Origin of the sequence: Streptococcus sp. HMSC36C04, assembly GCF_001839535.1 — a bacterium.
In the GTDB taxonomy this organism is placed as follows: Bacteria; Bacillota; Bacilli; order Lactobacillales; family Streptococcaceae; genus Streptococcus; species Streptococcus hominis.
Genome location: NZ_KV841567.1, coordinates 1 through 115,343, shown reverse-complemented (window position 1 = coordinate 115,343; position 115,343 = coordinate 1). Strand labels below are relative to the sequence as shown.

Below are 115,343 nucleotides of genomic sequence, written 5' to 3'. Positions count from 1 at the left end.
TTTAGAGCGTTTTATTATGGCTTTGTCTCTTATATTTGGGCAGTTTGCTTCCGTTGGCTTAGTCTTTACTGCTAAGTCAATCGCACGATATAATAAGATTTCAGAAAGTCAGTCCTTTGCAGAATACTATCTTATCGGCTCACTTTTTAGCATGATTAGTGTGCTAGTTGTTTTTGGTTTGCTATATTTGTAATATAAAAACTGTAGTTTAGTGATTGACTACAGTTTCGTTATATTATTGAATCTCATAGCCCATGAGGAGACCATTTTCTTCAGCGTAAAAACTGCACAAGCCAGAAGTCGGGATGACTTCAATAACAGCTTGTGGGAATCTTTCACGAACCATTTCGGAAAATTGCTGGCAAAACTTAAGATTATTTCGATGAGCAATAATGATTTGTCCACCGGCATAGCCTGCCTTGATGAGTTCATCAAAAGCTGCGATTAGTGACTTTTTAGCACCACGCGCCTTTTGAAGCAACTCCAACTTGCCGTCTTGACTGGCTTCGCCTACCATACGAATATTCAGTAATCCTACAACGGCTCCAAGCAACTTGCTCAGTCGTCCATTTTTGACTAGATTGTCAACTTTTGCAAGAACGAAAAGTAACTTCGTCTTTGCTTGATAGGCTGTAATTTCTGTTACAACCTCTTCATAACTTAGCCCTTGACCGATGAGAAGATTAAGATTTTTGATAATCAAATCATTTTCACCGCCAGCAGAAAGAGTATCAATAATATGGATATTCACGTTAGGATGTTCTTCAATATAGAGTTTTTTAGCCACTTGTGCGCTATTATGGCTTCCTGATAAGGTTCCTGTAATAGTGACCACAAAAATATTTGAAGCTCCATCAAAAGCTTTCATATAATCATCTGGACTAGGACAGGCAGACTTTGAAGCCGAAGAAGTGGCATACATTTTTTCCATCATATCATCAATATTGAGCTGAGCATTATCTATAAAGATTTCATCACCTACTTGAATGGTCAAAGGAACACTTTCAAACAAGGTGTCAACAGCAAGGTTTTCGATAGTTCTATAATCACAGCCTGAATCAGCTACAATTTTCCAAGTCATTGCATTCTCCTTTAGTTGAGTAGTAAACTAGTTAGACATTGACAAAAGTTTTGTCTTTTTTTACAATTATATCATGAAACTTCTGCTTTAGAAAGCCTTTACAGTCGGTTGTTACACGTAGAAAGAAAATGTTATGTCGGAACGTAAAATATCGAAAAAATCTTTAGAAAATCTAAAAATATCAAATCAGGAATCCAATCGCATTACAAAAGAATCCTTAGAAATTTCGCTATTGCAATTATTGGAAAAGAAAGAGTTGACCAAAATTACTATTTCTGAATTAGTAGAGAGGGCAGGCGTTTCACGTGCAGCTTTTTATCGAAATTATGATTCAAAAGAAGAAATTTTACAAGAGATTTTCCAACGAACAGTACAAAAGATTACCAATAAATTGGAACAATTCAATATGAGAACCGAGCTTTATCAAGTGTGGCTGTTCTTGTTTAAAGAAGTCAAAAAAGAGGCACGAATCCTTAGTTTAGCAGTGGATTACAATTTAGAAAAACTGTTGACAAGTGCTGTGTTTGATTTCTTGGAAAAACAAAATAGCTCTAGAAAAGAGGCTTCGACTTACATGAATTCCTTTTGGAGTTCGGCGGTGGTTTCTGTCTTAATCAAATGGACAAAAGACGGCATGAGGGTTCCGGCAGAAAAGATCGCATCGCTCGGACTTCCGCTTTTTCCACATCGAAAAAATGATAAAATGAGTGATAAATAAAAAAGAAGGTGACAACATGGTTACAAAAAGATTGGCTTGGGACGAATATTTTGCAGCACAAGCGCTCTTGATTGCAAATCGCTCAACCTGCAAACGAGCAAGCGTTGGTGCAGTTATTGTAAAGGATAATAAAGTTATTTCAACAGGATATAATGGATCTGTTTCAGGAACGGAGCACTGCATCGATCATGAATGCCTGATAGTTGACGGGCATTGTGTGAGGACTTTGCATGCAGAAGTAAATGCAATTTTGCAAGGTGCAGAGCGTGGAATCCCAAAAGGATTTACTGTCTATGTCACTCATTTCCCTTGTCTCAATTGTACGAAACAGCTTTTACAAGTTGGTTGCAAGCGAGTGGTTTATATCAATCAATACCGTATGGATGATTATGCGCGATATTTATATAGCGAAAAGAAAGTTGAGCTAGTACATCTGCCAATCGAAAAAGTGAAAGAGGCGATCTCGGAGACTGATTTGATATAACTTTTAGAGTGGGACATTTTGTTTTCTATGAATAAAAGGAAAGAAAATATGACACAAGAACAACTTCAAAAAGCCTGGCAAGCATTGTTTGATGGGCAATATCAGCTTGCCAAGCAATTCGTTTATCAAATAGACCAAGATAGTTATAGTACACTGAATTTAAAAGCTTATATTGCTTTGGAAGAAAAGGATTTTCAGTTGGCTCGTCAGTTTTTAAAAGACTATTATGCTCAAGCTATGTCTGAAAAGAATCTGGAAGAACAGCATATAGGCTTACATCAATTAGCGATGGTCGAACGAGAAGAAGAGCATTTTCAAAAGGCTTATGACTTGATAATGGCAGAAGCTGCAATTATTACAGAGCATTTCCCCGATGATGTCCTAAAGGCATCGGTCAATTTGTACGAACAGGGGTATTTACAATTCAAATTTGGAAATATTCATCTTGCAGAAGAACTTTTACAAGAAACACTAAATTTAGCATTGCAGACAGATGACTTTGTCAATCATGCTTGTGCTTATCGTGGCTTGGCTGAGGTAAGATTAGCTAAGGGAGATATAAAAATGGCTAAATCTGATGCTCAAAAAGCACTGGTGTGTTTTGAAAAAGCGGGTGATACCGTGGGAGTGGCAGGGCTGAAGAACTTAATGGCACAGATAAACTCACAAGGTAGAAGTTTGTAAATAATGTTTGTGAAATAAGATATTCTAATGTAAAAGTTAGAATATTTTTCTTTTTAGAACAATTTTAGCGAACGATAAGATAAAGTTTGCTCAATAAGGTTTTATTTTACCAGACAATCTTGTATAATAGAATCCAAAAAGAATAAAAGAGGATTGATTATGAAGAAGAAAAAATTCATTGTCCCTATTTTGTCGACATTGCTAATTGCTCCAGCAATTTTAGCACATCAGGTTTCTGCTGATGCTGTAGATCTAGCTACTTCAACAGCACCTGTAGAGCAAGTAGAAGCTCCTAAAGAAAATCAGTCGGTTGCACCTACGACCGCTCAAGGAGATTCAGCAGTTTTGCCTGCTACTGAAGTTTCCACAGAGAAAGTAACAGAAAAGAGCGAGAACAAACAAGTTGAAACTTCTGTAACTCCAGCAGATTCTATAACTCCAGCCGCTCAAGCTGTTGTTTCGCCCACAGCTCAATCCGAAAAGGATACAGTTATTCTTCATACAAATGATGTACACGGTCGTATTGTAGAAGAAAAAGGTGTCATTGGCGATGCTAAATTAGCAGCTGTCATTGAGCAAGAACGTGCAAAGACTAATCAAACAACACTCGTTGTGGATGCAGGCGATGCTTTTCAAGGGCTTCCGATTTCCAATAGCTCAAAAGGAGAAGAGCGCGCGAATATTTTAAATAAGATTGGCTATGACGCAACGGCGGTCGGAAATCATGAATTTGACTTTGGTTTGGATGAGGTGAAAAAATACAAAGAAATTTTGAAATTCCCTCTTCTTAGTGCCAATACTTATGTCAATGGAGCACGTCTCTTTGAGGCTTCTACGATTGTTGATAAAGACAAGAATGTTGTGGGAGATGAATTTGTGGTTATTGGGGTGACAACGCCAGAAACTGCAACAAAAACACACCCACGCAATGTTCAGGGGGTTACGTTTACAGATCCAATTTCAGAAGTCAATAAAGTCATTGAAGAAGTGGAATCTCGTGCGAAAGCGGAAGGTAAAACTTACAAACATTATGTCGTTTTGGCGCATTTGGGTGTAGATACGACGACACCAGTTGAATGGCGTGGTTCTACCTTGGCAGAAGCATTATCAAAAAATCCTTTGCTAAAAGGAAAACGTGTGACGGTGATTGACGGGCATTCACATACTGTAGAATCAGTGACCTACGGCGACAATGTTACTTATAATCAAACAGGTAGTTACTTGCATAATATCGGAAAAGTAACATACAAATCTGGTCAACTTCTAGGAAATCCTCAACAAATCTCAGCTGATTCAGTAAAAGGCGTTACTCCAGATCCAGCTATTCAGCAATTAGTAAACAAAATCAAAGAGAAATATGACCAAGAAAACGCAAAAGTGGTCGTTGCTAATAGCCCAGTTGAGTTAAATGGTAATCGAGAAAATGTCCGTGTGCGGGAAACCAATCTTGGAAATGTCGTAGCAGATGCACTCTATGAGTACGGGCAAATAGGATTCAGTCATAAGACAGACCTTGCTGTAACTAACGGCGGCGGACTTCGTGAAACAATTGCGAAAGGGAAACCAATCACCAAAGGAGATATTATTGCTGTTTTACCATTTGGTAATACCATTACTCAAATAAAAGTGACTGGGCAAAACATCGCAGACATGTTTGCTAAGTCTTTAGGTTCTATTTTACAAGAAAAAGACGGCAAACCAGTCCTAGATGAAAATGGTCAACCGTTACTTGAACCAAGCGGTGGTTTCCTGCAAGTTTCTGGAGCAAAAGTTTATTATGACACAACCTTGCCAGCTGATAAGCGTATTCTTGGCATTGAAATCAAAAATCCTGAAACAGGAAAATATGAAAAATTAAACCTTAAGAAAATCTACTATCTGACAACTAATGATTTCTTGGCTGCAGGTGGTGACGGTTATAGTATGTTGGGCGGAGCTCGCGAAGAAGGTCCTTCAATGGACGTTGCTTTTGCAGACTATTTGGCAAAAACAGACTTAACAGCTTATGCGGTTGTCAATCCTAATTCACGGACTATTTCAATCTCGACTGCACAATACAAGAAACTTCAAAATCAAGCTGCTAATCAAGTGAAGCCAAATGAAACTGGACAAAAAGAACTTGTGCCAGCGGTTCAAACAAATACACATCAAAGAACGGCAACGATTCCAGTCAATGTACACAAACAATTTGTGCCTTCAGGCCAAAAGAGCTTGCCAGAAACAGGTACAACAGATACTACCTTTATCAGTTTACTTGGCTTTGTCGTTGGACTTTTAGGATTATCTAGATTTAAAAAAGCTCACAAAGAATAAAATAAAAGGAAGCTAAGATTTTTTATCCTAGCTTCTTTTATTTCTGTTTAGGTTGTTGTTTTGTGATATTCAATCCGAAGGGAATGAGATTTTCTTGCTTCGTCCGAATCCGCTGAATATTATCTTTGTGTCGAACGATAATGATGAGCGCTAATGCCAGCACAATCACGGTAAAAAGCACATCGTAACGTGGCAAAAGAAAACTAAATAACGGGAAAATTAAGACTCCCAGAATAGCAGAGGCAGCAGCTGTCACACTTGAAAAAGAAATCATACTAGTCAAATACAAGCAGCTGAAAAAGATGACAGCTAAATAAGTGAAGAAAGTCGGTGAAAAGCCCAGAATGACACCTGCACTGGTTGCCACGGCTTTACCGCCCTTAAATTCTGCGAAAATGGGGAAGGTATGCCCAAGCACGGCTAAAAGTCCAAAAACAAGAGGAGAAATACCGTTGATATGAAGAAAAAATGGCAATAGTGTCGCAAACGTTCCTTTAAAAAAGTCGAAAATAAAGGTGATGATGCCTGCTTTTTTCCCAAGGACACGAAAGGTATTGGTCGTCCCTGTATTTCCGCTACCGTATTCGCGGAGATTTTTCTTGTAAAATGCTTGTCCAATCCAAAGCCCGGCAGGGATTGAACCAATCAAATAAGCTACTATCAATGTAAAAACTATCTTTATCATGTTTTTATTATACCATGAATTTTGATTTTGATAGTTGAACGACCAGAAATATTTTACAAAATTTGTCTAGGCTGAAAAAATGGTGGTGAGAAGCAGAAAGAATACACTATTTTCTTAAAATCTTTGCAAAATTTACTAAAAACTTGTAAGATAGAAAGGATGAATGATTCAGGAGGCTCCTTGTGGCAAAAAAGGAAATCAATATTAACAATTACAATGATGATGCCATTCAAGTATTAGAAGGGTTGGACGCGGTTCGGAAGCGTCCTGGTATGTATATCGGATCAACAGATGCAACTGGGCTTCACCATTTGGTCTGGGAAATTGTTGACAATGCAGTCGATGAGGCTCTGTCTGGCTTTGGCGACAAGATTGACGTGACCATTCACAAAGACGGGAGTTTGACAGTAGCAGACCACGGTCGGGGAATGCCTGTCGGTATGCACGCTATGGGAATCCCGACAGTGGAAGTCATCTTTACGGTGCTTCACGCTGGAGGTAAGTTCGGTCAGGGCGGTTACAAGACCTCTGGGGGTCTCCACGGTGTTGGTTCTTCTGTGGTCAATGCGCTGTCTAGTTGGCTGGAAGTTGAAATCACACGTGACGGAACGGTTTATCGGCAACGATTTGAGCAAGGTGGGAAACCTGTTACCAGTCTGGAAAAGATTGGCAAAGCTCCCAAATCAAAAACGGGCACAAAAGTGACCTTTATGCCTGACGACACGATTTTCTCAACGACAGATTTCAAATACAATACCATTTCGGAGCGGCTCAATGAATCAGCCTTTCTCTTGAAAAATGTTCACCTTTCTCTGACAGATGAGCGAACGGGCGAGTCTGTTGATTTTCATTATGAAAATGGGGTGCAGGACTTTGTCAGCTACTTGAACGAAGACAAGGAAACCTTGACGCCGGTCCTTTATTTTGAAGGAGAAGAGGGCGGTTTTCAAGTGGAAGTGGCTCTCCAGTACAACGATGGTTATTCAGACAATATCCTTTCTTTTGTCAATAACGTTCGCACCAAGGATGGCGGAACGCACGAGACAGGGCTCAAGTCAGCCATTACCAAGGTCATGAATGACTATGCGAGAAAGACTGGTTTGCTGAAAGAAAAGGATAAAAATCTGGAAGGTTCTGACTACCGCGAGGGCTTAGCGGCTGTTCTTTCTATCTTAGTGCCAGAAGAGCATTTGCAGTTTGAAGGGCAGACCAAGGACAAGCTAGGCAGTCCGCTTGCTCGTCCTGCGGTGGATTCGATTGTGTCAGACAAGTTGACTTTTTTCCTCTTGGAAAATGGGGAATTGGCGTCAAATCTCATCCGCAAGGCGATTAAGGCGAGAGATGCGCGCGAGGCAGCCCGTAAGGCGAGAGATGAAAGCCGAAGTGGAAAGAAGAACAAGAAAGACAAGGGGCTTTTATCTGGAAAACTAACGCCAGCCCAATCCAAAAACCCAGCTAAAAACGAACTCTATCTAGTCGAAGGAGATTCAGCGGGTGGCTCTGCCAAGCAAGGACGCGACCGGAAGTTTCAAGCAATTCTGCCCCTGCGCGGTAAGGTCATCAATACCGCTAAAGCTAAAATGGCAGACATTCTCAAAAATGAAGAAATCAACACCATGATTTACACCATTGGTGCGGGTGTTGGTTCGGACTTCTCCCTCGAAGATGCCAACTATGACAAGATTATCATCATGACCGATGCGGATACGGACGGTGCCCATATCCAGACGCTCTTGCTGACCTTCTTTTACCGCTACATGCGCCCACTCGTAGAAGCGGGGCATGTCTATATCGCCCTGCCTCCTCTTTATAAAATGTCCAAAGGCAAAGGTAAGAACGAGGTTGTCGAGTATGCTTGGACGGACGGTGAGCTAGAAGACCTGCGCAAGAAATTTGGCAAAGGTGCCATGTTGCAGCGCTACAAAGGGCTGGGGGAAATGAACGCCGACCAGCTTTGGGAAACCACTATGAACCCTGAAAACCGAACCCTCATTCGCGTCACCATTGACGACTTGGCTCGTGCCGAACGCCGCGTCAATGTCCTCATGGGCGACAAAGTCCCACCCCGCCGTAAATGGATTGAAGATAACGTCAAGTTTACGCTGGAGGAGCAGACGGTATTTTAAAGAAAGGTTTAGAAAGTAGTTATGAAAGAAAATGAAATTTATACAAGATTGGGACTAGAGAATAAAGAAGAACTAATGGAATTGCTGGATCTTAGTGATAGAATACAAAAAATTAAATATTTTTCTCCTTCCATTGATATTAAAACAGCTCAACCTGTACGCCTCACATTAAGAAATGGAAATTTTTTTGAAATTGCTGGTATAGATAATAATAGAATCCAACGCTTAAAATGTTCCAGAAAAGGGTGGGAAACAGTTTTAAAATCAAATAATATTCCTAATAATTTGTATCCGCTGAGAAATACTCCAAATAAATTCCCAAAAGGGAACATTCCTAAAGGATATGGAAGTGAGTGGTATTTTCATAGAGGCCATGTTTTTGCAAGACAATTTCATAATTCTGTGTCTGGTTACCAAGTTATTCAACATAATGGGAATAATAGTAAGAATTGGGATGACTCTTTCATAGATAATAAAGATGACAATCTTTTTACTCAATTTTCTAGTGCAAACCAAATACAGGCAAAGATTGAAGCAGAAGTATTTGCGCTACTATCAGAGAATCAAAATGTTTATTATGAAGTGAAACTTATTTTCAAGAACATCAATGATACTTATCCTATTGGTACAGAGATATTCTATTTACCTATTTCATCTCCTGAGAAATTTAAACACTATTTTATTCCAAACACTGATTTAGATTTTGATTTATCCATATTACATGAAGAAGACAGTAAATTAAGCTATCCTGACTTTTATAAAAATGGTTATAGAGAAGAATATCGAAAATACTTTAAAAATAGTGATAGAAATGAAATTGAGGTAACTGAAAATATTGGCATTGGTAGTAATGATTTTTATCTTGTTTTAAAACCAAAAGAAGAAGCTATTTATCGTTTTGATACAAAATTATTAAATGATTTAGAAGAGAAAAAAATTAAAATTTTTGATGAGAAGGATATTGATAATATTTTGGAAAATCCTTCTAATATTCTTATTTTTTCCTATAAAGATGCTAAGATAGTTCATGCCAACTTGTTAAAAAAATCTAAAATATCAAAAAGCAATAAAAAAATTATTACTACTTTGTTTTAGAAGATGAGCCAGTAATATATCTTCAATATGGTCATAATGAAGGAAAAAATGTAACACACTATGGAATAGAAAACATAATGGAAGGAATAGAAAAGCTAATGGGGAAAGAAAATTAGTAATATTTCAAATAGATTCATTTAGAGGTAGATATTTCCCTACAAGATGTTCTTCCCCTCTAGCAAGCAATTTTTGTTTTCGGACAAGCTCGCTAGAGCAAAAGTAAAGTCGTTCAACTTTCGGACAAGCGACTTTTCAGTAAATCCCGATTGTTCTGTTTTCGGACAATAGTTCTTGGAGCAAAAGGCGAACATTCTAATTTCGGACGAACGGTTTTTGAGTAAAAAGCCTTTTCCGAAACTGAACAATGTAAAAATGATATGAAATAGATTAGAATTTAAAAGAATTAGGAGAAAATAATGAAATTGACATACGGAATCACTACATTGGACACGAAAACTCTGGATAAAAGTGAATTTTCCCAGCTCATGATCGAGTCGAAAGAGGCAATTGCTGCTTTTAACAAGGCGCATAAGGTTGAAAGTATTTATACGGGTAAGCTGGAAGAGATGAGCCAGCATTTGGCTAAGTTTCAGGAGGGGCTTCATCAGACGAAAGCTAGTCGCTTGGTGACTAGTTTAGACCAAGCTGATCGCGAGCGAGATGATGCCTTGGCTACGCTGACTGCTTTGGTACGGGCATTTTCGAGGGTTAAGGAGACTGCAACGAAAGAAGCCTACGGCACCTTGGCGGGCTTGCTAAAAAATTATGCAGGGATTGCGGCTGCCAACTATGAAAAGGAGACCGAGGGCATCAACCACCTGCTCCAAGAGTTGAAGAAATCAACCTATCAAACGGCGCTGGCAAAACTGCACTTGGAAGCTCATGTGGAAAATTTGATGACTGCGCAAAAGCGGTTTGAAGAAGCCTATAAGGAGCGCTTGACTGAGTTGAAAGGCAAAGTGCCTAGCCAAAGCAAGCAACTCCGCATTCAACTACAAGAAATCTACGATTTCCTGCTGGATTTCACTGCTATTATGACCTATGCCTACCCAGAAAGAAGCCACTATGCAGATCTTCGCGACCACCTCAATACCATTCGCAGCCGCTACAAAAAACGCAAAGCGGTTAAGAAAGTGAAAGAAGAGATCTAGCAAAAAGGTAGGTACTTCCATGAGAACTGAAAGTGAAATGTTGGATTTGATTTTGCAAACCGCAAAAGTGCTAAAAGTCGATGCTGTTGCCATGTCCGGCTCGCGGACAAATCCAGATGCTCCCAAGGACGAGTTTCAAGACTATGATGTGGTCTACATTGTGGATAATTTGGATAGACTGGTAGCTGACCTTGCTTGGTTGGAGCAGTTTGGCGAGCGCATTATTGAGCAGCATAATGTACTTGCGCATCGCCGGCTCTACTTGATGCTCTTTGAAGATGGTAATCGGATAGATTTGACCCTTTGCCCTAAGGAGCATATCAAAGAATGGGTGGATAGCGAAGCAGACTTTATGGTGTTGGACAACCCACAGGGACTTTTTCGACCCTATCCCCCCACTCCCAAACGCTATTGGACAAAACCAGCAAGTGCGGATGATTTTGCAAAATCGTGCAATGAATTCTGGTGGGTTTCAGCCTATGTTGTCAAGGGGATTCAGCGTCAGCAATTTGTGTATGCGGTGGATCATCTCTATGGTATCTGTCAGAAAGAATTGCTCAAGCTTCTAGCTTGGCAAGTGGCAGCGAACAAGGGAGTGATTGATATCGGCAAGAACTATAAGTATCTGTTTCAGTATTTACCCGCGGAGAAGGAAGAAGAATTTGCCACTTTGCTTGATTTTTCCAACAAAAAAAGCCTCATCCACTCTTTACTGTCTACGCAGCAATTTTTTCACAAAGAAGCTCAGGCTTTCTCTCTCAAGACTGGTTTTCCTTATGATAAAGAAACTGCAGAAAAAATGATTCAGTACACTAAAGAAAAACTGAATCTAAGAAAGTGATAATCCACTTTGCTCATTCATAAGAGATGCCTCTTACATCAGGAAGCATTAAAAAAGAAAATTACAGAAAGGATAGTTTGGTTGTATAGCAACTGAACACGGGACTAAGACTTAGGAAAAAAGATAAATCGATTGGAGTTCATCGAACCCTGCATCGATTTCCTATTTTTCTACAGAAATTTTCGGCAAGCCGAAACGTCCCTTTGTATCTTATGAGTAACATTCAAAACATGTCCTTGGAGGACATTATGGGAGAGCGCTTTGGGCGCTACTCCAAATACATTATTCAGGAGCGGGCTTTGCCCGACATTCGTGACGGACTCAAGCCCGTGCAGCGTCGGATTCTTTATTCGATGAACAAAGACGGCAATACCTTTGACAAGGGCTACCGCAAGTCTGCCAAGTCTGTCGGAAATATCATGGGGAATTTCCACCCGCACGGTGATAGTTCTATCTACGACGCTATGGTGCGTATGTCTCAGGATTGGAAGAACCGTGAGATTTTAGTGGAAATGCACGGAAATAACGGTTCTATGGACGGCGATCCGCCAGCCGCTATGCGGTACACCGAAGCTCGTTTGTCTGAGATTGCGGGCTACTTACTACAAGACATCGAAAAAGACACCGTGCCTTTTGCTTGGAACTTTGACGATACGGAGAAAGAACCAACCGTATTGCCTGCTGCCTTTCCAAATCTTTTGGTAAATGGGGCAACGGGGATTTCTGCTGGGTATGCGACGGACATTCCGCCTCACAATCTGGCGGAAGTCATCGATGCGGTGGTCTATATGATTGACCACCCCAAAGCTAAGGTTGACAAACTCATGGAGTTTCTGCCGGGCCCTGACTTTCCAACGGGAGCTATTGTGCAAGGGCGTGATGAGATTAAGAAAGCCTATGAGACTGGAAAGGGGCGCGTTGTCGTGCGTTCTCGGACGGAGATTGAAAAGCTCAAAGGCGGCAAAGAGCAGATTGTTGTCACTGAAATTCCTTATGACATTAACAAAGCTGTTCTGGTCAAGAAGATTGATGACGTTCGGGTCAATAATAAGGTAGCTGGTATTGCAGAAGTACGGGATGAGTCTGACCGTGATGGGCTTCGTATTGCCATTGAGCTGAAAAAGGATGCCAATACCGAGCTGATTCTGAATTATCTCTTTAAATATACGGATTTGCAGGTCAATTACAATTTTAACATGGTGGCGATTGATCATTTTACACCGCGTTTGGTAGGGATCGTGCCGATTCTGACTAGTTATATTGCCCACCGAAAAGAGATTATTCTGGCGCGCAGCCGATTTGACAAGGCCAAAGCAGAGAAGCGCCTGCATATCGTAGAAGGCTTGATTCGAGTGATTTCTATCTTGGATGAAGTGATTGCGCTCATTCGTGCGTCGGAAAATAAAGCTGATGCCAAGGAAAATCTCAAGGTCAGCTATGATTTTACCGAAGAGCAGGCAGAGGCTATTGTCACTCTCCAACTTTATCGCTTGACCAATACAGACGTGGTGATTCTGGAGGAAGAGCAGGCGGAATTACGCGAAAAAATTGCCATGCTTTCAGCCATTATCGGTGATGAGCGGACCATGTACAATCTGATGAAGCGTGAACTGCGTGAGGTCAAAAAGAAATTTGGCAATCCTCGTCTTAGTGAATTGCAAGATAAAGCCAATACCATTGAGATTGATACGGCTAGTCTGATTGTGGAAGAAGAAACCTATGTCAGCGTCACTCGTGGTGGCTATCTTAAACGCACCAGTCCACGTTCTTTCAATTCATCAACGGTTGATGAGGTCGGCAAGCGAGATGATGACCGTCTGATTTTTATTAGCTCGGCGAAAACCACTCAGCACCTTTTGATTTTTACCAATCTTGGCAATGTCATCTATCGACCGGTCCACGAGCTGGCAGACATTCGCTGGAAAGAAATCGGGGAACACCTCAGCCAGACCATTACCAATTTTGAGACGAATGAAGAAGTCATCTACACTGAGTTAGTAGATAATTTTGACGAAGGCACTTATTTTGCGGTAACAAAACTAGGGCAAATCAAGCGCGTAGAGCGAAAAGAATTCAGTCCTTGGCGCACCTATAAGTCCAAGTCTGTTAAATTTGCTAAATTAAAAAATGAAGACGACCAAATTATCACACTTTCTCCAATCAAGCTAGATGATGTTATGCTAGTGACCAAGAACGGTTATGCCTTGCGGTTTAATATTGAAGAAGTGCCAGTTGTGGGTGCTAAAGCAGCAGGTGTCAAAGCTATCAATCTCAAAAAAGATGATGTCTTAGCAGCGGCTTTTATTGCCAATACTGATTCACTTTATATCTTGACCCAGCGCGGAGCGCTCAAGCGAATGGCAGTTGCAGATATTCCTGTGACGAGCCGAGCAAATCGTGGTTTGCAAGTGTTGCGCGAGCTGAAGTCCAAGCCACATCGTATTTTCCAAGCAGGTCCTGTCTTTGGAGAGCAACCTGCAGAACTAGACCTCTTTAGTTCAGATCATCCAACAGCAGAAGAAGAGCAGATTCTTTCTATTGTTTCTAACAAAGGAACGACTTACCAAGTGAATCTTGCTGACCTCGGTTTGTCTGAAAGAACTAGCAACGGTAGCTTTATCTCTGATACTATTTCAGATGAAGAAGTGTTCTCTGCGAATCTTAAATAATTGAAAATCAGTCCAAGCGGCTGATTTTTTGTTCGGTTATAAACTGAAATTAAAAAATTTTCAGAATTTTGCAAAAAACTATTGAAAATATCTAAAAATAGTGTAAAATAAAAATCATAAAATTAAAAAGGAGAATGTTATGTCAGTAAATCTTGATTGGGAAAATCTTGGTTTTTCCTATATGAAATTGCCTTATCGTTATCTTGCTTATTATAAAAATGGTCAGTGGGAAAAAGGAGGATTGACTGAAGATGCAACTCTGCACATGTCTGAATCATCTCCTTGCCTTCATTACGGTCAACAAGCCTTTGAGGGAATGAAAGCTTATCGCACGAAAGACGGCGGCGTACAGCTATTTCGTCCAGATCAAAATGCAAAACGTCTGCAACGCACCTCAGACCGTCTCTTGATGCCACAAGTTCCGACTGATATGTTTGTTGATGCTGTGAAGCAAGTGGTTCGTGCCAATGAAGAATACGTTCCACCGTATGGAACAGGAGGAACCCTTTATATTCGTCCGCTATTGTTAGGTGTTGGTGACATCATCGGTGTTAAACCAGCAGATGAATACATTTTCACCGTGTTTGCTATGCCGGTTGGAAATTACTTTAAAGGGGGCTTGACTCCGACAAACTTTATCGTTTCTGACAAGTATGACCGTGCTGCTCCTTATGGAACAGGTGCTGCTAAAGTCGGCGGTAACTACGCAGCAAGCTTGCTTCCAGGGCAAATGGCTCACGAAAAGAAATTTTCTGATGTCATTTATCTAGACCCTGCCACTCATACGAAGATTGAAGAAGTGGGGTCTGCAAACTTCTTTGGAATTACCAAAGACAACGAATTTGTAACACCATATAGCCCATCTATCCTGCCTTCTATCACAAAATATTCTCTTCTATATTTAGCAGAACATCGTTTGGGCTTGAAAGCTATCGAAGGAGATGTACCAATTGATGATTTGGATCGTTTTGCTGAAGCAGGGGCTTGCGGTACAGCAGCGGTCATCTCTCCAATTGGTGGTATTCAGCACGGTGACGATTTCCATGTCTTTTACAGTGAAACAGAAGTTGGACCTGTCACTCGAAAACTTTATGATGAATTAACCGGTATTCAATTTGGTGATGTTGAAGCACCAGAAGGCTGGATTGTCAAAGTTTAGAAATTTTTGAAGCTATCTCACCGTTGGGGTAGCTTTAGTTTCGCATATTGCTTGCTAGTTTTTCTATTTTTTTGTAAAATAGAGACTTGAAAGAGGTATATGATGAGTAAAAAAGACAAAAAGATTGAAATCCAATTAGCAGATAGCCAAGTAAAAGTAGGGTCTGAACAATACGAAGGTTATGCTTTATCTATTGGTAAAAAAGTCATTGGTCAAATTGCTGAGTTAGACGGGCAATTTGCTATCATAAAAAATGAAAATGTTGATAGTTTTTATAAAAAACTTGAAAATGCCGTGGAAAAATTGATTGAAACCTATAATTTGGGGAAATAAATGCTTGTGTTTTCTTTTCATCAATGGTATAATAAATACTGTTGATTATACAGGAGAGGTAGCGAAGAGGCTAAACGCGGCGGACTGTAAATCCGCTCCTTCGGGTTCGGGGGTTCGAATCCCTCCCTCTCCATGAGCGCACTCAGCGTTTAAAGGATTTTGTCCGCGTTCTTTTTGGGGTATAGCCAAGCGGTAAGGCAAGGGACTTTGACTCCCTCATGCGTTGGTTCGAATCCAGCTACCCCAGTTCTTAGGTAATATATCAGATAAATGGTAAAATATCTTAGGGTATTTTATTTCTTTATAGGGTGGGAAACGTTAAAGATAGTTCATGTCATTGCGGTGCTTAGGAAAAATATTATAAGTATGTCAAGCAAGAAATGCTTGATTGTTGGAGGATTTTTTTAGATGAATGAATTTGAAGATTTGCTAAATAGTGTTAGCCAAGTTGAGCCAGGCGATGTCGTTACTGCTGAAGTATTGACTGTTGATGCGAACCAAGCTAATGTTGCAATCGCTGGAACTGGTGTAGAAGGTGTGTTAACCCTTCGTGAATTGACAAACGATCGTGAAGCTGACATTAACGACCTTGTAAAACCAGGTGAAACACTTGAATTGCTTGTTCTTCGTCAAGTAGTTGGTAAAGATACTGATACAGTTACTTACCTTGTATCTAAAAAACGTTTAGAAGCTCGCAAGGCATGGGACAAGTTGGTTGGACGTGAAGAAGAAGTTGTTACTGTAAAAGGTACTCGTGCAGTTAAAGGTGGTCTTTCAGTAGAATTTGAAGGACTTCGTGGATTTATTCCTGCTTCAATGCTAGATACTCGTTTCGTTCGTAATACTGAACGTTTTGTAGGTCAAGAATTTGAAGCAAAAATTAAAGAAGTGGATTCAAAAGAAAATCGTTTCATTCTTTCACGCCGTGAAGTAGTAGAAGAAAAAGCTGCAGCAGCACGTGCTGAAGTGTTTGGTAAATTGGCTGTTGGTGACATCGTGACTGGTAAAGTTGCACGTATCACAAGCTTTGGTGCCTTTATTGACCTTGGTGGTGTTGACGGACTTGTTCACTTAACTGAATTGTCACACGAACGCAACGTTTCACCAAAATCTGTTGTATCAGTTGGCGATGAAATTGAAGTAAAAGTTCTTGATTTGAACGAAGAAGAAGGACGCGTATCACTTTCTCTTAAAGCTACAACACCTGGACCATGGGACGGTGTTGAACAAAAATTAGCTGCTGGTGATGTGATTGAAGGCACAGTTAAACGTTTGACAGATTTCGGTGCTTTTGTTGAAGTATTGCCAGGTATTGACGGACTTGTCCATATTTCACAAATTTCACATAAACGTGTTGAAAATCCGAAAGATGTGCTTAAAGTTGGTCAAGAAGTAACTGTGAAAGTTCTTGATGTAAATGCTGATGCAGAACGTGTATCACTTTCTATCAAAGCTCTTGAAGAACGTCCAGTACAAGAAGATGATCAAAAAGAAAAACGTCAATCACGTCCTCGTCGTCAAAAACGTCAAGAAAAACGTGACTTTGAGCTTCCAGAAACTCAAACTGGATTTTCAATGGCTGACTTGTTTGGTGATATTGAATTATAATCAAATAAAAGGATTGGAATTTATCATTTCAGTCCTTTTTTACTTGTTATTTTTATAAAATTTTTATATAATAAAATAGTTGCCACCCTTAGTGTAATGGATATCACGTAAGATTCCGGTTCTTGAGATGGGAGTTCGATTCTCTCAGGGTGGATTGTGTTTATTACTTGAAAGTCTTGTTTTATGCAAGATTTTTTATTTTTACAAAGGAGATTGCGAATGCCTATAAAATTGATTGCTCATGTTCTAATTGAAAAAGATGGAAAATATTTGCTTATTAAACGAAGTAAAATAAAACGTGGTTCTCCAAACATGTATCCAGAATATTGGGATATTCCAGGAGGTAGTGTGGAAGAAGACGAATTGCCGCGAGAAGGTGCTGTACGAGAAGCGATGGAAGAAGTCAACCAAAAAGTACAATTAAGTTCGATTCTTCATGAGGATAGCTGTTATGATGATACAAAGGGCATCGTTTTTACGCGTCTAGTGTATAAGGCAAAATTGCTGGAATATAGAGAGATTAAACTTGATTTGGAAGAGCATACAGCATTTCGCTGGATTCGGGTGCTGTCAGATATGAAAGGTGAGAAGACTGTTCCTTATTTAAAAGATATATTGAAATAAATTGATAAGGTGAGATTATATAAAATAATGGATACGATAAAGTCATGATGCCGTGCAAATCAACTTTATCGTATCCATTTTAGATATGAAAAAACTCCTTGATAAAACAAGGAGTAAGAAAGGAAATTCTTTAGTTTTTAGCTGCTGAAGCAAATTCTTCTTTGGAGAAGGCATCATTGATGATGTCTTTTAATTGTTTAGCAGAAGCTTGCATTTTTTGTTTTTCAGCATCATTCAACGGGATATTTACTGGACGTACGATACCATGTGCGCCGACAATAGCTGGTTGTCCAATGTAGCAGTCTGTAACGCCAGGATATTGGCCTTCTTGGAATACTGAAAGTGGAAGAACTGAATTTTCGTCATCAAGGATAGCTTTTGTGATACGAGCTAAGGCAACTGCGATACCATAGAAAGTCGCACCTTTTTTATTGATGATTGAGTATGCAGCATCACGGACACCTTCAAACAGGTCAACTAATTCAGCAGCATTGAAGTTTTCTACGTCTTGAAGATAATTTTCAAGGTTGACACCTGCAACGTTGGCATGTGACCAAACAGCGAATTCTGAATCACCATGTTCTCCCATGATGTAAGCATGGACAGAACGAGCATCTACATCTAATTTTTCAGCAAGTGCTTGACGGAAACGTGCTGAGTCAAGAGAAGTACCTGAACCAATGACACGTTCTTTAGGGAATCCAGAGAATTTCCAAGTTGAGTAAGTCAAAATGTCAACAGGGTTAGCAGCTACGAGGAAGATACCGTTGAATCCTGAAGCAACAATTTTAGTAACAACATCTTTGTTGATACGAAGGTTTTTTTCAACCAATTGAAGACGAGTTTCACCTGGTTTTTGTGGTGCACCAGCAGTCAAAACGACAAGATCTGCATCGTGTGCATCAGCATATTCTGCTGAATAAATTTTCTTAGGTGAAGTGAAAGCCAAGGCATGGCTGAGGTCTTCAGCATCCCCTTCTGTTTTTTCTTTGAAAATATCAACAATACCAAGTTCTTGGGCGATTCCTTGGTTGACAAGAGCAAATGCGTAAGAAGAACCTACAGCACCGTCACCAACAAGGATGACTTTTTTATGTTGTTTAGTAAGAGTCATTTTGCTAAACATCTCCTTTATTTTATTGGGGAACGTTTTCCCTTTACACATCTATTCTATCACTTTTGTAACATTTTGTCACGAATATAATACATATCATCTTATGTAAACGTTTTTACAACAAAGGGTGTTTACTGAAAAAAATCCCAATTTATGTTATAATGATATGGTCATATAAATTGAAGAGAGGCATTTTTTAATGCAGGATAATAATTTAGTAAATGTGAATTTAACGAGCGAAATGAAGACGAGTTTCATCGATTATGCCATGAGTGTCATTGTTGCTCGTGCTCTTCCGGATGTTCGAGACGGTTTAAAGCCTGTTCACCGAAGAATATTGTATGGGATGAATGAGCTGGGGGTGACTCCTGACAAACCACATAAGAAATCTGCTCGTATCACGGGTGATGTTATGGGTAAATATCACCCACATGGAGATTCTTCTATCTATGAAGCAATGGTGCGGATGGCGCAATGGTGGTCTTACCGTCACATGTTAGTAGATGGTCACGGAAACTTTGGTTCTATGGACGGAGACGGTCCTGCGGCACAACGGTATACAGAAGCTCGGATGAGCAAAATATCGCTTGAAATGTTACGTGATATTAACAAAAATACAGTTGATTTTGCAGATAACTATGATAGCAGTGAGCGTGAGCCATTAGTTTTACCGTCACGTTTTCCTAATTTGCTGGTCAATGGGGCGACAGGTATTGCTGTGGGAATGGCAACAAACATTCCTCCTCACAATCTTGGTGAGACCATTGATGCTGTAAAATTAGTCATGGATAATCCAGATGTGACCACACGTGACCTTATGGAAGTGTTGCCTGGTCCAGACTTCCCGACAGGCGCTTTGGTTATGGGGAAATCGGGCATTCATCGCGCTTATGAAACTGGGAAGGGTTCCATTGTTTTACGTGCTCGGACAGAAATCGAAGAAACTAAATCTGGTCGTGAACGAATTGTCGTCACTGAATTTCCGTATATGGTCAATAAAACCAAAATTCATGAGCATATTGTGCGACTGGTTCAAGAAAAACGTATTGACGGAATTACAGCGGTTCGTGACGAATCTAACCGTGAAGGGGTTCGTTTTATCATTGATGTGAAGCGGGATGCAAGTGCGCATGTTATTTTGAACAATTTATTTAAATTAACGCAAATGCAGACGAATTTTAGTTTCAATATGCTGGCGATCCAAAATGGAGTGCCAAAGATTCTGTCTTTACGCGAGATTTTGCTTGCTTATATTGAACACCAAAAAGAAGTGGTGACACGTCGGACGGTTTTTGATAAGGAAAAGGCGGAAGCTCGTGCACATATTTTAGCTGGTTTGCTGATTGCACTTGATCACATTGATGAAGTGATTCGCATCATCCGAAACAGTGAGACAGATGCAGAAGCGCAAGCAGAGTTGATGGCACGCTATGAATTATCCGAACGTCAAAGTCAGGCGATTCTGGATATGCGTCTTCGCCGTTTAACGGGATTGGAACGTGATAAGATTCAATCTGAATATGACGACTTGATGAAATTGATAGCAGATTTAGCAGATATTTTAGCTAAACCAGAACGAGTTGTTGCGATTATCAAGGAAGAATTAGAAGAGATTAAACGTAAGTTTTCTGACGAACGTCGTACAGAACTAATGGTTGGTGAAGTACTGTCTTTGGAAGATGAAGATCTCATCGAAGAAGCAGATGTTTTGATTACACTTTCCAATAAAGGCTATATCAAACGGTTGAACCAAGATGAATTCACTGCGCAAAGACGTGGTGGTCGTGGTATTCAAGGAACAGGTGTAAAGGATGACGATTTTGTCCGTGAATTAGTTTCTACCAGCACACATGATCGCTTACTCTTCTTTACCAATAAAGGTCGCGTTTATCGCTTGAAAGGTTATGAAATTCCTGAATACGGCCGTACAGCGAAAGGTTTGCCAATTGTTAATTTGTTGAAATTAGACGAAGGTGAAACAATTCAGACGATTATCAATGTTCAAGCCGAGCATGATGATCATTCCTACCTTTTCTTCACAACGCGCTATGGTGTTGTGAAGCGGACAAGCGTAACAGAGTTTGCTAATATTCGTCAAAATGGTCTGAAAGCTTTGAATTTAAAAGATGAGGATGAACTCATCAACGTCTTTTTGACAAATGGTCACGCAGATATCATTATCGGAACCAAAATGGGATATGCTGTACGATTTAACGAAAATCAAGTTCGAAATATGGGACGAGCTGCGACTGGTGTGCGTGGAGTGAATTTGCGTGCGGATGACCATGTTGTAGGAGCAAGTGTCATTTCGAATGATCAAGAAGTGTTAGTTATCACTGAAAAAGGATATGGCAAGCGTACTTTAGCTAGTGAATACGCTACGAAAGGTCGTGGCGGAAAAGGAATGAAAACAGCTAATATTACTGAGAAAAATGGTCCATTAGCGGGGCTTATGGCTGTGAATGGTGATGAAGATTTGATGATTATCACAAATACAGGGGTTATTATTCGGACAAATGTTGCTAATATTTCTCAAACAGGACGTGCAACTTTGGGTGTTAAAGTAATGCGACTAGATAAGGGAGCGCAGATTGTTACTTTTACAAGCGTTGCAGCAGAGAATGAAAAAGAAGTGGATGAAGAATAAACTAAATAAAAGGAAATGTTATGTCATCAACAAGAAAAAAACATAATAAAAGAAAAAATATTCTGATTAATATTATTGCGACATTGTTAATCATTGTTGCACTTGCACTTATTTTCAACTCTTCTATTCGGAATATGATCATGGTTTGGCATACCAATCGATATCAAGTGAGCAATGTTTCAAAAGATAAAATCACTCAAAATAAAAAAGCCAAAACTAGCTTTAATTTCGATAAAGTTAAATCGCTGTCTACCGAAGATGTGATTAATGCGCAATGGAAAGCACAGCAATTACCAGTTATTGGTGGAATTGCTATTCCTGAACTTTCGATGAATTTGCCAATTTTTAAAGGCTTGGGCAATGTGGGTCTTTATTATGGCGCAGGTACGATGAAAGAAACACAGCAAATGGGGAAAGGGAATTATGCATTGGCTAGTCACCATGTATTTGGGATTACAGGTGCAAGCAATATGCTCTTTTCTCCTTTAGATCGTGCTAAAGCCGGAATGAAAATTTATCTGACAGATAAGGAAAAAATTTATACTTATTCCATTACTTCAGTTGAGAATGTGGCACCTGATAGAGTAGATGTGATTAATGACCGCGAAGGTGTCAATGAAGTGACTTTGGTGACTTGTGAAGATGCTGCGGCTACGTCACGAACGATTGTTAAAGGAACGCTAGAAGGAGAAACTTCTTATAAAGACGCGCCAAAAGAAATTTTAAATGCATTTAGTAAAACATATAATCAAATGCAACTATAATAAAAACGAGGTTGGGACGATAATATCTCAGCCTCGTTTTTATGATGGAAATAAATAGTCACGCGATACTTGAGCAAGCTTTGCAAGAGTGAGAGAACGGGCTAAAAATTTTTAGTTCTCAGCCCTATCCCACTTTTGCTTTTTTGTCGAATGAAATCAAAGTAGTTTATGACAACATGTTTGTCGAAGTACAGAAGTCGTGACTAAATCGCAAATAAATCATTAAGATTTTCAGCCAAAGTTGGATGAGTAAAGATTTGTTTTGTGAAATAAGTATAAGGAATCTTATTATCCATAGCTACAGTTAGAATGTTAATGATTTCTTGAGCACCTTTCGAGAAGATAGTAGCCCCTAAAATTTCCTTAGTTTCTGTATTAACAACAACTTTAAACGCTCCCCTAAGATCTGCATTAACATGTCCACGTGGCATGGCTTCAACTGGAATTTCTTTGGTAGCATAGGGCAGGCCTTGTTCTTTAGCTTGGGTTTCTGTCAAACCAATTTGTGCAAGTGGGGGAGTGATAAACATGGTAGTCGGTACATATTTGCGATTTTCAAGTGTGTAGGAGCCATCACCGGCTAAGTAATGGAAAACGACACGAAAATCATCTAGCGAAACATAAGTAAATTGTAGTCCACCGTTGACATCACCAACAGCAAAGACACCAGGAACAGTTGTTTGGCAATGCTTATCCACTTGGATAGCACCGCGGTCTGTAACTTGGATGTCTGTATTTTCAAGTTTTAATGGTTCGATATTTGGTTTACGACCGGTAGCATAAAGCAAAGCGTCAAAGCGAAATATTTCGTTTTTAGCAATGACAAGCACCTCTTCACCGTCATTTTTCACTTCTTGAGTGTAAATATTTTGAAGAATTTCAATGCCATCTTCCGTCATATATTGTTTAGCCAAAGTGGCAATTGAAGGCTCTACACGTGGCAAAAAAGTATCAGCAGCATCAAGGACAGTAACCTTGCTTCCTAGCTTATTGAAAAGTCCTGCAAATTCAAGACCGATATTTCCACCACCAAGGATGCCAAGACGTTTAGGTAATGTAGAAAGATTTTGAATGCCTGTTGAATCATAAACATTTTTTGTTGTAGTAAGTCCTGGAATTGGTAAAACATTTGAGATAGCGCCCGTATTGATGACGATATTTTCGGCTGTTAGCTCTTGCTTTTCGTCGCCTGCTACAATTTCAATTATTTTGTTAGACAGAAAATGAGCTTCTGCATCAATAATATCTACTCCAGCACTACTAATGGCTGCGTAATTTTTCCCATTAAGTCTGCTAGTAACCTCATTTTTCTCAGCCATTACTTCTTCAAATGATAGTCCTTTTTCTGCGGCGACTAATAAAGTTTTGGTTGGAATACAAGCGATATTGATACAAGCTCCACCGTACATGGCTTTGCTACGTTCAATTAAGGCAACATTTTTTCCTTGTGTTGCCATTTTTGCTGCCAATGTTTTACCAGCTTTACCAAAACCAATAACAATTAAATCGTATGTTAACATGATTTTTCCTCCGTTTTTATAAGCATTGTAACATATTCATTTTGCAAATGCTCGCATTTTGCTCTGGAGGATTGGTAAAGGATTGGGGAAAAGAATTTCTTTGAAATTAGAGAAATATTTTTAGAAATTCAATTATTTTTACAAATAAATTTTTAACTTTTGGAAAAATTTTATTTGTAAAATCTTGCCTTTATCCTTTGAAAGGTCAGTAAAATCAATATGTATAATAGAAACTTATGGGACGATTAATTTTTCTTAAGTAGACACAAGATCATATCTGATATAAAATGTAAGCGTCAACAAATACTGAGCCTTGAAATGAAAGCGCTCTTATAACATTATTATAAAGGAGTCCATATTATGGCAACCAAAGAAGAAATTTTACGTGAATTATATCCTGAAGATCTCTTTCACTATGCAGACGATTTAACACTGGGAGAAGCAGAAGTTTTGCAAGAAACTCGTCGTTTGATTGAAAAACATCTTCGTCCTGTGATCAATGAACATTGGGAAAAACCTGATTTTCCATTTGAACAATTTTACGCAGTTGCCAAAGGCGCTCAAATTATGAACAATCCTAAATTGTTCGAAGGACGTGAAGGCAGTTATAAACCGTCAGAACTTTATATTGCATTCCTTTATTTGGAATTGGCTCGTTTTGATACATCAATGGCTACATTCTATACTGTGCATGGTGGACTTTGCTATAACACAATTTTACTCGGTGGAGACGAACGCCAACAAAAAGAATTTCTTCCTAAATTAGCAGCGTTTGATTGGCAGGGATGTTTTGCTTTGACAGAACCACTTTCTGGTTCAGACATCGCAGGTGGGCTTGCAACAACTGCTGAACGTGTAGGAGACAAGTGGATTATTAACGGTGAAAAACGTTGGATTGGTGGTTCAGATACAGCTGATGTTATTCCAGTATTTGCTCGTGACGTTGCAGATGGCAAAATTAAATGCTTTATCGTTCGCAAAGGAGCTCCTGGTTACGATGTAGAAGTTATTCAACATAAAATTGCACTTCGTTGTGTTCGAAATGGTCATATCACAATGACAAATGTTGAAGTTCCAGACTCAGACCGTTTGGTAAACATCAATGGTTTTGAAGATGTAGCTCGCATTCTTACATTTACTCGTGCTGATGTGGCTCATATTGCTATGGGAATAACTTGTGGTTCATTTGTTGCAGCATTAAAATATACTACAAACCGTCAACAATTTAAACGTCCAGTTGCTAAATTCCAAATCATTCAAGAAAAATTGGCTAGAATGCAAGCGAATGCTGTGGCAGTTATTGCTTACTCAGTTCGTCTTGCTGAAATGCAAGAAGCTGGCAATGAATTAATGTTAAATTCTGCCCTTGCTAAAATGCATAATTCACTCGTTATGCGAGAAACTGTTGCCCTTGCTCGTGAAGTAGGCGGAGGGGATGGAATCACTCTTGAAACAGATGTTGCCCGTTTCTTTGCAGACGCTGAGGCTGTTTATACTTATGAAGGTTCTCATGAAGTCAACGCTTTGATTGTTGGTCGTGAAATTACTGGCTTAGGTGCATTTGTATAATGACAAAGCAGGAACGGTTGAAGAGTATTCATCATTCAATCGTTCCTATTCTTTCATTTTAAACTTTATAATGTTAATATTAGATAGGAGAGAAAATTGAATATTTCAAAAGTGATGATCATTGGGTCAGGTCAGATGGGAAGTGGTATTGCACAAGTCTTTGCCCAATCAGGCTTTACAGTGTATTTGAATGATATTAAAGACGAATTCGTTGAAAGAGGAATCGGGAATATTACCAAGCAATTGACACGTTCTGTAGAGAAAGGTCGTCTGTCAGAAACTGATAAAAATAGTATTTTGAGTAAGTTGATTCCCTCAACCTCATACGAAGATGCAAAAAATGTTCAGTTAGTTATTGAAGCTGCTACTGAAAACCGAGACATTAAGTTGAGTATTTTTAAACAATTAGATGAATTAACAACACCAGAAACAATTTTAGCGTCCAATACATCATCTTTGTCAATTACTGACATTGCAGCAGCAATAGTGCATCAAGAACGAGTTATTGGTATGCATTTCTTTAATCCTGCTCCTGTTATGAAATTGGTCGAAGTGATCAAAGCACTTCAAACATCAGAAGAAGTAGTCAAAACTGTTCGTGAATTGACTGACAAAATCGGTAAAACAGCAGTTGATGTTAGAGATTCTTATGGTTTTGTTGTAAATCGAGTGTTGATTCCGATGATTAATGAAGCAATTTTCATTCTCGGAGAAGGAGTAGCATCAGCTGAAGAAATTGATGAAGCGATGAAGCTAGGAGCTAATCATCCAATTGGTCCTTTGGCTTTAGCAGATTTAATTGGTTTGGATGTTTGCTTGGCTATTATGGGCGTATTGAATAATGGGTTTGGTGATCCAAAATATCGTCCTGCTCCATTGTTGAAAAAAATGGTTGAAGCTAATAAACTTGGTCGTAAGACCAAGGAAGGTTTCTTTAAATACTAAGGTAAGGAGCAAGAAATGAAAGAAGCAGTTATTGTATCAGCAGTTCGTACACCATTAGGTTCTTTTGGTGGAAGTTTGAAAAATATTTCAGCTGTTGATTTGGGAAGCTTGGTTATCAAAAGCGCGCTGGAACGAGCAAATTTGAAGGCTGAACAAGTTGATGAAGTGATTATGGGAAATGTTTTAGGGGCAGGACTTGGTCAGAATGTGGCACGTCAAATGAGTGTCAATGCAGGTATCCCTATATCTTCTCCAGCATTCACAGTCAATAAAGTATGTGGTTCAGGGCTTAAAACTGTTCAGTTGGCCGCACAAGCTATCCTTTGTGGAGATGCTGATATCATCGTAGCGGGTGGTGCAGAAAATATGAGCCAAGCACCATACGTGCTGCAAAATCAACGTTGGGGCTCTCGTATGGGAGACTCTAAAGTTGTTGATACTATGTTGCGCGACGGTCTGACTGACGCTTTTGGTGATTTCCATATGGGAATTACTGCTGAAAATGTAGCAGAGCAGTATGATATTTCTCGTGAAGTTCAAGATGCTTTTGCTGTGCAATCTCAACAACGTGCTGTGGCAGCTATTGAAGCTGGACGTTTCAAAGAAGAAATTGTTCCAGTGGTTATTCCACAAAGAAAAGGTGAGCCAATTATTTTTGATACGGATGAATTTCCAAGAAAAGATGCCTCATTAGAAGGTTTGGCTAAATTGCGTCCTGTCTTTAAAGAAGGTGGAACTGTCACGGCTGGTAATGCTTCTGGTATCAATGACGGAGCAGCAGCAGTTGTTGTCATGAGTTCAGAAAAAGCAAAAGAATTAGGCATCCCCGTTTTAGCAACTATTAAATCATATGCTAGTGCGGGCTTAGATCCAAAAATCATGGGTTGCGGACCAATTTATGCCTCTCGTAAAGCACTTGAAAAAGGTGGTTTTACAGTTGAAGACCTTGATTTGATTGAATCCAATGAAGCATTTGCATCGCAAGCATGTGCTGTTGGTAAGGAGTTAAATCTTGATCCGGAAAAAGTAAACGTAAATGGTGGTGCCATTGCACTTGGTCATCCAATTGGAGCATCAGGCTGCCGTATTCTGGTTACTTTGTTGCATGAAATGGAAAAACGCGATGCTAAACGTGGTCTTGCAACTCTTTGTATCGGAGGAGGAATGGGCACAGCAGTCATTGTAGAACGTTAAAAATAATTACCTACTAAATTTAATTTACCATTTGATTTTTTTACTCTGTAAAATAAATTCTATCTAAGATGTTTATCTTAAATGATTCTTAGTAGAATTTGTTTTTTTATTTTGAAAATCAAAAAGTCTTAGTATTTTTTATAACTCTATAAGTTAAACTTATAGAGTTATAAATTAAGATTAAGTAGACGAGAATGGAAAAATGGGATATCATAGCATTGTAAGCTCTTACATTTTTGGTTCAAGTATTTGTTGACACTATATACTTTATAACTCAAATTTTATAAGTAGGAGCAGTAAAATGAGTAAAACTGTTTTATTAGAAGTTAAAAACAGAATCGGCTACATCACGATCAACCGTCCTGAAGCTTTAAATGCTTTGAGTTCTCAGGTTTTGGCTGATTTGAATGAAGTTCTTGATCAAGTTGAAAACAGTGAAGACATTCGTGTTGTCATTGTGACAGGATCAGGAGAAAAAGCATTTGTAGCTGGGGCTGATATTAAGGAAATGGACTTAATGTCACCGATTCAAGCTTTTGAATACATGACATTTGCAAACAATACCTTTACTCGCCTTTCAGATTTACGTCAGCCAACGATTGCGGTACTCAATGGCTATGCACTCGGAGGTGGAATGGAACTGGCACTTTCAACGGATATTCGTATTGGATATGAAAAAACAGTTGTAGGCTTTCCAGAAGTCGGCTTGGGCATTATCCCAGGATTCGCTGGTACTCAACGTATGTCTCGTTTAATTGGAACAAGCCGTACGAAAGAATTGATTTTCACTGCTCGTACGGTGAAAGGTCAAGAAGCCTATGAACTAGGCATTCTTAACAAGCTGGTTTCCGTCGAAGAACTATTAAGCTCAGCTGAAGAATTGGCTGCAGCCATGATAAAGAATGCACCGTTAGCTGTGGAAAAAGCTAAGCATGTCATTCAAGTTGGTTCGGAACTCCCACTAAAAAATGCTATCAGACTTGAAACGGAAGCTGAAGCATTGTTGTTCTCTACAGAGGACAAAGTAGAAGGGATGCGTGCTTTTGTAGAAAAACGCAAGGCGGTTTTTAATCGTAAGTAATAAGTGGAGATATTGGCATGCAAATTGTAACATTATCAGAAGCAATTTCTAACATTAAATCTGAAGATATTGTAGGTATCTCAGGTTTTCTTGGAGTGGGTGAGCCATTTGAACTCATTGAAGAATTGGTTCGACAAAATCAACAGAACTTAACAATAGTATCTGTTGTTACCTCACAACCGGGTAAAGAGATTGGCGTTGGTCGCTTGTGTGAAAATCACCAAGTTAAAAAATATATTGCAGCTCACGTGGGTACTTCCGCTGCCGCACAACATGAATATTTTAGCGGTGATATGGAAGTTGAATTCACACCAATGGGAACCGTGGTTGAACGACTTCATGCTGCGGGTGCTGGTTTGGGAGCTGTTTTGACTCCGACTGGCGTTGGGACTATTTTGGAAAAAGATTATGAAAAAGTAGCTCGCAACGGCAGAGAATATCTTGTTTATGACCCTTTGAAAATTGATGTTGCTTTGATTAAGGCTACCAAGTCAGATAAATATGGCAATTTATACATTGATGGGACAACTAAAAATATTTCATTGCAGCTGGCTCTTGCAGCTGATACAGTGATTGTTGAAGCCAATGAAATTGTTGAAGTTGGTGAAATTGATCCTAACGATGTATATATTCCCGGAATTCTTGTAGACTATGTTGTTGAAAGCTTGACTTCTAAAGAACATTATAAAATGATGGGCGACCTCTGGATAGAGACTAAAAAATTGGCAGGGGTAAATTAATATGAAATCAAAAGAAATTATTGCAAGACGTGTGGCCCTTGAATTTAAAGATGGAGATGTCATCAACCTTGGATTTGGTATCCCGAATGCCTCTGCTGACTATATTCCTGAAGGCGTAAATGTGATCCTTCAAGCAGAAAATGGTGCTCTTCGTTTTGGTGAGACACCAACAAAAGAAAATTATGATGCAAATCTGGCAAATTCTGGAGGAGCACCCATTACTCTTTTACCAGGAGCATCGTTGTTTGACCTACAAACTTCGTTTGCCATTATTCGTGGAGGTCACGTTGATGCTACGGTTTTAGGAGCGTTAGAAGTTAGTCAAGATGGCAGTATTGCGAATTGGATTATCCCAGACAAGTTTGCTCCAGGGATGGGAGGAGCTATGGACCTTCTGGTTGGTGCCAAAAGGGTTATCGCTGCTATCCAACATACTACTGTTGATGGAAAATCAAAATTGCTGAAAGAATGCACATTGCCATTGTCAGCTAAAGGAGTTTTGGATTTGGTCATCACAGAGCTAGCGGTATTTGGCTTTCAAGATGGGAAATTCCTTTTGAAAGAATTAGCTCCCGGTGTCTCTTTGGAAGAAGTTCTTGAAAAGACAGAGGGAGAAGTAATCGTGTCAGATGACTTAAAAACAATGTCTATCTAGTTAAATTATCAAGCAAATATAGCTACTGTTTGCCATAAAGTGTGTTACTATATGCTTATAACGAACTTTATCGATGATAAGTTTTTAATCAACCTATTAGCAACTGATCATCTATATTAAAAAGATCAGTTGCTATTTTATTCCTGACAAATTATATTACAAATATTGAAAGATAGGAGACGATGAACATGGATATTATTCAAATGACTTACTTTATCAATATCGTCGAATGCGGATGTAATCTTTCGATTGCTGCTAAAAAAATTCATATTAGTCAATCTGCTTTGAGTCAATTTGTCACAAATTTTGAAGTGACTGAAGGACTGCAGCTTTTTAATCGTAGAAATGGAAGATTAGAAAGTCTGACAGAAGCTGGTGGGAAAATTTATCGTTTTGCTACGGAAATTGTCAATCGCCATGAAGAAATGCAATCCATGATTCATATGGAAGCGCAAAAACAAAAAGGAACCATTAATTTAGGCATTCCTTCTCTGATTTTGCGTGTTTATTTTGCCAGTGCTCTTCCTAAATTTTTAAAGGATAATCCGCACATTAATATTCAAGTTGTGGAGGGAGGAAGCAAGGATTTACGTCAAAAATTTCTTGAAGGTGATTTAAATTTTGTTTTATTGATTGAGCCGACTAATTTAGATGCTAAAAAGTACGAGCAATATATTATACAAGCCGATGAATATGCAGCTTATATGGATAAAAATCATCCTTTAGCAGATAAAGAACTTCTTGAATGGAAAGACATCGCCGCTTATGATTTAGCAACATTTAATAAATCATTTACCACTTATGAATTAGTAGCTGAAAAATTAAAAAATAAGAAGATAGAGACAAATTTTACATATTTATCATCAGCATGGGATTTTTTAACAGAGTCTACGTATAAGAATGATATGATTGCTATTTTACCTCGTCCAGTAGAATATTTTGTGGATAAAAATAAGTTTAAAGCTGTTCGTTTTAAAGATCCGGTTCCATTTAATATCTGGTTCTGCAGACCATATAAAGCAAATTATAATGAAGTTGAAGCATACGTTTATGAAGAACTTTTGAAAGGTTACTATCAGCCTATTTCGAGCCTTGATACCTAATAAAGGAGCAAATTGATGTCAAAAATTAGCACTACAGCAGCTATGATTGATTCATATACGAATACAGCAATCAAAAACTATGTAAAATCACATGATGAATCAACTTATTTTCCAAAGGAAATGTGGGATGAATTGACGAACGAAATGGATATATTTTTGCCCATTTTATCTGAAGAGAATCACACCTTAAGTTCTGATTTCATCACATTTATCCGAAAAATTGCTAATGAATTTGCTGCTCTTTCAGCTATTTTATTAACACAAGGTTGCTATGGAATTTATTCTATTTTGAATTTTGGGACAGCAGAGCAAAAGGAATTATATCTTGAAAAGTTACTAAAAGGTCAGTACATAGGAGGATTAGGATTTTGCGAGTATAAACATCTAAAGGGGCTAGAAGATCTTGAAACGTATGCAACAAAGACTGAGCAGGGATGGTGTCTCTCAGGGAAAAAGGCGATGATTTCCAATAGCAGCGTTGCAGATATACTACTGGTTTTGGCAAAAGTAAAAGAACAAGGTAAGGTGGAGAAGTACGGACTCTTTATTGTTGATCCAAAAGATTCGGATGTGCTAATTGGTGAACAGATTGAAAAACCGGGCTTGATAGGTCTTCCTTTGAGTTCAGTCACGCTAAAAAATGTCTTGCTCCCGGAAAACGCCTTATTGGGAGACGAATTAGCTGGGGATGTCCAATTTGCTAACATCATTAAAAATATGCAACTTGGCTTAAGTGCTATTGCGTTAGGTGTTGCTGAGGGGGCTTTCAATAAAGGTATTGAATTTGCAAAAGTGAGGAGAGGATTTGGAAAGCGTTTGATTGATGTGGAAATTCATCAAAATAAATTTGCTGATTTATATAATAAATTATGCTCTGCAGAAGCTTATTTTGCATCTTATCCTAGTCAAATTGAAGAAGATGCAAAATTTGTTTCTCGAATAAAACTGTACACGACGAAAGTTGCCATTGAGATATCCGATGAAATCCTTCGACTAATTGGTCCTTTACAAAAATTCGACAAGGTTAATATCAAACGTTATTTAAAGGATGCAGAAACTATTGAAAACTATGGAAGATCTGGAAATTCTATCAGAAGAGAAATTGCCGAAAGGTGGCTAAAGGAGTAAGAAATGACAGAACTCACTCTACAAGAGTATCAATTTAGAGACATGAAATTAACTTGGTTACGTGGAGTTGATAAAATGACAGATGCAGGCACTTTATTTGGTCCTGTACCAAAAGTTGTTTGGTCACGCTATTATCCAACAACTGAAGAAAATATGATGGTTGAATTAACCGATCCAATATTGATTCAATACAAAAATAAAAATTATTTAATTGATGCAAGTTTTAATACTGCGAAACTATCTGATAAACAAAGACGAAATTTAGGGATTTTATCTGAAAGCAGAATTGAAGAGAGCTTGGAACTTTTAGGTTTGACTCCTGAAGATATTTCTTATGTGTTGATGACTCACATGCATCACGATCACTCTGGTGGATTGACAAAATTAAATGAAAATCATCAGTTGGTTTCAACTTTTCCCAATGCTAAGATTTTTGTAAATGATATTGAATGGTACGAGATGATGAACCCAAATAATCGGACTAAAGGGACTTATCTCAGAGAAAATTGGGAACCTATTCAACATCAAGTGGAGACATTTACGGAATATTTAAATGTCATACCGGAAATTCAAATGGTTCATACTGGTGGTCATAGCAATGGTCATAGTATCATTTTGTTGAAACAAGGAAATGAAACCATGATTCATATGGCGGACTTGCTTTTAACTCACGCGCATCGCAAGCCTGTATGGGTCGCTGCTGTAGATGATTACCCCATGCGTTCCATTATTGCAAAAGAAAAATGGCTCAAAGAAGCATTTGAAAATCATTATAAATTTTTCTTTTACCACGATCAATTTTTTGCTGTTGTAGAATTTGACCATGAAGGGAAAGAAATTGTTGACTATGTAAAACGGATTCGCGAACCAAGACTTCCATTTACCGATAAGCAAGATAGAAAACCTGTTTTATATCATTAAAATTTGAAAATTGCCTTTTATTTTTGAAAGGCTTTTTTATTGCTCTACTTATCAATGCGGATTAGCTAAAATTCTGGTATAATGAAGATGTTAAACTAGTGTAAGAAAGAGGTTTTCATGGCTACTATTCAATGGTTTCCGGGACACATGTCCAAGGCTCGGAGACAAGTACAAGAAAATATCAAATTTGTGGATTTTGTGACAATTTTAGTAGACGCGCGTTTACCATTGTCCAGTCAAAATCCCATGCTGACTAAAATCGTGGGAGAGAAGCCTAAGCTCCTCATTTTGAATAAAGCAGATTTGGCTGACCCGACTTTGACGAAGGAGTGGAGAAATTATTTTGAAAAGCAAGGCGTCAAGACTTTGCCAATCAATTCTAAGGAGCAATCAACTGTTAAAAAAGTCACGGAAGCAGCTCAGTCTTTGATGAAAGAGAAAATCGCTCGGCAAAAAGAGCGCGGAATCCAAATTGAAACATTGCGAACCATGATTATCGGGATTCCTAATGCGGGAAAATCCACACTGATGAATCGTTTAGCCGGAAAAAAAATTGCTGTGACTGGAAATAAACCAGGTGTTACCAAAGGGCAGCAGTGGCTCAAGTCGAATAAGGACTTGGAAATTTTAGATACTCCAGGGATTCTCTGGCCTAAGTTTGAAGATGAAAAAGTTGCTTTGAAACTCGCTTTAACAGGAGCGATTAAAGACGATTTGCTTCCAATGGATGAGGTTACTATTTTTGGAATCAATTATTTCAAAGAACATTATCCAAAGGAGCTTCAAGAACGGTTCAAGCAAATGAACTTGGAAGAAGAAGCACCTGAAATCATTATGGATATGACACAAAAATTAGGATTTCGAGATGACTATGACCGCTTTTATCGTCTTTTCATAAAAGATATTCGCGATGGCAAGTTAGGACGTTATACTTTGGATACTTTAGGTGAGATACATGGCGACAATTAAAGAGATTCAAGAAATCTTATCTGAAATAACAGACATAAAGAGTCCTGTTTTTGAGCAATTTCGAGATGATAGTCGGGCTGGTGTCCACAAGCTCATTATGAAGCGTAAAAAACAAATCCAAGCTGAATTGGACGAAGACTGTCGTTTGGAGCAAATGCTACGATACGAAAAGGAGCTTTATGCTACTGGTTGCCAATATATCGCTGGGATTGATGAGGTTGGTCGTGGTCCCTTAGCAGGTCCTGTTGTGGCAGCAGCAGTTATTTTACCTAAAAACTGTAAAATCAAAGGTCTCAACGATAGCAAGAAAATTCCCAAGAAAAAGCATGAAGAAATCTATCAAGAAGTGCTAAAACAAGCCGTTGCAGTTGGTATTGGTGTCAAGGATAATCAAGTGATTGATAAGGTGAATATCTATGGAGCGACGAAATTAGCCATGTTAGAAGCTGTGGGAAATCTTGAAATCTCTCCGCAACATCTCTTGATTGATGCCATGCAGTTAGATGTTCAAGTTTCGCAAACGTCTATCATCAAAGGAGATGCTAATTCACTGTCTATTGCGGCCGCTTCGATCGTAGCCAAGGTGACGAGAGATCGCATGATGACTGATTATGAGCTAACTTATCCAGGCTATGACTTTGCACACAATGTTGGTTATGGAACCCAGCATCATTTAGATGGATTGAAACGAAAAGGAATCACTCCTATTCATCGCAAAACTTTTGAACCAATTAAATCCATGCTTGAAGAAGTCGAGGACAAGGGATGATTATTTCTAAAGTTTTAAATAATAATGTGGTCATTTCTGAAGAAAATCACCAAGAAGTAGTGTTGATGGGATGCGGACTGGCTTTTGGATGTAAAGCAGGAGAGGATGTTCGGGATAATCTGATTGAGAAAAAGTATGTCTTGTCAGAAAACAAGCGTGAATTATTATTAGAATTACCTGCTGACATCATAGAAATGGCTGATAAAATTATCACTTACGCACATGCAAAAATAAATAAAAAATTGCAAGATGGTGCCTTTTTAGCGATGGCTGATCACCTGTATGGTGTGGTTTTACGTGTCCAAGATCATTTCTTTATGAAAAATTTCCTCATGTGGGATATTAAGCGATTTTTCCCTGACGAATTTGAAGTTGGCAAGTATGCCAATCAATTGTTGGGTGACTATTTAGGACAAGATTTACCTTTGGATGAAGCAGGCTTTATGGCTTTGACCATTGTCAATGCTGAATTAGATAATGGCAATGTAGCCGCTCAAGATTTGACACAGCTAATGGAAGAAATCATGACAATCGTCAAATACAGCTTAGAGATCTCATTAGATGACGAGGATATTTATGTTCAGCGCTTTATTACGCATCTGAAATTTTTTTGCGAACGTGTTTTAACGGACACCGGACATCAGGAGTTAGACGACAATGACATGTTTGATTTACTGAAAATCAAGTATCCGTCGGCTTATGAAACGACAACAAAGATTACCCAATATCTTAAGCAAACGCGCAATTATCAGACGTCTGATGACGAACAAATGTATCTAACCATTCACTTATCAAGAATGAAAAGGAAAGTCAATGAAAACTGAATATGAAAAAATGATTGCGGGAGAATTATACAATCCGCAAGATTCCGAATTACGAAAATTGGTAACACGTTCTCGTCAATTTCAATACGTATTTAATGCAGAACAGGACGGTAAAAAAAGAAGTAAACTCGTAAAAGAATGGTTCGGTTCAACTGGTGAGAACATTTCGATGAAACCAAACTTTGTCTGCGATTATGGTATCAACATTCACTTAGGAGAAAATTTTTATTCTAATTGGAACATGACCATGCTTGATGTTTGTCCGATTACTATTGGAAAAAATGCATTGTTTGGGCCAAATTGTCAACTTCTGACCCCTCTCCACCCTTTAGATGCACAAGAACGCATATCAGGTATAGAATACGGTGCACCAATTACCATTGGCGATAATTTCTGGGCAGGTGGCGGCGTAACGATTTTGCCTGGAGTAACATTGGGAGACAATGTCGTCGTTGGAGCAGGCTCGGTTGTTACCAAATCTTATGGTGATAATGTTGTTTTAGCAGGAAACCCAGCTCGGATTATTAAAGAATTAGATAAAATGTAAAAAACGAGAATTTCTCGTTTTTTCATTTCTTTTACGAATAGTATCTTTGAAAGATATTAATGAAAGTAAAAGGAATGATAAAATGGATAATTTTGATATTTATAAATTAAAAAAAGCCGGCTTGACCAACCAACAGGTCATCAATGTTCTTTCGTATGCTGAAATACAAGACAAAGAATTATCGGTAAAAGATATGGCAGTTGTTTCGGAATGCCGCAATCCTGCTCTTTTCATTGAAAAATATCTGCAGCTAGATGATGATTTATTATGTCAAGAATTTGAAAAATTTCCGTCTTTTTCTATCTTGGATGATGTGTATCCTTGGGATTTGAGCGAAATTTACAATCCACCCGTTCTACTTTTCTATAAAGGAAACTTGGATTTGTTAAAATTACCGAAAGTAGCTGTTGTGGGAAGCCGCAATAGTAGCCGAACAGGCAGTCAATCTGTTCAAAAAATTGTTAAAGAGCTAAACAATGAGCTAGTTATCGTAAGCGGCTTAGCGCGCGGAATTGATACATCAGCTCACATGGCAGCGTTGCAAAATGGCGGTCGAACGATTGCCGTTATTGGAACCGGTTTAGATGTTTTTTATCCAAGAGCAAATAAAAAACTTCAATCTTATTTGGGAGAACATCACCTTGTGCTTAGTGAATATGGTCCCGAATCAGAGCCATTGAAATTTCATTTTCCAGAGCGGAATCGCATTATTGCAGGTTTGTGTAGAGGCGTTATTGTAGCTGAAGCCAAAATGCGCTCAGGAAGTCTAATTACTTGTGAGCGCGCAATGGAAGAAGGACGAGATGTGTTTGCTATTCCAGGGTCAATTTTAGACGGCAGAAGTGATGGCTGTCATCATTTGATTCAAGAGGGTGCAAAGTGCGTCACAACAGGCGCTGACGTACTTTCTGAATTCCAATTTTAAAACAAGTTCTCCTATAAGAGAATGTTACTAGTTGACATCTTAAAAAAAATAGTTTAAACTCTATGAGGTTTATTACTTTTAGAAGGTGTTTACATTGGTAACAAAAACAAAGAAAAAAACAGCAATGAAAAAAAATCTGGTGATTGTAGAGTCGCCAGCTAAAGCAAAAACAATCGAAAAATATTTAGGGCGGAACTACAAGGTTTTAGCCAGCGTTGGACATATTCGCGATTTGAAAAAGTCTACCATGTCCATCGATTTTGAAAACAACTATGAGCCAGAATATATCAATATTCGCGGAAAAGGGCCTCTTATCAATGATTTGAAAAAAGAAGCTAAAAAAGCGAAACAAGTCTATCTTGCAAGTGACCCGGACCGTGAAGGAGAAGCCATTTCTTGGCATTTGGCACATATTCTAAATTTGGACGAGACAGATAAAAACCGTGTTGTTTTCAACGAAATCACGAAAGATGCAGTTAAAAATGCTTTTAAAGAACCGCGCCAGATTGACATGGATTTGGTAGATGCTCAACAAGCGCGTCGTGTCCTTGACCGTATTGTGGGGTACTCTATCTCTCCAATTCTCTGGAAAAAAGTCAAAAAGGGATTGTCAGCTGGACGTGTGCAATCTGTTGCCTTGAAGCTCATCATTGACCGTGAAAATGAAATCAATGCTTTTAAGCCAGAAGAGTATTGGACGATTGACGGAACTTTCAAAAAAGGACCTCGTCAATTTCAAGCAAGCTTTTACGGCATGAATGGCAAGAAAATGAAGCTTGCTACCAACGATGATGTAAAAAACGTTCTTTCTCATATCGAAGGTGATGAATTTACTGTCGAAAGCGTTGAGAAAAAGGAACGCAAGCGCAATGCTCCGCTACCTTATACCACATCATCTATGCAGCAGGACGCTGCCAATAAAATTAATTTCCGAACTCGTAAGACGATGATGGTTGCTCAGCAGCTCTACGAAGGAATTAATATCGGATCTGGTGTGCAAGGTTTGATTACCTATATGCGTACAGACTCCACTCGTATTAGTCCGGTAGCTCAAAACGAAGCTGCAACCTTCATTACAGATCGTTTTGGTGAGAAATATTCTAAACACGGCAGTAGAGTCCGAAATGCTTCTGGTGCACAAGACGCCCATGAAGCGATTCGTCCGTCAAGTGTGTTTAACACACCTGAAAATATCGCGAAATATCTAGATAAAGATCAATTAAAGCTATACACGCTGATTTGGAATCGTTTTGTAGCTAGTCAAATGACTGCAGCAGTATTTGACACTATGAGTGTGAAATTGGAGCAAAACGGTGTTCAATTTGCTGCAAATGGTAGTCAAGTTAAATTTGACGGTTATCTAGCTATTTACAACGATTCTGATAAGAATAAAATGTTGCCTGATATGGAAAAGGGTGACATAGTGAAACGGGTCAATACCAATCCTGAACAGCATTTCACACAACCACCTGCTCGTTATTCTGAAGCGACCTTGATTAAGACATTGGAAGAAAATGGTGTCGGTCGTCCGTCAACTTATGCACCAACAATTGAAACTATTCAAAAACGCTACTATGTCAAATTAGTTTCTAAGCGCTTTGAGCCAACTGAACTGGGAGAAATCGTGAACTCTCTGATTGTTGAATTTTTCCCAGATATTGTCAATGTGAAATTTACCGCTGATATGGAAGCTAAGCTAGATGATGTCGAAGTAGGAAAAGAGCAATGGCAAAAGGTCATTGATGAATTTTATAAGCCGTTTGAAAAAGAAGTCGCAAAAGCAGAAACTGAAATGGAAAAAATTCAAATCAAAGATGAACCTGCTGGATTTGACTGTGAAGTCTGTGGAAGTCCTATGGTTATCAAATTGGGCCGCTATGGTAAATTCTATGCATGTAGCAATTTTCCTGACTGTCGTCATACTCAAGCGATTGTCAAAGAAATCGGTGTAGAGTGTCCTAAGTGTCACAAAGGGCAAATCATTGAGCGTAAAACCAAACGCAATCGCCTTTTCTATGGCTGCAATCGCTACCCAGATTGTGACTTTACTTCTTGGGATAAACCAGTCGGTCGCTCTTGTCCGAAATGTGGTCAGTATCTTGTAGAAAAGAAGGTTCGCGGTGGTGGCAAACAAGTTGTCTGCAGTAATGGTGACTATGAAGAAGAAAAAGTAAAATGAATTAAAGATGTTTACATAATTTACTTTATGTAAACTTTCTTTACATATAGCAAAGGGAACTGTATGAAAGAGAAATTTGATGAATTTTTAAAAATTACAAGAGAGTTGAACAAAATCGAAATCACTCCTCTTCTTATGGGCTCATTAGGACTTGAACAGGTAACTGGTCGAGATTGGCAAGTGCGAGATATTGATATTCATGTGCCGGGAGACCCAAGAGGTTGGGGGGCTCCTGATGAGGAGCGAATTTATGATTTTGAAAAGATTGAAATGATTATGAACCGATTGGGTTATCACTTAGTAGATCTGCACGAGCATGAATTTCAAAAGGACGATTTATCAGTCGAATTCGGTGGGATGAATACTTTGGAAGACTTTGCTGGGATTCCTTTAGATGAATTAGAGAAACATCAAACGGCAGGAGCAATTTATTTTTTGCCAAATGCGGAGCAGTATCTCAAGATTTATCAGGCTTCTTCGCAAGATTCTTATCGAAATGAACAAAATAATGATAAAGATTTTGCTAAAATTGCCTATTTAGAAAACTTTTTAAATCAATAGATAGAAGAAGTGTTCTTTGATTAAGAACTGTCAGTTGATAAAACTGTTTTTATCTAGTGACTAGCATAATCATTGTAGAAAGTCTCGCTCGTCAGTAGGGGCTTTTTCTGTTATAATGGTAAAGAATAATTAGAAAGATTTGTGGGAGTTTACTCCCGAAGAGGTATTGGTCTATTGTCTCAATCTTATATTAATGTTATTGGAGCTGGTCTTGCAGGTAGCGAGGCAGCTTATCAAATTGCTAAACGCGGTATTCCTGTTAAGCTGTATGAAATGCGAGGAGTGAAATCTACTCCGCAACATAAGACTAGTGATTTTGCAGAGCTAGTCTGCTCGAATTCTCTACGGGGGGATTCGCTAACGAATGCAGTTGGTTTGTTAAAAGAAGAAATGCGCCGTTTGGATTCCATCATTATGCGAGCAGCAGAAGCTACGCGTGTTCCTGCTGGAGGAGCATTAGCAGTTGACCGTGACGGCTTTTCACAAATGGTGACTGATGAGGTGACAAACCACCCTTTAATCGAAGTTATTCGTGAGGAAATCACCAAAATTCCTGATGATACGATTACTGTTATTGCGACGGGACCTTTGACAAGTGATACACTCGCTGAAAAGATTCACGAGCTAAATGGTGGAGCTGGATTTTACTTTTATGATGCAGCAGCACCGATTGTAGATGTCAATACAATTGACATGGAGAAAGTTTACCTCAAATCTCGCTATGACAAGGGAGAGGCTGCTTATCTCAATGCTCCTATGACTAAGAGTGAGTTTATGGCTTTTCATGACGCTTTGGTAAATGCCGAGGAAGCACCGTTAAATAGCTTTGAAAAAGAAAAATACTTTGAAGGCTGTATGCCGATTGAGGTGATGGCAAAAAGAGGAATAAAAACCATGCTCTACGGTCCTATGAAGCCAGTTGGTTTGGAATACCCAGATGACTATAAAGGACCTCGTGACGGTGAATTTAAGACACCCTATGCAGTCGTTCAGCTTCGTCAAGACAATGCAGCTGGAAGCCTTTATAATATTGTTGGTTTCCAAACACACCTAAAATGGGGTGAACAGAAGCGCGTTTTTCGGATGATTCCGGGATTGGAAAATGCAGAATTTGTCCGCTATGGAGTTATGCACCGCAATTCTTACATGGATTCACCAAATCTCCTGACACAGACGTTCCAGTCTAAAAAACAAGAGAATATCTTTTTTGCAGGTCAGATGACCGGTGTAGAAGGGTATGTAGAATCTGCCGCGTCCGGGCTGGTAGCCGGTATCAATGCAGCTAGACTTTTCAATGGAGAAGAAGCCCTGGTCTTTCCAGAAGCAACTGCTATTGGAAGCTTACCTCATTATATCACGCGTGCTGATAGCAAGCATTTCCAGCCAATGAATGTCAATTTTGGAATTATCAAGGAGTTGGACGGTCCACGCATTCGAGACAAAAAAGAACGCTATGAAAAAATAGCAGAACGAGCGCTACAAGCTATCGAAAATTATCAAAATCTCTAGTTTTCTTTTGGAAAGGATAGAAATAATGATAATTTGTTATAAAAGTATTAAAAAAGTTAGGAAATTCCTAACTTTTTTAATACTTTTATGATATAATAGATAAAAATTTTGAAAATAGAAAGTTTTCTGATAATGAATCAATCCTATTTTTACCTTGAAGTAAGAGAACATGCATTAGAAGTGCCTTATAGCAAACAAAAGCGCCGTGTTCGAGTGCTACTCCCTAGAAATTATGAGCAAGATACTCAGAAATACTATCCTGTAGTTTATTTTCATGACGGTCAAAATGTCCTTTATAGCAAAGAGTCTTTTAGTGGTCATTCTTGGAAAATCATTCCAACGATTAAGAGAAATCCCGACATTGAAAAAATGATTGTGGTGGCGATTGACAATGACGGTTTTAATCGAATGAATGAGTATTCTGCATGGAAATATCAAGAATCAACTATTCCAGGTATGCAATTTGGCGGCAAGGGGACAGAGTATGCGGAGTTTGTCATGGAAGTTGTTAAACCCTTTGTTGACGAGCATTATCGTACCAAATCAGACCGAGCGCACACGGCTATGGTTGGTTCTTCTTTAGGCGGAAACATTACGCAGTTTATGGGAATTGAATACCAAGAGCAAATTGGCTGCTTGGGTGTTTTCTCATCTGCAAACTGGCTGCATCAGGAAGCGTTCAATCGTTATATAGAACGCCATAACTTATTAGCAGATCAGCGGATTTATATTTATGTCGGAACGGAAGAAGCCGATGATACGGATAAAACCTTGATGGCTGGTAATATCAAGCAAGCTTATATTGATTCGTCAGTAACCTACTTCCGTCAGTTAATAGCGGGCGGTTTGGATTTGGAAAATCTGTTGTTTCATATCCAAGCTGGGGCAGAACACAATGAAATGGCTTGGGCTGAGCATTTACCTGATTGCCTTCGCTTCTTTAGCGAAAAATGGTAAATAAATTAATTAAGAATATGAGGAGAGAATTTATATGCATGTTGAGTTTTTAAGTCATTGGAGCGGTCATTTAAACCGTGAAATGTATGTGAATCGTTATGGGCACGCTGGAATGCCTGTAGTCGTTTTTGCTTCGTCTGGTGGCAGTCACAATGAATATGCAGATTTTGGTATGATTGAGGCTTGTTCATGGTTTATCGAAACAGGAAAAATTCAATTTTTCACTTTGAGTAGTGTAGATAGTGAAAGCTGGTTGGCTGATTGGAAAGCTCCTCACGACCGCGCAGAAATGCACCGAGCTTATGAGCACTATGTCATTGAGGAAGCTATTCCTTTTATCAAGCATAAAACAGGTTGGTTTGATCCGATGATGACAACAGGTTGCTCTATGGGAGCCTATCATGCTGTTAATTTCTTTCTCCAGCACCCCGATGTCTTCAATAAAGTCATTGCACTGAGCGGGGTTTACGATGCTCGCTTCTTTGTTGGTGATTGTTTGGATGATGAAGCAATTTATCAAAATTCACCAGCAGATTATATTTGGAATCAAAACGATGGCTGGTTTATTGACCACTATCGCAATGCTGATATCATTGTCTGTACAGGACTTGGTGCATGGGAGCAGGATGGACTACCTTCTTTCTACACCTTAAAAGAAGCCTTCGAGCATAAGAACATTCCTGCATGGTTTGCTGAATGGGGATATGATGTTTCGCATGACTGGATTTGGTGGCGCAAGCAAATGCCGTATTTTCTAAGTCAATTAAATCTATGATTAGAAAGGAAACAATATTATGAATTATATCGTTATTTCACCTTATTATCCACAAAATTTTCAACAATTTACCGTTGAACTTGCTAACAAAGGAATTACTGTTTTAGGGATTGGGCAAGAGCCTTATGATCAATTAGATCAACCTTTGAAAAATGCTTTAACAGAATATTTTCGTGTGGAAAATCTAGAAAATCTCGATGAAGTTAAACGTGCTGTAGCTTTCCTTTTTTACAAGCACGGACCAATTGACCGCATTGAGTCACACAATGAATATTGGTTGGATCAAGACGCAAAATTGCGTGAACAATTTAATGTTGTAGGACCAAAACCAAAAGACTTGAAAAAGACAAAATTTAAGTCCGAAATGAAGAAGCTCTTTAAAAAAGCTGGTGTTCCTGTCGTTCCTGGTCAAATTGTAAAAACCTTGCAGGCAGTTGACATGGCTGTCAGTAAAATTGGACTTCCATTGATTGCGAAGCCAGATAATGGAGTTGGCGCAGCCGGAACTTATAAATTGGAAACCACTGAAGATGTTGAACAATTTAAACAAGAGTGGGATAAGCAAACCGTTTATTTCTTTGAAAAATTCGTTGATTCTGGACAAATTTGCACGTTTGACGGATTACTCGATTCAAACGGAAATATTGTGTTTTCAACGACTTTTGACTATGCTTATACCCCTTTAGACTTAGTTTTGAATCATTATGAAAACTCATATTATATTATAAAAGATATGGATCCAAAATTACGTCAATATGGGGAAGCTATTATTAAAGCGTTTGGCATGAAAGAACGTTTCTTCCATATTGAATTATTCCGTGACGGAGATGATTATATTGCCATAGAATACAATAATCGTCCAGCAGGTGCTTTTACGATTGATTTGTATAACTTTGCTCACTCCATTGACCTTTATCGTGGATATGCAGATATTGTGAATGGGGACCCCTTCCCACAACCTCAAGTCGAAGCACAATATGGCTTGGTTACTTCACGCCGTTCAACATCAAATTATGTGTATTCAGAAGAAGAATTGCGTACAAAGTACGGCGATAAATTAAAAGCAGTCAAAATCATGCCAAAGGCATTTGCAGACTTACAAGGAGATGTTCATTATATTTTGACAACATCAAGTCGTTCGGAAATCGATCAAATGATAGAGGATTTTGGGAAAAAGTAGAAATACCCATTTGTGAAATTTTTATTTAGTCAATTCAAATCAGCTTGCCAGCAAGGTTAGCTGATTTTTCTTTGTGAAATTGTTCAAGCATAAATTTTGACAGTATTTTTTAGTTTGTATAGAATGAAATTATAGAATTACACTCATAGAAAGGCTTGACTATGTCAACTTTAGATAAAAATCTTTTACTAGAGATGTTTCGTAAGATGGAAGAGATCCGTCGGATGGACTTAAAAATTGCTCAACTCGTAAAAAAGGGGAAAGTGCCAGGCATGACTCACTTTTCTGTCGGAGAAGAAGCAGCTAGCGTTGGAGCTATGCTGGCCCTCAATCCTGATGATTTGATTACTTCTAACCACCGTGGTCATGGTCAGGCGATTGCCAAAGGAATTGACCTGAACGGCATGATGGCAGAAATCATGGGCAAATACAACGGCACCTGCAAAGGAAAAGGTGGCTCCATGCACATTGCTGATTTGGATGCTGGAAACTTAGGAGCAAATGGTATCGTTGGCGGAGGCATGGGGATTGCGGTAGGTGCCGCCCTTACTCAGCAAATGCATCATACGGGAAAGATTGTTGTCTGTTTCTTTGGTGACGGAGCAACGAACGAAGGTGTTTTTCATGAAGCGGTTAATATGGCTTCTATTTGGAAGTTACCAGTGATTTTTTATTGTATCAATAATGGCTATGGTATTTCTGCGGATATTAAGAAAATGACCAATATAGAGCACATTCACGAGCGGAGTGCCGCTTATGGTATTCCTGGCATGTTTATCCCAGACGGGAACAACGTTATTGAGGTCTATGAGGGCTTTCAAAAAGCTATTAAATATGTTCGCAGTGGTAAAGGACCTGTCTTGATTGAGAGCGTAACCTATCGTTGGTTGGGACATTCATCTTCTGACCCAGGTAAATATCGGACGCGCGAAGAGGTAGAAGAATGGAAGAAAAAAGACCCAATTGAAAATCTTCGTAAATACTTGCTAGCAAATCAGATTGCAAGCGATGAAGAGTTAGAAGCTATCCAAGCAGAGGTTAAAGAAGCAGTGGAAGCATCTGTAAAATTTGCAGAGGAAAGTCCATTTCCACCGCTTGAATCAGCTTTTGAAGATATTTACGCGGACTAAGAGAGGAGATTGAACAATAATGGAAACAAAAACAATGTCCTTCCGTGACACCATTATCCTTGCCATGTCTGAGGAAATGCGTCTTGATGAAAATGTGTTGTTAATGGGAGAAGATGTCGGTATTTTCGGAGGAGATTTCGGAACATCCGTCGGAATGTTAGAAGAATTCGGTCCAGAACGAGTACGTGATTGTCCAATTTCTGAAGCAGCTATTTCAGGAGCCGCAGCAGGAGCGGCCATGACTGGGCTACGCCCAATTGTAGATATGACTTTTATGGATTTTTCTGTCATTGCCATGGATGCAATTGTCAACCAAGCCGCTAAGACTCGTTATATGTTTGGTGGCAAAGGTCAAGTTCCGATGACAATTCGCTGCGCAGCTGGAAATGGTGTCGGATCAGCTGCTCAACACTCACAATCTTTGGAATCTTGGTTCACACACATTCCGGGTTTAAAGGTTGTTGCACCTGGAACTCCTGCAGATATGAAAGGCTTGTTGAAATCCTCAATCCGCGACAACAATCCTGTTATTATTCTTGAGTACAAGTCAGAATTCAACCAAAAAGGCGAAGTTCCGCTTGATCCTGATTATACAATCCCTCTCGGTGTTGGTGACATCAAAAAAGAGGGGACGGATGTGACAGTTGTGACCTATGGAAAAATGCTCCGCAGGGTTATGCAAGCAGCTGAAGAATTGACAGAAGAAGGCATTTCGGTAGAAGTGGTGGATCCACGTACTTTGGTGCCTCTGGACAAGGATATCATTATCAACTCAGTCAAGAAAACAGGAAAAGTCGTTCTGGTTAATGATGCCCACAAAACTAGTGGTTATATCGGTGAAATTTCTGCTATCATTTCCGAATCAGAGGCATTTGACTATTTGGATGCACCAATTCGCCGCTGTGCTGGTGAAGATGTCCCCATGCCTTACGCCCAGAATCTTGAAAACGCCATGATTCCGACAGTTGAAAGTATCAAAGATGCTATTCGTAAGACTTACAATAAAGAATAAAACTGAAATTGATATTGATTACAATATTTCACATAACTAAAATTATGCAAAAACAAAAATAGCTCAAGATTAAAGAACAATCAATAAAAAAAGAAATAGGAGAAGCTATGACTGATGATAAGTTAAGAGCGACCCCTGCTGCTAGAAAATTAGCAGATGACTTGGGTATCAATCTCTATGACGTATCTGGTACTGGCGCAAAGGGACGAGTTCATAAAGAAGATATCGAAAGTTATCGAGAATTCAATATTGTGAAAATTACGCCCCTTGCAAAACGTATTGCAGAAGAAAATAATATCGCTTGGCAGGAAATCCAAGGGACAGGTGTTCGCGGCAAGATTATGAAGAAGGACGTTCTGACTTTGCTTCCTGAAAATGTTGACTCAGACAGCATCAAGTCACCTGCTCAGATTGAGAAAGCGGAAGAAATACCTGACAACATCACTCCTTATGGAGAAATTGAACGCCTTCCAATGACGCCAATGCGGAAGGTCATTGCAAAACGAATGGTGGATTCTTATCTGACAGCGCCAACTTTTACTCTCAACTATGATGTAGATATGACAGAATTGTTGGCACTACGCAAAAAGGTTTTAGAGCCAATCATGGAAGCGACAGGAAAGAAAATCACGGTCACGGATTTACTTTCTATGGCTGTTGTCAAAACTTTGATGAAGCACCCTTATCTCAATTCGTCTCTGACAGAAGATGGGCAAACCATTATCATGCACAATTATGTCAATCTGGCTATGGCTGTTGGTATGGACAACGGGCTTATGACACCGGTGGTTTACAATGCCGAAAAAATGAGTCTGTCTGAGTTAGTCGTTGCCTTCAAGGATGTGATTGGTCGAACTTTAGACGGGAAATTAGCGCCAAGCGAATTGCAAAACTCAACTTTTACGATTAGCAATCTAGGAATGTTTGGTGTTCAATCTTTCGGACCAATTATCAATCAGCCCAATTCTGCGATTTTGGGAGTTAGCTCAACCATTGAAAAACCAGTCGTAGTAAACGGAGAAATTGTGATTCGACCAATCATGAGTCTTGGATTAACCATTGACCACCGAGTCGTGGACGGCATGGCAGGTGCTAAATTCATGAAAGACCTGAAAACACTAATTGAAGACCCGATTTCAATGTTGGTATAAGAGAAAGTTTAAATGAGAGGAAAATAAAAATATGGCCTTAGAAGTAATTATGCCAAAAGCCGGCGTTGATATGACAGAAGGACAGATTGTTCAATGGAATAAAAAAGTTGGCGAATTTGTAAAAGAAGGAGAAATCCTTCTGGAAATCATGACAGATAAAGTCAGTATGGAATTAGAAGCAGAAGAAGACGGCTATCTGATTGCTATCTTAAAAGGGGACGGTGAGACTGTTCCTGTAACGGAAGTTATCGGTTATCTGGGCGAAGAAGGAGAAAATATTCCGACTGCTGTGGCTGCTTCAGATGCTAGTTCAACACCAACTGCAGCCATAACTTCTAACGACGATAATAAGAGTGATGACGCTTATGATATTGTGGTTATTGGTGGCGGACCAGCTGGCTATGTAGCAGCGATTAAAGCAGCTCAATTAGGAGGCAAGATTGCTCTTGTTGAAAAATCTGAACTAGGTGGAACCTGCCTCAACCGTGGCTGTATCCCGACTAAGACCTATCTTCACAATGCAGAAATTATTGAAAGCCTAAGCCATGCGGCAAACCGCGGTATTATCATTGAAAATCCAAACTTTACCGTCAATATGGATAAAGTCCTGGAAACCAAAAACAAGGTTGTCAATACACTTGTCGGAGGCGTTGCAGGTCTGCTTCGCAGCTACGGTGTTGATGTTCACAAAGGAATTGGTACCATTACCAAAGATAAGAATGTCTTGGTGAATGGTGCTGAACTTCTTGAGACCAAGAAGATTATCTTAGCTGGTGGATCAAAAGTCAGCAAGATTAACGTTCCAGGTATGGAATCACCACTTGTTATGACTAGCGATGATATCCTGGATATGAAGGAAGTTCCAGAAAGTTTAGTAATCATTGGTGGTGGCGTTGTTGGTATTGAGCTAGGACAGGCTTTCATGACCTTTGGCTCCAAAGTAACGGTCATTGAGATGATGAATCGGATTGTTCCAGCTATGGATACGGAAGTATCTAAGAACCTTCGCTTGATCTTGGAGCGCAAGGGCATGACCATTTTGACAGAGACCAAGCTGGAAGAAATTGTCGAAGAAAATGGCAAGCTCTGCATCAAAGTTGCAGGAAAGGAAGATATCATAGCTGATAAAGCTTTGCTTTCTATCGGACGCGTGCCTGATTTGGAAGGCATTGGCGAGGTTGACTTTGAACTAGACCGCGGTCGTATCAAGGTCAATGAATATATGGAAACTTCTGTTTCAGGAATTTACGCGCCCGGAGACATTAACGGTACCAAGATGTTGGCGCATGCAGCTTTTCGTATGGGGGAAGTAGCTGCAGAGAATGCTCTCAAAGGCAATCACGTAGTTGCTAAATTAAATCTAACTCCAGCAGCTATTTACACTTTGCCAGAAGTTGCGGCAGTCGGTCTGACTGAAGAACAAGCTCGCGAAAAATACGATATAGCTATCGGCAAATTCAACTTCGCAGCAAACGGACGAGCAATTGCATCTGATGCTGCTCAAGGATTTGTCAAAGTGATTGCTGATAAGAAATACGGAGAAGTTCTCGGTGTTCACATTATCGGCCCTGCAGCAGCTGAGTTAATCAATGAAGCTTCTACTATCATTGAAATGGAAATCACGGTAGAAGAAATGCTCAAAACCATTCACGGTCATCCGACATTTTCAGAAGTTATGTACGAAGCATTTGCAGACGTACTCGGCATGGCAATTCATGCTCCTAAGAAAAGATAAGAGGCACTATGAAATACATTATCAATAATAGTTACGATACAGCTTTCAACATTGCTCTTGAGGAGTATGCCTTCAAGCATCTCCTTGATGAAGATATGATTTTCTTGCTTTGGATTAATAAACCCTCTATCATTGTCGGACGTCATCAGAATACCATTGAAGAAATCAATCGTGACTATGTCCGAGAGCATGGCATTGAGGTTGTTCGTCGTATCAGTGGAGGCGGAGCTGTCTATCATGACTATAACAATCTCAACTACACCATCATTTCCAAAGAAACTGAGAACAAAGCCTTTGATTTTAAGAGCTTCTCTATTCCGGTCATCAAGACTTTGGAAGAATTAGGTGTAAAAGCAGAATTTACAGGGCGCAACGATTTGGAAATTGACGGAAAAAAATTCTGTGGCAATGCTCAGGCTTATATCAATGGTCGAATCATGCATCACGGTTGCTTGCTGTTTGACGTAGAGTTATCTGTCTTGGTGAATGCCTTAAAAGTTTCCAAAGATAAGTTTGAGTCCAAAGGAGTCAAATCTGTTCGCGCTCGTGTAACCAATATCGTTGATGAATTGCCTGAAAAGATTACCGTCGAGCAATTTCGTGATCTCCTGCTAGACTATATGAAGAAAGAATATCCAGAAATGACAGAATATGTCTTCTCCGATGATGAACTAGATGAAATCAACCATATCAAGGAAACTAAATTTGCTACTTGGGATTGGAATTATGGCAAATCGCCAGAGTACAATGTTCATCGTGGTACCAAGTTTACTAGTGGTAAGGTCGAAATCTTTGCCAATGTTGTTGAGTCGAAGATTGAAAATATTAAAATTTACGGCGACTTCTTTGGTATCGAGGACGTAGTAGCAGTAGAAAAAGCTTTGAAAGGCGTCAAGTATGAGCGCGAGGACGTTTTAAAAGCTCTTGAAAACCTGGATATTGCTCGCTATTTCGCTGGAATTAGCCAAGAAGAAATTGCAGAAGCGATTGTGGGATAAAAAAACAACTGACTCTCTTACATTATTAATTAGAGTCAGTTGTTTTTGGTTTATTTTCAAGGAGAATATTTTACATAAGTTTAAATATGTAAAAATCATAAATTATCCAATGCATTTTTTTGTTCGTCATTAACAATATGGGTGTAGAGGTCTGTAACTTGAGTACTGGCATGTCCTAGCTGATGACTGACCAAAACTTGAGATTTAGTAGCATCATAAAGTCGAGTAGCCAGCGTATGGCGGAGTTTGTGAGGTGTCACTCGAACTTTGAAATCTTCAGAATACTTAGCAACCATCTTTTCTACACTAGAAGCATCAATCCGGTTAGGAGCACCTCTATATTCTGTCAAAAATAGGGCAGTGTCTGATTTTTCAGCTTTATAACGTTTAGAGCGAACCTCCAGGTACCTTTCCAAATAAGCTTTGGCAAAAGCTGCAACATTGACAGAATCTCTTTTCCCGCCCTTACGAGTAACTTCAATGACCATCATTTTGAGATTTAGGTCTTTCAAATCAAGATTTACTGCCTCGGATAGACGAACACCAGATGCAAGAAGCAGTGCTATGATTGCCAAATCTCGCTCTTTATTTTTGTCAAAAGAGGAGAGAGCCCGATTTGATAAATTTTTAGGGTATTCATCATCAATATAATTTAAAAATTGTTCAGTTTCTTCGCCCAAAAAGAGTTTTTGTTTGATGTTTTCAGCGCGCGCAGCTAAAGTCTCTCTCTTTTTCTTAGTAGACACTTTTTTCATGACATTACGATAGAAATAAGGTTCCCCATTCTCATTTTCCACCTCTTCAGTTAAATATTTATAAAGGCTAGAGAGAGCAGAAAGAGTGCGATTAATAGTGGTTTGAGATACTCCGTTTTGCGTGGTATTAGCGTTAAGCAATGGACGCTCCCGTAAGTAAAGAATAAACGCTTCCATGTCTTTTTTAGTCATATTTTCCAATACTAACAGAGGAATTTCTGCAATCTGTGACCCATCAGCAATTCCAGAGTCTAAAATCCAATGAAAAAAACGATTATATTCTTTGAGGTATTCATATAAGGTTGTAAAACTGTATGGAACAGTCAATTTAGACTGATAGTATTCCAAAATGTACCAAGGCATGATAGCTTTTAGTTTTTCAATTCTTTCTAACAGTATTTCACGTTTCATTAAGATATTCTCCATCATTTTCTATAATAGAAGTATAGCACACTCCTGTATTTTTTTCAAGAAAATTATAGTTTTTCGGAAAGATGTTAGAGAAAGTTTTATACAATATCTCCTATTCAATGATTGCAATTATACAAAAAAACAAGCCGTTCCTTTAAATTAAGCGACTTGTTTTTTGCGTTTGTTTATTTCCGCTTTTTCTTGGCCTTTTTCATTTTATTTGCCATGCGTTTCATGGCTTGTTTGGTTGCAAATTCACCAATTTTTCCTTTAAGTCCGCCACCAAACATCTGGCTCATGTCAGGATTTCCAGCACCTCCTAGAGCAGACATGTCCATATTTTGAAGGGCTGACATATCCATACCGTTCATATTTGGCATATTTTTTGGTAAATTGTTAGGATTGAGTCCCATTTGCTTCATCATTTTATTCATATCACCAGACATGACACCTTGCATGACTTGTTTCGCTTGGTTAAAGTCTTTGATAAATTTGTTGACTTCGACAAAGCTATTACCAGATCCTGCAGCAATCCGACGGCGACGACTTGGATTAAGGAGGTCGGGATTTTCCCGTTCGGTAGGTGTCATAGATGAAACAATGGCACGTTTGCGGGCGATTTCGTTTTCATCTACCTTAAAATTCTTCATAGCAGGATTGTTAGCCATGCCAGGAATCATCTTTAACAAATCTTCCATTGGTCCCATATTTTGTACTTGATCCAGCTGGTCAATGAAATCGTTGAAATCAAAGGTGTTTTCTCGCATTTTTTCAGCCATCTCAAGCGATTTTTGCTCATCATACTCCTGAGAAGCTTTTTCAATCAAGGTCAACATATCTCCCATGCCCAAAATACGGCTAGACATCCGATCTGGGTGGAAAGTTTCAATATCGGTAATCTTTTCACCAGTACCAGTGAACTTGATTGGTTTACCAGTAATTTGACGGACAGATAAAGCTGCACCGCCACGTGTATCGCCATCAATCTTAGTCAGAATAACCCCAGTCACTTCCAACTGAGCGTTGAATTCGCGAGCTACATTGGCGGCTTCTTGACCAATCATAGCATCTACAACCAAGAGGATTTCATTTGGTTGAGCCAGTGCTTTGACATCGCGCAGCTCATTCATGAGCTTTTCATCGATTTGCAGGCGACCAGCTGTATCAATCAGCACATAGTCATTGTGATTAGCCTTGGCTTGCTCCAGACCTTGACGAACAATCTCTACTGCTGGTACTTCTGTGCCTAGTGAAAAGACTGGTACATCGATTTGCTGACCGAGAGTTGTAAGCTGGTCAATGGCCGCCGGACGATAAATATCAGCAGCTATCATTAAAGGACGAGCGCCTTCTTCCTTCTTGAGTTTATTAGCCAACTTTCCGGCAAACGTAGTCTTACCAGCACCTTGAAGACCGACCATCATGATAATAGTCGGGATTTTTGGAGATTTGATAATTTCTGCCGTATCAGAGCCTAATACAGCGGTCAATTCTTCATCAACAATCTTGATGATTTGTTGAGCAGGATTTAGTGTATCAATGACTTCGTGTCCGACAGCGCGCTCACGAACTTTCTTGATAAAGTCTTTAACAACTGGCAAAGCTACATCGGCTTCCAAGAGTGCCAAACGAATCTCTTTGGTCGCTTCTTGAACATCACTCTCTGAAATTTTGCCCTTGCGACGCAGATTTTTAAAAACGTTCTGTAAACGTTCAGTTAAACTTTCAAATGCCATAAATTTTATTTCTCCTAGTTAATTTCTATGTATTGGTTATTGATTTTTGGTATTTTTGAGTCGACAATTCACTATTCTCGATTGTCAATACTGGATAAAATCGAAATTTGCTCTTGTAAATAGGTGTCATCTGCATACTTTTCCATTATTTGATCAAAAATCTGACTTCTGACGATATAATCTGAATACATGTGCAGTTTCATTTCGTAGTCTTCGAGAATCTTTTCTGTTCGTTTGATATTGTCATAAACAGCCTGACGACTAACTTGAAATTCTTCAGCAATCTCAGCTAGACTATAATCATCTGCATAATAAAGCTCAATATAATTCATTTGCTTATCTGTTAAAAGTGCTGCATAAAACTCAAAAAGAGCATTCATTCGATTGGTTTTTTCAATTTCCATAAAAAATATTATATCAAAAAATACAGATAAACTCTACTAGCGAAGAGTTTTACTCACTAAAAAACACTCTTAAATCAGCAAGGGTATTTACGTATATAAAATTATGTAAAACAAATCAATTGTTTTCCAAATAAAATTCAAACCGTTCTCCCACATATTGACTTTTAACATATTCAAAAGCGGTACCGTTGTCAAAATAAGAAATCTGTGTCAAACCAAGAATGGCATGTCCTCTAGGGATTTCTAGATAATGTGCAATCTTTTCTTTGGCAAGACGAGCATAAATGGTCTGTTGAGATTTTCCGATTTTATAGTCGTGCTCTTGCAAGGTTTGGAAAAAATGCTTCGTAATTTCTTCTTTATTAAAGTTTTTGATGAATTTCTCTGGAATGGAAGCGACTTCATAAACTACGGGAATATTATCTGCATACCGTACCCGCTCCATTCGGACAACATTTTCCGTCTTTTCAATTCCTAATTTTTCGACCTCTTCTTTACTTGGCAGTGTTCGACGGTAAGAAATCAGTTGGCTTGAAGGTGTCTTGCCTTGGGATTTGATGATTTCTGTAAAGCTGGTTGTGCCGCGCATCTTTTCTTGAACTCGCGTACTGGCTACAAATGTACCACTTCCCATACGACGTTCCAGCACTCCTTCTTCTACTAAAAGAGTGATTGCCTGACGAAGTGTCATGCGACTAACTTCAAATTGTTCAGCTAAATCGCGCTCGCTTGGCAGACGTTGCCCGATTTTCCAAATTTCCTCGTCAATTTCTTTTTTTATTTGATCGTGAATTTTAATATAGGCTGGAAGCATAGTAACCCCTTTCAAGAATGGTTTCCTCTCTTCATTGTATTATCAATTGAAATAAAAGTCAATCGCTACTTAATGTTATTGGAAAAAGTCTCTATTTTGTGTTAGAATAAACAAAGAAGTTTCATTTGAGAAAGGAAAGAAATGGCAACTACAACTGAATTGCAAGATATTGAAAGAATCATTGTATTGGATTATGGCAGCCAATATAATCAGCTCATCTCACGCCGTATTCGGGAGATTGGTGTTTTTTCTGAGCTAAAAAGCAATAAAATCACAGCCGCTGAAGTTCGTGAGATAAATCCGGTCGGAATTATCCTGTCTGGTGGACCAAATTCTGTCTATGAAGAAGGCTCATTTGATCTTGACCCTGAAATTTTAGAATTGGGTATTCCAATTCTAGGAATTTGTTATGGAATGCAGCTTTTGACTCACAAATTAGGTGGGAAAGTTGTACCTGCTGGAAATGCCGGAAACCGTGAGTATGGGCAATCAGAGCTTATTCATACTGATTCACAGCTTTTTGCAAGCACTCCTGAAAAACAAATCGTTCTTATGAGTCACGGAGATGCTGTTACCGAAATTCCTCAAGGATTCGTACGAACTGGAACTTCTGCTGATTGTCCATTTGCAGCTATTGAGCAACCTGAAAAGCAGATTTATGGCATTCAATTTCACCCTGAAGTACGTCATTCTGTTTATGGGTATGACATTCTACGCAATTTTGCTTTGAATATTTGTGGCGCCAAAGGCAACTGGTCAATGGATAACTTTATTGAAATGCAAATCAAGCGAATTCGAGAAACAGTTGGCGATAAACGTGTTCTTCTTGGGCTCTCAGGCGGCGTTGATTCATCAGTTGTTGGCGTTCTCCTTCAAAAAGCTATCGGAGACCAGCTTATCTGTATCTTTGTAGATCATGGATTGCTCCGTAAGGGCGAAGCAGATCAAGTCATGGATTCTCTTGGCGGGAAATTCGGTCTTAATATCATCAAAGCAGACGCTGCTAAACGTTTCCTTGATAAATTAGCTGGTGTTTCTGATCCAGAGCAAAAGCGTAAAATCATCGGCAATGAATTTGTCTATGTCTTTGATGATGAAGCCAGCAAACTGAAAGATGTAAAATTCCTCGCACAAGGAACACTTTATACTGATGTGATTGAGTCTGGTACTGATACTGCCCAAACAATCAAATCGCACCATAACGTCGGTGGACTTCCCGAAGACATGCAGTTCAAACTGATTGAACCACTCAATACACTTTATAAAGACGAAGTTCGTGCACTTGGTACAGAACTTGGTATGCCGGATGAAATCGTTTGGCGTCAGCCATTCCCAGGTCCAGGACTTGCTATTCGCATTATGGGTGAAATTACAGAAGAAAAACTCACAACTGTACGTGAATCCGACGCCATTCTCCGTGAAGAAATCGTGAAAGCTGGACTCGATCGTGATATCTGGCAATACTTCACTGTAAATACCGGTGTTCGTTCAGTAGGTGTTATGGGTGATGGTCGAACTTATGATTATACCATTGCTATTCGTGCTATTACTTCTATTGATGGAATGACAGCAGATTTTGCTAAAGTCCCTTGGGAAGTACTACAAAAAATCTCTGTTCGTATCGTCAATGAAGTAGATCACGTCAACCGCATTGTCTACGATATCACCAGCAAACCACCAGCAACGGTTGAGTGGGAATAAAAACAAAAAAGCCAAACCTCAAGAAATAAGAAGTTTGGCTTTTAAATTTATCAGCTTATTTTCCCCACAAAAATTGAATTAGTATTTTATCTACTTCTGGATTTTCATGTAATTGGCTATGTTGTGCTAATTTACCTATGATTTTCTTTTCTTGATAAGATTTTGCATTATCGGCAACCAAGTATTTCAAGCTGCGAGATGAAGCATTTAAAACGGAACCATCTGAGCCATTTTTGTAATCACCGTAGATATTCAAAACGTCAATTTGATTTTGTGGAAAAACTTCACGTAATGGCAATAATCTTTGGAAAGTTTGTGTGACTTGATTTGGTTTCCCTGTCGTTTTATCTACTTTTACATCAGCTGGTAAGCCCATAGCTTCTAAACCGGCAGCAAAATTCGCAATATTCACTTGTTTTTGCAGCTGTGGCAAGTTCTCATCTTGAGCATGTTCTAAAAGATAATACAAAATCGACATATTCCCTAAAGAATGACCTACCATATTCATTTTTGTAAAGCCATACTTTTCCTGTAGCTTGCTGACGACAGCTTTTGCATATCGTCCAACATCAATAGGATTGCGATTGTCTTCGTAATTCACTTCTACGATTGGATTGATAGCGCCTTTGGGAATGTCTCCCCTCAACGTAACTGCACCATTTCTATCAACATTTGCTCGAATAACTGTTTTTGTTACTCCTGCTTTTTTTGCTGCATTCGTCATGTGTCGCTCAGCATTGGCACTACTTCCATAACCATGAAAGAATAGGGTTGGAGTAGTTGATTGCACATACTTCTGTCTGTCTAATTTCCCTTCAGCATTGACACGGTAAAATAAAAAAGTAGAAATAGCAATCAAAATTGTTAAAATTCCTGTAATTAGGGCTATTTTCTTCATCATGTTTAGCTTTTCTTTCTGTGAGATATATTTTTAAGTATAACATGTAACAATATAAATGACAATTGATTTGTTTGAAATGACGTTTTGGATTTAAGGCGATTTGTTGAATAGTAAAAAAGGAAAGTCCCAAAAACTCCCCTTTAGTAAACTATTAAACGTTATCATCAAACAACAAGTGAACTTTTAAAATCAATTCATTGTTTTCGCTTGTTTTGTAGTATCTACACGTTTAGCTACCCAAGCTGTCAAAATTGGTGTTAAAATCGCTGTTACAATAACGGATGCTGTTATTTGGGTGGTAGCTGTAGCTTCAACAGCTTTAAAGGAAGCATCTACAGCCGATAAAGCTGCTGGAGTAGCTATGGCACTAGCTGCTGTACTTGAAATAGCTGCACCAGCAATTCCTGATCCACCTGTAGCTTTATCTGCAAAAATAGCAAAGAAGCCTCCAACTAAGGTTGTAATGATTCCGAGTATAATACCTGGTAAACCACCTTGAATAATTTGCATAAAGCTCATGTTGGCTCCTAAACAGAATCCAACAATGATAATAATTGCTGTCACACCATTTGATAGAACTTTTTTCATATATGGAAAAGCATTTCCTAATGCAATCCCTAAAACAAGTGGTAAAATAGTTCCTACTAAACTCCAAATAGAAATGTTAGCAAGACCAGCACTACTGAGAGCTGCCATTGTCACCATCGGTCCAACACTTAAGGTAGTAATACCAACAGCACCTGCATCAATTTCATTTCCGTAAACTTCTACAATTCCAGCATACATAGCGTTATTAGCGACAGACATAGCTCCAATAATCGCCAAAGCACTTAAACCTAAAAAATTATCATTGAAGACTTTTGCTACCAACAGACCTAAAACAACTGAAACGACAATCTTAGATGTGATAATAGCCGCTCCACGCCCAACAGCTTTTGGAGTGTTCTTTAACGAGATTGTTCCTCCTATAAAGAATAGAAAAGCTCCAACGAGCGGACCAGCTCCCTGAACTATAGCGGTTGTAAAACCTCCAATTTTCAACACTTGAGGGAAAAATGTATTTATCACACAGCCGATAAACATGGGAACAATAATTGTATCACCAGGAATCTTAATTTTCTTATTAAAAATTTTCATAATCATATTTCCTCTATATATTCAAGCCTTGTTTTTATTTAACAAGGCTTGAATGCCATACATCTTTTCGATAAAAAATTAGCCATCCAGCGTGATACCGCCATCACAATCACCGATTTCTCCAGACACGAAGCTGGCTAAGTCACTAGCAAAGAAAAGAATCATTTGAGCAATTTCAACAGGTTCTGCACGACGTCCAAGTGGAATCATGTTGATGACACGCTGACTCTTTTCAGGGTCTTCTGACAATACAGTAGTCATATCCGTTCGTGTAAAAGAAGGACAAACCGCATTACATGCAATACCATATTTGCCTCCTTCTTTTGCTACTGCTTTTGTAAGACCGTTCAAACCAGCTTTAGAAGACGCATAAGCAGCTGTTCCAAGCAAACCACCGCCTAATTTTGCAGCTACTGAGGAAACATTAACAATTCTTCCCCCCTTTTGTTCAATAAAATGTGGGAAAATAGTACTAATAGTTGAAAAACAACCAGATAGGTTAATACGAATGGTGCGTTCCCATTCATCGTAAGTTAATTGTTCAAATGGTTTCGCACTAATAACACCAGCACAATTGACTAAGATATCAATTTTACCAGCTGTTGCGATTATTTTGTTCATTGCTTCTACAATAGATTCATGATTTCCTAAATCCATATAAGTAAAGCTCGTGTGTTCTGCTCCAAATTCGGCAATCACTCGTTCAGCTGCTCCTTGATTGATGTCGGCAATAATGACATTACCACCACCTTCAACAATACCGCGAACTACTTCTTTGCCAATTCCGTTTGCACCACCGGTAACAATTGCTGTTTTACCTGAAAAATTCATATTTTCAAATCCTTCCGTTTTGATTATTATAGAATTCTACGTGATTATTATAGCACTCTCGTTTTAAAAATAAAAGTAGAAATATGAAATATTTTAAATATTTAGAAAAAACAATCTTTTTGCTGTTTTCTATTACTAATCTAAAAAGGTTAGAAAACAAAGCTCTCTAACCTTTTGATTTATTAAAACCAATTCATCACTTTCATGATGTGCATATTCATCTGAACTTGTCGGGAGTAATAATAATTCCCACCATTGATATAGAGCTTAGAGCCATGAAGGAGGGCGATGGGATGGTAATAAGGATAGGTTTTGCCGGTCACATTTCCTAAACTTGGTGCAACAACATTTTTAGAGTATTTTTTTGCCAAACCAAGGGTATTTTCGCCACCGTGTTTTGCAATGTAGTCAATATAGGAGCGACCAAAGTTATAGGCTTGTACAGCGGTCCAAACGTCTACTTTCTTTTCTTGAGCTACATTTAGATTCGTGGATAGGGTCTGAACGCCTTGACGAATGCTTTCTTTATTATCTAAAATAGAGTTTTTCTGACCCGTCGCACTTTCACTAGATTGCATGACATCAGAAACTTTTCCCTTTGTTTCAGTATAAATCATAGCAAGGACTAGTTCCTCATTGGCTGCAGTATCTTGCTCGTCTAGCACTTCTCTCACTAAGCTACGGTAGGTCATCACTTGCTTGACATCATGATGAACTTGAACAAGCTTGTAACCAACAAAGATTAAAAGAATGAGAAGGATCAATTTTCTAAGAATTTTAAACATTATTTACTTTGAATATCTTCTATGTTTTTGATGAGAATGGAATAGGTTCCATTCTCGTTTTGTATGAATTCTACGGATTCCGCATCTTGATAGATGTTATTGGGGACAATAAGCTCAATTCCATTTGAAAGAGAGAGCTTTTGGTTTTCAAATTTTTTCTTCTGACGACTACTATCAATTTCATCAAATTTAACAGTTTCTGGAATTGTTTCCTTAACCTGATCAATAAAAGTCAAACGAGCTGTCAGATTGTTATCAAACAAGTCATCTGCTAATTTTTCCGGTGATAATTCATCATTTTCTTCTAAATTTTTGAAAATAGACGATTTAACCTTGGATTGAAATTGAAAATCATCCTGATTAAAACTTTCTGCAACTTTTTGAGCCGTTTTTTCTAAGGCTTTGATAGATTTTTTAGGAGAAATTTTAGGATTGACTTGTAACAGATTATCAGAAAAATAATTGAGAAAAGCACCATTGTATTTAATCCGTTTTTCAATCAAATGGTATTTACGTGATTGAAGATTGATAACCAAGGCTTCATCGGCACCTGTACCAAATCCCGGCAAATTGTTCTGGGTAATCTTGATAGGATTGTCTACTTCTCCACCCAAGTGAGTGAGTGTTTCTCGCAGAGCAATCCGCAAAAAAGCAAAATGCTCCACGCCTTCCTTATCAAATTGAACAAAAATCAAATCATTGGTTTTCTGATTTTCGCTCACCGAAAACTCCTCTTTCCAGAGATTGGCAATACTGACAGAGGTTTCTAAAAGGTCTTTTGTAATATGTGATAAAAAGACACTATCTTCGGTAAAAATACCTGTTTTGGCCTCATCTGAATAGACACGTTCAATCTTCTTGCGAAGATATTCTTCGATCTTAGGAGTAATATTGAGATATTTATCTGCTAAAAGAAGGTCGGTGTCTGATGGACTAAATTGATGAATAATAGCTTTTTTTACGTAAATGTCCATTTCAGTCCTCATATAGTGGAAAGGCATCGGTCAATTCTTTAACTTCTGCACGGACTTGCTCTAAAACAGCTTCGTTGTTTGCATTCTCTAAAGTCTTGATGATCAATTCTGCTACTTTAGTACTTTCAGCTACCCCAAAGCCACGAGCTGCAATAGCTGCAGTTCCAATACGAATGCCACTTGTTTTAAATGGAGATAAGGTTTCATAAGGGATAGAGTTTTTATTAAGAGTAATATGAACATCATCCAAAAGGTTTTGAGCGACTTTCCCATTTTCAACGACTTTGGTCACATCCACAAGGAAAAGATGATTCTCCGTACCACCTGAAATAACACGGAAATTCCCATATTGTTGGAATACTTGAACCATTGCCTTAGCGTTATCCAAAATCTGCTGAGCATAAACTTTGAAATCTGGATCCAACACTTCTTTAAAAGCAGCTGCTTTAGCCGCCACGACATGCTCTAGCGGTCCTCCTTGAATTCCTGGGAAGATTGCGGAATTGATCTTTTTCGCTAACTCTTCATCATTGGTCAAAATTAAGCCACCACGAGGTCCTCGAAGGGTTTTATGAGTGGTAGTTGTCGTAATATGTGCATACGGTACTGGACTTGGATGCAAACCAGCGGCAACTAAACCGGCAATATGAGCCATGTCTACCATGAGTTTGGCTCCGACAGTATCTGCAATTTCACGGAATTTAGCAAAATCAATAATATGTGAATAGGCAGAAGCACCTGCAACAATCAATTTAGGTTTGACTTCTTTAGCCTGCGCCAAAATAGCATCAAAATCTAAAAGTTCCGTTTCAGGATCGACATTATAAGGCACAAAGTTATAGGTTTTTCCAGAGAAGCTAACAGCTGCGCCATGTGTCAAATGTCCGCCTGCTGCAAGATCCATTCCCATTACTGTGTCGCCTGGCTCAATTAAGGCCATATAAGCCGCACAATTCGCCTGACTGCCTGAGTGGGGTTGAACATTAGCAAATTTTGCTCCAAAGATTTCTTTAGCACGTTCAATCGCTAAAGTTTCAATCACATCCACAACGTCCGTACCACCATAATAGCGACGGCCTGGATAACCTTCGGCATATTTATTGGTTAAAATAGAACCTTGTGCTGCCATAACAGCTTTTGAAACAACATTTTCTGAAGCAATCAATTCAATATTGTTTTGCTGACGTTTTTCTTCTGCAGCAATGGCTTCCCAAAGCTCAGCGTCATATTCTTTATAGTCTTTATGGTCAAAAATCATAAGAGTCTCCCTTCTCTTAAAGCGGGTCTAAAACCTATTTAGTCAAGGTTTAGAAGTGAATTTCTGGAATTTTAGCGAGAATTTCTTCGCAAGTGACAGCACCTTGGCGTAGAATATATGCTGTTTCACCAGATAAATCCAAAATAGTTGAATCCTGTCCTGTTAGAAAAGCATCATCTTCTATACCAAGAACTTCGTGATTGAAATCGGTCATAATTTGCTGGAAGTTTACTCCGCTACTCTTTCCAGATAAATTTGCGGACGGACCAATGAGAGGTCCAAATTTTCTAATCAAGTCCAATGTTTTAGGATGACTAGGGACACGAAAACCAATTGTTTTCATACCTGAATTTACCCAAATGGGAACTTGTTCATTAGCTTGTAAAATAATGGTCAAAGGACCGGGTAGAAAGGCTTGATAGAGCTTTTTTAAATACTGAGGCTGATGTTTGGAAAATTGATAAATTTCTTCTAAGCTTGAAACATTTAAATTCAAAGCCTTTTCGCGAGGTCTGCCTTTTAAGTCATAGACATGACTGACGGCCTGCTCGTCCAGTGCCTTACAAAATAAACCATATACAGTCTCTGTTGGCAGCACGACTGCTCCTCCGCTGCTCAGCATTTCCTCAATTTTATCCATTATCTACCACTACCATTCTATCTTTTCCGAATTGATCTTGCAAGACGCGAATTCTCATTTTTGGAAATGCAGACTGAAATAGTTCTTTTACATGTTCCCCTTGTTTGTAGCCAATTTCGAGATAGATTTTACCTTTTTCTGTCAAATGTTTTTGGGCGTTCTCAGCAATTTTTCGATACACAGCATACCCGTCTTCTTCAGCAAAAAGAGCAAGATGAGGTTCTGAAGCAAGGACATTTAGTCCTACTTCTTCTCTGTCCGTCTCTGAAATATAGGGCGGATTGGATACAATAATATCATACTTTCCTGTAATTGCCTGAAAACAATCAGACTGAACAAAATCAATCGCTACATCAATTGCTTCTGCATTTTCTTGCGCCAAATCCAGAGCATCTTGGGAAATGTCGGAAGCCGTGACCTGCCAATTCGCACGCTCGGCAGCCAAAGAGAGAGCAATTACTCCGCTTCCAGTTCCAATATCTAAAACTTTCAGACTGCTATTTTGATTTTCAGACAAGATAAGGTTGACCAATTCCTCGGTTTCTGGTCGGGGAATTAGCACTCGTTCATCTACTTTGAACGAATGTCCATGAAATTCTGCGTTCCCAATAATGTATTGGGCAGGTCTATGAACTAATAATTGAGATTGAATCTTTTTCAGTAATTCTATATCATCTGCTGTTGCTTCTGCCTGCATTTTCAACACAAATTGGGTAAAAGATAAGTTTTTCGAAATTCGAAAAGTAAAGGAGAGACTTTCAGCTTCTTCGCCAATTGCTTCAAGCTGTTTTTCCATTTCAGCAAGAATTTGAGCTAATTTCATTATTTATTCAATTCTTCTAGTTTTTGTGTTTGGTCATACAATACCAAGGCGTCCACGATTTCATCTAATTTTCCAGCTAAAATCGTATCTAGCTTTTGTAGCGTTAAACCAATACGGTGATCTGTCACACGATTTTGTGGGAAATTATAGGTACGAATTCGCTCTGAGCGATCTCCAGTACCAATAGTTGATTTTCGCTCAGCATCTTGCTCGTCTTGCGCAATTTGCGCAAAATGATCCGCTACACGCGCACGGATGATCTTCATAGCTTTGTCACGATTTTTTTGCTGGGTTCGTTCTTCCTGCATTTCAACCTTGATATTTGTCGGCAAGTGAACAATCCGAACGGCTGTTGCAACTTTGTTGACATTCTGACCGCCAGCACCAGAAGCGTGATAAATGTCAATCCGAAGATCTTTTGGATCAATATCGTATTCCACTTCTTCAACTTCAGGCATGACTAAGACTGTGGCTGTCGAAGTGTGAACTCGTCCTTGACTTTCTGTTACTGGGACACGTTGTACGCGATGAGCACCTGATTCGTATTTTAATTTGGAATACACGGATTGACCAGAAACCATCGCTACTACTTCTTTGAAGCCACCGACTCCATTCATAGAAGCTTCCATAACCTCGAATTTCCAACCTTGCGATTCAGCGTATTTTTGATACATTGTCAGAAGATCACCGGCAAAGAGCGAGGCTTCATCACCTCCTGCTGCACCACGGATTTCTAAGATGATGTTTTTATCATCATTTGGATCTTTTGGTAAAAGAAGGATTTTTAATTTTTCCTCGTATTCTTCTTTTTCAGCTTTTGCATCTTTGAGCTCTTGCTTTGCCATTTCTTCCAAATCAACATCGCCTGAAGCGTCTTTAATCATTTCTTCAGCGTCTGTGATGTTTTGGAGCACCCTTTTATATTCACGATAAGTTGCTACCATATCGCGTGTACTTGCTTCTTCTTTGGACAATTCCATAAAACGCTTGGTGTCACTAACAACATCTGGGTCACTCAGAAGTTCCCCCAGCTCTTCGTAACGATCTTCAACGGCTTGTAGTTGTTCATAAATATTCATCGTTTGCTACACTTCTCCTTAACTCTTCATTTCGTCAATTTCTGGCTTAAAATAATGCTTCCGACAGACAGGAATATAGGTTTCATTCCCACCGATTTGAATCTGCTCCCCTTCATAGACCGGCTTACCATTCGTTGTTCTTAATACCATGGTTGCTTTTTTGGAGCAAAATTGACAAATCGTTTTAATCTCATCAATTTTATCTGCTAGAAGCAGGAGATATTTCGAGCCTTCAAATAACTCATTGCGAAAATCATTTTTCAAACCAAAAGCCATAACTGGTACATTTAATTCATCAACTACTCTTGCCAAATCATAGACATGATGACGAGATAGAAACTGCGCTTCATCAATCAATACACAATAAGGTTTTTCGGGCATTTCTTGAATAAAGCGGAAAATATCAGTATCTTCTGCTATTGCAATTGCTTTTCGCTTCATTCCGATACGACTAGAAACAACGCCGAAACCGTCACGTGTATCAAGGGCGCTCGTCATAATGACAACACCTTTGCCCTGTTCTTCGTAGTTGTGTGCTACTTTTAAAATTTCGATTGTTTTGCCCGAATTCATCGTGCCATATTTATAATACAACTGAGCCATTTTCTTTAATTCGTTCCAAATTCTCCAATTTTTAATACTTCTTATTTTACCATATTCTGACACGCTTTAAAACCTAATTTATGATAAAATAAAAATATCAAAGATAAAAAGGAGAAACACTATGCCATTTGTCAGAATTGATTTATTTGAAGGACGCACGTTAGAACAAAAGAAAGCTCTTGCAAAAGAAGTTACTGCCGCTGTCGTAAAAAATACTGGCGCGCCACAATCTGCTGTTCATGTCATCATCAACGACATGCCAGAAGGGACTTATTTCCCACAAGGTGAAATGCGTACAAAATAACAAAAAAAGAATCTTGGATAAAAATCTGAGATTCTTTTTTAATTCAGAATGATAAATGATGTAGATGCAACATTTAAGCTAATTTCTTTTTTTGAATATGATTAAGACGAAGTTGGTATAAAATGCCACTAACAACCAGACTAGAAATTAAACCAATCCAATAAGCGAAGGGGCCTAAATTTGTCGTGTGATCCAATAGTAATCCAACTGGTAGCGACACCCCCCAATAGCCAATCAAGCCTAAATAAAATGGAACTTTTGTATCCTTGTATCCGCGTAAAATCCCTTGAAGTGGTGCTGCGAAAGTATCTGCTAATTGAAAAAATAAACTGTAAGTTAAGAAAACCGATGTCAGACGAATGAATTCTTTGTTCGTTCCATATAATGAAGCGACTTGATAACGGAAAAGATATAAAAATGTCAGCGTGAAAACAGCGAACCCAAGCGCAGTTAATCTTCCCAAAACACAATATTTTCTGACATAGTCTAGACGCTTTGCGCCAATTTCGTAAGAAACGATAATCGCCATAGCATTAGAAATGCTCATAGGAAAAGCATACATAAGATTGGAAAAGCTGATAGCCGACTGGTGACTGGCAATGATTAACGAAGAAAACTTAGCCATGAGCAAACCTACGACTGAAAATATCACAACTTCTGCAAAGACAGTCCCACCAATAGGAAAACCGAGACGAATCCCTTCCTGCAATCCTTCTTTGTCCAAAGGTCGAATTTTCCATAATTGATATTTTTTAATTCTAGGATGTCTTTTGGCAACTACTACCGAAAGGATTAACAGCACCCAGTAAGCCAACGAAGTCCCCAGCCCCGCTCCTGCTCCGCCCATTTCTGGGAAACTAAATGCCCCATAAATTAAAATGTAATTAAAGCTGGCATTCAACGGTAGTAAGAGCAACATAAGGTACATGGATAATCTTGTCAATCCTAATGCGTCTAATAAAGAGCGTACAACACTAAATAAAAGCAAGGGGATAATTCCAAGTGCCAAATACCAGAGATAATGTATAGAGACTTCTGCTACTAGTGGTTCTAAGCCAATATTGGACAAAACAAGCGGTGCACCTAAAAAAACGAGTCCAAACAAGAGAAGAGACAAAACGAGAGATAAATAAATAAACTGATAAAAATCAGAAGCGATTTTTTCTTCTTGTTTTCGTCCCAGATGGTGTCCAATAATCGGAACCAAGGCTGAGACAATACCAGTCAAAAAAGTAAAAAACGGACTCCATAAGCTAGTCGCCATTGACACTCCCGCTAAATGCAAAGTATGGTATTGCCCTGTCATGGTTGTGTCCACAAAAGAGGCCGAAAAATTAGCCAGTTGATAAATCAAAATTGGCAAAAAAATCGAGATAAATAGGGTCATTCGTTCTTTTAAATTGCGAGCTTGGTACATAAAATCTCCTAAAATTATTCCTTCTCTCTTAACTATACTATAAGCACTCAGAATAGTCAAAAAAGCTAGGAGGAAATCCTCCCAGCCTCTTTTCAAACTCTATTTCTTCTCACGATTTAAAATAAGATTCAATACAATCGCAATGACACTCGCCATAACAATCCCGTTTGAGAAAAACATTTGCAAGCCAGTTGGTAGGCTGTTAAAAAGATTGCTTCCATTTAGGCCGACTCCTGCGGAAATAGATACAGCGGCAATCAAGAAATGGTGCTCATTGTGTTCAAAATCAACTCGTGCTAGCATTTGCATTCCCTGAACAGAAACAAAACCAAACATGACAAGCATGGCACCACCGAGTACAGGACTTGGAATAATTTGTGCCAAAGCTCCGAATTTTGGTAATAATCCTAACAAGACTAAGAATCCTGCTGCATAATAGATTGGTAGACGTGTTTTAATTCCAGAAAGTTTGACTAAACCAACATTTTGTGAAAATCCTGTATAAGGGAAAGTGTTAAAAATACCGCCAAGAAGCACTGCAAGTCCTTCTGCACGATAACCATTTCGCAGACGAATGCTGTCTAACTTTTCGTTTGTAATATCTGAAAGTGCAAAATAAACACCTGTTGATTCTACCAAAGAAACTGTTGCAATAATACACATCATGATGATGGATGAAAGTTCAAACTTAGGTATTCCAAAATAAAACGGTGTTGGAACATGTACAAGAGGGGCTTGAGTTACTGGCGCAAAATCTACTAAGCCCATAAAGCTAGCAATAATCGTTCCAATAATTAAGCCAATCAGAATGGAAATGGATTTAAGAAAGCCTTTCGCAAAGATATTTACTAACAGTATAATCAAAATCGTGACAGTAGCTAACAGCAAACTTTGTGCAGTGGGCTTTTCACTATTATTTCCCATATTGCCAATCGCAACAGGAATAAGTGTCAAACCAATGGTTGTAATGACTGAGCCCGTCACAATCGGTGGGAAGAAATTAGCAATTTTAGAAAAAATTCCTGCAATCAAAAGAACGTAGATACCGGAAATGATGAGCGCTCCAAACATAGCTCCACTTCCATGTTTTTGACCAATCATAATCAGAGGTGCAACCGATTGAAAAGCAACGCCAAGTACGACTGGCAAGCCAATTCCGAAATATTTATTGAGTTGCAATTGCAAAAATGTTGCCACACCACACATAAAAATATCTGTAGAGATGAGATAGGTCAGCTGTTGGCTCGAATAACCTAGCGCACCAGCAATCATAATGGGTACAAGGATTGACCCTGAGTACATTGCTAATAAGTGCTGCAAACCTAAGACAGCCGCCTGTGAATGTTTTTCTTCTTTCAGTTCCATTATGCATCAGCCTCCATAAATACAACTTTTCCATTTTCAAATTTTTGAATACGAGCCAAAGAAACGACTTTTCGCTTATCTTCTTCTAGTAACTTTCTTCCTTCTTGGAATGATTTTTCAATCACAATGCCAATCGCTTCCACATGGGCACCTGATTGTTCAATGATATTAACCAGCCCTTTAGCTGCTTGCCCATTTGCTAGAAAATCATCGACAATAAGTACTTTATCATAATGATTTAAAAATTTCCCTGCAATTGAGACCGTACTTGTCACTTGTTTGGTAAAAGAATAGACCTCGGTCGTTAAAATACCTTCCGTCATAGTGATGTTTTTTGACTTTTTCGCAAAAATCATTGGAACGCCCAATGCTTCTGCTGTATAAATAGCAGGTGCGATGCCAGATGCTTCAATTGTCACAACTTTTGTAATACCAGCCGAGCGAAAATATGTTGCAAACACTTTACCAATTTCTTTCATCAAGTTGAAATCGACTTGGTGAGTCAGAAATGAATCCACTTTTAAAATATTTTCTCCTAAAACATTTCCGTCTTTTAGGATGCATTCTTCTAATAATTTCATAAAATCTCCTTTTAGAAAAAACAAAAGACTTGCCAAAAGCAAGCCTAAAACAATTGGTTAACCAACTGAATACAAAATTCCTTGCTAAAAAACATAGCAGGAAAGTTGAAGACTTACTTATTGTTAGACATTAGGTGCCTTGTAGAAACATTACGCCAAATTCGTAATATAAATAAGTAATTATTTTATTGTTAATGAGCGTCACCATTCCAAATGGAATTTTTCACAATGACGTAATCTACGTGCTTAAGACCAGCTAAATCTCTTCCGCCGGCATAGGAAATAGCACTTTGCAAGTCCTGCTCCATTTCAACTAAAGTGTCAGCTAAATGTCCTTTAACTGGTAAAAGAATTTTCTTTCCTTCCACATTCTTATACGTGCCCTTTTGGTACTCTGAAGCCGAACCATAATACTCTTTGAATTGTTCACCATCTACTTCGACCGTTTGACCTGGACTTTCGATATGACCTGCAAATAGGGAACCAATCATCACCATGGTAGCACCAAAGCGAATGGATTTGGCAATGTCGCCATGCGTACGAATACCACCGTCTGCAATAATCGGTTTGCGAGCAGCTTTTGCACACCAACGAAGAGCCGCTAATTGCCAGCCACCTGTACCAAAGCCAGTTTTTACTTTTGTGATACAAACTTTTCCTGGTCCAATGCCAACTTTGGTTGCATCTGCTCCAGCATTTTCCAGCTCACGAACAGCTTCTGGTGTCCCGACATTTCCTGCAATCACGAAAGTATCAGGGAGTTCTTTTTTGATATACTGAATCATTTTAATCACGCTTTCTGAGTGACCGTGAGCAATATCAATCGTGATATATTCAGGGGCGTCTGCTTTCAGCTGACTAACGAAATCGTATTCATAATCTTTCACACCAACCGAAATGGAAGCAATAAGTCCTTGCTCATGCATGCGCTTGATGAAAGGAATGCGGCCAGCTTCGTCAAAACGGTGCATGATGTAGAAATAACCACTTTTCGCCAATTTTTCTGCTACATCTTCATCCAGAATTGTTTGCATATTAGCTGGAACAACAGGAAGTTTGAAGGTGTGATTCCCAAAAGTAACTGTCGTATCTGCTTCTGAGCGGCTTTTGATGATACATTTATTCGGAATCAATTGGATATCTTCGTAGTCAAAAATAGGAAATTCGTTCAGCATATCATTCTCCTTTAATTTTATGCTAAAAATGACCTACCTATGCTTTCGCATCGCTACGCCTTTCCTGACGTTTCCTTTAGTATTATAACACAAGGTACAGAAATTACAATATAATGACGTATAATATTTTTTATCGTTCGGAAATTATAGATTGTTCTTTTAGGTTCTAAAAAAGAGGTTTCCCTCTTTTACAATAGCAAATCTTTAATGCGTCCAATATCTGATTTTTTCAAGACTACATAAATCATATCTCCCAGATAAAGGCGCGTGCTACCATTCACTGTTTGATTTCTTCCATTGTGATGTTGCATGGTAATTAGAATATCTTTTGGTAGTTCTAATTCGTGCACTTGCTTGCCGGCTATTTTCTCAGAAACAGGAATTTCGATAAGCGTTGTCTCACTATCATCTGCCATGCTATCTGGAAGCAATCGCTCTAGCATAGCCTCATACACAGGTGCTCCACCCAGTAAATCCATTACAACGTATGCCACTAAAGTCACTAGACCAAGAGGCATGAGGTTTCGTATATCACCAACCATCTCAGTCACCAAAATGATGCCAGTTAGCGGAGCCTTTGAAATGGCACCAAAGTAGCCACTCATACCTAAAATAATAAAAATGGGAAATTGCTCTTGAGTTGCAAAGCCTAATCGCACACAAACGACACCAGCAATTGCCCCTAAAAGAGAGCCGAGAGCTAAAATGGGGAGAAAAACACCACCAGGAAGCCCACTACCATAACTAATCATACTCCAGATAAAGCGAATAACAAAAAACATCACTAATGTTAATAGCAGATAATGTTGACTGGTTAAAGAGAGAACCAGTTGATTGCCACCGCCTAAAAGCTGTGGAAGGAAATATCCTACTGGTAAAATGAAAATAAAGGCTATAATAGGATAATATTGCGGAGAAAGATGCAACATTTCACCAATCATATCATAAATACGAGGCATAGCTAGAACAACTTTTTCATATAAAAATCCTGAAAAACCAAGAAAAATTCCTAACAACAAATAAAGCCAGTATTGCCCTAGCCCCATCAGAGGAATATTATCTGGCATATTTAATACAGGGGTCATTCCAAAAATCATAAGCGAAACAAAATTCGCCGTTAAACTTGCCGCCAAAGACGAGACCCAAAAGAAACGCGAAAAATGATGATAGACTTCCTCAATAACAAACAGTAAACCCGCAATCGGAGCATTAAAAGCTGCTGCCAGCCCTGCTGCCGCTCCACTAGCAATCAAAGAACGCTCTTCCACAGGGCTTAAATGAAGATGTTTGGCAATTCCTTTTCCACCCATTGCTCCCAGCTGGATACTTGGACCTTCACGTCCTAACATTAAGCCACTTGCAATGGCTAAAACACCTAGAATATACTTTTTCCAGAGGACACTCCACCATGACAAGCTCATCAGTCCTTTCAGCTCTGCTTCCACTTGCGGAATTCCAGAACCTTTAATATTCTTTTCTGAAAGCGTTAATTTTGCACTAATCCAAATCACGCAAGCATAAAATAACAAAATAAAAGCAAACCAAATCATACTATCATGACCTTGCTGATAGAAATATTGAATGATATAAAATCCCTTTTCAATCAAAAAACGAAAAGAACCAACAATTGCACCCACGATAATCCCGACTAAAATTCCTCTTGAAACTTGCAGAATAATCGAGCTAGATGTAAACGCAAATTCTTTCTTGGTATTTGATGTTCTCTTTTCTGTCTGAACAGACATCATTACCTCCCAATATGTTCTCCTTCTATTTTAGCATAATTTTTCTTATTGCTTATAGAAATTATTTTAGAAAATGAAGTCTAGAGAAAAAATCAAACCAGCTTCATGCGAAACTGGTTTATGATAATATCCTTATTAAATCTCTACACTATTTATTTGCTGATCATTAATTGTATAACAATTACGATAAATCTTCGCTTTCTTCTTGTTTTTTACTATAAATGAGATTAAATAAATCTCTTTTTAAGCTGTCTAACTGCTAAGGTATAGAAGACAAAAATATAAGCACCATTGACAACTAAGAAAAGGATAAATTCAGATAAGGTAAAAGGGACTAAAGAACGAGCTCGATTACCAACAGCAATCTGAGCATAAGGGAAAATGCTAAAAAGACCTTGTCCAATAAATAGGGTCATAAGCCCTGCTATAGCCAAAATAGCTGATATAAGAATAGGCACTGCGAAATTTTTTAAGCGAATACTAAGAAAAATTTGAATGGTGACAATAGTAATGGTTGCTATCCAACCTGTGATAGACCAAAGCAAAAAGTCCAGTAGATAATTTGCAAAAGGTACCTTCAAAACCAAAGCGCTGATAATATAAAAGAGAAGAACTATCAGTTGACTAATAGCCATGACTAGTGATAAGCTGGTGATTTTTGATAAAATGATACGATTGGCTTTAACCGGAATACTTAATAAGCGCTGCCAGTTTTTATTACTTTCCTCGAATTGACAACTGATGGAACAGATAATCCCGATCAGAATAGGAGTAAATATCTGCGAGGAATAGAAAACTGTTTGTCCCCAAAGGACGCGAGCTTGTGTACCATCTAGGAGCACCTTTCGATTGAGAGCGTAAATCATTGCTCCCAATAAGGACCCAACAAGGTTAAAGAAGATTAGCGTTATCGGAATAGCACTTTTTTTGATTTTTTTAAATTCAAAAATAATCATAATAGATCCGCCTTTCCAATGAGTTTTTTACTGACAAAGATGCTTAAAAAAATGATAAGCAATAATGTGACTAATTTAAAGGGATAAGCATTATCATATTGAAAAAGATAAGTGTTAGTTCCAGCCACCCGTTTAGCGATTCCCATCATAGAGAAATATTGCCAAGGAATGAAAATACGAATAGGAAATGGTAACGCACCGATACCTACAAATGACAGGAAGGAACCAATTAAGCCTGTTACCACTGTCACACTTGGCTTTGGATAGATAAAAGCTAAGCAAAGATGTAAACAAGACAGAAAGAGACAAACCAAAAAAGTTGTGAACAAAAAGAGACTCAATGAAACAGGTGTCACACTGACCTGCATGCCTTGAATAATAAATTTCAGAAAAAGCGTTTGAATCAAACTGACAACAAAGGCAAAAATAGCCATCACAGTCAATTTAGCCTTAAAAAGTTGCCAAGGACTTTCGTTACTGGTTTGCAAGAGTTTAAAAGTTTTGCCTAGATGTTCCAATTCCAGTAGTCTAGACGCTAAAACTGCAATGAAAAGTGGCAAAATACAATCATTCAAGTAAGTCATGGTATAAATGGCATTATAGGCCTCATGCGTTTTAGGTAATTCATATTTGATAACAACGCCACTCCAAATCAAGCCCACTGCTACAATAGCAATCAAAGATAGCAAGAAAGAACGTCTTTTTAATTTGATAAATTCTAATTGTAAATTTAGCATTACAAAACACTTCCTTCCCGTCCTGTCATATCAAGGAAAACATCTTCCAGCGATCGACGAATCATACGAACTTGATAAATATCAACATCATTTTCAACTAAGAGTCGAATAGCAGTGGCTATATTAACTTTATCGTTATCGTTGACAATCAATTTTTTGTCATCATCCAAATTAAAACCATTGAACATTAGTATTCTTTTAGCAGTTACATCATCACTGGTCTCAAACAGATATTTTTCATCTTCTTTAAGGTCAGATAGGTGACCTTCAAAAAGTAATTGACCATGATTAATAATACCGACAGTCGTAGCCATCTGTTCAATTTCTGAAAGAATATGGCTAGAAACGATGATAGTCATATCGTATTTTTGTGGTAATGACTTGATGAGCTCACGAATTTCTTGAATACCAGCAGGATCTAAACCATTAGTTGGCTCATCCAGAATCAGTAATTTAGGAAATTTAACAATGGCTAGCGCAATTCCTAGACGTTGTTTCATGCCTAGTGAATAGTTTTTAACTAGCTTGTCTTTTTGATCGAAAAGTTTGACAATCTTTAAGACTTCATCAATATTTCTTTTTGGTAATTTAAGTAATTTTTGGATAATTTCAAGATTTTCATAGCCGGTCAAATTAGCATAGTAAGAGGGCTCCTCAATAAGGGAACCTACATTTGAGAGGAGTGATATTTGATTGCTATTAAAGGTTTTGCCAAAGAGCTTAATGGAACCATGGGTTGGTTGCAACAATCCCAAAAGCATTTTCATAGCAGTGCTCTTACCAGCACCATTTGGTCCTAAAAAACCATAAATTTCATTTTTTCTAATATGAATAGAGAGCTGATTAACGGCTACTTCACCTGAAAAATCCTTACTTAATTGGTTGGTTTCAACGATATAATTGTTCATTTGTTTTCTCCTTTAAAAATCTTAGAGTGATGTTATATCCTTTCGCTATTTTTATTATAATGAAACTCCTTTATTTTAACCTATTCATTACCTTAATTCTTCCTTAATTTTTACTTTAAAGTCCTTGACCAAGGAAGCAATGTGTTATACTAGTCTTATTGAGGTAATAGTATGAATTATAAAGAAAAGAAGATCTTAATTTTAGACGATAACCCAGAAATTTTAGAAATGGTGCAAGAATCATTGAACATTGCTGGTTTTAGCAATCTAACAAGTGTACAATCACAAAAAGAAGCTTTGGAGCAATTTGAAGAAAAATCTTTTGATTTAGTTATTTTAGACATTATGCTGCCTGAAGGATCAGGATTTGAAGTTTTAAAAGGTATCCGTAAGACTTCAACGGTTCCTGTTTTGTTTTTGTCGGCAATCTCCGATATAGAAAAACAATATCAGGGCTTTGAGTTAGGGGCAGATGACTATATTATCAAGCCTTTCCGCCCAAGAGATTTGGAGTTGCGTATTCTTTCCATCTTAAAAAGAGCCTATCCCGAAAAGGAAGATACCCTTGTTTTGCCTGCTTGCCAGGTGCATTTTAGCCAAGCCTTGATTACCAAAGGAAAACTAGAGATTCAGCTGACAGCTAAGGAATACAGTATTCTTAAGGTCTTATATGATAATAAGAATCGCATTGTTACTTTTGACCAACTCTTAGAAAAAGTCTGGGGCTTACAATACCAAGGCTATGATAATACCCTAATGGCTCATATTCGTAAGATTCGACAAAAGATCGAAGCCAATCCATCTAAACCAGAAAGCTTAATAACGGTTAAAGGTTTGGGTTACAAACTAAAGGTGAATTAAATGGATACCGTTAAATTTTTTACTAAGTTATTAACCAGGTATGTTCTATTACTCTTGGCTTTAATCATAGGACTTGTTTTTGTTTATGGTTTGGTTTTCTCATCCTATTTTAGTTTCTATGGAAAGGAAAAACCGGAACTACTTTACACTAAAATCGCTCAATCGAGTCAACAGAATAATTTTAATTTTGATAAAAGCAGCAAAATTGAAATGGATAAACAAAATACTTGGGCTATGGTACTGAATCAAGATGGCAATATTGTCCAATCTTATCATTTACCTCAACAGCTCAAAAGACATTATACCAATGCTGATATGGTTAAATTTTCACGTTGGTATTTAGAAGATTACCCTGTTTTCTCCTATGTACGAGGTCAGCAAATTTTAGTTTTGGGCTATCCTAAAAAGCATTCCTTAGCAAAATTTAATTTCTATGCTAATACACAATTTATTAGGAATTTTCTCAGTTTGGGACTTGTTTTCTTGGGTATTATTCTTTTACTTATTTTTATTCTTTTGAGCCGATCAAAGCTACGCATTAAAAAGGAAATGGATCCGATTATTACTGCTGTCACTTCTTTGTCTCAGGGTCAAAATATTGCTCTTAATGAAAAGGGAAATTTCTCAGAAATTAAGACAGCCCTTAATGAAACATCTCATATTTTGGAAGAAAGCAACACGATGAAAGAGCAATGGATTAGAGGGGTCAGTCATGATTTACGCAATCCTCTTATGCTCATATCAGGTTATAACAGTCAGCTAGAGCAGCAATATGGTAAAGGAAAGCAGACGGAGGAAATTGAAAATCAGATTCAAACTATGAAAGAAATGATTTCTAATCTCAATATGAGCTACTTATTGGATAATCAAAAGCATCACTCCGAATTTTCGAGTCTTGATTTGGTTGCAGTCCTACGAACAGTAATTGCCGATATATTGAATAATTATGAAACAATTACACTTCATTTTGATTTGCCTACCGAGGCAGTGTTGGTAAAAGGAGAGGTAACTTTACTAGAAAGAGCTTTTAGAAATCTCTTGCTTAATAGTATCATACACAGCGGTTCTAACCAGATTGATCTGACTTATCAATTATCTGATAATAAAGTGCTCATCATCATTGCGGATCAAGGAGATATTACAGCTCAAAAAATTACTGAGCTAAATCAAAAATCGACTAATTATGAATCACATGGTATGGGAACGGTTATCACTAAACAAATTATTAAATTACATCAAGGTGAAATTGTTTTTTTAGACAATCAGCCAGGCTTAAAAGTCATCATTTCTTTACCTTTAGTAAAGGACTGATGACCTACCTAAGAACAAGCTTACACTCAGAAAACTAACCATTTGGAGCATCGCAACACATTATTTATCTTCTAAATATTTCTAAATGCTATTTTTGGGGCAAAGTATTCTTTCGTCTAATCATCGTAAATTTTTGATAAATAAGTAGCAATACTATTCTATTTATCAAAAATTTTTCTGTTATACGCAAAAAAAGAGTGAACAAATAAAGTTGCACTCTTTTACTGTTAAAATGTTTTGTCAACAACTATATACGAATTACACTAAAAACGCTTTATAAACTCAATATCTTATCTTTATTTTTCAGCCGTCAATGCTGCCATTGTAATGTAGTTATAAGGTTTATTAAAGTGTGGCAGGAAGAAAATATCTGTCAAAGCTAGTTTATCAATGGTCACTTTTTCTTGGATTGCAAGTGAGAAGAGATGAATGCCCATTGAAATATCTTCGTGTGAAGCCATTTGTGCTCCAAGGATGACACGTGTATCTTTATCAAATACGATACGAATGGCTACTTCATGGTTATCGTGTTTGATAAATTCTGGCTTTTGAAGGTCGTTAAAGCCAGTTTCAACCGCATTGTAGCCAGCAGATTTTGCTTTTTCCAAGGTCAAGCCAGTTGAAACCATTTTAAGGTCGTAGATGTTGATACCGTTTGAGCCTTGCACACCAATACCTTCTAATTCATGACCGGTTGCATTGTAAGCTCCAACGATACCTGAACGGACAGCGTTTGAAGCAAGGGCAATGTAGCTCATTTCATCAAGGGCGTTGTCATAAATCGTCGCACAGTCACCAACTGCGTAAACTCCTGGAATGCTTGTTTCTTGTTTTTTATCAACAAGGAAGGCACCATTACGGAAAAGTTCAATCTTGCCAGCGCCAAGGGCAGTGTTTGGTCGGAAGCCAACAGCCATAATGACCATATCTACGTCAAACGTTTCTTTATCTGTTACAATACGTTCAACTTTGCCTTCGCCTTCAACTGCTTGCACAGTTTGACCGTAGGCAAGTTTAATGCCGTGATCTGCTAAGTTTTTACTCATCAAGTCAGATAATTCACGATCGTAGTAACCAGCAAGGCAAGTATCTGCCACATCAATTAAGATTACTTCTTTTCCAAGGCGTTCAAAAGCTTCTGCGAGTTCAACACCAATGTAGCCGGCTCCAACAACAGCAACGCGATTGATTCCTTTATTGTTTTTCAGCTTTTCAATGACTTCTGCGGAATTTTGATACAATTTTACAAACTGAACGTTTTCCAGAGTCGCTTTAAATTCACGATTTCCTTCAACAATTTCAACACCTTTAATCGGCGGAATGATTGGTTGTGAACCAGTCGCAAAAATCAATTTGTCATAAGATTCAAGGTGTTCTTGACCATTTACAAGTGCGGTCACTTCTTTTTTGTCATAATCAACTGACAAAACAGGACTTTCCATGTAAACTTTAGCACCTTTTGCTTCAAGTTTTTCCTTATCTGAATAGAACAATCCTTCTGGACCGTCAATTTGCTTACCAATCCAAAGCGCCATTCCACATCCTAAAAAAGAAATGTTTGAATTTTGGTCAAACACCACAACTTCATTTTCATTTCCGAAGTTGTCTAACATCGTATTGATACAAGCTGTACCAGCATGGTTGGCACCAATAACAACAATTTTACTCATAGAGCAATTCCTACCTTAATTTTTAATTTACTAAAACATTATAACATTACGTGTTAGCGTTTACAATATATTTGCTCATAAAACTGAAAAATATTACATTTTCTATCAATTTAAGAGAACTTTTCATGAATGCTTTCATTTCTAATCTCAATGTAGTTTTTATCTCATCTTGTAGACAGACAGCTTTGTCGAAATTGTCAGAAAATTATAGAAAAAGTTTGTGAAAACGTTATCTATCTGTTATAATAGGTATGTATTTTTTATTTGTAGAAAGGATGTGATATAGTGGACTTCAGCTCTCGTTCCATTCACTTAATGGGAACGACGATTACGATTTCAATTCTGCATCCGCAAGCAGGTTTGCTACTTGACGAAGTTATTCAGCTACTTTTTCTGTATGAGAAACGCTTTAGTGCAAATGATGATGCTTCGGAGTTGATGAAAATCAACCATCAAGCTGGAAAACGATGGGTTCAGGTGCATCCTGATTTGTTTGAGCTAATTGAGCTAGGAAAACAGCATAGTTTAGCTCAAAATAGTCACTTAAATATTACTATCGGACCACTTGTACAAACATGGCGAATTGGTTTTTCAGACGCTAAAGTGCCTCAGCCGGAAGAAATCAAATATTGCCTTTCTTTAATAGAACCTACTTTTATTAAACTCGATTCTACTTCTTCTAGTGTTTTTTTGGCAAAAGAAGGAATGAAAATTGATCTTGGAGCACTTGCAAAAGGCTATATTGCTGATAAAGTGATGGAGTTCTTAAAAAATAAAGGCGTGACTTCTGCTCTCATCAATCTAGGCGGGAATGTATTAACCCTAGGAATCAACCAAGTTTCCAAGCGTCCTTGGCGGATTGGGATTCAGCATCCAAAATTAACACGCGGAAATAACCTCGCCATTCTTCCTATCGTGAATCAATCCGTTGTGACTTCAGGAATTTATGAGCGAACCCTTGAAAAACAAGGACATTCCTATCACCATATTCTTGATAGCAAGACAGGCTATCCTGTGGAGACAAATGTCGCTAGTTTAACGATTGTGTCTAATCGCTCTGTAGATGGTGAAATTTGGACAACACGATTATTTGGTGAAAGCCCATCGTCTATTCTAGAACAAGTTGAAAAAGAAGAACAGATTGAAGCGTTAGGGATTACAAAAGATGGTCAATTATTCTATTCTTCTGGTTTAAAGCCAGAACTGCTATTTTAATATCGGAAAGGAAATAATTATGTTAAAACTCATCGGTTTAGTTGGTACAAATTCAAAACGTTCCACCAATCGCCAACTATTACAATATATGCAAAAACATTTTGCGAATAAAGCAGAAATTGAACTGGTGGAAATCAAAGACATTCCCATTTTCAATAAACCCGCAGACAAAAAACTTCCAGCTATTGTAACGGAAATTGCTGAAAAGATAGAAGCTGCTGACGGGGTTATTATCGGAACGCCTGAATACGACCACTCTATCCCAGCTTCACTCATGAGTGCTCTGGCTTGGTTATCTTACGGTATTTATCCAATGCTCAATAAACCCGTGATGATTACAGGCGCTTCCTTTGGGACCTTGGGTTCGTCTCGTGCACAGTTACAGCTTCGCCAGATTTTGGATGCCCCTGAGTTAAAAGCTTCCGTCATGCCCGGATCTGAGTTTTTGCTGTCACACTCTCTGCAAGCATTTGATAAAGATGGCAATCTTATTGACCTTGAAATTATCCAAAAATTAGATGCACTTTTTGATGATTTCCGCCTTTTTGTGAAAATTACCGAGAAGCTATCCAGCGCGCAGGAATTATTGCACAAAGAAGCTGAAAACTTTGACTGGGAAAACTTGTAAGTAAAGGAGAATGACGCAATGAAATTTGTAGGAATTGTAGGCTCAAATGCAGAGCAATCGTATAATCGTAAATTACTGGAATTTATCAGAAGACATTTTAAACTAAAATTTGAATTGGAAGTCTTGGAAATTGATGAAGTTCCGATGTTTAATCAAGACGAAAAATGGGACGAATCTTTCCAACTTCGCCTCCTGTACAACAAAATCACCCGTGCAGACGGCGTCATTATCGCAACACCTGAGCACAACCATACCATTACTGCCGCTCTGAAAAGCGTGCTTGAATGGCTGTCATTTGAAGTTCATCCATTTGAAAATAAGCCTGTCATGATTGTGGGCGCTTCTTACTACGATCAAGGAACTTCACGCGCACAGGTCCATTTACGCAAAATTCTTGACGCACCAGGTGTCAATGCTTATACTCTTCCCGGAAATGAATTTCTGCTTGGAAAAGCCAAAGAAGCCTTTGACGATGAGGGAAATATTACCAACGAAGGAACCGTCAAATTCCTTGAAACCTGCTTGGATAATTTTATGAAATATGTAGAGGTCGTTTCAAAATTGAAAAAACCAAAACCAATTGAACCAGAAAATTTAGATGTTACCAAACCTATCGCAACAACGATTCAAGGCATTGACCCAGATGATCCTGAATGGGTTGAAAAAGCCGCTGCCATGGTGGGCGCTGTCTCAGGAGATACCTATGTAAAACTAGACCACGGTATTTTAACGGTGGATCAGATCAATATGTTCTTGAAATCCATGCCTTTTGAACTGACTTACGCCGATGACAACAATCAATTCCTCTACTACAACAATGCACATCAAGACCCTGATACCATGCTGGCAAAACGTATACCATCTCAGTCAGGAAACCGCCTATCAACGGTTCACAATTCACTTCCGACTGGCAGAATGAAAAATGTAGAGTGGGTGGTCGGAACCTTGCGTAACGGCAATCAAGAATATGTCCGCACCCTGATTCCAAATCCGCATTCACCAGTTTTAAATACACATAACTATCAGGCTATGTATTATCCAGATGGTTCTTACGCAGGTATTAATGAAATTGTCTTCAATTTTAGACCGTGGTTAGAATGGTACTTAGAAACGACTGGTCAGCAGCTAGTTGGCGGAAGCGGTCCATTCGCTCCTGCAGGAGGACAGGCTAAAGCTGATGCAACTTCCGGTGCTTCGGATACAGGTAGTCACAGCGAGAGTACGAGTGAGGCAGATGCTACTTCTGCTGCTTCCAGTCATTGATCTAAAGAAATCAAAGAAAAGGTTGAGCAATTTTGTCTCATCCTTTTTTCTGTGTAAAAGATCATTCCATAAGATTCACTTGCACAGATTTCGTGAACTTGTTATAATAATGAATATACGCAAACGTTTTCTGCCACAAGGAGATAATGATGATTGAAGCAAATCAATTATATAAGACATATAGTATTGTCGAGAAAGAATTAGGCCTTAAAGGTTCTATCAAAGCCTTTTTTCACCCTAAGAAAAAACAAATTCACGCTGTACAGAATATTTCATTAACGGTTCAAAAAGGTGAAATTGTTGGTTATATTGGTTCGAATGGAAGCGGAAAGTCCACGACTATAAAAATGCTGACAGGTGTTCTTTATCCAGATCGAGGCAGTGTTAAAATTAATGGACTTACCCCACAGAAACATCGGACAGCAGTCAATAAGCAGATTGGCGTTTTATTCGGACAAAAATCACATTTACGTTGGGATATTCCTGTGCTGGAATCTTTTATTTTGCATGCTAAAATCTATGACGTTCCTGATAAAGTTTTTGAGGAACGCTTGGAGCAATTAATTGACCTGTTGCAGCTAGGAGATTTTATTCACCAGCCTGTTCGTAATCTTTCGCTCGGGCAACGAGTTCGCTGCGAATTTGCTGCTATATTCATTCATCAACCAGCCGTTGTTTTCTTGGATGAACCTACAATCGGCCTTGATGCCAGCGTAAAAGAAACAATCCGCTCCTTCATTCGCTTTATGAATAAAGAACATCAGACAACTTTCCTCATTACGTCTCATGATATGCAAGATATTGAATCACTCTGTGGACGAATTTTTATCATTGATAAGGGCAAAAAGGTTTATGATGGAAGTCTGACGAAATTAAGAGAAAAGTTTTCGACAGTTAAAACCATTTCTTTCAAAACGCAAACGCCAATAGAAGAGCTATTCCAAATCAATGGTTTTCGTTTTGAGAAAATTGACTCTTATCATTTCAATATTCATTATCAGACAGATATTTATACTAATGCCCAAGTTATTAATCAGATTTTTGATCATTATTCAATCGAAGACCTAGCTATCAAAGAATTGACAATTGAAAATATCGTCAAACAAATTTATGAGGAGGGGCTTGATGAGTAAATATATCCATATCACACGATTAGCTCTTATTACGCAACTTCAATATAAATCTTTCTTTGTTGCAACCCTGATTCGTACTTTCATACAAGTTCTTGTCTCCATTTTTGTTTGGAAAACCATTTTTTTCACCCAATCTCATGTTAATGGTTATACTTTAGAAACGTTCACTACCTATATTATCTTCGCAAATCTACTAGGAAATCTAAATAGTTTTAGTATTGGACGGGATCTATCTCTGATGATTGTAGATGGGAATATTACTGGTGAGCTACTTTATCCTTACTCTTTAATTACTTCGCTCTTTTTCCAAGACTTTGCTGTCAAAATTGTTGAAATTGTTAAATTCATTCCAATTTTATTAATTATCCCTTTGCTTCAAGGACAGTTTTATCTTCCAAATTGGCAGACAGGATTGCTTTTCTTATTTTCTAGTTTATTAGGAATGTTTATTATCCTCTTACTAGATTTAGGATTTAGTTTAACCGCCTTTTTCACGGCAAATACATGGGGAATATTGATTCTCAGAAATGGCCTTTTTTCACTCGCTTCTGGAGCGCTTTTGCCACTAAGTTTTTATCCAGAAAATATTGCAAACATTTTGAAACTATTACCTTATAGCTTTGCTGTTAATTTTCCGGTCAATATCCTTTTGAAAAGACAGGTTAATTTTGAACTCTTCTGGATTCAATTGGCTTGGATTCCGATACTTTCAGCTTTCATTGCTTTTCTTTGGTATCAAGCTAAACGTCGTTTAGTCATTTTAGGAGGTTGAAGATGAAATACATCAACATTTATTTTTATAACCTCAAAGCTTACTTGATTGCTAGTATGTCTTACCGAATGGACTTCTTCATCGGACTTGTTTCTTCCTTGATTGAACAGATTGTTTATTTAATCTTTTTAAATGTATTATTTGCAAATATCAAGGAAATTGCCGGATTCAACTATGGACAAATGCTATTTATTTATGGAATGGCAACTATCGGACGTTCAGTTCACCTGATTTTCTTTGACAATCTTTGGATGTTTGGAAGCCGCTATATTCGCAAAGGTGAGTTTGAACGCCTGCTTATCATGCCCATCAATCCTCTTTTTCAGCTAATTTGTGAACGCGTGCAGCTACAAGGCTTTGGCACAACACTGATGGGAGCTATTGCAACTTATCAATCCTATCATTTACTCGGACTGCATTGGAACATTTTTCATCTACTTCTCTTTGTCTTTATCTGTATTTGTATTGGTTTACTCTATGCCGCTATTCAATTAGGACCTACTGCTCTTGCTTTTTGGATTGTCGAATCTTTCCCTATCACAATGGGGATTTTCTCCCTCAATCAAATGGCACAATACCCTATCAAAATTTACCCAACCTTTATCCAATTGATACTAATTTTTGTATTTCCTTATGCTTTTACTTCTTTTTTTCCAGCTCTTTATTTTTTAAATCTAAGCTGGATTGGTTTGCTACTTCCTTTAGTCCTACTTGTTATTTTTACTATCAACTACGCTCTATTCAAATACGGCATGAAAAAATTCTCCAGTGTTGGGAATTAAATATTAAAAACCAACTGAAATCTTTCATCAGTTGGTTTTATTTGCCCTTGGAAAATAGAGACGAATCTCCGTATAAGTATTTTCTTCAGATTTAATTTCCATGTGATAGGATTTACCAAATTGTAATTGCAAACGTTGGTCAACATTTTTCAGACCTACACCACCCAAGCGAACGAGTGTAGCATTTGTAGTTTCGCTGGCGACAAAGCCACGACCATTGTCATAAATTGAAACGATGAGCTGCGTGTCATTTTCAGAAACGCTAACTCGAATCCTCCCTTGACGATTCATTTCTTTGATACCATGGTAAATGGCGTTCTCAACCAAAGGCTGCAAAATTAATTTTGGAATTTTGTAGTCATCATATTGCTTCAACTCTTTAATCTCATATTGCAATTTCTCACCATAGCGCTGTTTTTGAATAAAGAGATACTGACGCACGTGGTCAATTTCATCTTTAAGAGAAATTTGTTCATGTCCTTGGTTCAAAGCTAAACGGAAATACTTAGCTAGTGATTTTGTTACTTCTACCACACGCTTGCTGTCATTAAATTCTGCCATCCATACAATTGTATCCAACGTATTGTACAAAAAATGCGGGTTGATTTGGCTGGAAAGCGCCTGCAATTCATATTTTCTGACATTCTGTTCCTCTTCTTTGACTGCAATCATCAATTGATCAATCCGGTCTAACATAATATTAAATTGTCTTGCCAAATCAACTAATTCAGGAGAGCCGGTTTCATTAGCCCTCAAATCTGAATGCCCACTTCCAACCTTTAAAATGGTTGCTTGCAAATCTCGCAAAGGCTTAATCCAAAGCCGAAGCACAAACCAGATCCCTATTAGACAAACACCCAAAGCAAACAGACCTGTTCCAATAAAAGACCACAAAATCTGCGTTTGAACTGCATGCAATTGTTCCATTGAAGAAACCCCAATCAATGTCCAACCACTATTTGGAATTTGATATTGAGATACATAAGCTTGTTTTGATTTGACATATCCATTTTTTACAGAAAGATAAAGCGCCATCGCTTTCATTTCAACGTGAGAAGAATAAACTGCTTTTTTAGGATGATAGACAAAGTCATGATTGGCATCGACGATAAAGGTAAATCCTTCTTTTCCTAACTGTAGTTGATCTAAGTAAGCTTCCAACGTCTTGTATCCAATATCTAAGCGAACAACCCCCAAATTTTTACCGTCTTTATCTACAACTTCCTGCATGATTGAAATCACCCATTTTTCACCAGTTGTATGACTGATGGTTCTTCGTGCTGGTGTCAAAATCGGCATAGCACCTTTATGGATAGCATCCTGATACCATTTTTCTTTCATCATATCAGCGGATGTCTTCATGGTTAATTCAGGATCTGTTGATATGAGATTTCCGTCTTTTGTTACCAAAATAGCAGATACCAAATCCAAATCTGTTTTTAAAATCGTTGCGAATAATTGCCGAAGTTGTTCAGCGTTTTCTTGGCTTGGTGTTTGTGCGTATGTCTTTATTTTCTCATTTTCAGCCAAACTACTCGTTGTCTGTTTAACTTTTTGTAAATAAGAAGTGATAAACTGACCACTTTGCTGAATGGTCTTGCGTGTATTTTGCTCAGTTGTCTGGCGAATAGCAACCGAACTAGTCTGATAATAAATCCCACCGACAATTCCCAAAAGAGCTAATATCATGATAAAAACATAAATCACTAACTGAATCAGAAGCGAATAACGTTTCATTTCCCTTCTCCTCGTTTAAATTGCCGCGGTGTCACTCCAACGACTTGTTTGAAGCGTTGAGAAAAATAGTTCATATCTTCAAAGCCGACCTGCTCTGCAATTTCATAAACCTTCAAGTCAGTTGTCAAAAGCAGTAATTTTGCTTTCTTCATCCGTTCTTGAATTAAGTAATCCTGAAATGGCAAGCCCAGCTCTTTTTTGATGAGAACGCTCAAATAAGACGGACTAAACCCTAGTTGAAAAGCGAGTGATTTAAGAGACAATTCTGTATCGGTCAAACGATCATGAATTGCTTGTTCTAAATCAGAAAATTCTGCTTGCTCAACCAGTTCATGAACTTGCTGCTGCTTTCGCTCCTTGTCCAATTTCTCTTTGACTTTCAACAACATCGTTTCCACATCTTCCCGCGAAAACGGCTTTAGTAAATAATCATCAGCACCTAATTTTACTGCTGACAAAGCGTAGTCAAAGTCATCATAACCCGTTAAAAAGATAATATGAACAGAAGGATATTGTTCTTTGACCAATTGAGCTAGTTTAATCCCGCTTATATGTGGCATATTGATATCTGTCAAGATAATATCGGGCTGTGCAAGCTGTATCTTTTCCCAAGCATCCAAGCCATTTTCAGCCTCATCCATGACTTCCATATCAAATATTTCAAAATCTACTAAAGACGAAATACCTTGCCGAACAAGGTATTCATCTTCTACAATCATAATTGAATACACTAGCGCACCCCTATTATTTATTAAACTCATTATAGCAAATTTCTGTGAAAATTGCTGTTACACATAGTCTAATAAATATCCATAACCTTTACTTTCCATTTGGTCTTTCGGAATGAAACGAATGGCTAAACTGTTAATACAGTAGCGAAGTCCGCCCTTATCTTTTGGTCCGTCCGTAAAGACATGCCCTAGATGAGAATTTCCAATACGGCTTCTAACTTCCGTCCGTGTCATATTAAAACTATGATCTTCCTTATAAGTTGCGACATCTGGGCTGATTGGACGGGTGAAGCTAGGCCAGCCACAACCAGACTCAAATTTATCTTTGGAAGAGAAAAGTGGCTCACCTGTTACAACATCTACATAAATACCTGCATCAAACTTATCCCAATAGCGATTAGAAAAAGCACGCTCAGTATCATTTTTTTGTGTTACAGCATATTCTTCATCGGATAGTTTCTTTTTAATCTCTGCATCACTAGGCTTTTTATATTTGGAAGCATCAATAACTGGATAAGAAGCCTGCTTAACATTGATATGGCAATACCCATTTGGATTTTTCTTTAAATAATCTTGGTGGTACTCTTCAGCCTTAATAAAATGTTTTAATGGTTGTCTTTCAACCGCCAACGGCTCTTTAAATTTTTCTTTCTGCTCGTCAAAGACTTTGTTAATTGTTTCTACATCAGCCTGATCTTTATAATACACACCTGTACGATATTGCACTCCATGATCATTGCCTTGCTTATTTTTGCTGAGCGGATCAATGATTCTAAAATAATGTAGCAAGACTTCTCTTAAAGAGATTTTATTGGCATCATAGGTTACATGAACCGTTTCTGCATGTTTTGTCTGCGAGATTAGTTCGTATTTCGTGGTTTCGCTAGTGCCATTAGCATAACCAGAGACTGCATCAACCACCCCATCTACTCGTGAGAAATATTCTTCTACCCCCCAGAAGCAACCTCCTGCCAAATAGATATGCTTTAAATTTGCATTTTTCAAGTCCGCTTTCTTTTGCTTGACCGGTTCAGTCTGGCTAACAGCTGCTTCTTTAATCTGATTAATAGCAGACTGATTTTTAAGGGTTGGTATCATGCGACTTCCCAGCACAAATAAACCTAAAACCAGCAGGAGTGCTCCACCCAATAATAACCATTTCATTTTATGATCCATCATCCTCCCCTCCTATTTAATGCTTTTAAGAGTTGATTCAATTTCTGCTTTTTTAATAAGTCCAGGACGAGTTTTTACCAATTTTCCATCACTTCCAATAAATGCAGCTGTCGGATAGGAACGAACACCATATTGCTCCAATAATTTACCACTAGGATCTAGTAAAACAGGTAAATGTTTATAATTTAGTTTCTCATACCATTTTTTAAAGTCTGCTTCAGACTTTTCACCGACATGCCCCGGTGAAACAACCGTCAAAACTACATAATCTTTCCCAGCATTTTTAGCTAACTCATCAGTATCTTTCAATGTAGACAAGCAGATAGAGCACCAAGATGCCCAAAATTTGAGATAAACTTTCTTTCCTTTGAAATCTGACGATTTATAAGTTTTCCCGTCAACCCCTTTTAGTTCAAAATCAGGAGCAGCCTCGCCTTGATTCAACTTTGTAGCTGTCGTTTTATTTGTAAATTGTCCGTGTCCAGATTTAGTTCCACTAGCTGATTTTTGATTTCCACAGGCGCCCAACAAAGCAACACAAACAAGACCTGTGATGACTAACATTGTTTTTTTCATGAGATTCCTCCTTTTATCCACCAAATATTGAAGCTAGAACATTAAGATTTCCCAGCATAAGTAAAATTCCCATCAAGATGATAAGTAACCCGCCAATTTTCTTTAGTAGTCCCATATAAGGTTTTATTTTCCCAAAATGGCGTAAAACAATAGAAGAGGCAAGCGCCAAAATGAGAAATGGGATAGCAAGACCAAGGGTATAAACTAACATGAGGAAGCCACCTTGTACTGCTCCATTACCACCAGAAGCTGCAATTGCGAGAACAGAACTCAAAACAGGACCTACACAAGGTGTCCAACCAAAGCTAAAGGTCACACCTAGCAAGAAAGCATTGTAAAAATCATTTCTATTTTTATCTTTTTTTAATTGAACACTTTTCTGTCGTTGTAGTAGCTTAAAATTGATCAGTTCCATTTGATGAACACCGAGCAAAATAACAATTGCTCCTAATACATAGCGGAACCACTCTGTATAGAGAACTTTTCCCAAAAAGCCAGCGCCATATCCAAGAATTAAAAAGACTACGGACAATCCTGCAATGAAAAATAGTGTTTTTATAATTCCGTACCAAGCAATCTTCTTTCCAAAAATAGTGATTGTTCTTGGTTCATCTGTATCCAATAAAATACCAACATATACAGGAAGCAATGGCAATATACAAGGCGAGAAAAATGATAAAATTCCCGCTAGAAATACAGAAATCAAAAACACAATAGATATCATTATCTTTTCCTCCTCATTTTCTTTCTAGGAAAAGTATACACTGGTTCACTATCTAAAAATAGAGGATACGATTTGTAAAAACTTGAATTTGATATGGTCATAAAAAAACTATCACTTTTCGTGATAGATATTTTTAATTATTCCATTTCAAATGTGTCACTCTTTTGTTTATTTGGCAAAAACAAAGACAACATAATCCCGACAATCGTTGGTACCAGCCAAGGAATTGAAGCTTGCGCAAATGGCAAAGCATTGATTAAATTGCTCACACTAGTCAATTTAAATTGCGAGCCAATGATATTCGCAAAGGCAATAATTGTTACAACTGCGACCGTTAGCTGCATTCCAATCTTAGATAAGGCAACAAACTTATTGACAATCACAATCATTACAATCGCAATAGTAATCGGGTACAAAATTTGTAAGACAGGAACTGAATACTGAATGATCGCTCCCAAACCAAGATTTGCAATTGCAAATCCAATTAATGTAAAGACTGTTGCATAAGTTTTGTAGCTGATTTTAGGAAAGGTTTTATTGAAAAATTCTGATGTTGAAACAATCAAACCAACCGTAGTCGTAAAGCAGGTCACTGTTACCATGGCTGCAAGGAAAATCTGTGCTGTCGGACCAAAAATAGCTTGTGTAGCTTGAGATAAGACATAAACTCCTTTATTGGCATCAGAAGCCATTACATCAGCCGGAATTGGGAAATGATTTCCAAGAAATCCCAATCCGATATAAAGCGCACTAAATCCCAATGCAACAACAATTCCAACAATCCAAATCGTTGAGATATATTCTTTTTTATTAGCAAAGCCGAGTTGGTTCAATGTTTGCACAGCGATAACGCTAAAAGCAACAGAGGCAAGTGCATCAAGCGTATTATACCCTTCAAGAAAGCCAGTTCCAAAAGCTGCTTTTGCGTATTCCGTGCTAGCAGCTTGCGGTGTAGCTGCTCCATATTTTATCGCCCCTAAAATGACTAGAATGACAATCAAAATGGCAAACACAGGAGTCAAAATCCGACCAATCCGATCCAAAATTTTGGAAGGATTTAATGAAATCAAGTAAGCAGCCACAAAATACAAGATTGTAAAAATAATAAGTCCTAATCCAGTCATATTACTCGAAAGCAATGGTGCAATCCCAACTTCATAAGAAGTCGTTGCCGTCCGAGGAATGGCAAAAAATGGACCAATCGCTAGATACAGAACTACCAAGTAACTGGTCGCAAACCAAGGAGAAACCTTTTTAGAAATTTCGTAAACATAGCCTTTGGGATTTAAAGTACCGATAATCAATGTTAAAATAGCAATTCCAACTCCTGAAAGTACGAATCCTGCAATTGCTGACCAGAAGTGTTCGCCAGACAAAGCTCCTAAAGTTGGCGGAAAGATTAAATTCCCTGCGCCGAAAAATATTCCAAACAAGAGTAATCCTGTCAGTGCTCCTTTTTTAATCATCTTCTCTCCCTTTTCTAAAATTCAGTATGTTCAACCATTATAACAGATTCTTACAATACTTCAAGTGATATAAAGTATAAAGTTAAAATATTGCACAAATTCTGAATGTTTGAGCAAAACAAAAGCAGCATAATCAAGTCATGCTGCTATATTCTTATTTAATCCCTAGAGCAATACGAGCGTAGCGACTCATTTTATCAACAGTCCAGGCAGGATACCACACCAATCTCACTTCCACTTTGCTCACTTCGGGCACATCTGTCATTGCATCATGAATCTGATCAGTTAATAAGTCAGCCAGTGGACAGCCCATTGTTGTTAAAGTCATATCAATTTGTGTCTCACCATTTTCACCATTGAACCGAATTTCATAAATCAAACCAAGATTTACAATATCAATTCCTAATTCAGGGTCAATAACTTGTTCCAAACTTTCCAAGATACGATTTTTAATATCATCAATTTGTTCATTTGTGTATGCCATGGTGCCTCCTTTTGTCTACTAATCCTCAATAAAGTCACGAAGTGGCTTGCTACGACTTGGATGACGCAATTTGCGTAGGGCTTTGGCCTCAATTTGTCGAATCCGTTCACGAGTTACGTTAAAGACTTTTCCAACATCTTCCAGCGTACGCATTTTCCCATCATCTAGACCGAAACGCAGACGTAGTACATTTTCTTCACGGTCTGTTAATGTGTCAAGAACCTCGTCTAATTGCTCACGCAGAACGATACGTGTTGTATAATCAACTGGATTTTCAATCACTTCATCCTCAATGAAATCGCCAAGATGACTATCATCTTCTTCTCCAATTGGTGTTTCAAGAGAGACCGGCTCTTGAGCAATCTTCAAAATTTCACGAACTTTGTCTGGTGTCATATCCATGCGCTCCGCAATTTGCTCTGGCGTTGGATCTTGCCCCAATTCTTGCAAAAGATTTCGTTGTTCCCGCACTAATTTATTGATTGTCTCAACCATGTGAACCGGAATCCGAATCGTACGAGCTTGGTCAGCAATCGCACGAGTAATTGCTTGACGAATCCACCAAGTAGCATAGGTTGAAAATTTGAAACCTTTGGTATAGTCAAACTTGTCAACGGCTTTCATCAATCCCATATTGCCTTCTTGAATCAAGTCAAGAAACTGCATGCCGCGTCCAACATAGCGCTTAGCAATAGAGACAACCAACCGCAAATTAGCTTCTGCCAAACGTTGTTTCGCTTCTAAGTCGCCTTGCTCCACAAGAACAGCTAATTCTTGCTCTTCTTCATTGGTCAATAACGGAACAACACCAATTTCCTTTAAATACATACGGACAGGGTCGTTCACTTTAGCAGAATTGCTACCAAGCAACTCCTCATCTGTTAATTCAGCTTCTTCTTCCTCTGTATTTAAAACCCGTTCACTTGGGTTGCCCTCTTTATCCGTAATAGCAATCCCTGCGTCCTGAATCCGTTGAAGAAGATCTTCAATGCCATCAGCTTCCAAAGTAAATGGAATGACTAGCCGATCATTGATTTCATCATCGGTTGCTGTACCAGTTTTTTTATGGTTGCGAATAAATTCTGCAACTTGAACATCAAAAGTTGTTACTTCTTTTTGTTTTGTAGCCATTCCTACTCCATTCTCCTTTTTTGAGCAATAAATCGCTCTAGCTCTTCTAATGCCGTATCTGCATCCCCACTATGAGATGCTTCACGGACTTTTTTACCAATCAATTGATTTTCTTTGCGAAGCAATTCCTTATCTCGCGTTTGCTCCACTTCAATCAGTTCCTGCTCAGAAACTTCCTCTGGTAGATTTTCTTCTAAGACCCGATACCAAGCTTGCTGTACCGAATCATTTTGCTCAGACAAATCTTGTGGCGTTACCTCGCCATTTGTTTTTAAAATATCGTACAAAGTCTGCAATTCTACTGTTGCGAAATGAAAATCTTTCCTCAAACGATAATCATTTAAAATCACAGGATTATCAATCATCCGCTGCAGAAGATGACTCTCTGCCTTAATTAGCCGCGATACTTGCTGTGTTACCGGAATGTCAAGTCTTGACACTTGTTGATGCGATTGCTGTTGTTGCTCTCTTCTATTTACTAAACGATGATTATTAACAGCTTGCTCCACTTGCTGGTAGTCAAAATCAGGTAACAATTCAGCTAACATATAAATATAGGAATTTTGTGCAGTGATTGATTGAACCTGCGCAATCAGCTGAGACATTTGTTCAACAAATTCAATTTGAGCTTGCAAGTTTTCGATATTATCTGGTTTCAAATAGTTCAAAAGAAACTCTATATCACTAATTCGTGTTTTAGTCAGTAAATTTTGTAAATCATCAGCAGAATTCTTTTTGATAAATTCATCTGGATCCATATTATCAGGAATCCTGACAATTTCAACTGACAAATTGTGCAATTCATTCAGAGCTTTTGCTGTCGCTGCTTGTCCTGCTTTGTCACCATCGTACGTTAAAATGACTTTCTTTGCGAATTTACGAAGATGCTCCACATGATCATGCGTCAAAGCAGTCCCCATAGAGGCCACAGCATTTTCAATTCCAGCACGATAAGCGGCTATAACATCCATAAAGCCTTCCATTAAGTAAATTTCGTGACTTTTCTTAATAGTCGGTTTGGCTTTGTCCAGATGATACAACTCATAACTTTTATTGAAAATCGGTGTACCTCGGCTATTCTTATACTTAGCAACTTTCTGATCTATATCGCTTGCTTGCCAAATACGACCTGAAAAAGCAATGATTTGTCCTTTATCATTTGTCAATGGAAACATAATCCGATTTTGAAAGGCATCATAAACCAGATTGTTATCAGCTAAGTTAAACAAACCAGAATTTATAATGACTTGCTCATCAAACTTTCCACTAACACTTTTATAAAGATAGTTATTTTCATTGGGCGCTAAACCAATTTGAAAATGCTTGATAACCTCATCTGTTAAACCACGTTCATAAAGATAAGAACGTGCTTCTTCTCCTATCTTTGTTGTCATCAATACTGCATGGTAAAACCTTGCAGCTTCCGCATGAATGTCATAAAGTGCCTGATGACGATGTGTATGTATTGACTGATCTTTTCTACTATGCTCTATTTCTAATGGAATCCCTGCACGATCTGCAACAATTTGTACAGCGTCCATAAAAGAAACACCACGATAATCTTCAATAAATTTAAAGACATCACCTGACTTTCCACAGCCAAAACAGTGATAAAATTGCTTTTCTTCTACCACGTTGAATGACGGAGTTTTTTCACCATGAAAAGGACAAAGCCCTAGATAATTCCTTCCAGCTTTCGTTAAAGCAACGACTTCTCCTATGATTTCGATGATATTGACGCTATTTTTAATATCAGAAATGATTTCTTTATCAATCAATAGACAATACCCCCAATTTATCATAGAATAACAACTTACATTTTATAACAAATTTGTCAAAAAGTAAAATATTCACTATGCTTTTTAGACATTTTATTGAACTTTTCCCTTTTTTAAGATATAATATGTTTTAGTATTTTGAAAGGAAAAAGAAAATGTTAAAGGAGCTTAAAGAGTTTTTGCTTCGCGGCAATGTAATTGATTTGGCAGTTGGTGTTATCATTGCCAATGCTTTTGGAGCTATTGTGACTTCGCTTATTGGAGATGTTATTACTCCACTCTTTCTCAATCCAGCTTTAAAAGCTGCTGGTGTAGAACAAATTGCTGGTTTAAAATGGAATGGGATTGCATATGGTAGTTTCTTAAGCGCTGTTATCAATTTCCTCGTCATCGGAACAGTTCTCTTCTTCATCGTCAAGTCTGTTGAAAAAGCGCAAAGTCTTACTAGAAAAGAAGACACTGCTGAAGAAGCTGCAGGACCAACTGAATTAGAAGTTCTTCAAGAAATCAAAGCATTGCTCGAAAGCAAATAATTATGAAAAAAATTCACTGATGAAAATCAGTGTTTTTGTTTACTCTCACGGTTTCTTGATATTCTGTTTGCCTTAACCTACCCCTCTAGCTGCTACTTCTATTAATCTTGCGGTGGAGTTTTGAGATGACAGATAACGTCCATACGGTAAAATTGCTAAAGCTATTGATTTTTATTGAGTACGAATTCGATTTTATCTAAATGGAAACAAAAAACAGACCGAAGTCTGTCATTTTGCTCAATTAGAATTTTTTACGTTTACGAGCTGCTTCTGATTTACGTTTCCGTTTTACAGAAGGTTTTTCATAGAATTCACGTTTGCGTGTTTCTTGAAGAGTACCAGCTTTAGTAACCGCACGTTTGAAACGACGAAGAGCATCGTCAAGGGATTCATTTTTACGTACTACTGTTTTTGACATTTTTTTCACTCCCTTCAAGCTTAAAATCTTTTAAATTTTATCATATTAAAATACACTTGTCAAGTCCCAGAAATTAAGGGAATGTGTAAACTTTTCTAGAACAAGCATTATTATTAACTTAAAAGGAAGTTGATTTTTAGCAAATTTTTCAAAAAATCTGCCAACTACTTCATTCTGTAATCTAGGCTACAAATTTATCGAATTTGTTCAAAATGCAAATGAACTGCGATATGATCGCCATAACCGTTCCGGTCTAAATCACGTTGCAAGCGGTAGGAAATATAATGTTCGGCAATAGTGATATAACCAGCACCTAGCAGGCGATTTTCTACCATAGATTGGATCATACTGATAGTAGCTCGTTCAACACCAGCTTCCTCCAAATCCAACACTACTTTTTTAGTTACAAGCGCTAGATTTTGACGCAGATCGTCTGTCAAGACATAAACCGTTTGTGCTGCTTTCAAAATAGCTTGATAAATTTTATCTGGATTAAAATCAGTAACTTCTCCATTACGTTTGATGACTTGCATAGAAAACTCCTTTAGTTTTATTCGTTTCATTAAGAGAATACAGTTTATTATACTATTTTTGTGCTGATTCTCAAAATGATAGATACTTTAAATATCTATCAGGCAGAAGTTACATTTTATTTAAATTCTATTTTATTATCATTTCTTCACTGTTGATTTTAATTATCTCAATCAAAAAGACAAACACTCAAAAACAGAGTTGTTTGTCTTTGGGAAGAAAGATTAGATTTTTTCTAAAATCTTCAATTATTTAATCTTCGTTATTTCTTTTACGACGGCGAGCACTAGCTAGAGTTCCCAAACCAAGTAGCAAACCTAATGCAGCAACCTGATCTGCTTTAGTACCTGTAGCAGGCAGAACTTTTTGACCAGTATTTTGTTGTCTAACTAACAATGGTTTTGGTTGGTAAGTTCTAGATAAGTGTAATTTTTGTACTTCTCCATCTGTTTCTTTTTGAGCTTTCGGAGGAAGTTGACTTTTCAATTGCTCATAGTTTTCTTGTAACTTGGTATAAATTGAACGAGAAATCTCTAGTTTTGCTTCTTCATCTTTTAACGTTTTAACCTTAGAGGCATAGTCAGCTTGTGCAGCTTGAAGAGCCTTTTGAGCTGCTTCAAGTGCTTGTGGTGCATTTTGTAATTTTTCCAAGTTATCTTGTGCTTCTTTTAGTTTGGCTTGACTAGTTCGCAAAGCATCTTTTGTCTTGGCAACATTTAATTCTGCTGTAATTAAGACTTTCTTGAGTTCTGCTAATTTATTTTTAGCACTATCTAGCACTTTTTGAGCTTTTTCTAAAGCTACTTGTTTTGGTGCTAACTTGGACGCAATAGCTACAGTAGCGCGCTCCAAAGCTGCTTGTTTTACCGCAACATTTTGCTTTGCTTTTTTCAAAGCTGCTTCAGCTGTAATCACTCCAGCATTTGCAGTAGCAAGGGTAGCTGAACGATTCGCAGCCAACTTTTGAAGCTCTGCTAATTTTGCCTTTTGAATATTTAAAGTAGATACATAACCCGTTCTTTGAGCTCGCAACACGCCTAATTGTTTTTTCGCTGCTGTTGCTTGTGCATTTGCAGCTTTTGCAGCACCAGCAAAATTACGGATTGCTTGCTCATACGCGTCTGCGCTAAGAAGAGTGCCATTATTAACACGCGCATTAAAATTATGATCGTTATAGAATCCAACTTCAGACGTTCCATATATATTGCTGTATTGATTTGGAACTTGATCATATGCAGCTGAAATGGTATTAAAGTTTTTATCCATCATTTGAAGATAGTGACCAACTCTATAGAAGAAAGCAAGTTGACCACGATTACGTAAGGTGGTATAAATTTGATTGGAATCAATGTCTCGCTCATTGGTTGTTAAGCCATACTTAGCTGCCTCAGCCATATAGATAGATTTTTCCTTATGCCAGAAGTCAACGGCTCCTTTTGGAGTAAAACTAATCGCCACATTTTCATTTCTCAAATATTTACCCATATGCCAATCTGCTCTTTCAAAATAAAGAGTTTGGACTTGGCTGGCTGGATTTTTGTAAGGATCAATCAATAATTCTTTTAATCCAGCTTGTCTACGATAAGCATTGATCGCTCTAACTAACTCAATTGCTTTTAAATTATTTTCTAAAGTTGCTGGGCTTGTTGCGTCAGAACCAACTGTAATACCGTCTTCACGTTTAGCTCTTTCATAAGTTGTTAGAGCTTCAGCAGCTGCATTACGAATCGCTTGGTTGGCTCCATTTGTTTTAGCGTGTTGTAAAAATTCACCGTAGGTTGCTTTGCTTAAATCAACGTTTCTTCTATTAGCAGCTGACTGTTCGGCACGAGCTACTTCACTGGCTTTTTGATCAATAGCTGCTTGATTTTCTGCAACTTTTTGCTCACTTTGCTTGACTTGCTCAGTCGCTGAATTGATTTCTTTAGGAAGATTAGCGATTTCTTCTTTCACCTTAGCAAGCTCTTTTTGCTTTTCTGCTAAATCTTTTTCTGCTTGTTTTTCTGCATCTTGTGCTTGGTTGAGCTCTTGCTGCTCATTTGCAACCGGAGCTTTTGCTGTATCTAATTCACGTTGTGCTACATCAACAAGTGATTGTTGCCCTGCAACAACATTTTCTTGATTTTTAACAGCTTCTTTTGCCTTTGTTTCAGACTGTTCTGCTTCTTGAACCTTATTTTCCTCTGTTGTAACCGCCTTCTCTGATGTCGCCACTTCTTCTTTTGCGGTTTCAATAACTTCTGGAGTTGCTTCTTTCTTTTCTGCCTCAGCATTTGCAACAGCTTTTTCGCTATCTGCTACCGCGTCCTTTGAAGTATTTACATCCCCTTTAACTTGCTCTACAACTTTTTGCTGAGCATCTGTCTGAACCTTTGCAGCATCGGCTTGCATCTTTGCTGATTGAACATCTGTTTCTGTAACTGGTTTGGTGATTTTTTCAGATGTCTTTGGCTCAGTAGATTGTGTTTTTACTTCTTCGGCATTTACTTGATGTGATAAACTGCCTGAAATAATAGTGGTTGCAGCTAAACCGGTCGCAACTACCGATTTTTTAATTTTTCTCTCCATTAGACGGCCTCCTAATATACTTGCTACTTTTCATTATAAACCATTTCAGCCTAAATTACAATTCCGCTAATGTATTACTCAGATAACTATTAGATTACAATTCTTTTACATCAATTATTGGTAGGGAGAAATCTATGGGGGAATCCTACACAATACAACTTATCATTTCCTGATTGTAAAAGATTTCAAAATACGTTACAATAGAGAAAAAATTCTTCTGTATGGGGACAGTTAAGATGATAAAACCTAAGTATCAATGTATCATAGATCAGATTAGCCAAGATATTAAAAGTGGGAAATTGTCCAAGGGACAAAAGATTCCTTCTGTCCGTCAGCTGGCAGACGACTATCGCTGTAGCAAAGACACAGCCCAGAAGGCACTGATAGAGTTGAAATATCAGAAGTATATCTATGCAGTTCCTAAAAGTGGCTACTATGTGCTGGAAAATAGTCTGGAAGACCAGCAGGACATAGAATTAACCGTCAGAGATGACCACTACCAAATTTATGAAGACTTTCGACTTTGTCTTAATGAAACGCTGATTGGACGAGAGAATTATCTTTTTAACTACTATTCTCAGCAAGAAGGGCTGGAAGACTTACGACAATCTGTCCAGCAGCTGCTTCTGGATTCAGCTATCTACACCTCTGCTGACAGGCTCGTTCTGACATCTGGTACCCAGCAAGCTCTTTATATTCTTTCGCAAATTGCCTTTCCAAATAAAAAATATGAAATTCTAGTTGAGCAGCCGACCTATCATCGGATAAATGATTTGCTAACTGCGCAACAACTTCCTTATCAAACAATTGAGCGAACTCCAGAAGGGATTGATTTAGAAGAATTGGAGCGGATTTTTCAATCTGGTCGTATCAAATTCTTCTATACTATCCCGCGTTTTCATTATCCCTTGGGGCATTCTTACAGTCGAAAGGAGAAGGAAGAAATCATTCGTCTCGCTCGGCTTTATGATGTTTATATCATAGAAGATGATTATTTGGCTGACTTTGACAGCAAACGCGAACTGACCTTTCATTACTTGGACGACAGCCAGCATGTCATCTATATCAAGTCATTTTCTACTAGTCTCTTCCCCGCCCTTCGGATAACAGCTCTGCTATTTCCTCCAGCTATTCAATCTACTTTTATTACCTACAAAAAAGCAGTAGATTACGACAGCAATCTCATCATGCAGAAAGCTCTATCCCTTTATATTGACAATCTCATGTTTGAAAAAAATCGTCTTTCTCTGCTCAATCAACAAGAAAAAGAATTGACGAGAGCTAGAAAACTTTTAAGCCAAAATCAGCTCAAACTTTCCTACTTTCTCAATAGAGATGGTATCTTACTAGATCTACGTGGACTTAAATCTATCAGTTCCCTCAAACATAGCAATCTGCCATTGGATTTTTTTGAAGCAAGCTATATACAGGATTGTCCTTATCAATATGCAAAAATTAAATACGGGGATCTAGAAAAAACCTTAGAACACTTAAATGAATATTTATAAAAAGGAGCCGAAACTCATTTTCTCTTTAACATATCACTCTTCTTTCATCATTCCAGCCTGCAACTGATACATTTTATAATAGGTTCCCTTAAGCGCTAGAAGCTCTTCATGTGTGCCAGATTCGACAATACGCCCCTGCTCCATGACATAAATGCAGTTAGCGTCCTGAATGGTAGACAGCCGGTGAGCAATGGCAATCGTTGTTCGTCCTTGGCGCATTTTTTTCAGCGAAGTCTGGATAAGTTCTTCGGTCTCTGAGTCGATATTAGCGGTTGCCTCGTCCAAAATCAAGATTTTAGGCTTGGTAGCGATTGTTCGAGCAAAAGCTAGCAATTGCCTTTGTCCACTTGAAAAAGTCGCACCTCGCTCAGTTACGGAACTGTCATAACCTGCAGGAAGCTGATTAATAAAATCGTGAGCATCCACAAACTTCGCAGCTTCTACAATATCCTCTCGACTCATATTTTCTTGATACATTTGGATATTAGAAGCAATGGTACCGTGATAGAGGAAAGGATCTTGAAGAACTAAACCAATATTGCGGCGTAATTCAGCTTGACTGTAATCCTTAATGTTTTGATTATCAATTAAAATTTCTCCTCTTTCAAATTCATAAAAACGCAGAAAGAGATTGATAATCGAAGACTTGCCTGAGCCAGTCGCACCGACAAAGGCGATTGTTTCCCCCTGCTTGACTGAAAATGAAATATCTTTCAGAACATCACGCTTGCCGTCGTATGAAAAGGAAACATGACGAAATTCAATATTCCCAGCTGTAATTTTCAATGGAAGATTAGCTTGCTTGGGCTCATAGTCCTTACGATCTATTATTTCAAAAACACGGTCTGCAGCCACCATAGATGTCTGTAAAACAGAGTAATTCTGCATCAAATCAATCAGAGGATTAAAAAGTTGATTGACATATTGGATAAAAGCATACATGACTCCTGCTGTCACTCCTGCAACCTGCCAAGTAAAGCCAAAGTAAGCTAAAATAACTGCATAAGCTAAAATTTTTAACAAAGACATAGCTGGACGCAGAAAAAGGCTATTGATATTGAGGTAGCGGACTGTATACTCCAAATGCTCGCCGTTAATCGTTTCAAATTCATTTATCAGACGCTTTTCCTGACTAAATGCCTGAATAATTCGCATTCCCTCAATACTTTCAGAAAGTTTAACATTCAAATCACTCAGTTTGCTTCGGACGAGTTTGAGGAGACGATTAGATAAGCGTTGATAAAGTAAAATGGAGCCCAGCATGACTGGTAAAAAAAGTACAATAAGTCCTGTCAAGCGCCAATTCAAGGTGCACATCGTCACTACTGTTACAACAAGAATAAAAATGGAACTTAGAAAACTTGAAAATATGCTACTAAACATATCTGCTACCGCTTGTGTATCATTCGTCAAACGGGAGACAATCGCTCCTGCAGCCGTTTGATCAAAATAAGCCATACGTAACCGCTCAATATTTTCAAAACTCTCCTGACGCAGATCGCGAACAATGCTATATGCCACACGGGCAAAAGAATACTGTCCTAAGAAAGTAAATAGCACCCTCAACAGAAAGAGAGCATAATAGAGAATCAGAATATAAAATCCCGCCATAATCTGATGACGACTGATAAAATGGTCAATGAAATACCGAGCCAAAAGTGGCAAAGCTGTCGTTACCAAAGTTGTTGCAAAGATAAAAGCAAGTGCCAAAATGCTCACCCATTTATAACGCCACATATAAGTCAGAAGGCGATGAAAAGTTGCTTGTTTTTTCATAATCACTCCTCCTTCAGACTTTCTGCCAATTGCTGATTATGATAAGTGCGCGCATACCAACCGTTTTGAGCCAGCAATTCTTGGTGTGTGCCTCGCTCTTTAATGCGCCCATTTTCCATAACTAAGATCAAATCTGCATGAACAACTGCTGACAGTCGGTGAGCAGTAATAATAGTTGTTTTACCATCTCTTTCTCCCTTAAGGTTTTCTAAAATCAAATGCTCTGTTTTAGCATCAACAGCAGACAAAGAATCATCTAAGATTAAAATATCTGGTTTCAGAACGAGTGCACGACTCATCGCTAAACGTTGCTTTTGGCCTCCTGAAAGTGACACTCCACGTTCACCAACAATCGTATGAAAGCCTTCCGGCATGGCAATAATATCCTCATAAAGGCCACAAAGTTTACTAGCTTGAATCACTTCGTCATCTGACAAGTCTGGATTTGCAAAACGAATATTGTCCGCAATTGACATCGCAAAAAGAATCTGCTCTTGTGGCACGTAACCAATCAAGCTCCGCAAATCATTTAAGCTATAATCTCGAATATCATGATCATTCAGATAAATAGCACCTTCTTGAATATCCTGTTCTCGCATGAGCAGGCGTAATAGTGTTGTTTTGCCAGAACCTGTTTGTCCAACAATTCCTAGCGTCTGCCCTTTTTCTAATGCAAAATGAATATTGGATAAAGTGGTTGCTTTCTCGTAAGAAAAACGCTGAATATCATAAAGCAAACGACCATTTTGTATAGGGGAAACGGGATTGTTGGTCTCTTTGACATCCGACTTTTCTGCCAACAGTCGCTCAATCCGCTCATAAGAAACCATTCCTCTCTGGCTAATATTAAAGAGATAACCCATCGCCTGCAAAGGCCATACCAGCATATCTAGATAAGTAATAAACGTCACTAACTCCCCAACTGTAAATTGCCCTCTAGAGATGAAGATTCCTCCAAAAATCAAAGTTAACGCATAAGATAAGCCAATGAAAATCAGAACCATAGGGTCGAAGAGAGAATTGTATTTAGCAGCGAGAATATTCTTCTCATAGACATCCTGATTTGTCCTAGCAAAAGAGTGACTTTCTGCTTTTTGATAGCCAAAAGATTTCGTTACTTTAACCCCTGAAACGCTTTCCTGTACCTTGTTATTCAAGTCAGAAAAAGCCTCCTGAGCCGCTTTAAAGCTCTCATGATTTTTTCGTCCAATTAAACTGGTTCCCCAAGAAAGAAATGGCAATGGCAAAATAGCAATCAAAGTCAAGCGCCAGTCTAAAACAAAAAACATAGTCAACAGCGTTACCAGAGCTGTGATAGTGGCATCTACCGCCGACATAACGCCTCCACCTGCCACGTTCACAACTGCATTAATATCATTTGTTGCATGCGCCATCAAATCTCCCGTTCGATATTTTTGGTAAAAAGACGGTGCCATTTGGGTAAAGTGCTCAAAAAGCTGAGAACGCAAAAGTCGTCCCAAATGATTTGCTGTACCAAAAATATATAGACGCCAAAGATAACGCAGACCATACATAATAAAGGCTGAAGCAACCAAAAGTAAAAGATTTAAAAGCAACTGGTCTGACGTTAGATTTCGGCTAGCAATGCGGTCAATCACCACGCCGATTACTCTAGGAGGAATTAAATTAAAAACACTAACCAAAGACAAGGCTAGAATTCCGATAATATAACGTTTTTTCTCCAGTTTGAAAAACCAGCCCAATTTTCTGATAAGATTCATATTTTCTCCTCTGCTATTACTAATTACCATTATACATTATTTTGTTGCATTATCTGTAAAAATAAAACGCAGCTAGCGCAACCTAACTGTGTTCCTCATTTCTTTTGGGTCAATTCAAAACTCTTATCTAAAAGGGAAAAAAGTTCTGTATCCGTCAAAGTATCATCCAAGGGCAGGCTCAGCCAATATTTTTTATTCATGTGAAAGGCTGGGTAAATCCCTGCTTTTTTATGTAAATTAGCTACTTGATTGTTTTTGACATTCAGCACTTCTATTGGACCAGTTTTGCCATTTTCAAACTTCGACCAGTCTATCGTCATAAAAATGCCATACCATTTTTTAGTATCCTGATGTCGAAAAACACCAGCATGAAGATTGCTATTTTTTGAAGAATTCTCCCAGAGATATTCCAGTCGTCCGCCATAGGTCTTCGCTACGTACTCCTGCAAGCGGCTACTCTGTTCATAAAGAAAACCAATTTCTTCAAAACAATTAGCTCGAATCGTCAAAAAAATCTCCTGACAGGCTTCACGGACTTGACCGACAAACTCACCCGTCATAGTCTCTATTTTGACTTGCACGTATTCATCACCAGTCTCTTGATCAAACACTTGATAGTCCAGCTTCTCACCCTGCAATTTTAGCTGTAACAGAAAATCACCATTCATTATTTCCTGAGAATAAACAAACTCTTCTCCTCTTTTTTCAAAACCAAAAGCTTGTAATTTTTCTGGATTTGCTTGGTATTTCTCAAATAAGTCTAGCATGATCTTCACTTTCTAAAATACAATCTTGGTGCCATGAAGTTGATTGACCCCAAGCTTTGCAACAATTTCATCACGATTATCAACCGTAATACCGCCTCCTGGTAAAATATCAATCCGACCAGCTGCATGATTTATCAATTCATATAACCAAGAAAAATGCTCTTGAATCGGCTCTTCTGCCAGTCCACCGTGAGTTAGAATCCGTTTCACGCTATGTTCCATTAGCCAGTCCATTTCACTAAATTGATGTTCTCTTGGAATGGCGTCAAAAGCCATGTGAAAGACGATTTCCAGCCCTTGCGAGGCTTTTAATAATTTTTCCATTTTTGGATAATCAATTTTATTAGCAGTTGTCAAAACACCAAAAACAAGTCCGTGTGTCCCAGCGCTGCGCGCCATTTGAATGTCTTCTAGCATGATTTCCATTTCCAAGTCATTGTATACAAAGTCTCCCCCGCGTGGACGAATCATCGTCATAACGGTCACATTGTAAGGTTTTGCTAGCTCAACAGCTGCTTTTATGACACCGTAACTAGGCGTTGTTCCGCCAACTGCTAGATTATCGCAAAGTTCAATTCGTTGAGCACCAGCCTGCATGGCTTTTTCCAAATTAGTCACATTTTCTGCACAAAATTCATAAATCATTTTTGACCTCTTCTATGTGAAAGTGTTTTCTTGTTTATTATAACATAATCACTATTTATTCTTCAAAATCTTTCGCGACCGCTGGCACCAATCCAACCATTTTTTCCTATAATCCGACTCAGGCAAGATACGATTTTCTAAATCTTTTATCGTTAAAATTCCTTTTTCTTCACAAGTTTGAAGACAATAGTAATAGAAATCCCAATTCAAATCGTCCTCTTCTGCATAAACTGGAATCTCTTCAAAACCAGATTGATAGGCTATAAATGCTCTGCTGTGGCCATCAGTGAAAAAGATTTTACCTTTCAATCGCTTAATTGGTAAAGGATTTAAGGCGTTTATGTCCTTTGTATCGAACCATATCTGTACCTGCTCTAATTTCTTTTCAGAAAGATAAAATTGACTTGGTTGAATAGCTGACAAAGGAAGCATCAAATCCAAAGCATAGCGATGCCCATTTTCAGTCTTTTCCAAAGGATAAAATCCTACTGACTCAAACATCTTCTTAGATGCTTCATTGTCATCATAGATTTCTTGAACATACAAGCGCTTATAGCCCAACTTGCGTCCGCGTTCAACCAATACCTGAACAACTGTCCTCCCGATTCCCTGACCACGATAAGCTGAGTCTCCAATCACAATCGGCATGTCCTCTTGCCAAAAACTCACATCACCAATCGGCTGCCAACCTGCATTTGTCAAAACTTCAATAAAATACACTTCTCCATGACGAGTAAGATAGTCATACATTTTCTTGATTCGTTGAAGTGTGTAAGGCTCTCGACTACCATCAATCAAACGGATTACCTCAGGGTCTTGATACCAAGAAAAGGCAAGATGAGCTTGTCCATCATACTTTCGCAAACGTAAGGAAGAATCAATGAAAATATACTCCGGTTGTTTCTTTACATCTATCATAATATTCTCCTACTACTGACATTCTAACAGAAATTAGACGGATTGTTTAGAAATTCTGTCCTATTCTATCAAAATTTTCTCTTGACATTATCTGCAAAAACAGTATACTATACTTATGTATATACAGTTAAAAGGAGGAAATTATGAAACCTAAAACAAAAAATCAATTTATAACTCTTACAGCTCTCTTGACTGCACTAGCTATTGTTATTCCAATGGTTATGCCTGCAAAAATTATTATTCCACCTGCTTCTTATACTTTAGCAAGCCACGTTCCTATTTTCTTAGCCATGTTTATCTCGCCGTTAATGACTTTGATTGTTATTTTAGGTTCTACTTTTGGTTTTTTAGTAGCTGGTTATCCCATTGTTATCGTTCTTCGCGCCCTGTCACACCTATTCTTCGGCTTGGTAGGCGCTCTTTATCTTAAAAAATATCCTAAAGCTTTAGATAAACCAATCCAGACTTGGATTCTTAATATTGTCCTTGCTTTTATTCATGCGATTGCTGAAGTCCTTGCTTGCCTCATCTTTTACGCCTCAACTTCTTTTCCAGCAAATATGTTTTATCTTCTTTTCATACTCGTAGGAGTTGGAACTATCATTCATAGTATCGTTGATTTTATCATTGCACAATTTATCTATAAAGCTCTACAAAAAATCCGCTAAATCTTGAATATTTAACAGATTTATTCTACAATGAATTTATGATAAAACAAAGAAGAACAGATTTATTACAGCTTTTAAAAACTGCAGAAACTCCCTTAAATGGACAAATTTTAGCTGAGAAATTCCATGTTACTCGGCAAATCATTGTGCAAGACATTGCCGTTTTACGAGCAGATGGTGCCCCTATTATTAGTACAAATCGAGGCTATATTTACAAAACGAATGATAGTGCTAAATATTATCACCAACTTTTTAAAGTTAAGCATACGATTAAAGATATTGAAGCGGAATTACTGGCAATTGTAGATAACGGTGGACGAGTTCAAAATATTATGGTAGAGCATCCCGTTTATGGGGAAATTCAAACCTATCTGAAATTAACTTGTCGCAGAGATGTTCGGCATTTCATCCAACAAATTCACGAGACCAATTTCCGCGGTTTATCTGAATTGACAGACGGTGTCCATTATCATCTAGTAGAAGCTGATTCGCAACAAGATTTAGACTATGTCGAAAAAGCATTAGAAGAAATGGGATTTTTAATATAAAATTCAAACATGCTTTCTATATAGATTGCAAAAAAATAGAGCCTGAATGGCTCCATTTTTATTATATGACTTTTAGTCCGTCTCGCTCCGTAAGGTGCGAGACAAATAAACCACCCGCTATGCGGGTGCGAATCGCAGGTTATACCAAAAAACTCCAAACGTAATACAATAAAGGTGTTCAAGCCTATTGCAAAGCGAAAGGAGAAAAATATGGCACATAAGGCACATAGTTTATCACATACAAAGTGGATGTGTAAATACCACATTGTGTTTACACCTAAGTATAGACGAAAAGTTATTTATAATCAATATAGAAGCAGTTTAGGAGAAATATTTCGCCGTTTATGTAGTTACAAAGGGGTTGAAATAATCGAGGGGCATCTGATGCCAGACCATGTTCATATGCTTGTCAGTATTCCACCAAGAGTAAGTGTTTCAAGTTTCATGGGTTATTTAAAAGGTAAAAGTGCTCTTATGATGTTTGATAAACACGCGAATCTCAAATACAAATTTGGCAATCGCCATTTTTGGGCAGAGGGTTATTATGTAAGCACGGTAGAACTTAACGAAGCCACGATAAAAAAATATATCCAAGAACAGGAAAAACATGACATTGCACTTGATAAATTGAGTGTGAAAGAGTACGAAGATCCCTTTAGGGATGATGGTAAGAAATACTAACGCCTCTTTAAGAGGCAAGTGACGAGTCAAAAGCGATTAGGCTTGAACAAAGTGAAAGCCAGCGTCTTTAGGCGCTGGCTGGTGATGTGGGCTTATAGCCCTTGTTCAAACCATCCGTTTGACGGGTGGTTATGATTTCTCATCAATAACAATTCTGACTTTTTTATCTTCGGTTGGGACAGAATAAACAATCGTTCTTATCGCAGAGATCGTGCGACCTTTACGACCGATTACACGTCCAACATCACTAGGGTCAAGATCTAAGTGATATTCCAAAAATTCTGGTGTATCTTCCATCTTGATAGTTAAAGCATCTGGTTGTGAAATCAAAGGTTTCACTATCGCAATAATAAGATTTTCAATCGTATCCATAGTCAACCTGCACTTCTATTATTTAGAGTATTTAGAATCGTGGAATTTCTTCATCACACCAGCTTTTGAAAGAATGTTACGAACAGTATCAGAAGGTTGAGCACCTTTTGACAACCAGTCAAGAATACGATCTTCTTTTAAAGTTATTTGGTTTTCAGCAACAAGTGGATTGTATGTTCCAACTGTTTCGATAAAACGTCCGTCACGAGGTGAACGTGAGTCTGCTACGTTAATACGGTAGAAAGGGTTTTTCTTAGAACCCATACGAGTTAAACGGATTTTAACTGCCATTTTAAAAATTTCTCTTTTCTCTTTTTTATTTTTAGGAATAGCAGAGCTACTCCCAACATACTCTATCTTATCACAAGAAAGAAAAGGTGTCAAGAAAAAATCTTGACATCTTTTGATATTACCATTCTACGACTTCAAAGACTGTAGCTGTCAGATCTTCAACAAAAGAATCGCTAACTTGACGACTATTTCCAGCTACAAGTTTCAAATTTCCAATATCTTCAATATTGTATCTATCACCACTTGCATTAAAAATTACGAGGTAATAATTATCATCTTTCACTTCAAAAATGACAATTCCACTTCCGGAATGCGCTGAATGTACAAAGGCATGCTGGTAAATGTCATCATAATGCTGGTAAGAAAATTCTTTTGTTGTCGTTTTTAAATGAATCATCTGTTTGATATAGTTGATACTTTCTTGATGATGAGCTAATAAATCCCAGTCTACTTGATTGACAGCGTCAGGAGCGTTATAACTGTTCATAGCACGCTTATGATCTGCCTGAATGGTATTCCCATTTGCTCCAGTTGCCACTAGTTTGCTACGTGAAAATTCCTGTCCCAGCTCCATAAAACTCATACCTTGCAAGAGGAGATTCATCGCAGTCGCTAATTCAATCCGCTTAGTACGAGTCAATTCATCATCATTTGGATGAAGTTCGGCTAACAAATCGTGCAAATTGTAATTATCATGTGCTTCTACATAATTAACGACTTGTTTTGGCTCTAGATAGGTTCCTAACTCACTGCTTCCCAGAATTGCCTTGGCAACAATTGACTCTGTCGCTTGACCACTTACAAAGCCGGCTTTTAAGCCGCCGTAGACTTCTGCTCCTTTGATAGCATCACGTTCAGTATCGTTGAAAAATCCGATATTAGGTAATTCAAAGGCATTGTCTTTTTTTGCTTTGTCAAGCGGAAGCAATCCTGTCCCCATATCCCAACCTTCACCGTATGTGAGAATTCTCGAGTCAATTTCATCTAACGCTTCCCGAATTTGACGCATCGTTTCAATATCATGAATGCCCATTAAATCAAAACGAAAACCATCAATATTATACTCTTTTACCCAATAAAGGATAGAATCAATCATATATTTACGAAACATTTCATGCTCGCTGGCTGTCTCGCTCCCCACACCTGTTCCATTTTGGAAAGATCCGTCTGGATTCATCCGATAGTAATAATCAGGCACTGCTTGTTGAAACGGTGAATCATGAGTCGAATAAATATGGTTGTATACAACATCTATCACTACGGAAATGCCCGCATCATGATAGGCTTGAATCATCGTTTTTAAATCCCGCATTCCTTGAGACGGGTTTGCTGGATCTGTTGAAAAACTCGTTTCAGGAGCATTGTAATTTTGAGGGTCATAGCCCCAATTATACATTACATTTCCATCTTGGTCATACTCTTTGTGTCGATCAGAGATGGGCTGCAATTGTACGACATTGACACCTAATGATTGAATATAATCAAATCCTGTCGCTTGACCTGTTCTATTTTTTGTTCCTTTTTGACAAGCCCCTAAAAAGGTCCCTCGGTGTTTTTTAGACACGCCAGAACTGTTAGACTTCGTCAAATCTCGTACATGCATCTCATAAATAACAGCTTGACAAGGATTCTCTAGACGCCAAATTGCTTGTTGCCCTTGTTTCACTTGGAAATGTTTTGGATTTCGCTCCGCAGGCGATAAAATGACAGAACGCTTTCCATCTTCCGTTACGGCTTCCGCATACGGATCGCGTGTTACTGTTTTGTGATGTTCAAACTCTAGCTGATACTGATAGGCTTTATTTGCCAAGTCATCCGAAATCACCCGAGACCAGACTCCGATTGTATTTTTAGCATGATCTTTGGAAAAATCTTTTCCTCTTTGTAAGTCGTAGACCTTCCAGATTTTCGCTTTGTTAGTGCTATTCTTATAGACTACTAACTGAACTTTTTTTGCAGTCGGTGCCCAGAGTTTGAATTCTGCTTGCTCACCATTATACCGGCATCCCAACCAACCTTGGTACCCCCAATGCTGGTCAAAATGTTTGCTGTCCAATGCCATATCAAAGGCGTGAGGATCACACTTTGCGTAATACGGACTAGTCATAGCAGCCTGCCTAGAATAATAAACTTGACTGTCTCCTTCGATAATCCAAACCTCAGTCACTAAATGAGGCGGTAACAACTGAATGGAGTAGTCAACCGACTGGTGAGACCAATCGGTTGTTTTTACAATGACATGGACATTACTCAAAGCTTGTTCGCTTGTATAGGACAAGGTTCCTTGAATCCCAAAATCATCATACTGGAAAAAAGCACTCTCTTCTCCCCATTTATTCATTTGCCATTTCCACATATTATAGGCTGCATAATTTCCTAATTGATTATGGTAATGGATTAAGACACGATAGTTTAACATCACATTCTCCTGATTATTCTTTATTCTCCAATGACAAAGCACTATCGCTAATCTCATCAATATTTGCAAAAAATTCTAAATGGTTATGAAGAACTTCCAATTCAACAGGAGTATCTCCACCATATTCGCCATCCAGATTTAACATGAATGGGGCTTTTTTGTCTAAAACTTCTAACTTTAACTTACTTGTTTTTAAATATTCTACATTCACATCTGTCACATGTTGACCACCATTGATTGCTTGAATCATCAACGCCAACATATCAAACAACCGAGCAGTTTTCACCAAAATTAAGGTAAAATTACCATCATCTAACACTGTATCTGGCGCTAATTTTTCAAAGCCACCGATTGAATTTGTCAAGGCAACAAAGATTAAAGAAACTTTACCTTCAAACACACCGTGGTCATGTTCAATGTGTACCTTGCGTAATTTAGATTTTGGCAGCATTTCTGCTCCTTTTGCGACATAGGCAAGGTAGCCTAGACGTGACTTGACTTCACTTGGAACACTATAGGTCAATTCTGTCAAAGTTCCCGCTGCAGCAATGTTAATAAAATATTTTTTCCCATAAGCCTGACCAATATCCATTTTTATGGTTTGATTTTTTTCAATAATCCGCGCAGCTGCCACCGGATCCCCCATTGGAATCTTGAGAGCACGTGCATAATCATTGGTCGTACCAGTTGGAATAAAGGCTAACTTAGGTCGATTTTCCAACGGTGCTACCCCATTGACCACTTCATTGATTGTCCCATCTCCACCAGCCGCCACAATTAAATCAAATCCTACTTTAGCTGCTCTCTCTGCTTCATTTTGAGCTGATAAAGGAGCTGGGGTTGTCTGATAAGCACTTGTTTCATAACCCACATCTTCTAAAACGTCTAAAACTTCTGCGATATTTTTTTTAATAATTTCCTGACCAGAGGTCGGATTATAAATCAATCGTGCTCTTTTTCTAGCTGTTTCCATACAAACCTCTATAAACTCTCAAGCCAAGCTTCATCACGAATGGTTATGCCCAACTCTTGAGCCTTTGTTAATTTACTTCCTGCATCTGCTCCGGCAACGACTAGACTTGTTTTCTTAGAGACCGAGCTCGTCACCTTTGCACCTAAACTTTCTAATTTCTTTTTCGCCTCTGAACGATTGAGACGCTCCAATTTTCCTGTTAAAACAACGGTCAATCCAGAAAGCGCTGCATCTGCTGCCACTTTTTCGCCAAGGTAAGTGAAATTTAACCCCGCTTCTTTTAATTCCGACAATAAAATATGAGTTCCTTCTTGTGCGAAATAGCTAGAAAGACTCTCAGCAATCACCATTCCTAGACTATCCAGCGCAGCAATTTCTTCTTTTTCTGCTTTTGCTAATTGCTCCAAATCATGAAAATGCTCTAGCAAAATCTGACTGGCTTTACTTCCAACATGGCGAATGCCCAAGCCAAATAATAATTTCTCGGCAGAATTTTCCTTAGAAGTCTGAATAGCAGTATACAACTTATTAGCTGATTTTTCCTTAAAATTTTCCAATTGCAGCAAATCTTCAACAGTCAAGCGATAAATGCCAGCCACATCATTTACCAACTGCTGATCAAATAACTTTTCTACAACAGCAGGACCAAGACCTGTGATATTCATGGCATCGCGACTAGCAAAATGAATCAAGCCTTCTTTGATTTGTGCAGGACAACGTGGATTGATACAGCGTAAAGCAACCTCATCTTCAAAGTGAATCAACTCGCTGTTGCAACTTGGACAATTCTTTGGAATCTCCAATTTCTCTTCTGATTGGCGCTTACTTTCAACCACTTGCAAAACAGCTGGAATGATGTCACCTGCTTTGTAAACGATGACCGTATCGCCTTTGCGAATGTCCTTTTCAGCAATGTAATCCACATTGTGCAAAGTAGCTCGGCTGACCGTTGTCCCCGCTAATTGCACAGGCGCCAAGTTGGCGGTTGGCGTAACAACTCCAGTCCGTCCAACTGTCCAGTCAACTGATAAAAGCTGCGCTTCTTTTTCTTCAGCTGGGAATTTGTAAGCAATCGCCCATTTTGGTGCTTTTACAGTAAAACCGAGTTCTTCCTGCATAACCAAATCATTTACCTTGATTACAACACCGTCAATATCATACGGTAACTGGTCGCGTTCTTGAGTGATTTGTCCAATAAACTGCCACACTTCATCCATCGAATGTGCTAAAATATGCCGCTCATTCACACTGAAGCCATTTTTAGATAACTGATTTAAAACAGCTTCTTGGCTCGTCACACTTGTCGGACTGGCTTCTTGATAGAGAAAGGTTGCAAGATTACGTTTGGCTACAATTGCCGTATCCAACTGGCGTAACGTTCCTGCCGCTGCATTTCTCGGATTAGCAAATTCTGGTTCTCCGTTTTCCTGACGTAGCTGATTCACCGCATCAAAAGAGCTACGTGGCATATAACATTCACCACGAACAGTCATATCAACTTCGCTTGGCAACTTTAAAGGAATATCTTTCACTCTTTTCAAATTTTCTGTGATATTTTCCCCGACAGAACCGTCTCCGCGAGTCGCTCCTGCAACTAAAATCCCCTTTTCATACATGAGAGAAATAGAGAGGCCGTCAATTTTTAGTTCACATAGATAGCTAACATCTGGAAAATCTTTCCGAATCCGTGTATCAAATGCATCTAACTCTTCACGTGAAAAAGCATCCTGCAAACTATAGAGCGGATACTGGTGTTGGTATTTTTCAAAACCTTCTAAAACCTTACCTCCCACACGATGAGTTGGGCTATCAGGCTGAACGAACTCTGGATACTGCTTTTCTAAATCTAATAATTCATGATACAACTTATCATATTCACTATCCGATACGCTTGGATTATCGGTGGTATAATATTCATGAGCATACTGATTGAGCAGCTTCACCAGTTCTAACATTCTGTCTTTCATATTTCTATTTTATCATAATTCATGCGTTTCTACAGCATTCTTACCTATATTCTTTACAAAAAATTAGACAAAAATGTAAAATAGCAGAAAAATAATCTTCATCACATCAAATATGATAAATTTCAAAAATTTAATTGATTAAAATACATAAAAGAAGTAAAATATACTATAAATAAAAAAGCTAGGAGAATTGTTAGTATGAATATTACAATTGCAGGTGTCGGTGCCATGGGTAGCCGCTTTGCTCTGATGTTGCATCGAGCAGGACATAAAGTGACTTTAGTAGATGGCTGGGAAGAACATGTCACAGCTATTCAAAAAGATGGTTTACAAGCGAACTTAAACGGCGAAGAAGTTGTTGCCAAGTTGCCCATCTATTTGCAAAGTCAAGTAGATCCAAGTTTATCTAATGACTTAATTATTCTATTTACGAAAGCTATGCAGCTAGAAGCGATGTTAGCAGATATTCAACCTTTGATACATGATGATACAGCTGTTCTCTGCCTATTAAATGGGATTGGTCACGAAGAAGTCATTGAAAAATATGTCCCAAGAAATCAAATTATGATTGGAAACACCATGTGGACTGCTGGTATGGAAAAACCTGGACGTGCAAAATTATTCGGAAACGGCTCAATCGCTTTGAAGAATTTAGTCGCAGATCCAAAAGCTGCACAAGTAGCTTATAAAGTCATTGAAACCTTGAATTCTGCTGGATTAAATGCGCAATATACAGAAAATATCTTATATGCCATTTATAAAAAAGCCTGTGTCAACGGAACGATGAATAGTTTGTGTACCCTTTTGCTTGCTAATATGGCAGACTTTGGAGACACTACTCCTGCACATGCTATCGTTGAAAAGATTGTGAGTGAGTTTGCAGCAGTTGCAAAACACGAAAATGTAGACTTGAATGTCACAGAAACCGTGGACTATATTGAAAAGAACTGCTATAATCGCGATACAATTGGCTTGCATTATCCTTCCATGTATCAAGATTTGAACGAGCACAATCGTTTGACAGAAATTGATTATATCAACGGAGCTATTGCACGAAAGGGACAACAATATGGTGTAGACACGCCATACTGTGCCCTTATAACCGAACTCGTTCACTGTAAAGAACAATTACTTGGTGCCAAATAACATCAAACTTGCAATAGATTTTACTATTGATTATGCTTCTTGCTCATTGGAAATGACTCATTTCTGTCATTCATGAAATATAAAAAAACATGCTGAGAAATCCCTTGGCATGTTTTGTTGATATGTTATCTTCCTAAATCAATCCGTTTATTTAGCTTATCCATTAAGATTCCACCAATAATGAGTGAAGCAAACTCTCCTACCGCTGTCGTAAACCAAGTCAAGAAAAACGGTGCTTTAGCGACAAGATACAATTCAGCTGCAATGGTCACCATAGAAAGTGAAAAGAAAATCGCAAAATAAAAGAAAGCTTTATTGATCAGTCCATTAAACAAGTATTCATTCATGTATTTTCTAAAGAAATACACACCTAAGCTCAAAAAGACCAAAGTTGAGCCACCACCGACAAAGACATCGATGATTCCAAAGCTAAATAAATTTGCAATCATACAACCCAGGGTGACTCCGATGATGTACTTAGGTTTATAAAAAGCCATAAAGTTCATCATTTCAGAAATCCGAAATTGGTAGGCACCATAGCTAATAGCATTCAAGGGCGGTGTCATTGTTAGTGCGATATAAATCGCAGCAACAAGAGCAATCTGAGCCATATCACGAACAGTAATTTTTTCCATGTTTTCTCCTTTAGCGGCCAAACCGCGTGTAATATGCTTGGCGAAAGGGAACTAAGCACCAAGGGCTGTATTGACAAAACGAATACAGCTTTTCAAGTATAGCACATTTTTTGCAAATATGATAGACTAAATCTATGAAAAATTATATAAAACGCTTTTTCAATAACGAAATCTTATCCTATTTATTTTTTGGTGTTGCTACAACTGTTGTTGCAGTTCTTACACGTATGCTTTGTTATACTTTCACGAGTAATGAATTGCTTTCTACAGCGATAGGCAATATTGCTGGAATTCTTTTTGCTTTTGCGACAAATGACACAATTGTTTTTAAGCAACAAAGAAGGGGCTGGGGCGCTCGTTTTGTCAAATTTGCTCTTGCGCGACTTTCCACTTTTCTGCTGGACATGGGGCTCACATTCATTTTTGTCACAACATTTCCTAGCATTATTGGTCAATTTGTCCACAATGACATCAAAGCAGTTAATACCATTGAAACCTTATTTGCTCAAATTGTTATTATTGTGCTCAATTATGTTTTTAGTAAAGTCTTTGTATTTGATAAATTGCAAGAATAAGTGCAACATTT

General features: G+C 38.3%; 108 protein-coding genes, 3 tRNA genes and 2 riboswitches (1 of these 113 running past the window's edge). Of the genes, 61 read left to right on the top strand and 50 right to left on the bottom strand.

Annotation, left to right across the window (positions count from 1 at the left end):
* On the top strand, window positions 1–193 hold the final stretch of the coding sequence (locus HMPREF3249_RS01285) for a DUF3307 domain-containing protein (protein WP_003042928.1). The gene continues 539 nt to the left of window position 1, outside the view; 193 of the gene's 732 nt are visible here — the last part of the coding sequence; its start codon lies off the left edge, out of view; its stop codon occupies window positions 191–193.
* A gap of 42 nt (window positions 194–235) precedes the next feature.
* Here the strand turns inward: HMPREF3249_RS01285 and HMPREF3249_RS01280 are convergent, their stop codons facing one another.
* Window positions 236–1,081, bottom strand: coding sequence for a DegV family protein (locus tag HMPREF3249_RS01280; protein ID WP_059220766.1), 846 nt, complete (start codon window positions 1,079–1,081; stop codon window positions 236–238).
* 133 nt (window positions 1,082–1,214) lie between these two features.
* Between HMPREF3249_RS01280 and HMPREF3249_RS01275 the strand changes: the two genes are divergently transcribed.
* From HMPREF3249_RS01275 to nt5e, 4 genes are all read left to right on the top strand, one after another.
* A complete protein-coding gene (locus HMPREF3249_RS01275; protein WP_049533376.1) occupies window positions 1,215–1,799 on the top strand; it encodes a TetR/AcrR family transcriptional regulator in 585 nt (194 codons plus the stop codon).
* 16 nt (window positions 1,800–1,815) lie between these two features.
* A complete protein-coding gene (locus HMPREF3249_RS01270; RefSeq protein WP_059220764.1) occupies window positions 1,816–2,283 on the top strand; it encodes a deoxycytidylate deaminase in 468 nt (155 codons plus the stop codon).
* 48 nt (window positions 2,284–2,331) lie between these two features.
* On the top strand, window positions 2,332–2,967 hold the full coding sequence (locus HMPREF3249_RS01265) for a hypothetical protein (protein WP_059220762.1): 636 nt from the start codon (window positions 2,332–2,334) through the stop codon (window positions 2,965–2,967).
* A 159-nt stretch (window positions 2,968–3,126) separates the two neighbouring features.
* Complete coding sequence (gene nt5e / locus HMPREF3249_RS01260; protein WP_059220761.1) at window positions 3,127–5,280, top strand: cell surface ecto-5'-nucleotidase Nt5e; 2,154 nt, start codon at window positions 3,127–3,129, stop codon at window positions 5,278–5,280.
* A 37-nt stretch (window positions 5,281–5,317) separates the two neighbouring features.
* On the opposite strand, the gene plsY is transcribed toward nt5e, so the two are convergent.
* A complete protein-coding gene (gene plsY / locus HMPREF3249_RS01255; RefSeq protein WP_003029646.1) occupies window positions 5,318–5,965 on the bottom strand; it encodes a glycerol-3-phosphate 1-O-acyltransferase PlsY in 648 nt (215 codons plus the stop codon).
* Between the two features lie 182 nt (window positions 5,966–6,147).
* On the opposite strand from plsY, the gene parE reads away from it, so the two are divergent.
* From parE to HMPREF3249_RS01195, 12 genes are all read left to right on the top strand, one after another.
* On the top strand, window positions 6,148–8,091 hold the full coding sequence (parE, locus tag HMPREF3249_RS01250) for a DNA topoisomerase IV subunit B (protein ID WP_059220758.1): 1,944 nt from the start codon (window positions 6,148–6,150) through the stop codon (window positions 8,089–8,091).
* A 21-nt stretch (window positions 8,092–8,112) separates the two neighbouring features.
* Window positions 8,113–9,186 (top strand): hypothetical protein, encoded by a 1,074-nt coding sequence (locus HMPREF3249_RS01245; RefSeq protein ID WP_070867444.1) that lies wholly within the window; start codon window positions 8,113–8,115, stop codon window positions 9,184–9,186.
* 416 nt (window positions 9,187–9,602) lie between these two features.
* Window positions 9,603–10,337 (top strand): DUF6261 family protein, encoded by a 735-nt coding sequence (locus tag HMPREF3249_RS01240; protein WP_059220753.1) that lies wholly within the window; start codon window positions 9,603–9,605, stop codon window positions 10,335–10,337.
* Between the two features lie 19 nt (window positions 10,338–10,356).
* A complete protein-coding gene (locus HMPREF3249_RS01235; RefSeq protein ID WP_049533371.1) occupies window positions 10,357–11,178 on the top strand; it encodes an aminoglycoside 6-adenylyltransferase in 822 nt (273 codons plus the stop codon).
* A gap of 212 nt (window positions 11,179–11,390) precedes the next feature.
* On the top strand, window positions 11,391–13,847 hold the full coding sequence (gene parC, locus HMPREF3249_RS01230; RefSeq protein WP_059220751.1) for a DNA topoisomerase IV subunit A: 2,457 nt from the start codon (window positions 11,391–11,393) through the stop codon (window positions 13,845–13,847).
* Window positions 13,848–13,968: 121 nt separating this feature from the next.
* Complete coding sequence (locus HMPREF3249_RS01225; RefSeq protein WP_080977788.1) at window positions 13,969–15,006, top strand: branched-chain amino acid aminotransferase; 1,038 nt, start codon at window positions 13,969–13,971, stop codon at window positions 15,004–15,006.
* Between the two features lie 102 nt (window positions 15,007–15,108).
* A complete protein-coding gene (locus HMPREF3249_RS01220; RefSeq protein ID WP_049533369.1) occupies window positions 15,109–15,339 on the top strand; it encodes a DUF2969 domain-containing protein in 231 nt (76 codons plus the stop codon).
* Window positions 15,340–15,391: 52 nt separating this feature from the next.
* Window positions 15,392–15,472 (top strand) — tRNA-Tyr (locus tag HMPREF3249_RS01215).
* 42 nt (window positions 15,473–15,514) lie between these two features.
* Window positions 15,515–15,586, top strand: a tRNA-Gln gene (locus HMPREF3249_RS01210).
* 161 nt (window positions 15,587–15,747) lie between these two features.
* A complete protein-coding gene (gene rpsA, locus HMPREF3249_RS01205; RefSeq protein ID WP_059220749.1) occupies window positions 15,748–16,947 on the top strand; it encodes a 30S ribosomal protein S1 in 1,200 nt (399 codons plus the stop codon).
* 82 nt (window positions 16,948–17,029) lie between these two features.
* A tRNA-Arg gene (locus HMPREF3249_RS01200) sits at window positions 17,030–17,101 on the top strand.
* A 65-nt stretch (window positions 17,102–17,166) separates the two neighbouring features.
* The gene (locus HMPREF3249_RS01195) at window positions 17,167–17,571 is read left to right on the top strand and encodes an NUDIX hydrolase (RefSeq protein WP_022525130.1); all 405 of its coding nucleotides are present in this window, start codon (window positions 17,167–17,169) and stop codon (window positions 17,569–17,571) included.
* A gap of 130 nt (window positions 17,572–17,701) precedes the next feature.
* Here HMPREF3249_RS01195 and HMPREF3249_RS01190 read toward each other — a convergent pair whose 3' ends face one another.
* Window positions 17,702–18,685, bottom strand: a complete 984-nt coding sequence (locus HMPREF3249_RS01190) for an L-lactate dehydrogenase (RefSeq protein WP_003024429.1) — start codon at window positions 18,683–18,685, stop codon at window positions 17,702–17,704.
* Window positions 18,686–18,884: 199 nt separating this feature from the next.
* On the opposite strand from HMPREF3249_RS01190, the gene gyrA reads away from it, so the two are divergent.
* The gene (gene gyrA, locus HMPREF3249_RS01185) at window positions 18,885–21,332 is read left to right on the top strand and encodes a DNA gyrase subunit A (RefSeq protein WP_049534072.1); all 2,448 of its coding nucleotides are present in this window, start codon (window positions 18,885–18,887) and stop codon (window positions 21,330–21,332) included.
* Between the two features lie 20 nt (window positions 21,333–21,352).
* Window positions 21,353–22,096 carry a class A sortase gene (locus HMPREF3249_RS01180; RefSeq protein ID WP_049534067.1) on the top strand — a complete coding sequence of 248 codons (744 nt, stop codon included), beginning with the start codon at window positions 21,353–21,355 and terminating at the stop codon, window positions 22,094–22,096.
* 203 nt (window positions 22,097–22,299) lie between these two features.
* Here HMPREF3249_RS01180 and HMPREF3249_RS01175 read toward each other — a convergent pair whose 3' ends face one another.
* Window positions 22,300–23,616, bottom strand: a complete 1,317-nt coding sequence (locus tag HMPREF3249_RS01175) for an FAD-containing oxidoreductase (protein WP_059220747.1) — start codon at window positions 23,614–23,616, stop codon at window positions 22,300–22,302.
* A gap of 360 nt (window positions 23,617–23,976) precedes the next feature.
* Between HMPREF3249_RS01175 and HMPREF3249_RS01170 the strand changes: the two genes are divergently transcribed.
* The 25 genes from HMPREF3249_RS01170 (at window position 23,977) to HMPREF3249_RS01050 (ending at window position 50,173) form a co-directional block, all read left to right on the top strand.
* Entirely contained in the window at window positions 23,977–25,185 is a 1,209-nt protein-coding gene (locus HMPREF3249_RS01170) for an acyl-CoA dehydrogenase FadE (protein ID WP_049534065.1), read from the top strand.
* 96 nt (window positions 25,186–25,281) lie between these two features.
* Window positions 25,282–26,130, top strand: coding sequence for a 3-hydroxybutyryl-CoA dehydrogenase (locus tag HMPREF3249_RS01165; RefSeq protein ID WP_049534063.1), 849 nt, complete (start codon window positions 25,282–25,284; stop codon window positions 26,128–26,130).
* A gap of 15 nt (window positions 26,131–26,145) precedes the next feature.
* Entirely contained in the window at window positions 26,146–27,324 is a 1,179-nt protein-coding gene (locus HMPREF3249_RS01160) for an acetyl-CoA C-acetyltransferase (RefSeq protein ID WP_049534061.1), read from the top strand.
* A gap of 301 nt (window positions 27,325–27,625) precedes the next feature.
* On the top strand, window positions 27,626–28,405 hold the full coding sequence (locus HMPREF3249_RS01155; RefSeq protein ID WP_003042664.1) for an enoyl-CoA hydratase/isomerase family protein: 780 nt from the start codon (window positions 27,626–27,628) through the stop codon (window positions 28,403–28,405).
* A gap of 17 nt (window positions 28,406–28,422) precedes the next feature.
* Window positions 28,423–29,145: a CoA transferase subunit A gene (locus HMPREF3249_RS01150; RefSeq protein ID WP_049534059.1), complete on the top strand. Its 723-nt coding sequence runs from the start codon at window positions 28,423–28,425 to the stop codon at window positions 29,143–29,145.
* A gap of 1 nt (window position 29,146) precedes the next feature.
* Window positions 29,147–29,800, top strand: a complete 654-nt coding sequence (locus HMPREF3249_RS01145) for a 3-oxoacid CoA-transferase subunit B (protein WP_003042525.1) — start codon at window positions 29,147–29,149, stop codon at window positions 29,798–29,800.
* 188 nt (window positions 29,801–29,988) lie between these two features.
* On the top strand, window positions 29,989–30,903 hold the full coding sequence (locus HMPREF3249_RS01140; RefSeq protein WP_003043021.1) for a LysR family transcriptional regulator: 915 nt from the start codon (window positions 29,989–29,991) through the stop codon (window positions 30,901–30,903).
* A 15-nt stretch (window positions 30,904–30,918) separates the two neighbouring features.
* Entirely contained in the window at window positions 30,919–32,031 is a 1,113-nt protein-coding gene (locus HMPREF3249_RS01135) for an acyl-CoA dehydrogenase family protein (protein WP_049534057.1), read from the top strand.
* A gap of 3 nt (window positions 32,032–32,034) precedes the next feature.
* Window positions 32,035–32,952: an MBL fold metallo-hydrolase gene (locus HMPREF3249_RS01130; protein WP_003029674.1), complete on the top strand. Its 918-nt coding sequence runs from the start codon at window positions 32,035–32,037 to the stop codon at window positions 32,950–32,952.
* 117 nt (window positions 32,953–33,069) lie between these two features.
* Window positions 33,070–33,921 carry a ribosome biogenesis GTPase YlqF gene (ylqF, locus tag HMPREF3249_RS01125; RefSeq protein ID WP_049534055.1) on the top strand — a complete coding sequence of 284 codons (852 nt, stop codon included), beginning with the start codon at window positions 33,070–33,072 and terminating at the stop codon, window positions 33,919–33,921.
* On the top strand, window positions 33,908–34,690 hold the full coding sequence (locus HMPREF3249_RS01120; protein WP_049534054.1) for a ribonuclease HII: 783 nt from the start codon (window positions 33,908–33,910) through the stop codon (window positions 34,688–34,690). The genes ylqF and HMPREF3249_RS01120 overlap by 14 nt, the downstream gene beginning before the upstream one ends.
* Window positions 34,687–35,514, top strand: a complete 828-nt coding sequence (locus HMPREF3249_RS01115; protein ID WP_003029677.1) for a PRD domain-containing protein — start codon at window positions 34,687–34,689, stop codon at window positions 35,512–35,514. Before HMPREF3249_RS01120 ends, HMPREF3249_RS01115 begins: the two co-directional genes overlap by 4 nt.
* Window positions 35,504–36,061, top strand: coding sequence for a sugar O-acetyltransferase (locus HMPREF3249_RS01110; protein ID WP_049534053.1), 558 nt, complete (start codon window positions 35,504–35,506; stop codon window positions 36,059–36,061). The genes HMPREF3249_RS01115 and HMPREF3249_RS01110 overlap by 11 nt, the downstream gene beginning before the upstream one ends.
* An 82-nt stretch (window positions 36,062–36,143) precedes the next feature.
* Window positions 36,144–36,986, top strand: a complete 843-nt coding sequence (gene dprA, locus HMPREF3249_RS01105) for a DNA-processing protein DprA (protein ID WP_003042009.1) — start codon at window positions 36,144–36,146, stop codon at window positions 36,984–36,986.
* Window positions 36,987–37,071: 85 nt separating this feature from the next.
* Entirely contained in the window at window positions 37,072–39,165 is a 2,094-nt protein-coding gene (topA, locus tag HMPREF3249_RS01100) for a type I DNA topoisomerase (RefSeq protein WP_003029680.1), read from the top strand.
* Window positions 39,166–39,228: 63 nt separating this feature from the next.
* Entirely contained in the window at window positions 39,229–39,726 is a 498-nt protein-coding gene (locus HMPREF3249_RS01095) for a hypothetical protein (RefSeq protein ID WP_003029682.1), read from the top strand.
* A 174-nt stretch (window positions 39,727–39,900) separates the two neighbouring features.
* Window positions 39,901–41,235: a methylenetetrahydrofolate--tRNA-(uracil(54)-C(5))-methyltransferase (FADH(2)-oxidizing) TrmFO gene (trmFO, locus tag HMPREF3249_RS01090; RefSeq protein ID WP_003042069.1), complete on the top strand. Its 1,335-nt coding sequence runs from the start codon at window positions 39,901–39,903 to the stop codon at window positions 41,233–41,235.
* Between the two features lie 132 nt (window positions 41,236–41,367).
* Entirely contained in the window at window positions 41,368–42,192 is an 825-nt protein-coding gene (locus tag HMPREF3249_RS01085) for an alpha/beta hydrolase (RefSeq protein WP_003029685.1), read from the top strand.
* Window positions 42,193–42,226: 34 nt separating this feature from the next.
* Window positions 42,227–42,967: an esterase family protein gene (locus HMPREF3249_RS01080; protein WP_003029686.1), complete on the top strand. Its 741-nt coding sequence runs from the start codon at window positions 42,227–42,229 to the stop codon at window positions 42,965–42,967.
* Between the two features lie 19 nt (window positions 42,968–42,986).
* Entirely contained in the window at window positions 42,987–44,147 is a 1,161-nt protein-coding gene (locus HMPREF3249_RS01075) for an ATP-grasp domain-containing protein (protein WP_003029688.1), read from the top strand.
* A gap of 161 nt (window positions 44,148–44,308) precedes the next feature.
* Window positions 44,309–45,277, top strand: coding sequence for a thiamine pyrophosphate-dependent dehydrogenase E1 component subunit alpha (locus HMPREF3249_RS01070; RefSeq protein ID WP_049534051.1), 969 nt, complete (start codon window positions 44,309–44,311; stop codon window positions 45,275–45,277).
* Between the two features lie 19 nt (window positions 45,278–45,296).
* Window positions 45,297–46,289: an alpha-ketoacid dehydrogenase subunit beta gene (locus HMPREF3249_RS01065; protein WP_003029690.1), complete on the top strand. Its 993-nt coding sequence runs from the start codon at window positions 45,297–45,299 to the stop codon at window positions 46,287–46,289.
* A gap of 107 nt (window positions 46,290–46,396) precedes the next feature.
* Window positions 46,397–47,440 carry a dihydrolipoamide acetyltransferase gene (locus tag HMPREF3249_RS01060; RefSeq protein WP_049534048.1) on the top strand — a complete coding sequence of 348 codons (1,044 nt, stop codon included), beginning with the start codon at window positions 46,397–46,399 and terminating at the stop codon, window positions 47,438–47,440.
* A 31-nt stretch (window positions 47,441–47,471) separates the two neighbouring features.
* Window positions 47,472–49,175, top strand: a complete 1,704-nt coding sequence (gene lpdA / locus HMPREF3249_RS01055; RefSeq protein WP_049534046.1) for a dihydrolipoyl dehydrogenase — start codon at window positions 47,472–47,474, stop codon at window positions 49,173–49,175.
* A gap of 8 nt (window positions 49,176–49,183) precedes the next feature.
* Window positions 49,184–50,173, top strand: coding sequence for a lipoate--protein ligase (locus HMPREF3249_RS01050; protein ID WP_003029695.1), 990 nt, complete (start codon window positions 49,184–49,186; stop codon window positions 50,171–50,173).
* A gap of 95 nt (window positions 50,174–50,268) precedes the next feature.
* Here the strand turns inward: HMPREF3249_RS01050 and xerS are convergent, their stop codons facing one another.
* The 4 genes from xerS to HMPREF3249_RS01030 form a co-directional block, all read right to left on the bottom strand.
* Window positions 50,269–51,339 carry a tyrosine recombinase XerS gene (gene xerS / locus HMPREF3249_RS01045; protein ID WP_022525126.1) on the bottom strand — a complete coding sequence of 357 codons (1,071 nt, stop codon included), beginning with the start codon at window positions 51,337–51,339 and terminating at the stop codon, window positions 50,269–50,271.
* Between the two features lie 185 nt (window positions 51,340–51,524).
* Window positions 51,525–53,075: a signal recognition particle protein gene (gene ffh, locus HMPREF3249_RS01040; protein ID WP_022525125.1), complete on the bottom strand. Its 1,551-nt coding sequence runs from the start codon at window positions 53,073–53,075 to the stop codon at window positions 51,525–51,527.
* A 71-nt stretch (window positions 53,076–53,146) separates the two neighbouring features.
* Entirely contained in the window at window positions 53,147–53,479 is a 333-nt protein-coding gene (locus tag HMPREF3249_RS01035) for a putative DNA-binding protein (protein ID WP_003024506.1), read from the bottom strand.
* 115 nt (window positions 53,480–53,594) lie between these two features.
* Complete coding sequence (locus tag HMPREF3249_RS01030) at window positions 53,595–54,293, bottom strand: GntR family transcriptional regulator (RefSeq protein ID WP_003029701.1); 699 nt, start codon at window positions 54,291–54,293, stop codon at window positions 53,595–53,597.
* Window positions 54,294–54,434: 141 nt separating this feature from the next.
* Here HMPREF3249_RS01030 and guaA point away from each other — a divergent pair, with 141 nt between their 5' ends.
* Complete coding sequence (gene guaA / locus HMPREF3249_RS01025) at window positions 54,435–55,994, top strand: glutamine-hydrolyzing GMP synthase (RefSeq protein ID WP_003029705.1); 1,560 nt, start codon at window positions 54,435–54,437, stop codon at window positions 55,992–55,994.
* 55 nt (window positions 55,995–56,049) lie between these two features.
* On the opposite strand, the gene HMPREF3249_RS01020 is transcribed toward guaA, so the two are convergent.
* The 10 genes from HMPREF3249_RS01020 to HMPREF3249_RS00975 form a co-directional block, all read right to left on the bottom strand.
* On the bottom strand, window positions 56,050–56,895 hold the full coding sequence (locus tag HMPREF3249_RS01020; protein WP_003029707.1) for an alpha/beta hydrolase: 846 nt from the start codon (window positions 56,893–56,895) through the stop codon (window positions 56,050–56,052).
* Between the two features lie 189 nt (window positions 56,896–57,084).
* Entirely contained in the window at window positions 57,085–58,032 is a 948-nt protein-coding gene (locus HMPREF3249_RS01015) for a 2-keto-3-deoxygluconate permease (RefSeq protein WP_080554330.1), read from the bottom strand.
* 78 nt (window positions 58,033–58,110) lie between these two features.
* Window positions 58,111–58,863 carry an SDR family NAD(P)-dependent oxidoreductase gene (locus HMPREF3249_RS01010; RefSeq protein ID WP_003029712.1) on the bottom strand — a complete coding sequence of 251 codons (753 nt, stop codon included), beginning with the start codon at window positions 58,861–58,863 and terminating at the stop codon, window positions 58,111–58,113.
* A gap of 182 nt (window positions 58,864–59,045) precedes the next feature.
* Complete coding sequence (locus tag HMPREF3249_RS01005; RefSeq protein ID WP_003029715.1) at window positions 59,046–59,648, bottom strand: lysozyme family protein; 603 nt, start codon at window positions 59,646–59,648, stop codon at window positions 59,046–59,048.
* Complete coding sequence (locus tag HMPREF3249_RS01000) at window positions 59,648–60,622, bottom strand: nucleoid-associated protein (protein WP_003042638.1); 975 nt, start codon at window positions 60,620–60,622, stop codon at window positions 59,648–59,650. The genes HMPREF3249_RS01005 and HMPREF3249_RS01000 overlap by 1 nt, the downstream gene beginning before the upstream one ends.
* A 1-nt stretch (window position 60,623) precedes the next feature.
* The gene (glyA, locus tag HMPREF3249_RS00995; RefSeq protein ID WP_059220742.1) at window positions 60,624–61,880 is read right to left on the bottom strand and encodes a serine hydroxymethyltransferase; all 1,257 of its coding nucleotides are present in this window, start codon (window positions 61,878–61,880) and stop codon (window positions 60,624–60,626) included.
* A 49-nt stretch (window positions 61,881–61,929) separates the two neighbouring features.
* Entirely contained in the window at window positions 61,930–62,520 is a 591-nt protein-coding gene (locus HMPREF3249_RS00990; RefSeq protein ID WP_059220740.1) for an L-threonylcarbamoyladenylate synthase, read from the bottom strand.
* Window positions 62,513–63,343, bottom strand: coding sequence for a peptide chain release factor N(5)-glutamine methyltransferase (prmC, locus tag HMPREF3249_RS00985; RefSeq protein WP_059220738.1), 831 nt, complete (start codon window positions 63,341–63,343; stop codon window positions 62,513–62,515). Before prmC ends, HMPREF3249_RS00990 begins: the two co-directional genes overlap by 8 nt.
* On the bottom strand, window positions 63,343–64,422 hold the full coding sequence (gene prfA, locus HMPREF3249_RS00980) for a peptide chain release factor 1 (protein ID WP_003042323.1): 1,080 nt from the start codon (window positions 64,420–64,422) through the stop codon (window positions 63,343–63,345). The genes prmC and prfA overlap by 1 nt, the downstream gene beginning before the upstream one ends.
* 18 nt (window positions 64,423–64,440) lie before the next feature.
* Window positions 64,441–65,025, bottom strand: a complete 585-nt coding sequence (locus HMPREF3249_RS00975; protein ID WP_037567302.1) for a thymidine kinase — start codon at window positions 65,023–65,025, stop codon at window positions 64,441–64,443.
* Window positions 65,026–65,128: 103 nt separating this feature from the next.
* Between HMPREF3249_RS00975 and HMPREF3249_RS00970 the strand changes: the two genes are divergently transcribed.
* A complete protein-coding gene (locus tag HMPREF3249_RS00970; RefSeq protein ID WP_224785091.1) occupies window positions 65,129–65,329 on the top strand; it encodes a 4-oxalocrotonate tautomerase in 201 nt (66 codons plus the stop codon).
* Between the two features lie 73 nt (window positions 65,330–65,402).
* Here the strand turns inward: HMPREF3249_RS00970 and HMPREF3249_RS00965 are convergent, their stop codons facing one another.
* The 8 genes from HMPREF3249_RS00965 to HMPREF3249_RS00930 form a co-directional block, all read right to left on the bottom strand.
* Window positions 65,403–66,746 (bottom strand): MATE family efflux transporter, encoded by a 1,344-nt coding sequence (locus HMPREF3249_RS00965; protein ID WP_003042723.1) that lies wholly within the window; start codon window positions 66,744–66,746, stop codon window positions 65,403–65,405.
* Window positions 66,747–66,845: 99 nt separating this feature from the next.
* A complete protein-coding gene (locus HMPREF3249_RS00960) occupies window positions 66,846–68,111 on the bottom strand; it encodes a nucleobase:cation symporter-2 family protein (protein ID WP_003042613.1) in 1,266 nt (421 codons plus the stop codon).
* A complete protein-coding gene (locus tag HMPREF3249_RS00955) occupies window positions 68,111–68,692 on the bottom strand; it encodes a xanthine phosphoribosyltransferase (RefSeq protein ID WP_003042438.1) in 582 nt (193 codons plus the stop codon). The genes HMPREF3249_RS00960 and HMPREF3249_RS00955 overlap by 1 nt, the downstream gene beginning before the upstream one ends.
* A 100-nt stretch (window positions 68,693–68,792) precedes the next feature.
* Window positions 68,793–68,888, bottom strand: a riboswitch (purine riboswitch).
* The gene (guaC, locus tag HMPREF3249_RS00950) at window positions 68,884–69,867 is read right to left on the bottom strand and encodes a GMP reductase (protein WP_070867443.1); all 984 of its coding nucleotides are present in this window, start codon (window positions 69,865–69,867) and stop codon (window positions 68,884–68,886) included. Its footprint overlaps the riboswitch before it by 5 nt.
* 188 nt (window positions 69,868–70,055) lie before the next feature.
* On the bottom strand, window positions 70,056–71,612 hold the full coding sequence (locus HMPREF3249_RS00945; RefSeq protein ID WP_049534031.1) for a ClC family H(+)/Cl(-) exchange transporter: 1,557 nt from the start codon (window positions 71,610–71,612) through the stop codon (window positions 70,056–70,058).
* A 227-nt stretch (window positions 71,613–71,839) separates the two neighbouring features.
* Window positions 71,840–72,568, bottom strand: a complete 729-nt coding sequence (locus tag HMPREF3249_RS00940) for an ABC transporter permease (protein ID WP_059220736.1) — start codon at window positions 72,566–72,568, stop codon at window positions 71,840–71,842.
* A complete protein-coding gene (locus HMPREF3249_RS00935; protein ID WP_003024586.1) occupies window positions 72,565–73,305 on the bottom strand; it encodes an ABC transporter permease in 741 nt (246 codons plus the stop codon). The genes HMPREF3249_RS00940 and HMPREF3249_RS00935 overlap by 4 nt, the downstream gene beginning before the upstream one ends.
* On the bottom strand, window positions 73,305–74,213 hold the full coding sequence (locus tag HMPREF3249_RS00930) for an ABC transporter ATP-binding protein (protein WP_059220735.1): 909 nt from the start codon (window positions 74,211–74,213) through the stop codon (window positions 73,305–73,307). The genes HMPREF3249_RS00935 and HMPREF3249_RS00930 overlap by 1 nt, the downstream gene beginning before the upstream one ends.
* 171 nt (window positions 74,214–74,384) lie before the next feature.
* On the opposite strand from HMPREF3249_RS00930, the gene HMPREF3249_RS00925 reads away from it, so the two are divergent.
* Window positions 74,385–75,074, top strand: coding sequence for a response regulator transcription factor (locus HMPREF3249_RS00925; RefSeq protein WP_003024592.1), 690 nt, complete (start codon window positions 74,385–74,387; stop codon window positions 75,072–75,074).
* Entirely contained in the window at window positions 75,075–76,385 is a 1,311-nt protein-coding gene (locus HMPREF3249_RS00920) for a sensor histidine kinase (protein WP_021001669.1), read from the top strand.
* Between the two features lie 296 nt (window positions 76,386–76,681).
* Here HMPREF3249_RS00920 and nox read toward each other — a convergent pair whose 3' ends face one another.
* The gene (gene nox / locus HMPREF3249_RS00915) at window positions 76,682–78,055 is read right to left on the bottom strand and encodes a H2O-forming NADH oxidase (protein ID WP_049534025.1); all 1,374 of its coding nucleotides are present in this window, start codon (window positions 78,053–78,055) and stop codon (window positions 76,682–76,684) included.
* A 285-nt stretch (window positions 78,056–78,340) separates the two neighbouring features.
* On the opposite strand from nox, the gene HMPREF3249_RS00910 reads away from it, so the two are divergent.
* The 6 genes from HMPREF3249_RS00910 (at window position 78,341) to HMPREF3249_RS00885 (ending at window position 83,848) form a co-directional block, all read left to right on the top strand.
* Window positions 78,341–79,270 carry an FAD:protein FMN transferase gene (locus HMPREF3249_RS00910; protein ID WP_003042710.1) on the top strand — a complete coding sequence of 310 codons (930 nt, stop codon included), beginning with the start codon at window positions 78,341–78,343 and terminating at the stop codon, window positions 79,268–79,270.
* A 19-nt stretch (window positions 79,271–79,289) separates the two neighbouring features.
* Window positions 79,290–79,898, top strand: a complete 609-nt coding sequence (locus tag HMPREF3249_RS00905; RefSeq protein WP_059220732.1) for an NADPH-dependent FMN reductase — start codon at window positions 79,290–79,292, stop codon at window positions 79,896–79,898.
* Window positions 79,899–79,916: 18 nt separating this feature from the next.
* Entirely contained in the window at window positions 79,917–81,161 is a 1,245-nt protein-coding gene (locus HMPREF3249_RS00900) for an NAD(P)H-dependent oxidoreductase (RefSeq protein WP_059220730.1), read from the top strand.
* A 149-nt stretch (window positions 81,162–81,310) separates the two neighbouring features.
* Window positions 81,311–82,294 (top strand): ABC transporter ATP-binding protein, encoded by a 984-nt coding sequence (locus tag HMPREF3249_RS00895; protein WP_059220729.1) that lies wholly within the window; start codon window positions 81,311–81,313, stop codon window positions 82,292–82,294.
* Entirely contained in the window at window positions 82,287–83,066 is a 780-nt protein-coding gene (locus tag HMPREF3249_RS00890; protein ID WP_059220727.1) for an ABC transporter permease, read from the top strand. The genes HMPREF3249_RS00895 and HMPREF3249_RS00890 overlap by 8 nt, the downstream gene beginning before the upstream one ends.
* 2 nt (window positions 83,067–83,068) lie before the next feature.
* A complete protein-coding gene (locus HMPREF3249_RS00885) occupies window positions 83,069–83,848 on the top strand; it encodes an ABC transporter permease (protein WP_059220725.1) in 780 nt (259 codons plus the stop codon).
* A gap of 27 nt (window positions 83,849–83,875) precedes the next feature.
* On the opposite strand, the gene HMPREF3249_RS00880 is transcribed toward HMPREF3249_RS00885, so the two are convergent.
* The 9 genes from HMPREF3249_RS00880 to dnaG form a co-directional block, all read right to left on the bottom strand.
* On the bottom strand, window positions 83,876–85,585 hold the full coding sequence (locus tag HMPREF3249_RS00880; RefSeq protein ID WP_059220723.1) for a cache domain-containing sensor histidine kinase: 1,710 nt from the start codon (window positions 85,583–85,585) through the stop codon (window positions 83,876–83,878).
* On the bottom strand, window positions 85,582–86,316 hold the full coding sequence (locus HMPREF3249_RS00875) for a response regulator transcription factor (RefSeq protein WP_059220721.1): 735 nt from the start codon (window positions 86,314–86,316) through the stop codon (window positions 85,582–85,584). Before HMPREF3249_RS00875 ends, HMPREF3249_RS00880 begins: the two co-directional genes overlap by 4 nt.
* A gap of 57 nt (window positions 86,317–86,373) precedes the next feature.
* Window positions 86,374–87,492, bottom strand: coding sequence for a peptide-methionine (R)-S-oxide reductase MsrB (gene msrB / locus HMPREF3249_RS00870; RefSeq protein WP_059221320.1), 1,119 nt, complete (start codon window positions 87,490–87,492; stop codon window positions 86,374–86,376).
* Between the two features lie 12 nt (window positions 87,493–87,504).
* Complete coding sequence (locus HMPREF3249_RS00865) at window positions 87,505–88,068, bottom strand: redoxin domain-containing protein (RefSeq protein ID WP_059220718.1); 564 nt, start codon at window positions 88,066–88,068, stop codon at window positions 87,505–87,507.
* Window positions 88,069–88,081: 13 nt separating this feature from the next.
* A complete protein-coding gene (gene ccdA2 / locus HMPREF3249_RS00860; protein WP_003024626.1) occupies window positions 88,082–88,792 on the bottom strand; it encodes a thiol-disulfide oxidoreductase-associated membrane protein CcdA2 in 711 nt (236 codons plus the stop codon).
* 137 nt (window positions 88,793–88,929) lie between these two features.
* Complete coding sequence (gene brnQ / locus HMPREF3249_RS00855) at window positions 88,930–90,258, bottom strand: branched-chain amino acid transport system II carrier protein (RefSeq protein WP_003029774.1); 1,329 nt, start codon at window positions 90,256–90,258, stop codon at window positions 88,930–88,932.
* 154 nt (window positions 90,259–90,412) lie between these two features.
* Window positions 90,413–90,742 (bottom strand): metal-sulfur cluster assembly factor, encoded by a 330-nt coding sequence (locus HMPREF3249_RS00850; protein ID WP_003029776.1) that lies wholly within the window; start codon window positions 90,740–90,742, stop codon window positions 90,413–90,415.
* An 18-nt stretch (window positions 90,743–90,760) separates the two neighbouring features.
* Window positions 90,761–91,873: an RNA polymerase sigma factor RpoD gene (gene rpoD / locus HMPREF3249_RS00845; protein ID WP_003024631.1), complete on the bottom strand. Its 1,113-nt coding sequence runs from the start codon at window positions 91,871–91,873 to the stop codon at window positions 90,761–90,763.
* A 2-nt stretch (window positions 91,874–91,875) separates the two neighbouring features.
* Window positions 91,876–93,651 carry a DNA primase gene (gene dnaG / locus HMPREF3249_RS00840; RefSeq protein WP_282185965.1) on the bottom strand — a complete coding sequence of 592 codons (1,776 nt, stop codon included), beginning with the start codon at window positions 93,649–93,651 and terminating at the stop codon, window positions 91,876–91,878.
* Window positions 93,652–93,806: 155 nt separating this feature from the next.
* Here dnaG and mscL point away from each other — a divergent pair, with 155 nt between their 5' ends.
* Window positions 93,807–94,184: a large conductance mechanosensitive channel protein MscL gene (gene mscL / locus HMPREF3249_RS00835; protein ID WP_059220714.1), complete on the top strand. Its 378-nt coding sequence runs from the start codon at window positions 93,807–93,809 to the stop codon at window positions 94,182–94,184.
* A 241-nt stretch (window positions 94,185–94,425) separates the two neighbouring features.
* Here the strand turns inward: mscL and rpsU are convergent, their stop codons facing one another.
* The 3 genes from rpsU to HMPREF3249_RS00820 form a co-directional block, all read right to left on the bottom strand.
* Window positions 94,426–94,602: a 30S ribosomal protein S21 gene (rpsU, locus tag HMPREF3249_RS00830; RefSeq protein WP_000048054.1), complete on the bottom strand. Its 177-nt coding sequence runs from the start codon at window positions 94,600–94,602 to the stop codon at window positions 94,426–94,428.
* A 194-nt stretch (window positions 94,603–94,796) separates the two neighbouring features.
* Complete coding sequence (locus tag HMPREF3249_RS00825; RefSeq protein WP_003024641.1) at window positions 94,797–95,135, bottom strand: ATP cone domain-containing protein; 339 nt, start codon at window positions 95,133–95,135, stop codon at window positions 94,797–94,799.
* 250 nt (window positions 95,136–95,385) lie between these two features.
* Window positions 95,386–97,701, bottom strand: coding sequence for a CAP domain-containing protein (locus HMPREF3249_RS00820; RefSeq protein WP_070497015.1), 2,316 nt, complete (start codon window positions 97,699–97,701; stop codon window positions 95,386–95,388).
* A 221-nt stretch (window positions 97,702–97,922) separates the two neighbouring features.
* Here HMPREF3249_RS00820 and HMPREF3249_RS00815 point away from each other — a divergent pair, with 221 nt between their 5' ends.
* The gene (locus tag HMPREF3249_RS00815) at window positions 97,923–99,209 is read left to right on the top strand and encodes an aminotransferase-like domain-containing protein (RefSeq protein WP_003029791.1); all 1,287 of its coding nucleotides are present in this window, start codon (window positions 97,923–97,925) and stop codon (window positions 99,207–99,209) included.
* A gap of 33 nt (window positions 99,210–99,242) precedes the next feature.
* Here HMPREF3249_RS00815 and HMPREF3249_RS00810 read toward each other — a convergent pair whose 3' ends face one another.
* The 5 genes from HMPREF3249_RS00810 to HMPREF3249_RS00790 all read right to left on the bottom strand — a co-directional run bounded on the left by HMPREF3249_RS00810 (window position 99,243) and on the right by HMPREF3249_RS00790 (window position 105,057).
* Window positions 99,243–100,985: an ABC transporter ATP-binding protein gene (locus tag HMPREF3249_RS00810; RefSeq protein WP_059220710.1), complete on the bottom strand. Its 1,743-nt coding sequence runs from the start codon at window positions 100,983–100,985 to the stop codon at window positions 99,243–99,245.
* A 2-nt stretch (window positions 100,986–100,987) separates the two neighbouring features.
* Window positions 100,988–102,727: an ABC transporter ATP-binding protein gene (locus tag HMPREF3249_RS00805; RefSeq protein ID WP_059220708.1), complete on the bottom strand. Its 1,740-nt coding sequence runs from the start codon at window positions 102,725–102,727 to the stop codon at window positions 100,988–100,990.
* 95 nt (window positions 102,728–102,822) lie between these two features.
* Window positions 102,823–103,494 (bottom strand): MmcQ/YjbR family DNA-binding protein, encoded by a 672-nt coding sequence (locus tag HMPREF3249_RS00800; protein ID WP_059220707.1) that lies wholly within the window; start codon window positions 103,492–103,494, stop codon window positions 102,823–102,825.
* Window positions 103,495–103,506: 12 nt separating this feature from the next.
* Window positions 103,507–104,139, bottom strand: coding sequence for a copper homeostasis protein CutC (locus HMPREF3249_RS00795; RefSeq protein WP_059220704.1), 633 nt, complete (start codon window positions 104,137–104,139; stop codon window positions 103,507–103,509).
* 51 nt (window positions 104,140–104,190) lie between these two features.
* Window positions 104,191–105,057: a GNAT family N-acetyltransferase gene (locus tag HMPREF3249_RS00790; protein ID WP_059220702.1), complete on the bottom strand. Its 867-nt coding sequence runs from the start codon at window positions 105,055–105,057 to the stop codon at window positions 104,191–104,193.
* Window positions 105,058–105,200: 143 nt separating this feature from the next.
* Here HMPREF3249_RS00790 and HMPREF3249_RS00785 point away from each other — a divergent pair, with 143 nt between their 5' ends.
* From HMPREF3249_RS00785 to tnpA, 3 genes are all read left to right on the top strand, one after another.
* Window positions 105,201–105,725 carry an ECF transporter S component gene (locus HMPREF3249_RS00785; RefSeq protein WP_003029805.1) on the top strand — a complete coding sequence of 175 codons (525 nt, stop codon included), beginning with the start codon at window positions 105,201–105,203 and terminating at the stop codon, window positions 105,723–105,725.
* Between the two features lie 38 nt (window positions 105,726–105,763).
* Window positions 105,764–106,273 carry a transcription repressor NadR gene (locus HMPREF3249_RS00780; RefSeq protein ID WP_049533988.1) on the top strand — a complete coding sequence of 170 codons (510 nt, stop codon included), beginning with the start codon at window positions 105,764–105,766 and terminating at the stop codon, window positions 106,271–106,273.
* A 210-nt stretch (window positions 106,274–106,483) separates the two neighbouring features.
* The gene (gene tnpA / locus HMPREF3249_RS00775; RefSeq protein ID WP_049533985.1) at window positions 106,484–106,954 is read left to right on the top strand and encodes an IS200/IS605 family transposase; all 471 of its coding nucleotides are present in this window, start codon (window positions 106,484–106,486) and stop codon (window positions 106,952–106,954) included.
* Between the two features lie 129 nt (window positions 106,955–107,083).
* On the opposite strand, the gene kphA is transcribed toward tnpA, so the two are convergent.
* The 5 genes from kphA to ligA all read right to left on the bottom strand — a co-directional run bounded on the left by kphA (window position 107,084) and on the right by ligA (window position 112,976).
* A complete protein-coding gene (kphA, locus tag HMPREF3249_RS00770) occupies window positions 107,084–107,326 on the bottom strand; it encodes an RNA-binding protein KphA (RefSeq protein ID WP_049533983.1) in 243 nt (80 codons plus the stop codon).
* 18 nt (window positions 107,327–107,344) lie between these two features.
* Complete coding sequence (gene rpsP, locus HMPREF3249_RS00765; RefSeq protein ID WP_070867442.1) at window positions 107,345–107,617, bottom strand: 30S ribosomal protein S16; 273 nt, start codon at window positions 107,615–107,617, stop codon at window positions 107,345–107,347.
* A 118-nt stretch (window positions 107,618–107,735) separates the two neighbouring features.
* Entirely contained in the window at window positions 107,736–110,036 is a 2,301-nt protein-coding gene (pulA, locus tag HMPREF3249_RS00760; protein WP_059220701.1) for a type I pullulanase, read from the bottom strand.
* 13 nt (window positions 110,037–110,049) lie between these two features.
* Entirely contained in the window at window positions 110,050–111,009 is a 960-nt protein-coding gene (locus HMPREF3249_RS00755) for a diacylglycerol kinase family lipid kinase (protein WP_003030800.1), read from the bottom strand.
* Window positions 111,010–111,017: 8 nt separating this feature from the next.
* Window positions 111,018–112,976, bottom strand: coding sequence for an NAD-dependent DNA ligase LigA (gene ligA / locus HMPREF3249_RS00750; RefSeq protein ID WP_049533975.1), 1,959 nt, complete (start codon window positions 112,974–112,976; stop codon window positions 111,018–111,020).
* A gap of 198 nt (window positions 112,977–113,174) precedes the next feature.
* Here ligA and HMPREF3249_RS00745 point away from each other — a divergent pair, with 198 nt between their 5' ends.
* Window positions 113,175–114,122 carry a 2-dehydropantoate 2-reductase gene (locus HMPREF3249_RS00745; RefSeq protein ID WP_049533973.1) on the top strand — a complete coding sequence of 316 codons (948 nt, stop codon included), beginning with the start codon at window positions 113,175–113,177 and terminating at the stop codon, window positions 114,120–114,122.
* Window positions 114,123–114,247: 125 nt separating this feature from the next.
* Here HMPREF3249_RS00745 and HMPREF3249_RS00740 read toward each other — a convergent pair whose 3' ends face one another.
* Complete coding sequence (locus HMPREF3249_RS00740) at window positions 114,248–114,757, bottom strand: QueT transporter family protein (protein ID WP_049533971.1); 510 nt, start codon at window positions 114,755–114,757, stop codon at window positions 114,248–114,250.
* Window positions 114,755–114,863, bottom strand: a riboswitch (PreQ1 riboswitch). (Overlaps the previous gene by 3 nt.)
* A 28-nt stretch (window positions 114,864–114,891) precedes the next feature.
* Here HMPREF3249_RS00740 and HMPREF3249_RS00735 point away from each other — a divergent pair.
* Window positions 114,892–115,332, top strand: a complete 441-nt coding sequence (locus HMPREF3249_RS00735) for a GtrA family protein (RefSeq protein ID WP_070867441.1) — start codon at window positions 114,892–114,894, stop codon at window positions 115,330–115,332.
* The last annotated feature ends 11 nt before the right edge of the window (window positions 115,333–115,343 follow it).

Excerpts from the sequence above, each read along its gene's own strand:
- HMPREF3249_RS00790 (WP_059220702.1), bottom strand. The coding sequence starts at position 105,057 with ATGATAGATGTAAAGAAACAACCGGAGTATATTTTCATTGATTCTTCC.
- ligA (WP_049533975.1), bottom strand. The coding sequence starts at position 112,976 with ATGAAAGACAGAATGTTAGAACTGGTGAAGCTGCTCAATCAGTATGCT.
- HMPREF3249_RS00810 (WP_059220710.1), bottom strand. The coding sequence starts at position 100,985 with ATGAAAAAACAAGCAACTTTTCATCGCCTTCTGACTTATATGTGGCGT.
- HMPREF3249_RS01235 (WP_049533371.1), top strand. The coding sequence starts at position 10,357 with ATGAGAACTGAAAGTGAAATGTTGGATTTGATTTTGCAAACCGCAAAA.
- HMPREF3249_RS00755 (WP_003030800.1), bottom strand. The coding sequence starts at position 111,009 with ATGGAAACAGCTAGAAAAAGAGCACGATTGATTTATAATCCGACCTCT.
- gyrA (WP_049534072.1), top strand. The coding sequence starts at position 18,885 with ATGCAGGATAATAATTTAGTAAATGTGAATTTAACGAGCGAAATGAAG.
- HMPREF3249_RS00990 (WP_059220740.1), bottom strand. The coding sequence starts at position 62,520 with ATGGATAAAATTGAGGAAATGCTGAGCAGCGGAGGAGCAGTCGTGCTG.
- HMPREF3249_RS00805 (WP_059220708.1), bottom strand. The coding sequence starts at position 102,727 with ATGAATCTTATCAGAAAATTGGGCTGGTTTTTCAAACTGGAGAAAAAA.
- HMPREF3249_RS01080 (WP_003029686.1), top strand. The coding sequence starts at position 42,227 with ATGCATGTTGAGTTTTTAAGTCATTGGAGCGGTCATTTAAACCGTGAA.
- nox (WP_049534025.1), bottom strand. The coding sequence starts at position 78,055 with ATGAGTAAAATTGTTGTTATTGGTGCCAACCATGCTGGTACAGCTTGT.
- ylqF (WP_049534055.1), top strand. The coding sequence starts at position 33,070 with ATGGCTACTATTCAATGGTTTCCGGGACACATGTCCAAGGCTCGGAGA.
- guaA (WP_003029705.1), top strand. The coding sequence starts at position 54,435 with ATGGCAACTACAACTGAATTGCAAGATATTGAAAGAATCATTGTATTG.
- HMPREF3249_RS01280 (WP_059220766.1), bottom strand. The coding sequence starts at position 1,081 with ATGACTTGGAAAATTGTAGCTGATTCAGGCTGTGATTATAGAACTATC.
- HMPREF3249_RS01060 (WP_049534048.1), top strand. The coding sequence starts at position 46,397 with ATGACTGATGATAAGTTAAGAGCGACCCCTGCTGCTAGAAAATTAGCA.
- HMPREF3249_RS01130 (WP_003029674.1), top strand. The coding sequence starts at position 32,035 with ATGACAGAACTCACTCTACAAGAGTATCAATTTAGAGACATGAAATTA.
- HMPREF3249_RS01170 (WP_049534065.1), top strand. The coding sequence starts at position 23,977 with ATGGCAACCAAAGAAGAAATTTTACGTGAATTATATCCTGAAGATCTC.
- HMPREF3249_RS00895 (WP_059220729.1), top strand. The coding sequence starts at position 81,311 with ATGATTGAAGCAAATCAATTATATAAGACATATAGTATTGTCGAGAAA.
- HMPREF3249_RS01175 (WP_059220747.1), bottom strand. The coding sequence starts at position 23,616 with ATGTTAACATACGATTTAATTGTTATTGGTTTTGGTAAAGCTGGTAAA.
- HMPREF3249_RS00740 (WP_049533971.1), bottom strand. The coding sequence starts at position 114,757 with ATGGAAAAAATTACTGTTCGTGATATGGCTCAGATTGCTCTTGTTGCT.
- HMPREF3249_RS01150 (WP_049534059.1), top strand. The coding sequence starts at position 28,423 with ATGCAAATTGTAACATTATCAGAAGCAATTTCTAACATTAAATCTGAA.
- kphA (WP_049533983.1), bottom strand. The coding sequence starts at position 107,326 with ATGGATACGATTGAAAATCTTATTATTGCGATAGTGAAACCTTTGATT.
- HMPREF3249_RS00880 (WP_059220723.1), bottom strand. The coding sequence starts at position 85,585 with ATGAAACGTTATTCGCTTCTGATTCAGTTAGTGATTTATGTTTTTATC.
- prfA (WP_003042323.1), bottom strand. The coding sequence starts at position 64,422 with ATGAATATTTATGAACAACTACAAGCCGTTGAAGATCGTTACGAAGAG.
- HMPREF3249_RS00850 (WP_003029776.1), bottom strand. The coding sequence starts at position 90,742 with ATGGCATACACAAATGAACAAATTGATGATATTAAAAATCGTATCTTG.
- HMPREF3249_RS01085 (WP_003029685.1), top strand. The coding sequence starts at position 41,368 with ATGAATCAATCCTATTTTTACCTTGAAGTAAGAGAACATGCATTAGAA.
- HMPREF3249_RS01000 (WP_003042638.1), bottom strand. The coding sequence starts at position 60,622 with ATGGACATTTACGTAAAAAAAGCTATTATTCATCAATTTAGTCCATCA.
- rpsA (WP_059220749.1), top strand. The coding sequence starts at position 15,748 with ATGAATGAATTTGAAGATTTGCTAAATAGTGTTAGCCAAGTTGAGCCA.
- HMPREF3249_RS01155 (WP_003042664.1), top strand. The coding sequence starts at position 27,626 with ATGAGTAAAACTGTTTTATTAGAAGTTAAAAACAGAATCGGCTACATC.
- HMPREF3249_RS00945 (WP_049534031.1), bottom strand. The coding sequence starts at position 71,612 with ATGTCTGTTCAGACAGAAAAGAGAACATCAAATACCAAGAAAGAATTT.
- HMPREF3249_RS01190 (WP_003024429.1), bottom strand. The coding sequence starts at position 18,685 with ATGACTCTTACTAAACAACATAAAAAAGTCATCCTTGTTGGTGACGGT.
- HMPREF3249_RS01035 (WP_003024506.1), bottom strand. The coding sequence starts at position 53,479 with ATGGAAATTGAAAAAACCAATCGAATGAATGCTCTTTTTGAGTTTTAT.
- HMPREF3249_RS00940 (WP_059220736.1), bottom strand. The coding sequence starts at position 72,568 with ATGATTATTTTTGAATTTAAAAAAATCAAAAAAAGTGCTATTCCGATA.
- HMPREF3249_RS00795 (WP_059220704.1), bottom strand. The coding sequence starts at position 104,139 with ATGATTTATGAATTTTGTGCAGAAAATGTGACTAATTTGGAAAAAGCC.
- HMPREF3249_RS01240 (WP_059220753.1), top strand. The coding sequence starts at position 9,603 with ATGAAATTGACATACGGAATCACTACATTGGACACGAAAACTCTGGAT.
- lpdA (WP_049534046.1), top strand. The coding sequence starts at position 47,472 with ATGGCCTTAGAAGTAATTATGCCAAAAGCCGGCGTTGATATGACAGAA.
- prmC (WP_059220738.1), bottom strand. The coding sequence starts at position 63,343 with ATGAAATTAGCTCAAATTCTTGCTGAAATGGAAAAACAGCTTGAAGCA.
- rpsU (WP_000048054.1), bottom strand. The coding sequence starts at position 94,602 with ATGTCAAAAACAGTAGTACGTAAAAATGAATCCCTTGACGATGCTCTT.
- HMPREF3249_RS01070 (WP_049534051.1), top strand. The coding sequence starts at position 44,309 with ATGTCAACTTTAGATAAAAATCTTTTACTAGAGATGTTTCGTAAGATG.
- dprA (WP_003042009.1), top strand. The coding sequence starts at position 36,144 with ATGGATAATTTTGATATTTATAAATTAAAAAAAGCCGGCTTGACCAAC.
- HMPREF3249_RS01135 (WP_049534057.1), top strand. The coding sequence starts at position 30,919 with ATGTCAAAAATTAGCACTACAGCAGCTATGATTGATTCATATACGAAT.
- glyA (WP_059220742.1), bottom strand. The coding sequence starts at position 61,880 with ATGATTTTTGACCATAAAGACTATAAAGAATATGACGCTGAGCTTTGG.
- HMPREF3249_RS00925 (WP_003024592.1), top strand. The coding sequence starts at position 74,385 with ATGAATTATAAAGAAAAGAAGATCTTAATTTTAGACGATAACCCAGAA.
- HMPREF3249_RS01160 (WP_049534061.1), top strand. The coding sequence starts at position 26,146 with ATGAAAGAAGCAGTTATTGTATCAGCAGTTCGTACACCATTAGGTTCT.
- plsY (WP_003029646.1), bottom strand. The coding sequence starts at position 5,965 with ATGATAAAGATAGTTTTTACATTGATAGTAGCTTATTTGATTGGTTCA.
- HMPREF3249_RS00865 (WP_059220718.1), bottom strand. The coding sequence starts at position 88,068 with ATGAAAAAAACAATGTTAGTCATCACAGGTCTTGTTTGTGTTGCTTTG.
- HMPREF3249_RS00920 (WP_021001669.1), top strand. The coding sequence starts at position 75,075 with ATGGATACCGTTAAATTTTTTACTAAGTTATTAACCAGGTATGTTCTA.
- HMPREF3249_RS00900 (WP_059220730.1), top strand. The coding sequence starts at position 79,917 with ATGAAATTTGTAGGAATTGTAGGCTCAAATGCAGAGCAATCGTATAAT.
- HMPREF3249_RS01010 (WP_003029712.1), bottom strand. The coding sequence starts at position 58,863 with ATGAATTTTTCAGGTAAAACAGCAATTGTTACCGGTGGTGCAAACGGA.
- HMPREF3249_RS01110 (WP_049534053.1), top strand. The coding sequence starts at position 35,504 with ATGAAAACTGAATATGAAAAAATGATTGCGGGAGAATTATACAATCCG.
- HMPREF3249_RS00825 (WP_003024641.1), bottom strand. The coding sequence starts at position 95,135 with ATGCAAGTCATCAAACGTAATGGAGAAGTTACTGATTTTAATCCAGAT.
- HMPREF3249_RS01120 (WP_049534054.1), top strand. The coding sequence starts at position 33,908 with ATGGCGACAATTAAAGAGATTCAAGAAATCTTATCTGAAATAACAGAC.
- HMPREF3249_RS01020 (WP_003029707.1), bottom strand. The coding sequence starts at position 56,895 with ATGATGAAGAAAATAGCCCTAATTACAGGAATTTTAACAATTTTGATT.
- parC (WP_059220751.1), top strand. The coding sequence starts at position 11,391 with ATGAGTAACATTCAAAACATGTCCTTGGAGGACATTATGGGAGAGCGC.
- HMPREF3249_RS01275 (WP_049533376.1), top strand. The coding sequence starts at position 1,215 with ATGTCGGAACGTAAAATATCGAAAAAATCTTTAGAAAATCTAAAAATA.
- tnpA (WP_049533985.1), top strand. The coding sequence starts at position 106,484 with ATGGCACATAAGGCACATAGTTTATCACATACAAAGTGGATGTGTAAA.
- HMPREF3249_RS00800 (WP_059220707.1), bottom strand. The coding sequence starts at position 103,494 with ATGCTAGACTTATTTGAGAAATACCAAGCAAATCCAGAAAAATTACAA.
- HMPREF3249_RS01075 (WP_003029688.1), top strand. The coding sequence starts at position 42,987 with ATGAATTATATCGTTATTTCACCTTATTATCCACAAAATTTTCAACAA.
- HMPREF3249_RS01095 (WP_003029682.1), top strand. The coding sequence starts at position 39,229 with ATGAAAGAGAAATTTGATGAATTTTTAAAAATTACAAGAGAGTTGAAC.
- HMPREF3249_RS00735 (WP_070867441.1), top strand. The coding sequence starts at position 114,892 with ATGAAAAATTATATAAAACGCTTTTTCAATAACGAAATCTTATCCTAT.
- HMPREF3249_RS01065 (WP_003029690.1), top strand. The coding sequence starts at position 45,297 with ATGGAAACAAAAACAATGTCCTTCCGTGACACCATTATCCTTGCCATG.
- HMPREF3249_RS01005 (WP_003029715.1), bottom strand. The coding sequence starts at position 59,648 with ATGTTTAAAATTCTTAGAAAATTGATCCTTCTCATTCTTTTAATCTTT.
- HMPREF3249_RS00820 (WP_070497015.1), bottom strand. The coding sequence starts at position 97,701 with ATGGAGAGAAAAATTAAAAAATCGGTAGTTGCGACCGGTTTAGCTGCA.
- HMPREF3249_RS00785 (WP_003029805.1), top strand. The coding sequence starts at position 105,201 with ATGAAACCTAAAACAAAAAATCAATTTATAACTCTTACAGCTCTCTTG.
- HMPREF3249_RS01270 (WP_059220764.1), top strand. The coding sequence starts at position 1,816 with ATGGTTACAAAAAGATTGGCTTGGGACGAATATTTTGCAGCACAAGCG.
- HMPREF3249_RS00955 (WP_003042438.1), bottom strand. The coding sequence starts at position 68,692 with ATGAAATTATTAGAAGAATGCATCCTAAAAGACGGAAATGTTTTAGGA.
- xerS (WP_022525126.1), bottom strand. The coding sequence starts at position 51,339 with ATGAAACGTGAAATACTGTTAGAAAGAATTGAAAAACTAAAAGCTATC.
- HMPREF3249_RS00975 (WP_037567302.1), bottom strand. The coding sequence starts at position 65,025 with ATGGCTCAGTTGTATTATAAATATGGCACGATGAATTCGGGCAAAACA.
- HMPREF3249_RS00745 (WP_049533973.1), top strand. The coding sequence starts at position 113,175 with ATGAATATTACAATTGCAGGTGTCGGTGCCATGGGTAGCCGCTTTGCT.
- HMPREF3249_RS01195 (WP_022525130.1), top strand. The coding sequence starts at position 17,167 with ATGCCTATAAAATTGATTGCTCATGTTCTAATTGAAAAAGATGGAAAA.
- pulA (WP_059220701.1), bottom strand. The coding sequence starts at position 110,036 with ATGTTAAACTATCGTGTCTTAATCCATTACCATAATCAATTAGGAAAT.
- HMPREF3249_RS01180 (WP_049534067.1), top strand. The coding sequence starts at position 21,353 with ATGTCATCAACAAGAAAAAAACATAATAAAAGAAAAAATATTCTGATT.
- HMPREF3249_RS00930 (WP_059220735.1), bottom strand. The coding sequence starts at position 74,213 with ATGAACAATTATATCGTTGAAACCAACCAATTAAGTAAGGATTTTTCA.
- HMPREF3249_RS01220 (WP_049533369.1), top strand. The coding sequence starts at position 15,109 with ATGAGTAAAAAAGACAAAAAGATTGAAATCCAATTAGCAGATAGCCAA.
- brnQ (WP_003029774.1), bottom strand. The coding sequence starts at position 90,258 with ATGATTAAAAAAGGAGCACTGACAGGATTACTCTTGTTTGGAATATTT.
- ccdA2 (WP_003024626.1), bottom strand. The coding sequence starts at position 88,792 with ATGATATCTATTGTGTTTTTGATTTCTGTATTTCTAGCGGGAATTTTA.
- HMPREF3249_RS01115 (WP_003029677.1), top strand. The coding sequence starts at position 34,687 with ATGATTATTTCTAAAGTTTTAAATAATAATGTGGTCATTTCTGAAGAA.
- HMPREF3249_RS01145 (WP_003042525.1), top strand. The coding sequence starts at position 29,147 with ATGAAATCAAAAGAAATTATTGCAAGACGTGTGGCCCTTGAATTTAAA.
- HMPREF3249_RS00935 (WP_003024586.1), bottom strand. The coding sequence starts at position 73,305 with ATGCTAAATTTACAATTAGAATTTATCAAATTAAAAAGACGTTCTTTC.
- ffh (WP_022525125.1), bottom strand. The coding sequence starts at position 53,075 with ATGGCATTTGAAAGTTTAACTGAACGTTTACAGAACGTTTTTAAAAAT.
- HMPREF3249_RS00815 (WP_003029791.1), top strand. The coding sequence starts at position 97,923 with ATGGGGACAGTTAAGATGATAAAACCTAAGTATCAATGTATCATAGAT.
- rpsP (WP_070867442.1), bottom strand. The coding sequence starts at position 107,617 with ATGGCAGTTAAAATCCGTTTAACTCGTATGGGTTCTAAGAAAAACCCT.
- msrB (WP_059221320.1), bottom strand. The coding sequence starts at position 87,492 with ATGGATCATAAAATGAAATGGTTATTATTGGGTGGAGCACTCCTGCTG.
- HMPREF3249_RS01265 (WP_059220762.1), top strand. The coding sequence starts at position 2,332 with ATGACACAAGAACAACTTCAAAAAGCCTGGCAAGCATTGTTTGATGGG.
- HMPREF3249_RS00890 (WP_059220727.1), top strand. The coding sequence starts at position 82,287 with ATGAGTAAATATATCCATATCACACGATTAGCTCTTATTACGCAACTT.
- HMPREF3249_RS01015 (WP_080554330.1), bottom strand. The coding sequence starts at position 58,032 with ATGAAAATTTTTAATAAGAAAATTAAGATTCCTGGTGATACAATTATT.
- HMPREF3249_RS01050 (WP_003029695.1), top strand. The coding sequence starts at position 49,184 with ATGAAATACATTATCAATAATAGTTACGATACAGCTTTCAACATTGCT.
- HMPREF3249_RS00780 (WP_049533988.1), top strand. The coding sequence starts at position 105,764 with ATGATAAAACAAAGAAGAACAGATTTATTACAGCTTTTAAAAACTGCA.
- HMPREF3249_RS01140 (WP_003043021.1), top strand. The coding sequence starts at position 29,989 with ATGGATATTATTCAAATGACTTACTTTATCAATATCGTCGAATGCGGA.
- nt5e (WP_059220761.1), top strand. The coding sequence starts at position 3,127 with ATGAAGAAGAAAAAATTCATTGTCCCTATTTTGTCGACATTGCTAATT.
- rpoD (WP_003024631.1), bottom strand. The coding sequence starts at position 91,873 with ATGGCTACAAAACAAAAAGAAGTAACAACTTTTGATGTTCAAGTTGCA.
- mscL (WP_059220714.1), top strand. The coding sequence starts at position 93,807 with ATGTTAAAGGAGCTTAAAGAGTTTTTGCTTCGCGGCAATGTAATTGAT.
- HMPREF3249_RS01030 (WP_003029701.1), bottom strand. The coding sequence starts at position 54,293 with ATGCTTCCAGCCTATATTAAAATTCACGATCAAATAAAAAAAGAAATT.
- HMPREF3249_RS00905 (WP_059220732.1), top strand. The coding sequence starts at position 79,290 with ATGTTAAAACTCATCGGTTTAGTTGGTACAAATTCAAAACGTTCCACC.
- guaC (WP_070867443.1), bottom strand. The coding sequence starts at position 69,867 with ATGCTGAACGAATTTCCTATTTTTGACTACGAAGATATCCAATTGATT.
- HMPREF3249_RS00965 (WP_003042723.1), bottom strand. The coding sequence starts at position 66,746 with ATGTACCAAGCTCGCAATTTAAAAGAACGAATGACCCTATTTATCTCG.
- HMPREF3249_RS01245 (WP_070867444.1), top strand. The coding sequence starts at position 8,113 with ATGAAAGAAAATGAAATTTATACAAGATTGGGACTAGAGAATAAAGAA.
- HMPREF3249_RS00960 (WP_003042613.1), bottom strand. The coding sequence starts at position 68,111 with ATGGAACTGAAAGAAGAAAAACATTCACAGGCGGCTGTCTTAGGTTTG.
- HMPREF3249_RS00885 (WP_059220725.1), top strand. The coding sequence starts at position 83,069 with ATGAAATACATCAACATTTATTTTTATAACCTCAAAGCTTACTTGATT.